At 64.1% G+C, this 113,063-nt stretch carries 110 protein-coding genes and 1 pseudogene (1 of these 111 running past the window's edge); 45 read left to right on the top strand and 66 right to left on the bottom strand.

Features of this window, described 5'->3' with window-relative positions; all coding sequences use genetic code 11:
• Positions 1–210: integrase core domain-containing protein (locus ACOXXX_RS11220; protein WP_422826436.1), on the top strand; the 210-nt coding region annotated here is incomplete at its 5' end.
• A 37-nt stretch (positions 211–247) separates the two neighbouring features.
• On the opposite strand, the pseudogene ACOXXX_RS11225 reads toward ACOXXX_RS11220, so the two are convergent.
• The 9 genes and pseudogenes from ACOXXX_RS11225 to mutM all read right to left on the bottom strand — a co-directional run.
• Positions 248–1,502: pseudogene (locus ACOXXX_RS11225) on the bottom strand (IS3 family transposase); the annotation flags it as partial.
• A gap of 211 nt (positions 1,503–1,713) precedes the next feature.
• Positions 1,714–4,131 (bottom strand): DNA topoisomerase (ATP-hydrolyzing) subunit B, encoded by a 2,418-nt coding sequence (gene gyrB / locus ACOXXX_RS11230; protein WP_422826678.1) that lies wholly within the window; start codon positions 4,129–4,131, stop codon positions 1,714–1,716.
• Between the two features lie 139 nt (positions 4,132–4,270).
• Positions 4,271–4,891 (bottom strand): LysE family translocator, encoded by a 621-nt coding sequence (locus ACOXXX_RS11235; protein ID WP_422826679.1) that lies wholly within the window; start codon positions 4,889–4,891, stop codon positions 4,271–4,273.
• On the bottom strand, positions 4,888–5,994 hold the full coding sequence (gene recF / locus ACOXXX_RS11240) for a DNA replication/repair protein RecF (protein ID WP_422826680.1): 1,107 nt from the start codon (positions 5,992–5,994) through the stop codon (positions 4,888–4,890). Before recF ends, ACOXXX_RS11235 begins: the two co-directional genes overlap by 4 nt.
• Before the next feature lie 24 nt (positions 5,995–6,018).
• Positions 6,019–7,137: a DNA polymerase III subunit beta gene (gene dnaN / locus ACOXXX_RS11245; RefSeq protein WP_422826682.1), complete on the bottom strand. Its 1,119-nt coding sequence runs from the start codon at positions 7,135–7,137 to the stop codon at positions 6,019–6,021.
• 152 nt (positions 7,138–7,289) lie between these two features.
• Entirely contained in the window at positions 7,290–8,633 is a 1,344-nt protein-coding gene (dnaA, locus tag ACOXXX_RS11250; protein WP_422826683.1) for a chromosomal replication initiator protein DnaA, read from the bottom strand.
• Positions 8,634–9,148: 515 nt separating this feature from the next.
• A complete protein-coding gene (gene rpsT / locus ACOXXX_RS11255) occupies positions 9,149–9,412 on the bottom strand; it encodes a 30S ribosomal protein S20 (RefSeq protein ID WP_422826684.1) in 264 nt (87 codons plus the stop codon).
• A 163-nt stretch (positions 9,413–9,575) separates the two neighbouring features.
• A complete protein-coding gene (locus tag ACOXXX_RS11260; RefSeq protein WP_422826685.1) occupies positions 9,576–10,352 on the bottom strand; it encodes an enoyl-CoA hydratase in 777 nt (258 codons plus the stop codon).
• A gap of 65 nt (positions 10,353–10,417) precedes the next feature.
• Positions 10,418–11,269 carry a bifunctional DNA-formamidopyrimidine glycosylase/DNA-(apurinic or apyrimidinic site) lyase gene (mutM, locus tag ACOXXX_RS11265; RefSeq protein WP_422826686.1) on the bottom strand — a complete coding sequence of 284 codons (852 nt, stop codon included), beginning with the start codon at positions 11,267–11,269 and terminating at the stop codon, positions 10,418–10,420.
• Between the two features lie 86 nt (positions 11,270–11,355).
• Between mutM and ubiE the strand changes: the two genes are divergently transcribed.
• Both ubiE and ubiB read left to right on the top strand, forming a co-directional pair.
• Positions 11,356–12,108 carry a bifunctional demethylmenaquinone methyltransferase/2-methoxy-6-polyprenyl-1,4-benzoquinol methylase UbiE gene (gene ubiE, locus ACOXXX_RS11270; RefSeq protein WP_422826687.1) on the top strand — a complete coding sequence of 251 codons (753 nt, stop codon included), beginning with the start codon at positions 11,356–11,358 and terminating at the stop codon, positions 12,106–12,108.
• 1 nt (position 12,109) lies between these two features.
• The gene (gene ubiB, locus ACOXXX_RS11275) at positions 12,110–13,642 is read left to right on the top strand and encodes a 2-polyprenylphenol 6-hydroxylase (protein WP_422826688.1); all 1,533 of its coding nucleotides are present in this window, start codon (positions 12,110–12,112) and stop codon (positions 13,640–13,642) included.
• Here the strand turns inward: ubiB and ACOXXX_RS11280 are convergent.
• Both ACOXXX_RS11280 and ACOXXX_RS11285 read right to left on the bottom strand, forming a co-directional pair.
• Entirely contained in the window at positions 13,624–14,295 is a 672-nt protein-coding gene (locus ACOXXX_RS11280; protein ID WP_422826689.1) for a flagellar hook capping FlgD N-terminal domain-containing protein, read from the bottom strand. The two genes, ubiB and ACOXXX_RS11280, sit on opposite strands and share 19 nt — an antisense overlap.
• Positions 14,296–14,304: 9 nt before the next feature.
• Entirely contained in the window at positions 14,305–16,791 is a 2,487-nt protein-coding gene (locus tag ACOXXX_RS11285; protein WP_422826690.1) for a flagellar hook-length control protein FliK, read from the bottom strand.
• 118 nt (positions 16,792–16,909) lie between these two features.
• Between ACOXXX_RS11285 and ACOXXX_RS11290 the strand changes: the two genes are divergently transcribed.
• The 6 genes from ACOXXX_RS11290 (at position 16,910) to ACOXXX_RS11315 (ending at position 20,702) form a co-directional block, all read left to right on the top strand.
• Entirely contained in the window at positions 16,910–17,188 is a 279-nt protein-coding gene (locus ACOXXX_RS11290) for a rod-binding protein (RefSeq protein ID WP_422826691.1), read from the top strand.
• Positions 17,181–17,540, top strand: a complete 360-nt coding sequence (locus ACOXXX_RS11295) for a flagellar protein FlgN (protein WP_422826692.1) — start codon at positions 17,181–17,183, stop codon at positions 17,538–17,540. The genes ACOXXX_RS11290 and ACOXXX_RS11295 overlap by 8 nt, the downstream gene beginning before the upstream one ends.
• A 209-nt stretch (positions 17,541–17,749) precedes the next feature.
• Positions 17,750–19,039, top strand: coding sequence for a flagellin (locus tag ACOXXX_RS11300; RefSeq protein WP_422826693.1), 1,290 nt, complete (start codon positions 17,750–17,752; stop codon positions 19,037–19,039).
• An 87-nt stretch (positions 19,040–19,126) separates the two neighbouring features.
• Positions 19,127–19,504 (top strand): flagellar biosynthesis regulator FlaF, encoded by a 378-nt coding sequence (gene flaF, locus ACOXXX_RS11305; protein ID WP_422826695.1) that lies wholly within the window; start codon positions 19,127–19,129, stop codon positions 19,502–19,504.
• Positions 19,501–19,905: a flagellar biosynthesis repressor FlbT gene (flbT, locus tag ACOXXX_RS11310; RefSeq protein WP_422826696.1), complete on the top strand. Its 405-nt coding sequence runs from the start codon at positions 19,501–19,503 to the stop codon at positions 19,903–19,905. Before flaF ends, flbT begins: the two co-directional genes overlap by 4 nt.
• A complete protein-coding gene (locus ACOXXX_RS11315) occupies positions 19,902–20,702 on the top strand; it encodes a DUF1217 domain-containing protein (protein ID WP_422826697.1) in 801 nt (266 codons plus the stop codon). The genes flbT and ACOXXX_RS11315 overlap by 4 nt, the downstream gene beginning before the upstream one ends.
• Before the next feature lie 18 nt (positions 20,703–20,720).
• On the opposite strand, the gene ACOXXX_RS11320 is transcribed toward ACOXXX_RS11315, so the two are convergent.
• Positions 20,721–22,103, bottom strand: coding sequence for a FliI/YscN family ATPase (locus ACOXXX_RS11320; protein WP_422826698.1), 1,383 nt, complete (start codon positions 22,101–22,103; stop codon positions 20,721–20,723).
• 84 nt (positions 22,104–22,187) lie between these two features.
• Here ACOXXX_RS11320 and ACOXXX_RS11325 point away from each other — a divergent pair, with 84 nt between their 5' ends.
• The 9 genes from ACOXXX_RS11325 to ACOXXX_RS11365 are packed head-to-tail and all read left to right on the top strand — an operon-like array spanning position 22,188 to position 26,765.
• Entirely contained in the window at positions 22,188–22,574 is a 387-nt protein-coding gene (locus ACOXXX_RS11325) for a FlgB family protein (protein WP_422826699.1), read from the top strand.
• Between the two features lie 15 nt (positions 22,575–22,589).
• A complete protein-coding gene (gene flgC / locus ACOXXX_RS11330) occupies positions 22,590–22,979 on the top strand; it encodes a flagellar basal body rod protein FlgC (protein ID WP_422826700.1) in 390 nt (129 codons plus the stop codon).
• A 26-nt stretch (positions 22,980–23,005) separates the two neighbouring features.
• On the top strand, positions 23,006–23,296 hold the full coding sequence (gene fliE, locus ACOXXX_RS11335; RefSeq protein ID WP_422826701.1) for a flagellar hook-basal body complex protein FliE: 291 nt from the start codon (positions 23,006–23,008) through the stop codon (positions 23,294–23,296).
• Positions 23,296–23,565, top strand: coding sequence for a flagellar biosynthetic protein FliQ (locus ACOXXX_RS11340; protein ID WP_422826702.1), 270 nt, complete (start codon positions 23,296–23,298; stop codon positions 23,563–23,565). Before fliE ends, ACOXXX_RS11340 begins: the two co-directional genes overlap by 1 nt.
• 1 nt (position 23,566) lies before the next feature.
• A complete protein-coding gene (locus ACOXXX_RS11345; RefSeq protein ID WP_422826703.1) occupies positions 23,567–24,280 on the top strand; it encodes a flagellar hook-basal body complex protein in 714 nt (237 codons plus the stop codon).
• Between the two features lie 15 nt (positions 24,281–24,295).
• Positions 24,296–25,081 carry a flagellar basal-body rod protein FlgG gene (gene flgG, locus ACOXXX_RS11350; protein WP_422826704.1) on the top strand — a complete coding sequence of 262 codons (786 nt, stop codon included), beginning with the start codon at positions 24,296–24,298 and terminating at the stop codon, positions 25,079–25,081.
• The gene (gene flgA / locus ACOXXX_RS11355; RefSeq protein WP_422826705.1) at positions 25,081–25,500 is read left to right on the top strand and encodes a flagellar basal body P-ring formation chaperone FlgA; all 420 of its coding nucleotides are present in this window, start codon (positions 25,081–25,083) and stop codon (positions 25,498–25,500) included. Before flgG ends, flgA begins: the two co-directional genes overlap by 1 nt.
• 8 nt (positions 25,501–25,508) lie before the next feature.
• The gene (gene flgH, locus ACOXXX_RS11360; RefSeq protein ID WP_422826706.1) at positions 25,509–26,243 is read left to right on the top strand and encodes a flagellar basal body L-ring protein FlgH; all 735 of its coding nucleotides are present in this window, start codon (positions 25,509–25,511) and stop codon (positions 26,241–26,243) included.
• 12 nt (positions 26,244–26,255) lie between these two features.
• The gene (locus tag ACOXXX_RS11365) at positions 26,256–26,765 is read left to right on the top strand and encodes a flagellar basal body-associated FliL family protein (protein ID WP_422826707.1); all 510 of its coding nucleotides are present in this window, start codon (positions 26,256–26,258) and stop codon (positions 26,763–26,765) included.
• 6 nt (positions 26,766–26,771) lie between these two features.
• Here the strand turns inward: ACOXXX_RS11365 and ACOXXX_RS11370 are convergent, their stop codons facing one another.
• The 11 genes from ACOXXX_RS11370 to ACOXXX_RS11420 form a co-directional block, all read right to left on the bottom strand.
• The gene (locus ACOXXX_RS11370) at positions 26,772–27,185 is read right to left on the bottom strand and encodes a hypothetical protein (protein ID WP_422826708.1); all 414 of its coding nucleotides are present in this window, start codon (positions 27,183–27,185) and stop codon (positions 26,772–26,774) included.
• The gene (locus ACOXXX_RS11375; RefSeq protein WP_422826709.1) at positions 27,182–28,273 is read right to left on the bottom strand and encodes an EscU/YscU/HrcU family type III secretion system export apparatus switch protein; all 1,092 of its coding nucleotides are present in this window, start codon (positions 28,271–28,273) and stop codon (positions 27,182–27,184) included. Before ACOXXX_RS11375 ends, ACOXXX_RS11370 begins: the two co-directional genes overlap by 4 nt.
• Positions 28,273–29,046 (bottom strand): flagellar biosynthetic protein FliR, encoded by a 774-nt coding sequence (locus tag ACOXXX_RS11380; RefSeq protein WP_422826710.1) that lies wholly within the window; start codon positions 29,044–29,046, stop codon positions 28,273–28,275. Before ACOXXX_RS11380 ends, ACOXXX_RS11375 begins: the two co-directional genes overlap by 1 nt.
• On the bottom strand, positions 29,043–31,127 hold the full coding sequence (flhA, locus tag ACOXXX_RS11385) for a flagellar biosynthesis protein FlhA (RefSeq protein WP_422826711.1): 2,085 nt from the start codon (positions 31,125–31,127) through the stop codon (positions 29,043–29,045). Before flhA ends, ACOXXX_RS11380 begins: the two co-directional genes overlap by 4 nt.
• A 76-nt stretch (positions 31,128–31,203) precedes the next feature.
• A complete protein-coding gene (locus ACOXXX_RS11390) occupies positions 31,204–33,399 on the bottom strand; it encodes a hypothetical protein (RefSeq protein WP_422826712.1) in 2,196 nt (731 codons plus the stop codon).
• Positions 33,399–34,268 carry a flagellar motor stator protein MotA gene (gene motA / locus ACOXXX_RS11395; protein WP_422826713.1) on the bottom strand — a complete coding sequence of 290 codons (870 nt, stop codon included), beginning with the start codon at positions 34,266–34,268 and terminating at the stop codon, positions 33,399–33,401. The genes ACOXXX_RS11390 and motA overlap by 1 nt, the downstream gene beginning before the upstream one ends.
• A gap of 78 nt (positions 34,269–34,346) precedes the next feature.
• Positions 34,347–35,462 (bottom strand): flagellar basal body P-ring protein FlgI, encoded by a 1,116-nt coding sequence (locus tag ACOXXX_RS11400; protein WP_422826714.1) that lies wholly within the window; start codon positions 35,460–35,462, stop codon positions 34,347–34,349.
• Positions 35,459–36,463: a flagellin gene (locus ACOXXX_RS11405; RefSeq protein ID WP_422826715.1), complete on the bottom strand. Its 1,005-nt coding sequence runs from the start codon at positions 36,461–36,463 to the stop codon at positions 35,459–35,461. Before ACOXXX_RS11405 ends, ACOXXX_RS11400 begins: the two co-directional genes overlap by 4 nt.
• A 10-nt stretch (positions 36,464–36,473) precedes the next feature.
• Positions 36,474–37,919, bottom strand: a complete 1,446-nt coding sequence (flgK, locus tag ACOXXX_RS11410) for a flagellar hook-associated protein FlgK (protein ID WP_422826716.1) — start codon at positions 37,917–37,919, stop codon at positions 36,474–36,476.
• A gap of 36 nt (positions 37,920–37,955) precedes the next feature.
• Positions 37,956–39,257, bottom strand: a complete 1,302-nt coding sequence (locus ACOXXX_RS11415; RefSeq protein ID WP_422826717.1) for a flagellar hook protein FlgE — start codon at positions 39,255–39,257, stop codon at positions 37,956–37,958.
• 109 nt (positions 39,258–39,366) lie between these two features.
• Positions 39,367–40,212: a flagellar motor protein MotB gene (locus ACOXXX_RS11420; protein ID WP_422826718.1), complete on the bottom strand. Its 846-nt coding sequence runs from the start codon at positions 40,210–40,212 to the stop codon at positions 39,367–39,369.
• A gap of 221 nt (positions 40,213–40,433) precedes the next feature.
• Between ACOXXX_RS11420 and ACOXXX_RS11425 the strand changes: the two genes are divergently transcribed.
• Both ACOXXX_RS11425 and ACOXXX_RS11430 read left to right on the top strand, forming a co-directional pair.
• A complete protein-coding gene (locus tag ACOXXX_RS11425) occupies positions 40,434–42,572 on the top strand; it encodes a YjbH domain-containing protein (RefSeq protein WP_422826719.1) in 2,139 nt (712 codons plus the stop codon).
• Between the two features lie 2 nt (positions 42,573–42,574).
• Positions 42,575–43,249, top strand: coding sequence for a YjbF family lipoprotein (locus tag ACOXXX_RS11430; RefSeq protein WP_422826720.1), 675 nt, complete (start codon positions 42,575–42,577; stop codon positions 43,247–43,249).
• Positions 43,250–43,253: 4 nt separating this feature from the next.
• On the opposite strand, the gene ACOXXX_RS11435 is transcribed toward ACOXXX_RS11430, so the two are convergent.
• Complete coding sequence (locus tag ACOXXX_RS11435) at positions 43,254–43,865, bottom strand: sugar transferase (protein WP_422826721.1); 612 nt, start codon at positions 43,863–43,865, stop codon at positions 43,254–43,256.
• Positions 43,862–44,719, bottom strand: coding sequence for an NAD-dependent epimerase/dehydratase family protein (locus ACOXXX_RS11440; protein ID WP_422826722.1), 858 nt, complete (start codon positions 44,717–44,719; stop codon positions 43,862–43,864). Before ACOXXX_RS11440 ends, ACOXXX_RS11435 begins: the two co-directional genes overlap by 4 nt.
• A 96-nt stretch (positions 44,720–44,815) precedes the next feature.
• On the opposite strand from ACOXXX_RS11440, the gene ACOXXX_RS11445 reads away from it, so the two are divergent.
• Positions 44,816–45,934, top strand: a complete 1,119-nt coding sequence (locus tag ACOXXX_RS11445) for a polysaccharide biosynthesis/export family protein (RefSeq protein ID WP_422826723.1) — start codon at positions 44,816–44,818, stop codon at positions 45,932–45,934.
• Between the two features lie 76 nt (positions 45,935–46,010).
• Here ACOXXX_RS11445 and hemA read toward each other — a convergent pair whose 3' ends face one another.
• The 14 genes from hemA to bchF all read right to left on the bottom strand — a co-directional run bounded on the left by hemA (position 46,011) and on the right by bchF (position 61,564).
• Positions 46,011–47,225 carry a 5-aminolevulinate synthase gene (hemA, locus tag ACOXXX_RS11450; protein WP_422826724.1) on the bottom strand — a complete coding sequence of 405 codons (1,215 nt, stop codon included), beginning with the start codon at positions 47,223–47,225 and terminating at the stop codon, positions 46,011–46,013.
• On the bottom strand, positions 47,215–48,030 hold the full coding sequence (gene puhE, locus ACOXXX_RS11455) for a putative photosynthetic complex assembly protein PuhE (protein ID WP_422826725.1): 816 nt from the start codon (positions 48,028–48,030) through the stop codon (positions 47,215–47,217). The genes hemA and puhE overlap by 11 nt, the downstream gene beginning before the upstream one ends.
• A 107-nt stretch (positions 48,031–48,137) precedes the next feature.
• The gene (gene acsF, locus ACOXXX_RS11460; protein WP_422826726.1) at positions 48,138–49,265 is read right to left on the bottom strand and encodes a magnesium-protoporphyrin IX monomethyl ester (oxidative) cyclase; all 1,128 of its coding nucleotides are present in this window, start codon (positions 49,263–49,265) and stop codon (positions 48,138–48,140) included.
• On the bottom strand, positions 49,262–49,558 hold the full coding sequence (locus ACOXXX_RS11465; RefSeq protein WP_422826727.1) for a hypothetical protein: 297 nt from the start codon (positions 49,556–49,558) through the stop codon (positions 49,262–49,264). The genes acsF and ACOXXX_RS11465 overlap by 4 nt, the downstream gene beginning before the upstream one ends.
• 19 nt (positions 49,559–49,577) lie before the next feature.
• On the bottom strand, positions 49,578–50,039 hold the full coding sequence (gene puhC, locus ACOXXX_RS11470; RefSeq protein WP_422826728.1) for a photosynthetic complex assembly protein PuhC: 462 nt from the start codon (positions 50,037–50,039) through the stop codon (positions 49,578–49,580).
• Positions 50,040–50,043: 4 nt separating this feature from the next.
• Entirely contained in the window at positions 50,044–50,682 is a 639-nt protein-coding gene (gene puhB, locus ACOXXX_RS11475; protein WP_422826729.1) for a photosynthetic complex putative assembly protein PuhB, read from the bottom strand.
• A 30-nt stretch (positions 50,683–50,712) separates the two neighbouring features.
• Positions 50,713–51,483, bottom strand: coding sequence for a photosynthetic reaction center subunit H (gene puhA / locus ACOXXX_RS11480; protein WP_422826730.1), 771 nt, complete (start codon positions 51,481–51,483; stop codon positions 50,713–50,715).
• Positions 51,484–51,509: 26 nt separating this feature from the next.
• A complete protein-coding gene (locus tag ACOXXX_RS11485; RefSeq protein WP_422826731.1) occupies positions 51,510–52,946 on the bottom strand; it encodes a PucC family protein in 1,437 nt (478 codons plus the stop codon).
• Complete coding sequence (gene bchM, locus ACOXXX_RS11490) at positions 52,943–53,611, bottom strand: magnesium protoporphyrin IX methyltransferase (RefSeq protein ID WP_422826732.1); 669 nt, start codon at positions 53,609–53,611, stop codon at positions 52,943–52,945. Before bchM ends, ACOXXX_RS11485 begins: the two co-directional genes overlap by 4 nt.
• Positions 53,612–54,430 carry a ferredoxin:protochlorophyllide reductase (ATP-dependent) iron-sulfur ATP-binding protein gene (gene bchL, locus ACOXXX_RS11495; RefSeq protein ID WP_422826890.1) on the bottom strand — a complete coding sequence of 273 codons (819 nt, stop codon included), beginning with the start codon at positions 54,428–54,430 and terminating at the stop codon, positions 53,612–53,614.
• A 256-nt stretch (positions 54,431–54,686) separates the two neighbouring features.
• Entirely contained in the window at positions 54,687–58,256 is a 3,570-nt protein-coding gene (locus tag ACOXXX_RS11500) for a magnesium chelatase subunit H (protein ID WP_422826733.1), read from the bottom strand.
• Positions 58,246–59,796 carry a ferredoxin:protochlorophyllide reductase (ATP-dependent) subunit B gene (bchB, locus tag ACOXXX_RS11505; protein WP_422826734.1) on the bottom strand — a complete coding sequence of 517 codons (1,551 nt, stop codon included), beginning with the start codon at positions 59,794–59,796 and terminating at the stop codon, positions 58,246–58,248. Before bchB ends, ACOXXX_RS11500 begins: the two co-directional genes overlap by 11 nt.
• Positions 59,793–61,079, bottom strand: a complete 1,287-nt coding sequence (locus ACOXXX_RS11510; protein WP_422826735.1) for a ferredoxin:protochlorophyllide reductase (ATP-dependent) subunit N — start codon at positions 61,077–61,079, stop codon at positions 59,793–59,795. Before ACOXXX_RS11510 ends, bchB begins: the two co-directional genes overlap by 4 nt.
• Positions 61,076–61,564 carry a 2-vinyl bacteriochlorophyllide hydratase gene (bchF, locus tag ACOXXX_RS11515; RefSeq protein ID WP_422826736.1) on the bottom strand — a complete coding sequence of 163 codons (489 nt, stop codon included), beginning with the start codon at positions 61,562–61,564 and terminating at the stop codon, positions 61,076–61,078. Before bchF ends, ACOXXX_RS11510 begins: the two co-directional genes overlap by 4 nt.
• A 306-nt stretch (positions 61,565–61,870) precedes the next feature.
• Between bchF and ACOXXX_RS11520 the strand changes: the two genes are divergently transcribed.
• Genes ACOXXX_RS11520 through idi form a run of 6 tightly spaced genes read left to right on the top strand, consistent with a single transcriptional unit; the run spans position 61,871 to position 68,035 of the window.
• On the top strand, positions 61,871–62,656 hold the full coding sequence (locus ACOXXX_RS11520; protein WP_422826737.1) for a cobalamin B12-binding domain-containing protein: 786 nt from the start codon (positions 61,871–61,873) through the stop codon (positions 62,654–62,656).
• A complete protein-coding gene (gene ppsR / locus ACOXXX_RS11525; RefSeq protein ID WP_422826738.1) occupies positions 62,657–64,081 on the top strand; it encodes a transcriptional regulator PpsR in 1,425 nt (474 codons plus the stop codon).
• A gap of 57 nt (positions 64,082–64,138) precedes the next feature.
• A complete protein-coding gene (chlG, locus tag ACOXXX_RS11530; RefSeq protein WP_422826739.1) occupies positions 64,139–65,047 on the top strand; it encodes a chlorophyll synthase ChlG in 909 nt (302 codons plus the stop codon).
• Positions 65,044–66,324, top strand: a complete 1,281-nt coding sequence (locus ACOXXX_RS11535; RefSeq protein WP_422826740.1) for a BCD family MFS transporter — start codon at positions 65,044–65,046, stop codon at positions 66,322–66,324. The genes chlG and ACOXXX_RS11535 overlap by 4 nt, the downstream gene beginning before the upstream one ends.
• 2 nt (positions 66,325–66,326) lie before the next feature.
• On the top strand, positions 66,327–67,502 hold the full coding sequence (locus ACOXXX_RS11540; protein ID WP_422826741.1) for a geranylgeranyl diphosphate reductase: 1,176 nt from the start codon (positions 66,327–66,329) through the stop codon (positions 67,500–67,502).
• Positions 67,499–68,035, top strand: coding sequence for an isopentenyl-diphosphate Delta-isomerase (gene idi / locus ACOXXX_RS11545; protein WP_422826742.1), 537 nt, complete (start codon positions 67,499–67,501; stop codon positions 68,033–68,035). Before ACOXXX_RS11540 ends, idi begins: the two co-directional genes overlap by 4 nt.
• A gap of 99 nt (positions 68,036–68,134) precedes the next feature.
• Here idi and dxs read toward each other — a convergent pair whose 3' ends face one another.
• The 13 genes from dxs to ACOXXX_RS11610 all read right to left on the bottom strand — a co-directional run bounded on the left by dxs (position 68,135) and on the right by ACOXXX_RS11610 (position 81,212).
• On the bottom strand, positions 68,135–70,057 hold the full coding sequence (dxs, locus tag ACOXXX_RS11550) for a 1-deoxy-D-xylulose-5-phosphate synthase (RefSeq protein WP_422826743.1): 1,923 nt from the start codon (positions 70,055–70,057) through the stop codon (positions 68,135–68,137).
• Positions 70,058–70,242: 185 nt separating this feature from the next.
• A complete protein-coding gene (gene pufC, locus ACOXXX_RS11555) occupies positions 70,243–71,361 on the bottom strand; it encodes a photosynthetic reaction center cytochrome PufC (RefSeq protein WP_422826744.1) in 1,119 nt (372 codons plus the stop codon).
• Position 71,362: 1 nt separating this feature from the next.
• Entirely contained in the window at positions 71,363–72,349 is a 987-nt protein-coding gene (gene pufM, locus ACOXXX_RS11560; RefSeq protein ID WP_422826745.1) for a photosynthetic reaction center subunit M, read from the bottom strand.
• 3 nt (positions 72,350–72,352) lie between these two features.
• Positions 72,353–73,192 carry a photosynthetic reaction center subunit L gene (pufL, locus tag ACOXXX_RS11565; RefSeq protein ID WP_422826746.1) on the bottom strand — a complete coding sequence of 280 codons (840 nt, stop codon included), beginning with the start codon at positions 73,190–73,192 and terminating at the stop codon, positions 72,353–72,355.
• 151 nt (positions 73,193–73,343) lie between these two features.
• Positions 73,344–73,499 carry a light-harvesting antenna LH1, alpha subunit gene (gene pufA / locus ACOXXX_RS11570; protein ID WP_114509226.1) on the bottom strand — a complete coding sequence of 52 codons (156 nt, stop codon included), beginning with the start codon at positions 73,497–73,499 and terminating at the stop codon, positions 73,344–73,346.
• Positions 73,500–73,513: 14 nt separating this feature from the next.
• A complete protein-coding gene (gene pufB / locus ACOXXX_RS11575; RefSeq protein ID WP_114509227.1) occupies positions 73,514–73,663 on the bottom strand; it encodes a light-harvesting antenna LH1, beta subunit in 150 nt (49 codons plus the stop codon).
• A gap of 126 nt (positions 73,664–73,789) precedes the next feature.
• The gene (gene pufQ / locus ACOXXX_RS11580; RefSeq protein WP_422826747.1) at positions 73,790–74,014 is read right to left on the bottom strand and encodes a cytochrome PufQ; all 225 of its coding nucleotides are present in this window, start codon (positions 74,012–74,014) and stop codon (positions 73,790–73,792) included.
• Complete coding sequence (gene bchZ / locus ACOXXX_RS11585; protein WP_422826748.1) at positions 74,011–75,474, bottom strand: chlorophyllide a reductase subunit Z; 1,464 nt, start codon at positions 75,472–75,474, stop codon at positions 74,011–74,013. Before bchZ ends, pufQ begins: the two co-directional genes overlap by 4 nt.
• Positions 75,468–77,045 (bottom strand): chlorophyllide a reductase subunit Y, encoded by a 1,578-nt coding sequence (bchY, locus tag ACOXXX_RS11590; RefSeq protein ID WP_422826749.1) that lies wholly within the window; start codon positions 77,043–77,045, stop codon positions 75,468–75,470. Before bchY ends, bchZ begins: the two co-directional genes overlap by 7 nt.
• Before the next feature lie 75 nt (positions 77,046–77,120).
• Positions 77,121–78,122: a chlorophyllide a reductase iron protein subunit X gene (locus ACOXXX_RS11595; protein ID WP_422826750.1), complete on the bottom strand. Its 1,002-nt coding sequence runs from the start codon at positions 78,120–78,122 to the stop codon at positions 77,121–77,123.
• The gene (gene bchC / locus ACOXXX_RS11600; RefSeq protein ID WP_422826751.1) at positions 78,119–79,060 is read right to left on the bottom strand and encodes a chlorophyll synthesis pathway protein BchC; all 942 of its coding nucleotides are present in this window, start codon (positions 79,058–79,060) and stop codon (positions 78,119–78,121) included. The genes ACOXXX_RS11595 and bchC overlap by 4 nt, the downstream gene beginning before the upstream one ends.
• Positions 79,061–79,179: 119 nt before the next feature.
• On the bottom strand, positions 79,180–80,334 hold the full coding sequence (locus ACOXXX_RS11605; protein ID WP_422826752.1) for a methyltransferase: 1,155 nt from the start codon (positions 80,332–80,334) through the stop codon (positions 79,180–79,182).
• A gap of 5 nt (positions 80,335–80,339) precedes the next feature.
• A complete protein-coding gene (locus ACOXXX_RS11610) occupies positions 80,340–81,212 on the bottom strand; it encodes a polyprenyl synthetase family protein (RefSeq protein WP_422826753.1) in 873 nt (290 codons plus the stop codon).
• Between the two features lie 95 nt (positions 81,213–81,307).
• On the opposite strand from ACOXXX_RS11610, the gene crtD reads away from it, so the two are divergent.
• Together crtD and crtC are read left to right on the top strand one after the other, a co-directional pair.
• Positions 81,308–82,852 carry a 1-hydroxycarotenoid 3,4-desaturase CrtD gene (gene crtD / locus ACOXXX_RS11615; protein ID WP_422826754.1) on the top strand — a complete coding sequence of 515 codons (1,545 nt, stop codon included), beginning with the start codon at positions 81,308–81,310 and terminating at the stop codon, positions 82,850–82,852.
• A 29-nt stretch (positions 82,853–82,881) separates the two neighbouring features.
• Positions 82,882–83,718: a carotenoid 1,2-hydratase gene (gene crtC, locus ACOXXX_RS11620; RefSeq protein ID WP_422826891.1), complete on the top strand. Its 837-nt coding sequence runs from the start codon at positions 82,882–82,884 to the stop codon at positions 83,716–83,718.
• Here crtC and tspO read toward each other — a convergent pair.
• The 3 genes from tspO to ACOXXX_RS11635 are packed head-to-tail and all read right to left on the bottom strand — an operon-like array spanning position 83,715 to position 86,742.
• Entirely contained in the window at positions 83,715–84,173 is a 459-nt protein-coding gene (gene tspO, locus ACOXXX_RS11625; RefSeq protein WP_422826755.1) for a tryptophan-rich sensory protein TspO, read from the bottom strand. The genes crtC and tspO overlap by 4 nt on opposite strands.
• Positions 84,174–84,178: 5 nt before the next feature.
• Positions 84,179–85,222 (bottom strand): 15-cis-phytoene synthase, encoded by a 1,044-nt coding sequence (gene crtB, locus ACOXXX_RS11630; protein WP_422826756.1) that lies wholly within the window; start codon positions 85,220–85,222, stop codon positions 84,179–84,181.
• Complete coding sequence (locus ACOXXX_RS11635) at positions 85,219–86,742, bottom strand: phytoene desaturase (RefSeq protein WP_422826892.1); 1,524 nt, start codon at positions 86,740–86,742, stop codon at positions 85,219–85,221. The genes crtB and ACOXXX_RS11635 overlap by 4 nt, the downstream gene beginning before the upstream one ends.
• 147 nt (positions 86,743–86,889) lie before the next feature.
• Here ACOXXX_RS11635 and crtA point away from each other — a divergent pair, with 147 nt between their 5' ends.
• From crtA to ACOXXX_RS11660, 5 genes are read left to right on the top strand one after another with little or no spacing between them, the layout of a single operon-like run.
• A complete protein-coding gene (gene crtA / locus ACOXXX_RS11640; protein ID WP_422826757.1) occupies positions 86,890–87,597 on the top strand; it encodes a spheroidene monooxygenase in 708 nt (235 codons plus the stop codon).
• On the top strand, positions 87,594–88,598 hold the full coding sequence (gene bchI, locus ACOXXX_RS11645; RefSeq protein ID WP_422826758.1) for a magnesium chelatase ATPase subunit I: 1,005 nt from the start codon (positions 87,594–87,596) through the stop codon (positions 88,596–88,598). The genes crtA and bchI overlap by 4 nt, the downstream gene beginning before the upstream one ends.
• A complete protein-coding gene (locus ACOXXX_RS11650; protein WP_422826893.1) occupies positions 88,598–90,277 on the top strand; it encodes a magnesium chelatase subunit D in 1,680 nt (559 codons plus the stop codon). Before bchI ends, ACOXXX_RS11650 begins: the two co-directional genes overlap by 1 nt.
• Positions 90,278–90,280: 3 nt before the next feature.
• The gene (gene bchO, locus ACOXXX_RS11655) at positions 90,281–91,132 is read left to right on the top strand and encodes an alpha/beta fold hydrolase BchO (RefSeq protein WP_422826759.1); all 852 of its coding nucleotides are present in this window, start codon (positions 90,281–90,283) and stop codon (positions 91,130–91,132) included.
• A 45-nt stretch (positions 91,133–91,177) separates the two neighbouring features.
• The gene (locus ACOXXX_RS11660) at positions 91,178–92,389 is read left to right on the top strand and encodes an MFS transporter (protein WP_422826760.1); all 1,212 of its coding nucleotides are present in this window, start codon (positions 91,178–91,180) and stop codon (positions 92,387–92,389) included.
• Here the strand turns inward: ACOXXX_RS11660 and ACOXXX_RS11665 are convergent.
• Genes ACOXXX_RS11665 through ACOXXX_RS11675 form a run of 3 tightly spaced genes read right to left on the bottom strand, consistent with a single transcriptional unit; the run spans position 92,386 to position 94,678 of the window.
• Positions 92,386–92,982 (bottom strand): Smr/MutS family protein, encoded by a 597-nt coding sequence (locus ACOXXX_RS11665; RefSeq protein WP_422826761.1) that lies wholly within the window; start codon positions 92,980–92,982, stop codon positions 92,386–92,388. The two genes, ACOXXX_RS11660 and ACOXXX_RS11665, sit on opposite strands and share 4 nt — an antisense overlap.
• Entirely contained in the window at positions 92,979–94,022 is a 1,044-nt protein-coding gene (locus tag ACOXXX_RS11670) for a murein transglycosylase A (RefSeq protein ID WP_422826762.1), read from the bottom strand. The genes ACOXXX_RS11665 and ACOXXX_RS11670 overlap by 4 nt, the downstream gene beginning before the upstream one ends.
• Positions 94,019–94,678 carry a Tim44/TimA family putative adaptor protein gene (locus tag ACOXXX_RS11675; RefSeq protein WP_422826763.1) on the bottom strand — a complete coding sequence of 220 codons (660 nt, stop codon included), beginning with the start codon at positions 94,676–94,678 and terminating at the stop codon, positions 94,019–94,021. The genes ACOXXX_RS11670 and ACOXXX_RS11675 overlap by 4 nt, the downstream gene beginning before the upstream one ends.
• Before the next feature lie 119 nt (positions 94,679–94,797).
• On the opposite strand from ACOXXX_RS11675, the gene ACOXXX_RS11680 reads away from it, so the two are divergent.
• Together ACOXXX_RS11680 and secB are read left to right on the top strand one after the other, a co-directional pair.
• A complete protein-coding gene (locus ACOXXX_RS11680) occupies positions 94,798–95,316 on the top strand; it encodes an FxsA family protein (RefSeq protein WP_422826764.1) in 519 nt (172 codons plus the stop codon).
• 57 nt (positions 95,317–95,373) lie between these two features.
• Positions 95,374–95,889, top strand: coding sequence for a protein-export chaperone SecB (gene secB, locus ACOXXX_RS11685; protein ID WP_422826765.1), 516 nt, complete (start codon positions 95,374–95,376; stop codon positions 95,887–95,889).
• A gap of 3 nt (positions 95,890–95,892) precedes the next feature.
• On the opposite strand, the gene dnaQ is transcribed toward secB, so the two are convergent.
• Genes dnaQ through ACOXXX_RS11705 form a run of 4 tightly spaced genes read right to left on the bottom strand, consistent with a single transcriptional unit; the run spans position 95,893 to position 98,591 of the window.
• Positions 95,893–96,579 carry a DNA polymerase III subunit epsilon gene (gene dnaQ / locus ACOXXX_RS11690; protein WP_422826766.1) on the bottom strand — a complete coding sequence of 229 codons (687 nt, stop codon included), beginning with the start codon at positions 96,577–96,579 and terminating at the stop codon, positions 95,893–95,895.
• Positions 96,572–97,165: a dephospho-CoA kinase gene (gene coaE / locus ACOXXX_RS11695; protein WP_422826767.1), complete on the bottom strand. Its 594-nt coding sequence runs from the start codon at positions 97,163–97,165 to the stop codon at positions 96,572–96,574. Before coaE ends, dnaQ begins: the two co-directional genes overlap by 8 nt.
• Positions 97,162–97,995 carry a shikimate dehydrogenase gene (locus ACOXXX_RS11700; protein WP_422826768.1) on the bottom strand — a complete coding sequence of 278 codons (834 nt, stop codon included), beginning with the start codon at positions 97,993–97,995 and terminating at the stop codon, positions 97,162–97,164. The genes coaE and ACOXXX_RS11700 overlap by 4 nt, the downstream gene beginning before the upstream one ends.
• Positions 97,992–98,591 carry a Maf family protein gene (locus tag ACOXXX_RS11705; RefSeq protein ID WP_422826769.1) on the bottom strand — a complete coding sequence of 200 codons (600 nt, stop codon included), beginning with the start codon at positions 98,589–98,591 and terminating at the stop codon, positions 97,992–97,994. Before ACOXXX_RS11705 ends, ACOXXX_RS11700 begins: the two co-directional genes overlap by 4 nt.
• Positions 98,592–99,128: 537 nt before the next feature.
• Here ACOXXX_RS11705 and rho point away from each other — a divergent pair.
• From rho to ACOXXX_RS11735, 6 genes are read left to right on the top strand one after another with little or no spacing between them, the layout of a single operon-like run.
• Positions 99,129–100,400, top strand: coding sequence for a transcription termination factor Rho (gene rho / locus ACOXXX_RS11710; protein ID WP_422826770.1), 1,272 nt, complete (start codon positions 99,129–99,131; stop codon positions 100,398–100,400).
• Between the two features lie 16 nt (positions 100,401–100,416).
• Positions 100,417–101,700, top strand: coding sequence for a tRNA uridine-5-carboxymethylaminomethyl(34) synthesis GTPase MnmE (mnmE, locus tag ACOXXX_RS11715; protein ID WP_422826771.1), 1,284 nt, complete (start codon positions 100,417–100,419; stop codon positions 101,698–101,700).
• A gap of 11 nt (positions 101,701–101,711) precedes the next feature.
• On the top strand, positions 101,712–103,580 hold the full coding sequence (gene mnmG / locus ACOXXX_RS11720; RefSeq protein ID WP_422826894.1) for a tRNA uridine-5-carboxymethylaminomethyl(34) synthesis enzyme MnmG: 1,869 nt from the start codon (positions 101,712–101,714) through the stop codon (positions 103,578–103,580).
• Positions 103,580–104,200 carry a 16S rRNA (guanine(527)-N(7))-methyltransferase RsmG gene (gene rsmG, locus ACOXXX_RS11725; protein ID WP_422826772.1) on the top strand — a complete coding sequence of 207 codons (621 nt, stop codon included), beginning with the start codon at positions 103,580–103,582 and terminating at the stop codon, positions 104,198–104,200. The genes mnmG and rsmG overlap by 1 nt, the downstream gene beginning before the upstream one ends.
• Entirely contained in the window at positions 104,193–105,002 is an 810-nt protein-coding gene (locus ACOXXX_RS11730) for a ParA family protein (protein WP_422826773.1), read from the top strand. Before rsmG ends, ACOXXX_RS11730 begins: the two co-directional genes overlap by 8 nt.
• A gap of 23 nt (positions 105,003–105,025) precedes the next feature.
• Positions 105,026–105,940: a ParB/RepB/Spo0J family partition protein gene (locus tag ACOXXX_RS11735; protein WP_422826774.1), complete on the top strand. Its 915-nt coding sequence runs from the start codon at positions 105,026–105,028 to the stop codon at positions 105,938–105,940.
• An 83-nt stretch (positions 105,941–106,023) separates the two neighbouring features.
• Here ACOXXX_RS11735 and hemW read toward each other — a convergent pair whose 3' ends face one another.
• Genes hemW through rph form a run of 3 tightly spaced genes read right to left on the bottom strand, consistent with a single transcriptional unit; the run spans position 106,024 to position 108,504 of the window.
• Complete coding sequence (gene hemW / locus ACOXXX_RS11740) at positions 106,024–107,190, bottom strand: radical SAM family heme chaperone HemW (protein WP_422826775.1); 1,167 nt, start codon at positions 107,188–107,190, stop codon at positions 106,024–106,026.
• Positions 107,183–107,794 (bottom strand): RdgB/HAM1 family non-canonical purine NTP pyrophosphatase, encoded by a 612-nt coding sequence (gene rdgB, locus ACOXXX_RS11745; RefSeq protein WP_422826776.1) that lies wholly within the window; start codon positions 107,792–107,794, stop codon positions 107,183–107,185. Before rdgB ends, hemW begins: the two co-directional genes overlap by 8 nt.
• Complete coding sequence (rph, locus tag ACOXXX_RS11750; protein WP_422826777.1) at positions 107,791–108,504, bottom strand: ribonuclease PH; 714 nt, start codon at positions 108,502–108,504, stop codon at positions 107,791–107,793. Before rph ends, rdgB begins: the two co-directional genes overlap by 4 nt.
• A 116-nt stretch (positions 108,505–108,620) precedes the next feature.
• Between rph and hrcA the strand changes: the two genes are divergently transcribed.
• Genes hrcA through ACOXXX_RS11765 form a run of 3 tightly spaced genes read left to right on the top strand, consistent with a single transcriptional unit; the run spans position 108,621 to position 111,362 of the window.
• Positions 108,621–109,685, top strand: a complete 1,065-nt coding sequence (gene hrcA / locus ACOXXX_RS11755) for a heat-inducible transcriptional repressor HrcA (protein WP_422826778.1) — start codon at positions 108,621–108,623, stop codon at positions 109,683–109,685.
• 10 nt (positions 109,686–109,695) lie between these two features.
• On the top strand, positions 109,696–110,259 hold the full coding sequence (locus ACOXXX_RS11760) for a nucleotide exchange factor GrpE (protein ID WP_422826779.1): 564 nt from the start codon (positions 109,696–109,698) through the stop codon (positions 110,257–110,259).
• Positions 110,260–110,318: 59 nt separating this feature from the next.
• On the top strand, positions 110,319–111,362 hold the full coding sequence (locus ACOXXX_RS11765) for a TPM domain-containing protein (protein WP_422826780.1): 1,044 nt from the start codon (positions 110,319–110,321) through the stop codon (positions 111,360–111,362).
• Positions 111,363–111,372: 10 nt separating this feature from the next.
• Here ACOXXX_RS11765 and mutS read toward each other — a convergent pair whose 3' ends face one another.
• A protein-coding gene (gene mutS / locus ACOXXX_RS11770) for a DNA mismatch repair protein MutS (protein WP_422826781.1) crosses the window boundary here: on the bottom strand, positions 111,373–113,063 show its 3' portion. It continues 952 nt past the right edge of the window; the window shows 1,691 of its 2,643 coding nt (coding positions 953–2,643); its start codon lies off the right edge, out of view; it ends in the stop codon at positions 111,373–111,375.

Genomic DNA, 113,063 nt, shown 5'->3' on the forward strand with positions numbered 1-113,063 from the left:
AGTGGCACTGGAAATTGCTACGACAACGCAGCGGTGGAAACCTTCTTCAAAACGATCAAGGCTGAGTTGCTGTGGCAACGCTCCTGGCGCACACGTCGCGACGCCGAGATCTCCATCTTTGAATACATCAATGGCTTCTACAATCCGCGACGGAGGCATTCAGCACTCGGCTGGAAAAGCCCTTTGGCCTTCAAAGCAAAGGCTGCATAAGTGAGCAATCGGAGCGGCACGAAAGCGTGACAGGTCCATAGACGTCGGCGGGTGTCAGGTTGTCTAAGCTCTCGTGCTAGCGTGGGTGTTGTAGTGATCAACGAAGGCGCCGATTTGGCGTTCCAAGTCGCCGGGCAGGAAGTAGTTTTCCAACAGAACACGGTTCTTCATGGTCTGATGCCAGCGCTCGATCTTGCCCTGGGTTTGCGGATGGTGCGGAGCGCCGCGAACGTGATCCATTCCTTTGTCGTCGAGATAGTCGGCCAGGTCGGCGGCAACGTAGGACGAGCCATTGTCACTGAGCAGCCGTGGTTTGTGCGCGACGGCCGCGCTGTTGCAGCCCGAAGCGTCCAGTGCCAGCTCCAGCGTGTCGGTGACATCGACAGCCTTCATCGTGGTGCAGAGCTTCCAGGCAATGATGTATCGGCTGTAATCGTCGAGGATCGTGCTGAGATAGAACCATCCCCAGCCGATGACCTTCAGGTACGTGAAGTCGGTCTGCCAGAGCTCGTTCGGACGACTGGTTTTGTCCCGGAACTCATCGGCTGCGCGGATCACGACATGGGCCGGTGCAGTGATCCAATCCTCGGCGCTGAGAATGCGCTACACGGATGATTCCGAGACGAAGTGCCGCTTCTCGTCGGTGTATTTGACCGCCAATTCGCGCGGCGTCAGGTCTTCATACTCAAGGGCAAAATCGACAACATCCTCGCGTACCTTGTCCGGGATGCGGTTCCACACTGACTTGGGCCGTGGGGACCGATCAGCCAGGGCATCGGCGCCACCGTCGCTCCAGCGGGCGTACCAGTCGTAATAGGTGCTGCTGGGGATGCCGAGCATCTTCAGGGTTTGCCGGGTTGGCAGGTGCGATGCCTCGACCGTGCGGATGATCTCAAGCTTCTCTGCGGCGGGGTATCTCATTCTTCGTCGCCCCCATCCCCGATCATGCTTTTTTTGAGCAACCGGTTCTCAAGCGTCAGCTCGGCAACCACCTCTTTCAGGGCGGCAGATTCTGACCGCAGTTCTTTGACTTCAGGGCATGTCGCTTGTCGCGCCGTATCACCCGCCAAGCGGTTCTTCCCAGATTCGAGGAATTCCTTCGACCAGGAATAATACAAGCTCTCTGCAATACCCTCGCGGCGACATAGCGCGGCGATGCTCTCCTCGCCACGCAGGCCCGCCAGGACGATCCTGATCTTCTCCTCGGCAGAGTAGTGTTTGCGCGTTCTGCGTTTGATGCCCCTGACCAGCTTGTCAGCGGCGTCCTTCGATGTCCCGGATTTCTTGTTCATCTTCGCTCCATAATGGCTTCGATGAACCAGAAATCCTCCGTTGCTCAAACCCCTAAATCTGTCCGGTAGGCGCTGACGTCTGACAAGAAACCGCGAAGGCTTGGATTTCGCGCTAACTTTCTGAAAGCCACGGAAAACGCTGCCGCATCCCGACCTCAGCACGCGAAAAACTATGCGCGCGGCGAAAAACTACGGGCGCGCCTACACCGGCCTAGAAGTCGAGGTTCTCGACGCTCAGTGCGTTCTGCTGGATGAATTCGCGGCGCGGTTCCACCACGTCGCCCATCAGCTTGGTGAAAAGGTCATCCGCCTCGGCCATGTCGTCGACCTTGACCTGCAAGAGCGTGCGCGCGTCGGGGTCCAGCGTGGTTTCCCACAGCTGATCGGGGTTCATCTCACCCAAGCCCTTGTAGCGTTGCAACGTGTTGCCCTTTTCGCCCTCTTCCAGGATTGCCGCCAGCAGGTCGAGCGGACCATGGATCATCTGGCGGCGGTCCTTGCGTTCCAGCACGGCGGGCTGGTCGTAAACCGCCTGCAGGCTTTCGGTGAAACTGCCGGTCTTGCGCGCCTCGCCCGAGCGCAGCATCGGGCCGTCGAGCGTGCGCACCTCTTCGACGCCGCGCAGGATGCGCGCGAGCCGGATGCCGTGATCCTGGGTGATCCGCCCGCGCCAGCCGCGTTCGTATTCAAGCGCGATGAGGTCGAGCCGGGTCGCCACCTTGTCGGCCACGCCTTGCAGGTCACGGTCCACCGCGCCGGGCACAAACGCCCCGGCAATGGCCGCCTGTTCCAGGATGTGGCGCGGATAATGCGTCGGGAAGGCATCCAGCACGCGCTTGAGCTGGCGCGCCTCGTCCACCACGCGCTTGAGGTCCTGACCGCTGATTTCCTCGCCGTTGCCCTGCCGCAGCAGCGCGTTTTCCGAACCCTGCGAAATCAGGTAGTCGTCCATCGCGGCCTGATCCTTGAGATAGACCTCGGACTTGCCGCGCGACACTTTGTAAAGCGGCGGCTGCGCGATATAAAGATGCCCGTTTTCAATAAGCTCGGGCATCTGACGGTAGAAGAACGTCAGCAGCAGTGTGCGGATATGCGCGCCGTCCACGTCGGCGTCGGTCATGATGACGATCTTGTGGTAGCGCAGTTTCGCGAGGTTGAATTCGTCCCGACCGATGCCGGTGCCCAGCGCCATCACCAGGTTGCCGATCTCCTGGCTGCCCAGCATCCGGTCGAACCGCGCGCGTTCCACGTTGAGAATTTTTCCCTTGAGAGGCAGAATGGCCTGCGTGCCCCGGTCGCGACCGGTCTGCGCCGACCCGCCGGCGCTGTCCCCCTCGACCAGGAAAAGCTCGGTCTTGGATGGGTCTTTCTCGGAACAATCCTTGAGCTTTCCGGCCAGGAAATTCACGTCCATCGGGTTCTTGCGGCGTGTCAGTTCGCGCGCCTTGCGCGCGGCCTCGCGGGCCAGCGCCGCCTCGACGATCTTGCCGACGATGACACGCGCCTCGTTCGGGTTTTCCTCGAACCACTCGGCCAGCTTTTCGTTCATCAGCGATTCAACGGCAGGGCGCACTTCGGAGCTGACCAGCTTGTCCTTGGTCTGGCTCGAAAACTTCGGGTCGGGAACCTTGACCGACAGCACGCAGGTCAGACCCTCGCGGGCGTCGTCGCCGGTAAAGGACACTTTTTCCTTTTTCGCGATACCGCTGGTCTGGGCATAGTTGTTGATCGTCCGCGTGAGCGCGCCGCGAAAGCCCGCCATATGCGTACCGCCATCGCGCTGCGGGATGTTGTTGGTAAAGGGCAGAACGGTCTCGTGGTAGCTGTCGTTCCACCACATCGCGACCTCGACGCCGATATCGTCCTTTTCGCCGGTCATATAGATCGGTTCGGGCATGACCGAGGTCTTGGACCGGTCGAGGTATTTCACGAATTCCCGCACGCCGCCTTCGTAGAAAAGTTCCGTGCGCAGCGGTTCCGCCGGGCGTTCGTCTTCGAGGATGATGCGCACGCCGGAATTGAGGAACGCCAGTTCGCGCAGGCGCTTTTCAAGCGTGTGGAAATCATAGTCGAGGTTCGAGAATGTGTCGGTGGAGGCGAGGAACCGCACCTCGGTCCCCTTGCGGCCGTCGGCATCTCCGACGACCTCAAGCGATTTGGTGGTGAACCCGCCCTCGAACCGGGCGATATGTTCCTTGCCGTTGCGCCAGATACGCAGTTCGAGCCAGTCGCTGAGGGCGTTCACCACAGACACGCCGACCCCGTGCAGACCGCCCGAAACCTTGTAACTGTTCTGGTCGAATTTCCCGCCGGCGTGCAGCTGGGTCATGATGACCTCTGCGGCGGACACGCCTTCGCCCTCGTGCATGTCTACCGGAATGCCGCGTCCGTTATCGCTGACTGAAACGCTGGAATCGGCGTGGATTTTCACCGTCACCGCATCGGCGTGGCCGGCCAGCGCCTCGTCGATGCCGTTGTCCACCACCTCGTAGACCATGTGGTGCAGGCCCGACCCGTCGTCGGTATCGCCGATGTACATGCCGGGCCGCTTGCGCACAGCCTCCAACCCTTTGAGAACCTTGATGGAATTGGCGCCATACTCTTCTGGCGTCTGCTCGGTCTCGGACATGCGGATTTCCCTTGTTCTTTGCGCCTGATTTATAGGCTGATCGCGGGGGATTGTCACGCAAATGACACTAGATTTTGTGGCATTCGGGGCGTTGGCACGCTAGCAACAATGGGCCCGCGCGGCAGCAGCGATTTGAGTGTCACGCAAAGGGGATCACCAGCCCCACGAGGATCAGCAGCGCCCCCGCGGTGAGGTTCGTCCGGCGCAGCGCCCTGGGCGAGGACAAGAGCCGTTTGGCCCGGTCGATCGACAGCGCCAGAACCAGGTTGCCGATGAGCGGCACCAGGGCCGAGATCAGGGCAATCGCCAGCATGTCGGGCCATTGCAGCGCCGTCAGATCAAAGAAGCCCGGCAGAACACCCATGTAGAACAGGATGGCCTTGGGATTGCCCAGAATGACGGCGAGCCCCGCCAGAAACCCCGCCCACATGCCGGGCCGGGTCAGGCGCGAATCCTTGGCGATGCTGCTGTCGGCGTTGCGGATGATCAGCGCCCCCATGATCAGGAAGGTCGCGCAGGCGACCCAGCGCAGCACCGCCATGAATCCGGCAAAGACCCCGACGATCCAGGTCACCCCGAGGATGGCGAGGAAGGGCCAGAGGATATCGCCCACGACCACCCCCAGGGCCAGCGGCCAGGCGGCGCGAAATCCGCCTGACAGCGCCCGTGCGGTCAGCGCCACCCAGACCGGGCCGGGCGTCAGGAACAGGATGAAAAGCGCACCCGCATAGGCGGCGATTTCCCAGATGCCGATGGTCATGGTGTCGCCTCCATTACGTCCGACAGTCCCTCAGAGTCCGTCACCAACAGATATTGCGCCCGCTGTCCCAGATCCGAGAAAAGCTCCGCCCCGGTGCCGGTCATCCAGGCCTGCGCGCCCAAGGCGCAGATTTCGTCGTATAGGGCGGCGCGGCGGCCCGCGTCCAGATGCGCGGCAACCTCGTCCAGCAGCAAAAGCGGCGGAGCACCGAAATCAGGCGCAAGCGCGCGGGCGTTCGACAGGATGAGCGAGATCAGCAGCGCCTTCTGCTCTCCGGTGGAACAGTCGCTGGCAGGCACGCCCTTGGCGGCAAAGACGCCGTGCAGATCGGCGCGGTGCGGACCGACCAGCGTGCGGCCCGCCATCATGTCGCGTGGGCGGCTGTCGACAAGCGCGTCGCGCAGGGCGTCCGCGCCGTCGGGCATCTCGCCTTCGCTTTGAACCAGCGTCAGGTCGGCGGCGGGAAAGGCGGTTTCGGCCCCGGCCTGCGCCGCCTGCAGGCGCCGCAGCGCCTCGTGCCGGTTGGCGTGCAACTGCGCGCCGCTGCGCGCCATCTGCGCCTCGAGCGCGGCGTACCAATGCGCGTCGCGGATCTGGTCCTTGAGCAGCCGGTTGCGGTCGCGCATAGCCTTTTCGTAGTCCAGCGACAGCTCGCCGTGATCGGGAAAGAACGATAGTGTCATGCGATCCAGAAACCGACGCCGCCCCTCGGCCCCCTCGATCCACAGCCGGTCCATGCTGGGCACGAGCCACAGCACACGGGCGATGCGGCCAAGCGCGGTCTGTGTCGCGGTCTTGTCGTCGATGCGCACCTGCCGGGGCGCGCCGCTTTCCGACTGGAACGCCACCTCGTGCGTGCCTTCGGGGCCGGTGAGCACGCCGCTGACCTTCCAGCCCAGCGCCTCGGGCCTGCGGGTCATGTCCTGCGCCGAGGCGCGGCGCATCCCCCGACCAGGCGAAAACAGCGACACAGCCTCAAGCAGGTTGGTCTTGCCCGCACCATTGGGTCCGTAAATCGCGACCGGGCGCGCATCAACGGCGATATCCGCCCGCTTGTGCGACCGGAAATGCGACAGTTTCAGTTCGGAAAGATAAAGAGCCACGCGGCAGGGCGGTCAGGGCCGCGCCTAGACCCGCATCGGCATGACGACATAGATCGCCGACATATCGTCGCCTTCGCGCATCAGGGTCGGGTCACCGGACGAATTGAACATGAAAACGGCGTTCTCGCGGTCCACCTGGCTTGCGATTTCAAGCAGGTACTTGGCATTGAAGCCGATATCCAGCCGTTCGTCGCCATAGGCGACGGCCAGCTCTTCTTCGGCCGCGCCGGAATCCGGGGCGTTGACGCTCAGCACCAGCCGATCCTCGTCCAGTGACAGCTTGACCGCGCGGGACCGTTCCGAGCTGACCGTGGCGACGCGGTCGACCGCCTTTGCGAATTCCGAGGCATCGACCTCGAGCTTGCGGGTGTTTCCCTGCGGGATCACGCGGGTGTAGTCGGGGAAGGTGCCGTCAATCACCTTGGAAATCAGGGTGATATCGGGCGTCGCGAAACGCACCTTCGTGTCCGAGACCGACACCGCGATGGCCATGTCGTCGTCGTCCAGCAGCTTGCGCAGCTCGCCCACGGTCTTGCGCGGCACGATCACGCCCGGCATGTCGGCGGCGCCGTCGGGCAAATCGGCGTCAATCCGGGCCAGGCGGTGGCCGTCGGTCGCCACGCAGCGCAGGGATTTGCCGCCGTCGCCATCGGCCACATGCATGTAGACGCCGTTGAGATAGTAGCGGGTTTCCTCGGTCGAGATGGCGAATTTCGACTTGTCGAAAAGCCGCCGCAAAACTTGCGCCTTGGCCGAAAAATTGGCCGAGTATTCCGAACTGGCCATCACCGGGAAATCTTCCTTGGGCAGGGTGGCCAGCGAAAAGTTCGACCGGCCCGCCGTCACCGTGAGCCGCCCCGCGGCGCTGCCTTCGGACAGCGCCACCAGCGCGCCGTCGGGCAGCTTGCGCACGATTTCATGCAAGGTCACGGCGGACACGGTTGTGGCTCCGGCGCGTTCGACCTGCGCGGGGGCCTTGTCGACCACCTCGATATCCAGGTCGGTCGCGCGGAACGTCACGCTGTCGCCCTCGGCCTCGATCAGGACATTGGCGAGGATCGGAATGGTATTGCGCCGCTCGACCACCGACTGGGCTTGCGCCACAGCCTTGAGCAATGCGCCGCGTTCGATACTGATCTTCATCGCCTATCCCTCCGACCGCCGGAGATGCACGTTAGCCTGCGCCACGCGCCTCTCCAACCCATTTAATCCGTTTTGTCGGTCGGTTTTACGGGGCCGTCAAGGGCGGCGCTGCGCCCTTTTGCGGCCTTGTCCCGTCTGTTGCCGGATTTCCCTCAGGCTTCGAGCGTGCGGCGCAGCATTTCCAGATCCTCGGCAATCTGACCATCCTGAACCTTCAGGTCCTCGATCCGCTTGACCCCGTGCATCACGGTGGTGTGGTCGCGGCCGCCGAACTTGCGCCCGATCTCGGGGAGGGAGCGGCTTGTCAGCTGCTTGCACAGATACATCGCGACCTGCCGCGGGCGGGCGAAGTTGCGCACCCGCTTGGGCCCGACAAGATCCGAGATGCGGATGTTGTAGTGATCCGCCACCTTGCGCTGGATTTCCTCGATGCTGACCTTGCGTTCCGACGCGCGCAGAACGTCCGCCAGGCAATCCTGCGTCAGATCCATGGTGATCGGCCGCCCGATGAGCGACGCAAAGGCGAAGAGCCGGGTCAGCGCCCCTTCGAGCACGCGCACATTGGTCGAGATGCGATGCGCCAGGAATTCGATGATCCCCCGGTCGATGCTGAGGTCGGGATACTGTGCCATATGCTGCGCAAGGCGCGATTGCAGAATACCCAGCCGCAGTTCGTAATCGGTCGGGTGCAGATCCACCACGAGGCCCGATTGCAGGCGCGACCGGATCCGGTTTTCCATATCCTTGATCTCGTCCGGGGCGCGGTCGGCGGAAATGATGATCTGCTTGTTCTGGTCCACCAGCGCATTGAAGGTGTGAAAGAACTCTTCCTGCGTGCTGTCCTTGCCCGCGATGAACTGCACGTCGTCGACCATCAGCACGTCGACGGACCGGAACATTTCCTTGAAATCCATCATCCGCCGTTCCCGCAGCGCCTGCACGAAGCGGTACATGAACTGTTCGGCCGAAAGGTACAGCACCTGCATTTCGGGATTGCGGCTGCGCAGTTCCCAGGAAATGGCGTGCATGAGGTGGGTCTTGCCCAGGCCGACGCCGCCATACAGGAAGAGCGGGTTGAAGGTAACCGGGCCACCTTCGGCCACGCGGCGGGCGGCGGCATGGGCCAGTTCGTTGGGCTTGCCCACGACGAAATTGTCGAAGGTAAAGCGGGTTTCAAGCGGCGCGCTGGTCAGCATGTCCGCAGCGCTTGCCGGTGCCTGAGCCTTGGCGGGCTTTGCAGCTTTCGCGGGCGGGGTTTCCGAAACCTGGAATTCGATCCTGCGCACGCCCGAGCCCATGCCCGACACCTTGGACAGCAGCAGTTCACCGAAATTCTGTGTCACATAAGTTCGGGCGAACTTTGTGGGGACATCGAACACTGCTACGCCATCGTCCAGGCCCTTGTACTTCAGCGGCTTGATCCAGTTGGTGTAATTGCTCTTACCCACCGTCTTGCACAAACCATCTTGCAACGCGCCCCATTGTTCTTGTGTCATTAGGTCCCCAGGTCCCATCAGTCATTGCCATTGCCACACGCATCTGCCAATGCGCGGCGGCCACACAAGAGATGGTCGGGCACAGCCGTTTTGCTTTCACGCCGCAGATGCGTGAAACCGAACGACCTGATCGGTCTGTGCCAAGCCTGAAACGTACACCACCACGCCGGTGTCCCCTACCGGTCGCAGCATCAAACGCGGGCTTCGCACCTATGATTTGGACATGGCCCAAGGAATCGCACCTTGAGATCTGACAATCGTTTCCGACCGGTCAGAGCTGCGGATTTTGCCACCCAAGTGTGGCGCGACCCGCGATCCTGTCCCCCCTAGCAGCAAGCTATGTGTGACTCGCAGGATCAATTTATCAGGGCAGTTCGAAGCGCTTCAACAGTTCTTATCCGTTGACTCAGCTTTCTGTGGAAAAGAATCGTAGGCCCGTTGCAGAACTGCCCAAAATACAAATGAGGCACCACTTTTTGTGGCGCCTCATTCTCTGACATCAAAATCTGATACGGTTATCCGATGGCCTTCACCCGCGCCGACAGGCGCGAGATCTTGCGGGAGGCGGTGTTCTTGTGGAACACGCCCTTGGTCACGCCACGCATAAGTTCGGGCTGGGCGGCACGCAGGGCAGCTGCGGCGGCGTCCTTGTCACCCGAGGCGATCGCCTCTTCGACCTTGCGAAGGTAGGTACGGATGCGCGACCGGCGCGCCTTGTTGATGGCGAAACGCTTTTCGTTCTGACGAGCGCGTTTCTTGGACTGCGGCGAATTTGCCATGATCTCTATTCCAGTCTGTCGGTTCCAAAACGGCAGCGCAAAACCCACAGGCCCGGAACCATCTTGTCCGGATCGATTCTTGCCAGAGCGGGCATCACGCGCATGTAAGCGGTGTCCTTACGGAGTCTGCGTCGCGGATGCAAACCCAAATTTCACCGATCCGTCACTTGTCGCGAAACTGTGCCGTACGCTTTTCCAGGAAGGCCGACATACCTTCGGACTGATCCTCGGTTGCGAACATCGCATGGAACATCCGCCGTTCGAAAAGAATGCCCTCGGACAGGGTCGTCTCGTAGGCGCGATTGACTGATTCCTTGACCGCCATCGAGGTCAGGAGCGATTTCTCGGCGATCTTCTGTGCCGCGGCCTCTGCCTCTGCCATCAGTTGCTTGGCCGGGACCACGCGGCTGACAAGGCCCGAACGCTCCGCCTCGTCCGCGTCCATGAACCGGCCCGTCAGGTGCATGTCCATGGATTTGGACTTGCCGACAAAACGGGTCAGCCGCTGCGTGCCGCCGATTCCGGCAACGACGCCCAGGTTGATCTCGGGTTGGCCGAACTTCGCGGTATCCGCGGCGATGATGAAATCGCACATCATGGCCAGTTCGCACCCGCCGCCCAGCGCGTATCCTGCCACGGCGGCGATGATCGGCTTGCGCACTTTCGTGACGGCCTCATGCTCGCGGGCGAAGAAATCCGCCAGGAAGACCTCCACAAAGGTCTTTTCGGACATTTCCTTGATATCGGCCCCGGCGGCGAACGCCTTGGACGACCCGGTCAGGATGATGCAGCGCACCTTTTCATTGCCGTCCGCATCGCGCAGGGCATCCGCAAGTTCGCCCAGCAGCTGAGAATTCAGCGCATTCATGGCATCGGGGCGGTTCAGTTTGATGGTGGCGACGTGGTCTTCTACTTCGACGATGATCGTCTCATAGGCCATGAAACATGCTTTCGATTGTTTCGGTCAGAACCCGAAGCCTTACCATCTTGGGCTTGCGGTTCAAGCTATCTTTGGCAGGCCGCACAATAGAACGAAGACCGTCCCGACTGGACGATGCGGCGCACCGTTCCGCTGCATCCATCGCGGCGGCAGGCACCACCCTCGCGCCCGTAGACGTCGAAGGTATGCTGGAAATATCCAAGCTCTCCATCGGCTTGCCGGAAGTCGCGCAGGGATGATCCGCCCGCCTCGATCGCCTCGGTCAGGACCTGCCGGATGATCGGAACAAGGCCCGCGATCCGGCCCGCCGCGATCCGCCCGGCCTTGCGCGCCGGGTGTACACGCCCCCGGTAAAGCGTTTCGCAAACATAGATGTTGCCCAGACCGGCGACGATTTTCTGGTCCAGAAGTGCTGATTTTATGGGCATGTTACGCCCCCTCAGCGCCGCCACGAGGTGGGATTCGCTGAACGCGTTGCCCAGTGGTTCGGGCCCGATGGCCGCCAGAAGCGGATGCGCATCGGCCGTGTTGGTGCGCATCAGGTCCATCGCGCCGAAGCGCCGCGCGTCGTTAAAGGTGATGCGCGCCCCGTTCCGCATGTGAAAGACGACATGGTCGTGTTTTTCCGGGGCCGGGTGATCATGCACGAACCGCCCCAGCGGATCGCCAGAGATCAGCATCCGCCCCGACATACCCAGGTGGATCAAGAGCGTCTCGCCCCGGTCGAGGTCGGCCAGGATGTATTTCGACCGCCGCCGCAGCCGCACGACCCGCGCGCCGGTCAGCCGCGCGGCCATGTTGTCGGGGAAGGGCCAGCGCAGATCGGGCCGGTTCACCTCGGCCCGCGCGATCACCTGCCCTTCCATCACAGGGGCCAACCCGCGACGGACTGTCTCGACTTCGGGTAATTCTGGCATCTCTGACGGTCCTTGCGGTTGGGTCGCATTGTAACAGCGCGTGGGCACCCTATAAGAAGGATCAACCAGTTAGAACGGCAAGGCCCATGACCGACGACAGCGGAAAAACCACACATTTCGGATTCCAGGACGTACCCGAAAGCGAAAAGGCCGGGCGGGTGCGCGGCGTCTTCGGCTCGGTGGCGTCGAAATACGACGTGATGAACGACGCGATGTCGATGGGCATCCACCGCATCTGGAAGGACGCGATGATGGACTGGCTCGCGCCGCGCCGTGGCCAGCGGCTTCTGGATGTGGCAGGCGGCACCGGTGACATCTCTTTCCGGTTCCTCAAGCGCGCGGGCCATGGCCATGCCACGGTGCTCGACCTCACTGAACCGATGCTGATCGAGGGTCGTAAACGGGCCGAGGCCGAGGCGATGGCCGACAGCCTGGACTGGGTGGTGGGCGACGCCATGGCCCTGCCCTTCGACGACAACAGCTTTGACGTCTACACAATCAGCTTCGGCATCCGGAACGTGACCCGCCCGCAGGAGGCGCTGAACGAGGCCTACCGCGTGCTGCGCCCCGGCGGGCGTCTGATGGTGTTGGAGTTTTCGCAGATCCCGAACCCGGCGATGCAATGGGCCTATGACCGCTATTCCTTCAACGTGATTCCCGCCATGGGGCAGGTCATCGCGAACGACCGCGACAGCTATCAATACCTGGTGGAGTCGATCCGCAGATTCCCGGATCAGGAAACATTTCTCGGGATGGTGCGCCAGGCCGGGTTCGAGCAGGCCAAGTACCGCAATCTGACCATGGGCGTCGCCTGCCTGCACTCCGGCTGGAAGCTTTAGCATGCGCGGTCCGCACAACATCTGGCGGCTGATCCGCACCGGCGCCACGCTGGAGCGTACCGGCGCAATGGGTGTCGTGCTGGACGCCTTTGATGCGCCGCCCGCGCTGCGTGCCGCCGCCCGCGTGCTTGGCTGGCCTTTCAAATGGCTCGGATACGAGGGCGACCCCAGCATGCCGCCCGCGACCCGCGCGCTGACCGCCCTGGGCCCGGCCTACATCAAGTTCGGCCAGGTCCTGTCGACCCGCCCCGACGTGGTGGGCGAAGAACTGGCCGTGCAGCTGCGCGTGCTGCAAGACAAGCTGCCGCCGTTTCCGGTGTCTGTCGCGAAAGAGACCGTGGCGCGCGAACTGGACGCGCCTGCCGACGATCTGTTTATCGAGTTCAGCGAACCTGTGGCCGCCGCCTCCATCGCCCAGGTCCACAAGGCACGGCTGCGTGACACCGGCGAGGTTGTGGCGGTCAAGGTCCTGCGCCCTGATGTCGAGAGGGCATTCCGCAAAGACATCGACGCCTTTTACCTCTGCGCCCGAATGGTCGAACTTTTGTCGCCATCGTCCCGGCGTCTGCGCCCGATGGACGTGATCACGCACTTCGAAGGCGTGGTGATGGGTGAACTGGACCTGCGGCTCGAATCCTCCGCAGCGTCCGAATTTGCCGCCAACACCAAGGACGATCCCGGCTTTCAGCTGCCGGATATCAAATGGATGCATTCCAGCCGCCGGGTGATGACCATGGGATGGGCCGAAGGCGCGGCGCTGGGCGACAATGCGGCACTGGATGCCGCGGGGCATAACCGCGTCGAACTCAGCGAACGGGTGCTGCAGCTTTTCCTGAACCACGCGCTGCGCGACGGATTCTTTCACGCCGACATGCATCAGGGCAACCTCAAGGTCGCGCCGAACGGAGACATCATCGCCTATGATTTCGGGATCATGGGCCACATCGACGAATACACCCGCCGGGTCTATGCCGAGATCCTGTTCGGCTTTATCCGCCGCGATTACAAGCGTGTGGCCGAGGTGCACTTCGAAGCCGGATACGTGCCCGCCGACCGCGATGTCGATGAATTCGCCCGCGCCCTGCGCGCCGTCGGCGAGCCGATCTTCGGCATGGACGCGACGCGCATCTCGATGGGGCGGCTTCTGGCCTATCTCTTTGAAGTGACAGAGCGTTTCGGGATGGAAACCCGGACAGAGCTGATCCTTCTGCAGCGCACCATGGTGGTGGTCGAAGGCGTGGCAAGATCGCTGAACCCGCGGATGAACATCTGGAAGGTCGCGCAGCCTGTCGTCGAGGATTACATCAAGAAAAGCATCGGCCCCCGCGCCGCCCTACGCGATTTCAGCAAGACGGCGCTGGTGCTGGCACGGTTCGGGCCGCGCCTGCCGCAGCTGGTCGAGGCGGCGCTGATCCGGCAGGCCGATAGCCCACCGCCCGATCCCACCCGCCAGTGGCCCGGCCGGCTGCTGTGGTCCGGGCTGGGCCTAGTCATCGGTGCGGGTGCCGTCACGCTTTACGTGCTGTTGGCCTGATCCGGCGCCCGCAAGCCGGTCACGAGTGTCGAGATGACCTCACTTCCGTCCGCCAGGCGCAGCAGGGTGATGCCACCGTCAACCCGTGCCTCTTCGATGCGGCTGTAGGTCTGGGCCACGCGCGCGTCGATCAGTGTGCCGTTCTGGTAGCTCTCGATCTCGAACCGGTAGGTGCCGTCGGGCAGGGTCACGCCATTTTCGTCGACGCCCGCCCATTCCACCGCATCCGCCGACAGGCCCAGCGGTTCGCGCAACAGGACCGTGCCCGCGCTGTCGCGCACCACCAATGCGCCGTGATCCGCGCCCTCGGCAAAATCGGGCCGGATGTTGACAGGCGTTCCGTCGAACTGCACCGGGGCGCGGGCTAGCGCCTCCATCCCGATCCATCCGGCGAGCTGCTGCATGGAACTGCCGCCGATCTGGTCGGTCAACCCGCGCAACAGATCATTGGTCATGACCTGCTGTTCCACCGATGAAAACGTCGCCAGTTGCACGGCATAATCGGCGGAATCCACCGGGTTGAGCGGGTCCTGGTTCTGCATCTGAACCGTCAGCATGCGCAGAAACGTCTCGAAATCCGAACTGAGCTCCTGCGCCTCGGGAGCGGTGTTCCCGGCGCCAAAGGCCGTGGGGGGGATCTGGGAAATGTCCATGGCGATGTCCTATAATCGGATGTCCAGCCCGTCGGTCTGCGGGCGGATCGTGGGGCTGGCGGTGTGCTTGGCGGGGGTGGGCGAGGCGTCATCCGACAGCTCCGGGCCATCGGTCGTGGTCTGTTCGGCGTGTCCGCCCCGCCGGTCAAAGGAAAACTGCGGATCGTCATATCCAAGCGCGTTCAGGTCGCGCTGAAGCAAGTCGATATGACGGCGCAGCAGGTCCAGCGTTTCGGGCCGTTCGGCGGTGACATGCATCATCACCCCGGTTTCCGACGCACTGATGCGCACGTGAACGCGGCCCAGCTCTTCGGGGTTGAGCCGCAGTTCCACAGCCCCGTCACGCGCCAGTGCCACCCCCTCGGCCACCTGTCGCACCACCGCTGCGGGCGGCGCGGCATGGGCCGGGACGCTGTGGCTGATCATCGTGGGGGCGGAACCGCTGCGCACCTCGCCGAGCGCCACTGGACTTGTCTCAACACCCCCGTCCGGTTCTGAGCCCTCCGGCAGCTGCGCGGATAGAGCGGCAGGCGTCAGGGACTGTGCCGTGGAAAACGGGCGTGCGGCTGCCTGAACCGGGGCAGGATTGCGCGGTTCGGGCGCGGTCATCTGATCCTCCCGAATCGGGCGCTGTCCGGCCGAGATCTCCATCCGAGGGTAAAGATCCAGGCGCGGCGCGGCGGTCGGAAGCTGTCCGACCGCTCGCGCGGTGGTGGCAGGCCCGTCGTTTCGGACACCTTTGGCAATGGCGCTGGCGGGATCGGTGTCGTCCGGTCTCTGCATGAACTCAGAGCTCACACGCGCAGCCCGACCGGTGGGATCCGCTGGTTGCAAGGCTGGCGGAACCGGCGCGATTTGCGCCGGGTGGATCATTGGTTGATCCGTTCGGCGCGCTGTCGCCGCAGGCTCCGGCCGTGCGCTCATACCGGCAGGTTCGATTCTGCGGGTCGGGTCGGTGATCGCCGGACGCAGATCGAGAAGCGCGGACTGTTGAGGTTTGGGGCCGGTCGCCGAATGATTGCCGTGCGGCTGACCTTCAGGCTGTCCGGTCATAGGAAGGTCGACCTTTGCCGAAACCAGCGTCGCCATGCGTGTTTCCGGCGCCGACAGGGCCTTCGAGGCATCGAGTCCGGACGCCGCTGCCGCCACGTCTACGGCCGGTCCGGGGCTGGCGTTTATCTTGACCGGTGCAGAGACCGTGCCGCCGAAAGAGCTCGTCGGTGCCGATTGGCCAACCGGCACGACTGCGGCCTCCGTCGGGTGACGCAAAGCGCTTGTGGGCGGGAGGGCCCGCGACATGCGAGGGGTGTCGATCTTTGGCTTGGTTGTTGAGGTGTCGACCGACAAGGGCATGGCCGACGCCCGGAGCGAGTCCGGTGTGAAAGCGACCGGACCTATGGCACCAGCCTGAACGGAACGCTTGTTGTTTACGGTATCTGTTGTACCAAATCGAGGTGCCGACGGCATGTTGTTCGGGTGGGACATCGCCGGAATTTTCAGAGCTCCGGCAGGAGCAAAAGGCTCTGCTGAGCGGGTTTCCGGAGGCCGCAGATCGGCCTGCGTCGCCTGTGTCGGAACGGACTCAGATGAGTTTCGGATGCTGGATGAGGCAACCAACCCCTTTGCGGCTGGAGCGGGCACAGATGCCTGCGTGTTCTGACCCAACCGAGAAGCAGAAAATCCTTGTGCTGCGTCGGGGAACGGGCCTCTCCCTACTGGACCTTCAAGATCTGAAACTGATCGAGCGGCCAGCGAATTGTCCAGTCGTGCGCCTTTTTGCAGCGCCGGCGAGAGACGACTGATCAAGGCACTTTCCGGCACTTTCAACTCGGTCGGCTGTCTTAGGCCCGGCGAACCGTTTGCCACGGCTGCGCGCCCCGCGTTCTCCGCAGGTGACGTCGGGAACCTCGTTGCTGTCGGCACTGCAATTCCATCTGATCGACCGTTGGGTTTGCCTGGCAGCGGATGCGTGATTCGCTCCGGTCGGACCGACGCCGATAACAAGGCGCCATCGACTTGCGTCAGACCTCTTTCGGCATCGGCCCTTGGCGGCCGTGCCAGGTTTGGTTCATCATGAACACGGTCAGAGTCCACAGCAATCCCGTCCGCGTCATCTGACCCGTCGCCCTTGATCGGCGCCAGATCGTCAAACGTTCCAGGCTCCTCATCAGAAATGTCGGCATCCGTCGCAGGAACACCTGCCCCCGCATCCTCGCCGGTCACCGACACGGGCTGATCTTCATCGATGAAGAGATCAAGATCGCCATCTTCGTCCGACACCGAGACCTCTGCGCCTGCCGCCGCCTCGGGGTTCGTGGGCGTCTGCCCCTCCGTCACGATAGACGCTTCTGCGGCACCCTCCCCTCTGCCACCGCAGACGCGACCGCCCGGTCCGCAACTGCGCAGAACCTCGGCAAAAGCGCCGTCGTTGGGTGCGGCGTCGGGCGGTACGCGGCGGGCCGATCCAGTGGTCGCGGGATCGGTATGCGCGTTCAAGAGAGGACCAAACATGACTGCTCCGGGAGTTCTTCCGTCACCGGACAGCTAACCCACAGGTCCTTACCGGTTCTTTACCGTCCTTGGGCGACATTCGGAAAAGTGAGTCGAATTGGAGATGCCCAGAATGGAAATATCCCCCGCCACCACCGCCCCGCCCGCTTTGCGCGACCGACAATTGCGGGAGGCGGCCAAAGAGCTCGAGGCCGGTTTCCTGGCCGAGATGCTGAAATCCTCTGGCCTGGGCAAGGTCAGCGACGGCTTTGGCGGCGGCATCGGAGAGGACCAGTTCGCGTCCTTCCTCGTCACCGAACAGGCGCGCGCCATGGTGGACAGCGGCGGCATCGGGCTGGCCGAAACCCTTTATCACTCACTCAAGGCGCGCGATCATGGATGAAATGGACACGGCAACCCTGCTGGATGCGCTGAGCGATCTGGTGACCGAAGAACGCAGCGCGCTGCTGGACGGCCGACTAGATGCGCTGTCCGACCTGCTCGACCGCAAGGAGGCGCTGATCACCGCGCTTGCGGCGCAGGATCCGCCCGATCGGGCCGAGCTTGAGGCGCTGCAAACCTCGATGCAGCGCAACGGCGTTCTTTTCGACCAGGCGCTCGAGGGGATTCGCAACGTCTCCAAACGGCTGGGCGCGCTGCGCCAGCTGCGCAAATCGGTGGACACCTACGATGCCAGTGGCCGCCGGACCGCGATCAGCGACCCCGGCGCGCAGCGGCTGGAGCGTCGCGCGTGATCGCCATTTATCTCAAATGCGGTGAACAGCGCGGGCGCAGCTTAGCACTCTGTTAGGACTGAAAACGGCATGGTCGGGCGGCATCCCGATGGGTGGCGCGGTCGCACCGAAGACGCGACTGCAGGTGTCAGAACGACCATGAGCCGCCATGACAGGCGACATCGAAAACAGGCGCAAAAGCGCCGTCCGACCGTAAGGATTAACCACCCATGTCAAGCATTCTGACCAACAACGGCGCCATGGTCGCGCTGCAGACCCTGAAATCCATCAACAAGAATCTGGGATCGGTGCAGAACCAGATTTCTACCGGCAAGAACGTCGCAAATGCCAAGGACAACTCTGCCGTCTGGGCGATTTCTAAGGTGATGGAGGCGGATGTCAAAGGCTTCAAAGGCATCTCCGACAGCCTCAACCTGGGCCAGTCGACCGTTGCCGTGGCACGCCAGGCCGCCGAAACCGTCACCGACCTGCTGACCGACATCAAAGGCAAGATCGTCGCGGCGCAAGAAGAAAACGTCGACCGCGCCAAGATCCAGACGGATATCGACGCGCTGACCAACCAGATCGACGCCGTTGTCGGCGCGGCGCAGTTCAACGGTCTGAACCTTCTGTCAAACACCGACACCACGGAAGATTCGGGATCGATCGACATTCTTTCTTCACTCGATCGTTCGGGGACGGGTGTTGCCGCATCCGACATCAGTGTCGGCAAGCAGGATCTCGGAAAAGGGGCGGCAACCGCCGGCACCATGGGCCTCGATGTGTCGGTGAACACGACCGGCGTCGCCTCGGGTGCAACGGCCGAGTTCGTGACCTTCGACGGCGTCGGCGCGAACGACGATCTGGTCGCCGGTGCCTCCTTCCAGGTCACCGGCAGCGGCAACTTCGCGGGCGACGTGTCTGGCGATGCGCTCGATTTCTCGGCCGACGTTGTCTACGTCGCTCGGGATGGCGACACGCTTGCTGACGTGACGCAGGCGATGGTTGATCGTCTGAACGTTCAGGCCAAGGAAGACGGTCTGGACATCAGCTTCTCGGTCAATGCGACCAACGCCGGTCAGATCGACTTCACCAATGGCTATGATGAAGCGATTTCCGACGACAACAGCGTTGTGGAACAGTCTGACATCGCCGACATCGCAACCCTGGAAGGCGAGGCTGACGGCACCGTCGGCGGCGGCCTGGAGCTGCTTGCCGGGTTCGACGTCACCACCGACAATGGCACCGAGGCCGCTCTGCAAGGTATCGAGGGTCTGATCCAGACCGCCATCGATTCCGCCGCCGCCTTCGGTTCGGCCCAAGGGCGTATCGAAACGCAGGCCGACTTCGTCTCGGGTCTGACCGATGCGCTGAAGTCCGGGATCGGCACTCTGGTCGATGCCAACATGGAAGAAGCATCGGCACGTCTGCAGGCGCTGCAGGTTCAGCAGCAGCTCGGTGTTCAGGCGCTGTCGATCGCCAACCAGGCGCCGCAGTCGCTGCTGTCGCTCTTCCGTTAAGCTGACGTCCGTCGGGGGCCGGTTACCGGCCCCCGATCCCCCCACCGATCCCACATATCTTTGTAGTCATACCCGGAAGGATGCGAAGTGAACGCGCAGTCCCTGGCGCAACGCGCCTATTCTCAGTCCGCCACCACCACCCGTACCGACCGCCGCATCGAATACGAACTGATCGCACAGATCACGCATCGAATCCGCGCCGCCGCCCTGAAGGGCAAGCGCGGTTTCCCGCAACTGGTCGAAGCGCTGTCGGACAATCGCAAGCTCTGGACGGCCTTCGCCGTCGATGTCAGCGACGATGGCAATGCCTTGGCGCCCGAGCTGCGGGCGCAAATTTTCTATCTGGCCGAGTTCGTGCAGGTTCATACCGGCAAGGTGCTAACCGGCAAGGCGCGTGTGGCGCCGATCCTCGAAGTCAACGCAGCGATCCTCAAGGGCCTTTCGGGTCGGGGGGCACCCAGATGAGCGGGCTGGTCCTGAAACTCGGCCCCAAGGAACGGGTGCTGATCAACGGCGCGGTGATCGAAAACGGTGACAAGCGCAGCCGCATGTCGATCCTGTCGCCCAATGCCAACATCCTGCGCCTGCGCGATGCCATCCATCCAGAAGAGGCCGTGACGCCGGTGCGCCGGGTCTGCTATGCCGCGCAGCTGGCCCTGACCGGGGATGCAGACCCCGCCGACACCCGGCACCAGCTGCTTCGCCGGATCGAGGAGCTGAGCCATATCCTGACCGATCCCGACAGCCGAACGCTGCTTGCCACCGCGACCGACGCGCTGCTGCAGGACCGGTTCTATCAATGCCTCAAGGCACTGCGCGGCCTTATCCCGCGCGAAGACCGGCTTTTGGCCGCGGGGCGGTCATGAGCTTTCAGCCGGTTCTGGTGGGCGGGGGGCTGAGCGGCTGGCAGTTCCTGCAAAGCACCCTGCCCACCCAAAAGGCCGCCTTTGAAAGGGGCGCACAGCTGAGCCGCGACACCGCCTATTTCGCGGAAAAGATCGGCGAAATCACCTCGGCCGAGGATCTGGTGGCGGACCGGCGACTGCTGCGCGTCGCATTGGGTGCCTTTGGCCTGCAGGACGACATCGACAACAAGTTCTTCATTCGCAAGATCCTCGAGGACGGGACGACCAGCCCCGAGGCGTTGTCGAACCGCCTGGCCGACGACCGCTACAAGGCGTTTTCCAAGGCCTTCGGCTTTGGCGAGATCACGCCGCCGCGCACCGGCTTGTCTTATTTCGGGACCGAGGTCCTGGACAAGTACCGGGCGCAGCAGTTCGAGGTGGCCGTGGGTGCGCAGGACGAAAACCTGCGCCTGGCGATGAACCTGGAACGCGCACTGCCCGAACTGGCACAAGAGGCTGGCAGCAACGACATGAAGTGGTTTCGGATCATGGGCACGCCGCCACTGCGCGAGGTGTTCGAGACGGCGCTGGGGCTGCCGGACGGGTTCGGCCAGATCGACATCGACCAGCAGCTGGAAACCTTGAAGGATCGCGCCCAAAGCCGCTTTGGATCTGACGTCGTGACCGATCTGGCCACGCCGGACGTTCTGGAAAAGATCGTACAGAATTACCTGTTGCAAACCCAGATCAGCGCAAGCCAGAGCACCGGGTCGGGCCAGGTGGCGCTGATGCTGCTGCAAAGCATTCCGCGGACCTGAGGCGCAGGCCCGCTGCTTTCAGCCTGCCGATCCGATGGCGCGCGGCTGCGCACGCGACGGCATCGGCTTCGAACCGCCCGCCGTGGCACGCCGCAGGATCAGGTTCAGCCGGGCAAAGCACATCTCGGTCGTGACGGGATTGGGATCGCCCAGGAAGGCATCGATCTCGGGCCAGGCGCGAATGGCCTGATCCAGCAGCGGATCGCTGCCATCGCGGTAAAGCCCGGCACGGATCATCGTTTCGGCCCCCGCATAGGCACCCAGCAGCCTGCGGGTTTCGGCAATCGTCGTATTCTCTGCCTCGGTCGCCGCTTCGGGCAGGCTGCGCGACACCGATCGCAGCAGGTCGATGGCCGGGAACCGCCCGCGTTCGGCGATCTGCCGGTCAAGCACCACATGCCCGTCCAGAACCCCGCGCAGAATGTCGGCGACAGGTTCGTCCATATCCGACCCCGCCACCAGCACGCTGAAGACCGCGGTGATATCGCCTGCTCCGTCCGCACCGGGTCCGGCGCGCTCGGCAAGCGACATGATCTGATGCGCGGTCGACGCGGGGTAGCCGCGCAACGCAGGCAGTTCGCCCGATGCTATAGAGACTTCGCGATGGGCCTCGGCAAAACGGGTGACCGAATCGGCCAGGTAGAGCACATGCGCCCCCTGGTCGCGAAAATGCTCGGCAATCGTCATCGCGGCCTGAGGGCAGCGTCGACGCTCGACTGCCGATCGATCCGATGTCGCGGCGACCACGACGGTGCGGCGCATGCCCTCGGTCCCCAGCACGGTCTGCAAGAAATCGCGCACCTCGCGGCCGCGTTCGCCGACCAGCGCCAGCACGACGACATCCGCCTGCATGCTGCGCACCAGCCGCGCCAGAAGCCGGGATTTGCCGACACCGGACCCGGCAAAAAGACCGATCCGCTGGCCCTGCACGATGGGCAGAAGCGTGTTGAATGCGGGCACCCCGGTTTCCAGACGACCGCCCAATGCGCGCCGGGTTGCCGCGGGCGGCGGAGCGGACCGGAATGGCCTGCGCACGGCGCCCTGCGACAGCGGCTGACCATCCAACGGCTGACCATAAGGGTCGATCACCCGCCCGATCCAACCGTCCCACGGGGCCAGACTGGGCGGCCCCAGAACCGCCACACGGTCGTCGCGCGCCACGCCGTCAACCTCGGCATCCGGCAGCATCGCGACGCGTGTGTCGTCGATGCGCAGCACCTCGCCATCCAGGGGCGCACGATCCCGGCGCAAGAGGCGCAGCCGGTCACCGATGCTGGCCGTGGCGGCCAGGCCATCAATCCAGATCACCGATCCATCCACCGACACCACCCGCCCGACGGCGCGCAGGGCCTGCAACCCGGCAATCCGGCCGCGCAGGCCCGCAATTTCATCCCTCTGCATCTTTGGCTCCTTCGGGTTTCTGAGAACCGTTTCTAAAGGAATCACCGTTAAGCCTTGCTGAAGTTGATCGAGGGAGAAGCCCCGATGTTCCAGAACCTGGACATTCTCAAAACCGCCATGGCGATGGCCCGGCACGCAGGCTTTCAACAGGCCCAGAGCGCGCAGAACATCGCCAATGCCGACACGCCCGGATACCGGGCCGCGACCGTCATCGCCTTTGCAGATCTGGTACGGGATCGGGACGGCGTCACAGGGCAGCGCGCCACCCGTACGGGCCATCTGCATGGCCGCGCCGACGCCACCGCTGTGCCCGTCAGCCTGAGCCGTTCGGCACAAGATCCCAATGGCAACACCGTATCGGTCGAGACTGAAATGGTCATCGCAGTCGATGCCAAGCGTCAGCACGACCGGGCGCTGGCGATCTACCGCTCCGGCCTAAACATTCTGCGCGCGAGCATCGGCCGCGCTTGATCAAGGACATCCCTCGTGACCGATTTTTCCGATTCTCTCTCCGTTTCGGCCAGCGGGCTCAAGGCGCAGGCGATGCGCTTGCGCATCCTGTCCGAAAACATCGCCAATTCCGATACACCCGGCTACCGGCGCAAGACCATCCCGTTCGAGATGCAGACCGACATGCGCGACCGGACGCTGGTGCAGACCGGGGATGTCAATCTCGACCGCTCCGAATTGCCCGAGGTGTTCGACCCGGCGCATCCGCTGGCCAATGCCGAGGGCATCTACGAGGGATCGAATGTCGATCTCATCATCGAAATCGCCGACGCGCGCGAAGCACAGCGCAGCTACGAGGCGAACCTGAAAATGTTCGAACAGGCGCGCAACATGTCCTCGAGCCTGATGGACCTGCTGCGCCGCTAACCCCCTGACAGAAATTGGAGACCAGAATGGACGTCCGATCGCTTTTTGCCGCTCAGAAATATGCCGCCGCTCTGCCCAACATGGCGCCCGATCCCGCAGCCGCGGGCCCGCAAGCGGCTGCCGCCAACGCCGCCAAGGATTTCATCCAGACCCTGCAGGAGACCGAAGCCACGGCGCAGTCGGCAATGATTGGCGGTGCCGATCCGCATGCGCTTGTCCAGGCGCTGGCACAGTCCGAAATCGCCGTCGAAGCGGCGGTCGCGGTACGAAACAAGGTGGTCGAGGCCTACCAGGAAATCCTGCGGATGCCGGTCTGATGCTGACCGAATCGATCTTCTTCGACACGTTGCGACAGGGCCTGTGGATCGCCACGATCACCAGCGTGCCGATCCTTGCGGCCGCGCTGGTGGCCGGGGTGACCGTGGGCCTTTTCCAGGCGCTCACCTCGATCCAGGAAATGACCCTGACCTTCGTTCCGAAACTTGGCTGCATCATCGTCGCCTTCTGGATGTCGATGAGCTTCATGACCGAAACGCTGGTGTCCTTCTTTCAAGACCACCTGATCCCCATCATCGTCGGAGGCTGATTTGGAAAGCACCACCTACACGACGCTCACCCGCCAGTCCGGCCTGATGCGCGAAATGCAGATCATCGCCAACAATATCGCCAACACCGCCACGACCGGGTTCCGGCAAGAGGGACTGGTGTTTTCCGAATTCGTCGTCCCGGTCGAAGACAACCAAAGCATTTCCATGGCCAGCGCGCGGCTGCGCAGCACTTCGATGCAGCAGGGCACCCTGACCCAGACCGGCGGATTGCTGGATGTGGCGATCGAGGGCGACGGCTTTTTTCTGATCCAGACGCCCGAGGGCGAAAAACTGACCCGCGCGGGCGCCTTCAGCACCAATGCGGCGGGCGATCTGGTCACGCCCGACGGCTATCCGGTGCTGGACCTGGGCGGCGCGCCGCTGTTCGTACCGCCGGATGCCACCGATCTGGCCATCGCGCAGGATGGCACTCTCAGCACCCAAGGGCACCCGATCGGGCAGCTGGGAGTGATGATGCCCAACGATCCAACCGATCTGGAACGCCAGGCCGGCGTGATGTTCCGCGCCGATGGAGGCTTTGCCCCGGTGGAAAATCCCCGCGTCGTGCAGGGCTTTATCGAGGGGTCGAATGTCGATCCCATCGGCCAGATCGCCCGGATGATTCAGGTGCAGCGGGCCTATGAAATGGGTCAGAGCTTTCTGGATGCCGAAAACGAACGCGTGCGCAGCGCGCTCAAGACCTTTGTTCGCTAGGGAAGGACCCACAGCATGCGTGCCCTGAAAATCGCCGCCACCGGGATGAGCGCCCAGCAGATGCGGGTCGAGGTGATCTCGAACAACCTCGCAAACATGACCACGACGGGCTACAACGCCCGCCGCGCCGAATTCGCCGATCTGCACTATCAGCAGCTGGCGCGGGCCGGGGCCGTGAACGCCACCGACGGCACGGTGCTGCCCACCGGCGTGCAGCTGGGGCTGGGCGTCCGGCCCGCGGCGGTGTCGATGCAGATGCAGCAGGGTGCCCTTTCGGCCACAAACGGCGACCTGGATGTCGCCATCGAAGGGCTGGGCTACCTCGAGGTGACGCTGCCCTCGGGCCAGGCCGCCTATACCCGCGATGGCGGTCTGAAACGCAGCGCCGAAGGGTTGATCGTCACGTCGGACGGCTTTCCCGTCTCGCCCGAGATCGTGATCCCCGACGATGCGCGCAGCATATCGATCAACGGCGCGGGCGAGGTCTATGCCTATTTCGCCGAAGCGGCCGAGGCGCAGCTACTGGGGCAGTTCTCGCTTGCAGGCTTTACCAATGCAAAGGGGCTCGAGGCGATCGGCGGCAACCTTTTCACCGAAACCGAAGCCTCCGGCCCGGCGCTGGTCACCACCCCGGGGCAAGAGGGGTTGGGCACCCTGCGGCAAGGCTACCTTGAGGACAGTTCGGTCGATGCGGTACGCGAAGTCACCGAACTGATCGAGGCGCAGCGCGGGTACGAGCTCAATTCCAAGGTCATTTCCGCCGCCGACCAGATGCTCGGCGCCACGACGCAGATCCGCTGATGCGCTGTTTCGCTCTTTTTCTCGCCCTGCTTCTGCCGCTGTCCGTCAGCGCCGAAACCGTGGTCGCCCTGCGCACCATCCGCGCGCAGGAGATCGTGACGCAGGATGCCGTCACCCTGAACCACGAAAGCATCGACGGCAGCTATGCCAGCCTGGACGAGGTGATCGGACAGGAGGCCCGCGTGTCGATCTACCCGGGCAGGCCCATCCTTTTCGGCCATCTCGGCCCCCCCGCCATTGTCGACCGCAACCAGATCGTCGAGCTTGTCTTTGAACGCGGCGGGCTGCGCATCACATCCGAAGGCCGCGCGCTGGCCCGGGGCGCCGTGGGCGACCGGGTGCGCGTCATGAACCTGTCATCCAAGACCAGCCTTTTCGGCACCGTGCTGGAAGGCGGCTCCATCCGCGTCGCCCCATGAGGACTCCCATGACCGTCAAAACCCTTGTCGTCGCAAGCTGCGCCTGTCTTGCACTGTCGGCCTGCAGCCGCCTCGATCACCTGGGCAAGGAACCCAGCTTTACCCCCGTCACCAAGGGCGCGGAGCACGAGGCGATGGTCTACGCCAGCCTGCCCAGCACCCTGCCCTCCAACCGCGAGATCGACAACGCGTCGCTTTGGGATGGCGGTCGGCAGTCGCTTCTGGGCGACCGCCGCGCCATGACACGGGGCGACATCATGACCGTAGTGATCGAGATCGACGACAAGGCGGAAATCTCGAATTCCACCGCACGATCGCGATCCGGCTCCGAGGATCTGGGCATTCCGCAGCTGTTCGGCCTGCCGCAAAGGATCAACCAGCAGATCACCGACGGCGCCAGCCTGGACGAGGCGGTGTCGATCAACAGCTCCAGCGGGTCCAAGGGCGACGGATCGGTGCGACGGAAGGAAAAGCTGACGCTGCGCGTCGCCGCCACCATCACAGAGGTGCTGCCCAACGGCGTTTTGGCGATCCAGGGCCGTCAGGAGGTGCGGGTGAATTTCGAACTGCGCGAATTGCTGATCACCGGTTTTGTCCGGCCGGCCGATATCTCGCGTAAGAACGAGATCACGTATGACAAGATCGCTTCGGCCCGGATTTCCTATGGCGGGCGCGGCCAGATCACCGATGTCCAGCAACCCAGGTACGGACAGCAGGTGCTTGATGTTGTCCTGCCGTTCTGAAGGATCCCAGACATGCGCAAACTGCTTCCCGTTCTTCTGGCCCTGATCGGCATCGGCGGCGGCGTCGGGGCCGGTGTGTTCCTCAAGCCCGCCCCTGCGGAGAAGAAGGAGGAGGCCCACGCCACCGACTGCGTGCCGCCGTCCGAGGGCACGCATGCAGAGGCGGAACTTCCCACCCGTGATGAGCATGAGGCGGCGAGCCACGACTACATCAAGATGAGCAACCAGTTCGTCGTACCGCTGATCGCCAAAGAGCATGTGTCGGCGCTGGTCGTGCTGTCCATCAGCCTCGAGATCGGCGCGGGCGAGACCGAGGCGGTCTACCGGCTTGAGCCGAAGCTGCGCGACGGTTTTCTTCAGGTGCTGTTCGATCACGCCAATATCGGCGGCTTCGAGGGGGCGTTCACCCAGACCCGGAACATGACGATTCTGCGGCGTGCGCTTCTGGAAACCGCGCGCCGTACCGCAGGCAACACGGTCAGCGATGTTCTGATCACCGAGATTGTCCGGCAGGACGCCTGATCGGACTCAGCCTGACGCCCGCAGCAGGACCAGCTGCGCGAGTGCCGCCTCTTCTGCCGTGCGGCGGCGGCCAAGGATCTCCTGCGCCTGCGCCTCGGCCAGCGACCGGCTGACATTTGCGCGGGCGTGCATTTCGCGCGCCCTGTCCTGACGCTCTGCCTTCTTGATCTGCAGCAGGATCAATTCCTGGTTCAGGGCCATGCGGCGTTGAACCAGCCATCCCTGCCACTGTGCCTCAGCCCCCGAAATGCGCCTGGCGTGCGCGCGCTCGGCATCCTGGACCGACGCGCAGCGCAGCGCCTCGATCTCGTCCAGTTCGGCGCGCAGGCGCTGTTCCTCCTCCTGGACTTCGCGCAGGCGGGCCAGCGCGCGGTCTTCGGTGAGGGCGGCGATGCGGGCGAGGGCGGCAAGATCGGTCATGCCCGGCCCCCGCGCGCACGGGCCTTCCGGCGCATGTCATCGGCAAACCGGATGGCGGCGGCCACGGCGCGGTAGTGATCCGCGCTGACCTGATGGCCGATCTCGACCATCGCATAAAGCGCTCGGGCGGTCGGCGGGTCGGAATGGATCGGAATCTTCGACGCCTCTGCCACCTCACGGATGCGCGCGGCCGTGGCATCCACGCCCTTGGCCACGCAGACCGGCGCGCCGCCGCTGGCGCGGTCCCACCGCAGCGCGACGGCGTAGTGGGTCGGGTTGACGATCACGACGCTGGCCTTCGGTACGTCGGCCATCATCTGGTTCATCGCGATTTCCTGCGCCTGGGCGCGGCGGTGCTGTTTCATCGCCGGATCACCTTCGGTGTCCTTGAACTCGTCGCGCATTTCCTTGTGCGACATGCGGTTGCGGCGCAGATGCTCCTGCCGCTGCCACATGAAATCGATGCCGCCGATGACTGCCGCGATCACCACGACGATCCCCATGAACCGCAGCACGAGACCGCCCATAAGCTGCATCACCCCGTGCGCGCCACCCTGCAGGCTTCCCGCGATCCGCGGCAGCTCTGCGCTCAGGAAAAGCGCCAGCGCGAGGGAATAGATCATGAGCTTGGTAAAGCTTTTCGCGAATTCGAACAGGCCGCTGCGACCGTATTTGTTCTTGGCGTTCTGGATCACCGACAGCCGCGACCCCTTGGGTTTCAGCTTGCTTGGCGTGAAAAGCAGCCCGCGCGACGCGATCAGCACCGCCACGACCAGTAGCGCCGGCACAGTGACCCAGGGCAGCACCGGCCAGATCACCGAGCCGATCAGCTGGCCCACGGGCAGGCTGCTGCCGTCAGCGAAAAATTCGCGGGCCAACACATCGGGCCTGTCGATCAGGCCGATCAGCGCATCGCCAAAGCCGAAGAGCGTCACAGGCCCAATCGCGACGGCCACGAGAAACAGCCCGCCGTACCCCGTCGCCACCAGAATGTCGGCCGAGCGCGCAATCTCGCCTTTCTTGCGCGATTCCTCGAGCTTGCGGGCCGAGGGTTCGAGCGACTTTTCCGCCTCGTCCTGTTGCGACATCAGGGGCCTCCGAACGGATCGGACAGGAACCCGTCCATCGCCTGCAGCCAGACGCTCAGGATCAGGGGGGCCGTCACGAACAAAAGGCCGATGGCGCCGAAGGTGATTACCGGCGCCCCGACAAACGCCACCATCAGCTGCGGCATGGCCCGATTGATCACGCCCAGCGTCAGGTTATAGAGGATCGACAGGATAACAAAGGGCGCCGCCAAGGTGAACGCCAGCGCGAAGATCCGCGTCACATGGCCATGCGCCCAGTCGGCCAGGATGCCGGGGTCGGGAAACAGACCGAACGGCAGGATATCATAGGAAAAGATGAAGAGCGCCGCGATCTTCACGTGCAGCCCGGCGACCATCATCAGCGCCAGCGCGGCGATCATCAGCAGATTGCCCATGGCGGGCATCGGATCGGCGCCCGAATTGCCCGCCAGTTGCGACAGCGACGTGGATTGCGCGGCGATGGATCCGGCGGTTTGCAGGGCCAGCACAATCAGCCGCAGCCCCAGCCCCAGCGCCAGCCCGACGATCGTTTCCGTTGCCACGAGCCGCGCCAGAGATCCGATGCCGGGCGCGGGCATGGGCGGCCCCGGCCAGATCGCCGCCGCGACGATGGCGGTCATGGCAAGGCTGATCAGAAGCCGCACGCGGACCGGGATCATGCGTTCGCCAAGGCCTGGCAGCACCGCCATCGCCGCGCCGACGCGCAGGAAGATACCAAAGAGCATCCAGGCGACCGGCGGCAAGATTTCAGCAAGCTGCGCCAGCGGCGTCATGCCGCCACCATGCCAACCAGCGACGGCCGTGCCTCGAGCCCGATTTCCTCGAACGACATCACGGGGTTGGTAATGCCCTTGGCCGACAGGACCGTGCGCAGGAACCGCCGCCTGCGGGCCGAGGTCACGACGACCGGAAACACCCCGCGGTTGCCCGCTTCGGCGACTTCGGACGCGACGCCAGCGGTCAAAGACTCGAAGGCTTCGGGCGGTAGGGCCACGTCGATGCCGCCACGGTCAGCCTCGATCTGGTAGGTGTTGAACAGCGTCTCCCACTCCGGGTCGAGCTGGATCAGGGGAATGGTGCCATCCGCCCGCCGCAGATTGGCGACCATCTGAAAGCCCAACCGCTGACGCACATGTTCGCAGATCGCGTCAGGCCGTGCATTCTGACCCCGCGTTTCCGCCACCGCCTCGAGGATCAGCGGCAGGTTGCGGATCGACACCTGTTCGTCCAGCAGCAGCCGCAGCACGGCGTGCAGCGTGTCGATCTGCACCTTGTCGGGAATGAGTTCGTCCAGCAGCCGCCGGTTCGCCTCGGCCCTGTCGGAGTTGCTGAGCGTGACCATTTCATCCAGCAGCCGCCGCAGTGCCTTGAGGGTCAGCAGACGGGCAAAGTTGCGTTTGATCACCTCGAGCAGATGTGTGGCCAGCACCTCGGCGGGGGTGACGATGGTCACGCCGGTCAGGGCTGCGCGTTCCTGATCCTCGGGTTTGATCCAGCGGGCCGGGGCACCATAGACCGGTTCGTGCACATCCTTGCCGTCGGGCATGGCCGACTGGCCATCGGGCACCAGCGCCAGCACCAGATCGGGGTTGAGCACGCCGCGCGCCAGTTCGACGCCATGGATGCGGATCACGTAGGTGCCGGTGGCCAGCGCCGCGGCATCGGTCAGCCGGATTTCCGACAGGATCAGACCGTAGGTCGCCGCCACATGGGTGCGCATGTTGGCGATCCGGATGTCCAGACCGGTACCGGGATCCAGCACCATATTGACCAGATCGGGGGCGAATTCGACGTGGATATCCTCCAGATCCAGCACGTCGCCGATGGGGCGCGGCCCGGTCTTTGGCGCCTCAGCCTCTTCCACCGGAAGGGGCGGCGCGGCCTTGGCCTTGCGGGCCATGTGCAGCGCGGCGCCGCCCAGAACGCCCGCCCCGGCGATGAAGGGCAGGAACGGCAGGCCCGGCACCAGCGCGAAAAGCGCCATCAGTACCGCGACGGTGCCAAGTGCCGCGGGATGACGGCCCAGCTGGCCCAGGATTGCAAGGTCGGTCGCGCCGGTCGCGCCGCCCCGCGCCAACAGCAGCGCCGAGGCGATCGAGATGATGACCGCCGGGATTTGCGACACCAGCCCGTCGCCGACCGTGAGGATGGCATAGGTTTCGAACGCTAGGCCCATGGGCATGCCGTGCACGAACACCCCCATGATCATCCCCATCACCAGATTCAGCAGCGTGATCAGCAGGCCCGCCACCGCATCGCCCTTGACGAATTTCGACGCCCCGTCGAGCGATCCGAAAAAAGTCGTTTCCTGAAGTTCGGTGGTGCGCCGTTCCTTGGCTTCGGCATGGTCGATGGCCCCGGCGGACATATCGCTGTCGATGGCCAGCTGCTTGCCCGGCATGCCGTCGAGCGCGAAGCGCGCGCCGACCTCGGCCATGCGGGCGGCACCCTTGGTGATTACGGTGAAATTGACGATCATCAGCACGCCAAAGACCACCAGCCCCATGAAGATGCTGCCGCCCATGACGAAGTTGGCAAAGCCCTGGATCACGTCGCCGGCGGCATGGGTGCCGGTGTGGCCCTGCCCGATGATGAGCTTGGTCGAACTCACGTTGAGCGACAACCGCAACATGAGCGAGGCGAGAAGGATCGTCGGGAAGGCCGAAAAATCCAGTGGCCGTTCGATGAAGAGCGTGACCGTGAAGATCAGGATCGCCAGCGCGAAGGACGCCGCCAGCCCGATGTCGAGCACGAAGGCGGGAACCGGCAGGATCATCATCACGATCACCGCCATCAGCGCAACGGCGAGAAGAATCGTTGGGCGAAAGAAGGACGGGCTTTTCTGCGCGATCATCGGGGCGGTATCCTGCGGCCGGGCGGTGGGATCAGACCTACGCAGCTATGGTTAGTTTTTCGTAACCACGGGGCCGCTAATTCGTCGGCTCCGGCGCCAGCCGGGTTTCCTCCAGAAGCGCGCGCAACGTGCTGCGCGCGGCACCGCTGGCCGTGGCCAGCGCGTCGGTCGCGGCGAGCGACGGGTCCTCGTCCGCCTGCGGTGCGGTGCGTGACGTTTGCAGCAGGCTTGCCGCCGCGGACAGGGCACCGGCCTCGCGCTCCGCCACCGTGGCCAGATCGCCGGCGATCCACGCGGCATCCAGCGCCGCCTCGCTGTCGCCATCGGCCTCAAGCGCGGTCTGCGCGTAGGCATAATCGCCCATCTGCAGCCGCGCGCGGGTCCGCAGCGCCTGCGCCTCCGGCCCCCGCAGACCGATCAGCGCGATCTCGGCCTCTTCGGGTTGCAAGAGTTCCAGAAGCGCGCGGGCGCGCAAAAGCCGCAGGTCCCGGCTGGATTGGTCCGGCGCCTGGCCGTCGATCAGCGTCAGCGCCGCATCGGCCAGTCCCAGGTCCAGCATACGGGCGAGGGTCTGGTCACGGGTCTGCGCCGAAATCGGCAACGTGTCCGGTTTCAGGTCCGACAGAACGTGCCGCAGAAAGGTCAGGTCACTGGCCTTTTCGGTGAGCACCTCCAGCGCCTCGGCCCTCAGGGCACCGCGCGCGTCCGAGGCGATATCCGGGGTGGTCGCGATCTGGTCCAGCGCCTCGGCAAAAGCGCCTTGGGCCAGAAGCGCCCTGACATGCGCGCGCCACAGGTTTTCCGCCTCTGCCGCGCCCCGATATTCGGTCACGTAGGCCGAAGCGAGCGCGGTGATGTCCGGATCCACCGGGGTGTCCTGTTCGGCGGACAGCGCGATCAGTGTCTCCACCGCCGCAGAAGACGCGGCCGGGTCGGCCGTGCGCGCGATGTCGGCAATGTCCGACATCACCTGCGGCGACGGTGCGTCCTGCGCCGCCTGTTGCGCGGCCGCCAGGGCAACATCAGCGCCTGGTTCGGGCACCGCGCGCCCGGTGCGCGCCAGCACGCTGGCCGCGGCATCGGATTGGTTCGCGTCGTGCAGCGCCGTGCTCAGCCGGGCTGCCAGGTGAGACTTCAGATGCGTGGGCAGCGCCTCGAACGCGCGCAGGACGGATGTCGTGTTCACCTCGACCGACGGATCGCGCCCTGGCGCCAGCATCGCCCAGAGCGCAGCCGCGCTGTCGCAATCCGCCTGTTGCGCAAACAGCTCCGCGTCGCCACTCTCGTCCAGAATCTGCGCAAGCGCGGTCAGGGTCGGGGACTCCGGCACCGGGGCGAGCGGCAGAAGCGCCTGGGCCTCAGCCCCGAATCCGTAGTGCAGGTACAGCCGGGCGAGGGCGCCAAGGGCCTCGGGATCGCTGCGGTCCAGTTCCGTGCTCAGCCGCCGCCGCAGATCACCGATCTGGGCGTAAAGCGGCCTCTCATCCGCCCAGCTTTCAAAATCGAGCTGCGCGTTCGGGATGCAGCGATTGCCGCTGAGGAGAATGCGCCCCGCCTCCGGTCCCTCGGTCAGGAACAGCTCGGCGAGGGTCGCCTCGACCTTGTCCGCGTGTTCTGCGGTGTGGTGCGTTTCGGGCGTTTCCGGTGCGTGGGGCACGACCGGCTGCGGCTCAGTGCGCAGCGCGGGTTTCAGAAGACCCTGGCTGGCAGCGGCAGCCAGTTCGTTGGCAAACTGCTTTTCCAGGTCGGCCTCTTGCGGATCGGCTTCTTCAAACTCCGGCACCTGCCAGGCCGGGGCCAGGGCCGCAGCGGCCGCCACGGGCGGCCCGATCCCCGGATTGTCACCCTGCCGGATCGTGGTGAACTGCGCGCGGATATCGCCCGCCTCCTGCGCTTCGGGCGCGGCTGTGTCAGCCGCTTGCGCCACGTCCAGAACCAGCATTCGCCCCCCCTGCAGGCCCGCATCGATGACGCAGTCGCAGGCCAGTTCGAGATCGAGCACACCGCCCCCGTCGCCCGGCGTCAGCGCGGCGACCCGGTTTCGGTCTATGCGGTCGAACACCCGGTCGAGATCAAATCCCGCATCCAGCCCCGGCAGGGTCAGCCGGTAGCCGCGGGGATCCGAACGCTTTTGCAGGGTCCAGTCGCGTGCGCCGGGCAGGTCAATGACGATCCGAGTAAAGCTGCCATGTTCCCCCGACCGCACGGTCAACGGCTGCGCCACCAGCAACTGCGGTGCGCAGAGCAATAGGCAGAAAATCAAAAGACGCATCACGCGGCATCCTGTTTTACGGCTTTCAGGGCTTCCTCCAGATCGACAAAGCTGGGGCGGCAATGCGCCGGGGTGTTCTGACGCCCCACCTCAATGCAGATGTTGGTGGCGTGGTTGTGCAGATTCGCGACCAGCACCTCGCGGATCAGCTGGTAGAAATGACTGTCTTCCTCGACAACCGCCTTGACCTTGGCCGAAAACGGCCCGACCAGGCCATAGGCCAGAAACACCCCCAGAAACGTGCCGACAAGCGCGCCGCCGATGAGCTTGCCCAGCACCTCGGGCGGCTGGTCGATGGAACCCATGGTCTTGATCACGCCCAGAACCGCGGCCACGATCCCCAGGGCGGGCAGCCCGTCGGCGACGGCCTGCAGCGCATGGCTGGAGTGCATGCGGTGGTGCAGCGTCGCCTCCATCCGCTTTTCCAGCACCTCCTCGACCTGGTGCGGATCGTCGTAGTTCATCGAGACAGAGCGCAGGGTGTCGCAGATCAACTCGATCGCTTCGCGGTCGCCCTGGATCTTGGGGTACTTGCCGAAGATCGAGGAGGCGTCCGGATCCTCCACATGTTCCTCGATCGCGACGGGGCTTTGCCGCGCCAGCCGAACCAGTTCGAACAGCAGGCACAACAGATCGCGGTAATCCTCGGCCTTCCATTTCGGACCCTTGAAGACCTTTGCGATGTCCTTTGCGGTGTGTTTCACCACCGACGTGTCGTTGCTGATCATGAAGGCCCCGACGGCGGCGCCGCCGATCATCATCATCTCGAACGGCAGGCTCTTGAGGATGATGCCAAGTTTGCCGCCGGCGGCCAGATACCCCCCGAACACCATGACAAAGATGACAACGATCCCGATCAGTCCAAGCATCTGGAAATCTCCTTCGCGGTGCTGCGGACGGTGTCACGCAAGCCTTAAGAATCTCTCATCACGCGCCTTTTGCAGGCGCTACATGACCACGAATTCCGCGTGCAGGGCGCCTGCGGCCTTGATGCTCTTGAGGATGTCGATCATATCGCGGGGCGACACGCCCAGGGCGTTCAGACCGGCAATCACCTCGGAAAGGGAAGTGCCGCCCGGAACCTCGGCCAGGCTGATGCCCGGATCGTCCGCCACGCCGATGTTCGTGCGCGGCACCACCACGGTTTCGCCCGCCGCAAAGGGGTTGGGCTGCACCGCGATCGGCGCTTCCTCGATGCGCAGGGTCAGGTTGCCCTGCGAAACAGCCACGCGAGAGATGCGCACATCCTCGCCCATGACGATGGTGCCCGATCGTTGGTCGACGACCACCCGCGCGCGGCGTTCCGGCTGCACCGGCAGGTTCTCGATATCCACCACCGCATGCGCGGGGGAGCGTGCGCCCGAGGCCACCAGATCGACGTTCACGGTGCCTGAATCCAGCATGCGTGCGGTGCCACGGCCAAAGCTGCGGTTGATCGCGGTTTCGATCCGCGCCGCCGTGGTGAAATCCGGTTCGCGCAGGGCCAGCCGCAGGCTGGACAATTCACTGAAATCAAAGTCGATTTCGCGTTCGACGCGGGCCCCTGCCGGAATCACGCCCGAGGTTGGCACGCCCTGCACGATGCGCGCGGCATCGCCTTCGGCCTCGACCCCGCCGGCGATCACGGTGCCCTGCGCCACGGCATAGATCTGCCCGTCTGCGGCATTGAGCGGTGTCATGATCAGCGTCCCGCCCAAAAGGCTTTTGGCGTCGCCGATGGCCGAAACCGTCACGTCGATCTGGCCGCCACTGCGGGCGAACGGGGGCAAACGCCCGGTGACAAAGACCGCAGCGACGTTCTTGGGGCGAAACTGCTCTCCGGTGACGTTGACGCCAAGCCGTTCGAGGATGTTGGACATGATGTCTTCGGTGAAGGGCGCATTGCGCAGCCCGTCGCCGGTGCCGTTGAGCCCGACCACAAGGCCATAGCCGACCAGGTCGTTCGACCGAACGCCGTCGAATTCCACGAGGTCCTTGATCCGCACGGTCTGCGCATCGGCTCGCGGTGCCAGTCCCAGACAGATTAGGGCGAGGGCGCAGATCGCTGCGCGCAACCCGATCATCGCAGGAACTCCGTCAGGGACAGGCGCGAGGCGCGGACCGTGACCGCATAAAGGCTTTCCAGTTGCAGCTGCGCATTTTCCAGCTGCGTCGCGGTCTCGTAAGGATCGACGCTGATCAGGTTGAGCCGCGCCATTTCGGTGCTGGCCTTTTCCGCGGCGTTGCGGGTCACGGTGTCCTCGATCCGGTGTTCGAGAAGGCCCAGACCGGCGCGCAACTCGGTCAGCTGAGGCTGGGTCTGAAGCAGCGCGTCCCCGGCGCTGGCCAGCATGTCGCCGCGCAGATCCTGCGGCAGGTTCAGCACCGGATCGCCGGAAAGCGTCGCCAACGCCAGCGCCTTGAGCGTATCGCGGAACACCGGATCATCGGCGCGGATATCGAGCGTTGCCGCCTCGGACGGGCCAAGCTGCAGCGGGGCCAGGCTGGTGGTGGAGCCGAGGTAGGTCTGGGTTTCGAATCCGCCGCCCGGGGTGTCGAACCACGCATCCAGCGCGCCCTCTATCCCCGTCAGCGTGGTTTGACCCGCCAGGGCGACGCGCAGATCTGCGATCAGCGTGTCCGATGACGCGACGGCGTTGCGGTCGGTGGCGACCCCGCCGAACAGTGTCCGCCCCCCGGCGGTGGTGTTGAGGTCGCGCAGAACGGTATCGAGCGCGGTGCCGGCCTGCTCTGCCAGCGCTGCGCGCGACGTGTCGGTCACCTGAATATCCGATTGCAGCAGCGACAGCGAAAGCGCCTCTGTCCGGTCCTGGACATGGCCCAGCGTGGTCTGCATGACGCCGGTCAGATGGCCGGCCTCGGTCGTGGCGATCCGGAAGCCCTCGAGCACCGACAGGCTGCGATCAAGCGTGGCCAACGTCGTGACATCGCCCGAAAGATGCTTGGCCGGGTCGGACGCGATGCCCGTGGACAGCTCGAGCCCCAGCCGGTCGATCTGCTGGCGGATCTGCGTGTTGCGGTGCCTGAGGACAAGCGCCTGCGCCATGTCACCGATGGATTGCATCCTGATCTCCCTAGAGTCTGAGCATCGCCTGCATCATCTCGTCGACGACGGACATGACGCGGGCATTGGCGGCGTAATTCTGTTCGATCTGCATCAGCATCTGCAGTTCCCGGTCGGTATCGACCCCCTGCCCCAGCTCAAGCTCCAGCAGGGCAAGGTTCTGGGCCTGGGCAAAGCTGACACTCGCATCGGTCTGCACCCGGAAGGACGCGACATCGGACGTCAGGGCCGCAACATGGCCCGACACGCCCCGCGCCACCGGGTCGAGCGCGGCGGAGCCGGGCACGGTGGTTGCGCCCAGCGCGGCATGGCTGGCCTGCAGCAGGGCGGCATTGCCGACCTCGCCGGGGGTGGCGGCGTCCAGGCCATCGCGCAAGCGCCAGACTTCTCCGGTATCGGGATCGACCGCGGTGTTGAGCGCAATGCGCCCGGCAATCCCGGTCTCGTCCGCCGGAACGAAGGCCAGCCCGGCATCGGTGAACAGGCCCGGCTGACCGGGTGCGATCGTGGCGTCGGGACCGCCCGCGCCGAAGCGTTCGATGAGGTCGCGCGCAACGCCGTCAAGCTGCGCCTGCAGGCCGGTGCCTTCAGTGTCGCGGATCTGGAACTGCGCCGCCAGAGCCCCCCCCGAAAGCGGCCCGTTGCCCGAGGAATCGACGGGACGACCGTTGATGGTGATGCCAGACAGTAGCCCCCCGGATTGCGTCATGTGCGGCGCAATCACCGGTGTCGGGCTGAAGTCCAACTGCGTGGCAGAGCCGTCCAGCAGCACGGTGCCGCCGGTCGAGAAAAGCGCCACGACGCCATCTTCGCGCGCAACGCTGCGCAGCGGGATCATGTCCGATATGCCGTCGATGGCCCGCTGTCGGCTGTCCATCAGGCTCGAGGCATCGCGGCCCAATCGCACCGTGCGGGCGATCTGAGTGTTGAGGTCCTCGACCTGCCTGAGCGTCGTGTTGATCGTGTCGACCTGCCGCGCGATGGTGCGGTCGGCCTCTTCCCGTTTGCCCTGGACCGCGCCCGACAGGGTGTTCAGCGTCTGCGCGATGGCATCGGCGGACCGCGCCACGGTTTCCAGCCGCGCGGTCGAGGACGGATTGCTGGCGGCGGTGATCAACGCATTCTCGAACGCGGCGATCTGGCCGGTGAGTGACCCGGGATCGTCCGCCGCGCCGATGGTGCGTTCAGCCCAGGTGGCATAGCTTTGCAGCCCGTCGGCAAAGCCGAGACCGGCATCCGATTGCCGCCGGTCCGACAGCACCACCGGATCGCCGTGCCGCAGCACGCCGTTCACCATGACGCCGCCGTGGCCCACCTGGCTGGGCGATGTCACCAGTTCGCGCCGCCCGTAGCCGTCGGTCAGGGCGTTGGCGATATTGGCCGACACCAGGCTGGCCGCGCGGCTGTTCGCGGTCATCCCGCTGAGCGCGTTGGACAAAGCTCCGGTCAGTGACATTGCGGTGGCCCCCTTTGGCTATGCGCCGGTAACGGATCAGCGTTTGATGTTGGTGGTTTCCTGCAGCATCTCGTCGACGGTCTGGATCACCTTGGCGTTCGACGAATAGGCGCGCTGGGTCTGGATCAGGTCCGTAAGCTCGCTCGCCACGTCGGTCGCCGATTCCTCGCGTGCATAGGCGATGATGTCACCGGTGGGGCCGTCCGCCGCGTTCCACAGGAAATAGCTGCCGCTCTCGGGCGAGGGCATGTAGACCTGCCGGTCAAGCGCCACCATGCCGTTCGGGTTGGGCAGGTCGACCAGCGGCACCTGGAAGATCGTGCGCGTGATGCCGGTGTCAAAGAAGGCGTGGACCATGCCGTTCTCGTCCACCTCGACCGAGGTCATGTTGCCCACCGGCGATCCGTCCTTGGAGATGTTGAGCGGCGCGAAACTGTCCGACAGCTGCGTCAGCCCGTCGCTTTCCCCCGGCACGCCGATGTTGATCTCGATCGGGCCGCCCTCGACATCCACGATCAGCGCGCCGCTGGCCGGATCGTAAGCGCCGCCGGAAATGGTCGTGACGCTGGTCAGCGTGCCGCCGCTGGCGCGAGAATCGTCGAAGGTCAGTTCGTATTCCCCGATCACCGTGCCCGGCGTTGCGGTGTCCATCAGTGTCATGGTCCAGGTGTTGGAGGTGCCGGTCGCCGGGATGGTCGGGGTAAAGGTGACCTGCACATTCTCGGATACGCCAAGGTTGTCGTAATATTCCACCGACAGGTCGAGCGGATCGCCGGAGGAATCGAAATAGGTCTCGGTTGCGGGCAGGTTCACGCCCAGCGTCATCCGGGTCGTGGGTTCGCCCGAGAATTGGTTGACGTTGATGCGCACAGGCTCCAGCCCTTCGTCGGTGTCGCGCGGCAGGGTCGGGATGGTGCCATCCGCCGTTGCGGGCCAGCCCAGCAGGACAAGGCCGGATTCGGTGCGCAGGTACCCTTCGGAATCTGTGCGGAACGATCCGGTTGTCGTCAGCAGCATCTGCGCAGACCCGTTGTCGGCCTCGACCTCGGTCGCGCGGGCGACGGGCAGGAATCCACGGCCCCGGACCGCAAGATCGGTGGCGTTGTTCGTGGAAACCAAAGATCCGTTCTGGTCGATCAGGCGTTGGGTGGTGACACGCACGCCACCCGCCGAATAGCTGCCGCCGGCCGAGGAGATGACCATGGATTCGAAATCCGCCTCGACCCGCTTGTACCCGTAGGTCGCCGAATTCGCGATGTTGTCCGAAATGGTGGCCAGACGGCTGGCATTCGATGCCAGGCCCGCGACACCGGCATTGAGAGAGGAGGAGATCGTCATGGACACGCCTTTCTGCTGTATCGACTGTTTGTCGAAAGCACAGATACGCACGGCGGTTTAACGGCAGGCTAACAGATAAAATCCAACGGACTTGTCGCCGCCCCGATGTTCAGGGACGGCGCAGATAGATCACTTCGATCCGGTTGTTGCGGATGTCCATGAGGTTGCGCCGCACCGGTTCGCGGTCGGCATGGGCAGCGACACGGGAAATACGCCGGGAATCAAGCCCCCCGCCCGTCAGCAGGTCACGGACAGTTGCGGCGCGGTCGGCAGACCGGTCCCAGCTGCGGTCGCTTGCCACCACGATCGGGGCGGTGCGCACATGCCCTTCGATGGCCAGGGAATTTGATACCACATCCGACACGCGAACGATGATGCCCGCCAACCGCTCCATCACCTCGGTCGGGGCGTCGGCGTCATCGAAAAGCGGCGCGCCGGGCGCGTCCGACAGTTCCAGCACCAGCCCCTCGTCGGTCACGCGGGTGACGATGTGCACCAGCAGATCGTCGGCCACCATGCTTTCGCCGCTGCGGCCCAGCAACATCTGCTCGATCTTCTCGAAAGCCTGTTCGTCGGCGCCGTCGCCCACCTCGGCTGCGGCGGGTCCGTCGGCTTCGGTCCCACGGGACCGGTCGCTTTCGGACGGTCGCAGGCTGGTCGCGCCGGTGCCCATCTGCGGAAGGGTATTCTCCGACAGGACGGACTCGCCGCCCATCGACCCGTCCCCCCCGCCCGAAACGCGACTGATCGCGATCGTGGGGCTGAAGTAATCGGCAATCCCCTTGCGCTGTTTTTCGGTTGTCGCATTCAGCAGCCACATCAACATGAAAAACGCCATCATGGCCGTGACAAAGTCAGCGTAAGCGACCTTCCACGCGCCGCCGTGGTGACCACCACCGCCGACAACCTTTTTCCGTTTGATGATGACCGGCGCGACATTGCTGTCGGCACTCATCCTCACCACCTTCCATTCTCACCCGGGATCAGAGCTAACAGGCGGGGCATTACCGGGGCCTTAACGATTAAAACTGTCCGGTTAAAAGGCGGGCGGAGGCCGTGTTTTATATCCCACAGCCCCTGCCGTGGCCAAACGGATGGATAGACAGCCCCGCGGAAACCGCATAGCACAGAACCATACCCAGATGACCGAGTGGAAGCGCCATGATGTCCCGCAGAATGACCAGACGCCGCTGCGCCAAGATGTCCATCGTTCATACCCGTTGGCTGGCGGGCCTGGCCACCGGTGCGCTGATCGCGGCACCGCTGTCGGCGCCGGCGGAAAGTCCGGTCAGCTACAACCTCTACGGCTCGCCCGGTCTGGTGGACATGCCCACGGCGGATGCGGCACCGGATGCGACGCTGGCCACGACCCTGTCAACCTTTGGCGACAACACCCGCACGACGATCAACTTCCAGATCACGCCGCGGATTTCGGGCAGTTTCCGCTATTCTTCGATCCAGAATTTCGTGACCGTCGCCAGCCTCGACGGCGATTACTACGACCGCAGTTTCGACATGCGGTTCCAGCTTCTGACCGAAGGGCGTCTGCGTCCCGCCGTCACGCTGGGCTTTCAGGATTTCATCGGCACCGGGCTTTACAGCGGCGAATATGTCGTCGCGTCCAAAACCGTCGCACCGGGTCTGCGGCTGACCGGCGGTGTCGGCTGGGGCCGGTTCGGCAGCTACAAACCCTTCGCGTCGCCCAGCGTACGGCCTGCGGTGGTGATCGGACGCGGCGGTGTGCCGACCTATGACCGTTGGTTCCGCGGCGACATGGCGGCCTTTGGCGGGGTCAGCTATTCGCCCAACGACAAGCTGACCTTCAAGCTGGAATATTCGTCGGACAACTATGACGAGGAACGCCGCACCGGGCAGTTCGACGGGAATTCGCCGTGGAACTTCGGCGTCGACTACCGGTTCGATTCGGGCACCCAGCTGTCGCTCTACCACGCCTACGGGACCGAGATCGGCGCTCAGGTGACCTTTGTCCTGAACCCCAAGAAAGGCTACATCCCCGGCGGCAGCGAAACGGCCCCCCTGCCGGTGCAGGTGCGCGCCCGAGACAGCGTGAATGACCTGGGCTGGACCCAGAACCCCAATGCCGTGCCCACGGCGAAGCGCAAGCTCGCCTCGGCGCTGGAAACCGACGGGATCGGGCTTGAGGGGCTGAGCATCACCGACCGCCGTGCGACGCTGCGGATCCGCAACCTGACCTATCTGGGCGTGCCGCAAGCCGTGGGCCGCAGCGCCCGCGCGATGACGCGCCACCTGCCCGCGTCGGTCGAGGAATTCGTGATCATCCCGACCGAAAGCGGCATTCCCACATCGGCCATCGTGATGCGCCGGTCGGATGTCGAGGCGCTGGAAAACGAAGCGGCGGCAGAGATGTTGGCTCGCACTCAGATCATCGACGCCTTCGGCAAGGCCCCGGCGGTCGAGCCGGGCATCTATCCCCGCCTGACATGGTCCTTCGCGCCCTATGTGGCGGTCGGCTATTTCGATCCCGACGCGCCCTTGCGGGCCGATCTGGGCCTGCGCCTGCGCGGCAGCTATGAACTGACCCCGGGCTTCGTGCTTTCGGGTGCCGTGACGAAAAAACTGCTGGGCAATCTGGGCGATTCCGACCGGACCCCCAACACCGGCCTGCCGCAGGTCCGCACCACCACCAGCCGCTATGCCCGCGAGGGCGATCCGGCGCTGGAATACCTGACACTTGCGCATTACGGGCGTCCGGGCCCCGACCTCTACAGCCGCGTAACCTTGGGTTACCTGGAAGAGATGTACGCCGGCGCCTCGGCCGAACTGCTCTGGAAACCCGTCGACAGCCGTCTCGCGCTCGGGGCAGAGCTGAACTATGTCCGTCGGCGGGATTTCGACCAGCTTTTCGGCCTGCAAAGCAACACCACACCCTCGGGTGAAATTCCCGACCTCAACGGCCATGTGTCGGCCTATTACGCCTTCGGCAACGGCTTTCACGGCCAGCTGGACGTGGGCCGCTACTTGGCCGGGGACTACGGCGCCACAGTGTCTCTGGACCGGGAATTCGCCAACGGCTGGAAGATCGGCGCCTATGCCACCTTCACCAACGCGTCGGCCGAGGATTTCGGCGAGGGATCGTTCGACAAGGGCATCCGCTTCAGCATCCCGCTCAGCTGGGCGCTGGGCAATGCGTCCAAGCAGGTCAGCAACATCGGCATTCAGTCCCTCACCCGAGACGGCGGCGCGCGGCTGAACGTCAGAGGGCGGCTTTATGACCAGGTCCGCAGCGATCACCGGCCCGATCTGGCCAAGACCTGGGGGACATTCTGGAGATGACGATGCGCCGTTTTGCGATCACTGCGACCCTCGTGACGGCCCTCGCCGCCCTGGCGGCCTGCGGCAACGACACCACGTCGCCGCAACCGTTCAACGTGGTGCGTCAGCTGGTGCAATCCACCGGGCTGCGACCCGAAGAGCCGGTGCCCGCCGTGTCGAACCAGCAGGTCGCGACGGCGATCAGCTCGACCAACGCGCCGCTGATGCTGTTCGACCTGAAATCGCGGGATTCGCAGGCGATCATGCTGCGGATCGAACAGAACGGGCCTTATGACACCTACGCCACCTCGACCCGTCAATCGACAACCCTGCGCGGCGGCATGATCACCGCAACGCGCGGACTGGGCGGCGACCTGATGTCGTCCGAGCCCGAGGCGCTGCTGGAGCTGATCCGCACCGGGCGCGAAGGCACCGTTCCTTACGCCATGCGGTTTCTGAACGGCGAGGATATCATCGAGACGCTGAACTATACCTGTTCGCTGCGCCACGAAGGCACGGCGCGCATCGCGGGCGGCGTGATCAACACCGAAGGCCGGCAGATGGCGGTGGTCTGCACCGGCAACGCCAAGTCGTTCGAATCGATCTTCGTTACCGACCGGTCGGGCTACGTGATCTATGCCCGGCAGTGGCTGGGCGCCTTCCTGGGCGACGCGACGGTTCAGACGCTGCGGAAGTAACCCTTCAATGCAGTGAAATGCGGCGAAAGACCGTCGCGAACATCAGCTTCACGTCGCTGCAAAGCGTCCGCTTGCCTGCATAGATCAGATCCAGCCGCGCCTTGCGCGGAACGCAGCGGCGGCAGTAGACCGCTTCGGTTTCATCCGCCGTGCGACAGGGCGCCAGCAGCTCTTCTTCGCGGCGATGAAAGGCCAGCGTCGCCATTCCGGTGATGCCCGGGCGGCTGTGCAGGACGCGGGCGTACAGATCCGGGAATTTTTCCACATACCGGCGCAGCGGCGGGCGCGGCCCGACAAAGCTGATGTCGCCGCGCAGGATGTTCCAAAGCTGCGGCAGCTCGTCCAGCCGGTAGCGGCGCAGGACCCGCCCGGTTTCCGTCACCCTGTCCGCCTTGTCGCCGCCCGACACCCCGCGGTCGTCCGCCGCGGGCTTCATCGTGCGGAATTTCCACAGCTGGAAGCCCTGGCTCGCGGTTTTCATCCGCTCTGACCGATACAGAACCGGCCCGCCGTCGCGGATCAGGATCGCCGCTGCCACCGCCAGGATCAGCGGCATCAGCAGGATACCCAGGCCAAAGGCGACCAGCACATCGAAAATCCGTTTAGGCAACGTCATGCGGCCGCCTGCCATCTGCGCCAGTCGGCCACCTGCCAAGTGGCGTCCGCGCTGCGTGCAGGCATGGCATAGAGCCGCTGCAACCGTGTCGTCTCCAACGCCACGACCGGCACCGCCGTGTCGGGCGCAGGCTGCCAGGCCACAACGGCCCCGGCGGCCATGGCAAGCGCGGCCATCTCGGTCACGTCGGGGGCCGCGATGTTGTAGACCGCCTCCAGATCGCCTGCCGGCGCATGGCAGAGCGCGGCGATGGACCCGGCCAGGTCACCCGGCGCGATATAACTCCGGCGGGGGCCTGTGCCATTTTCGAACCTGTCCAACGTCACCGTCCCGCCTCGCCCGATGGCGGCAAAAAGGCTGTCGGCACCGACGACGTTGCCGATGCGCAGCACCACGGGTTTCGGCCCGCTATCCTGCGCCCTTTGCCAGTCCCACAATGCCGACTCCATATCCCGTTTGGCGCGGCCATAGTCGGATCCGGGCCGCAGAACATCGGTCTCCGTCGCGACTTGCCCGTCGGTCGCATAGACCGCGGCCGTCGAGGTGTGCAGCACGCGGTCTGCCCCCACCGCCTGGCCAATCTCCATCGCGCAGATTGCCAACGCGGTGTTGTCGGCCAGATCGCCGCCATGCGACGGTGTCACACCCCAAAGCGCGACCACGGCATCCGAATCTGGCAAGTCCGCCAGCGGGTCGCCCGGCTTCCAGACAAGGTCTGCCTGCAAACTGCGCGCAACGGTCCGAATCGCAAGCGGCTCTTCGCCATGAGCGCGCAGCACGGGGCAGATCATCTTGCCAATCTTGCCGTTTGCCCCCAGAACCAAAACCCTGAGCGCTTGCGTTTTTTGCGCCACGTTTTATGGACCCTTGCCGAATATTCTTGTTCGGGCCTGTCTATCATTGCACCGTCAGGCTAGAAAGCCCGGGACACTCTTTTGGGGGAAAGAGCCTTGAACAGAACATCCAGACTTTTTGCCTTTGGCGCGTTTCTGCTCTTGCTGGCCGCCTGCAGTCTGCCGCGCGGCGCCGCCCTGCAATCCGAGGTGCTGGACGAGGCGCAGGCCGACAATCCGACATTCCAGGTCGTGGCCGTCACCCGCGCGAACATGCCTGCCGTGTCCAGGTGGCCCGCCACCGGCGAGAACGGCCATTATCACTGGCTCAACCACACCGGTGGCCCCTCGTCGACGATGATACAGGTGGGCGACCGGTTGGACGTGGTGATCTGGGACAGTCAGGAAAATTCGCTGCTGACCAACACGGCTGAAAAACAGACCACCCTCAAGGGGATCGAGGTTGGCCCCAACGGCGCGATCTTCCTGCCCTACGTGAACGAGGTGTTCGTGCGCGGCCTGACCCCCGCTGGCGCGCGCGCCCGCATCCAGTCGCAGATGGAACCGATCGTGCCCTCCGCGCAGGTTCAGATCAGCCTCGTGCAGGGCTTCAGCAACTCCATCGATCTGGTCGCGGGCGTGCAAAAGCCCGGCTCCTATCCCCTGCCCTCGCGCAACTATTCCATCCTCAGCCTGCTGGCCGAGGGTGGCGGCGTATCGCAGCAGTTGCGCAACCCGCTGGTCAAGCTGATCCGCGGCGGGGCGACCTACCAGATCCCGGCGGCCGAGCTTTACGAAACCGGCGCGCGCAACACCACGCTGCGCCCCCGCGACACCGTCATCGTCGAGGAAGACACACGCACCTTCACCGCGCTCGGGGCCTCGGGCACCGAAGACCTCATCTATTTCCCCAAGCTCGAGCTTTCCGCGCTCGAGGCGATTTCGCTGATGGGCGGCCTGTCGGACAACCGCGCCGACCCCAAAGGGGTGCTGGTGCTGCGGGAATATCCGCACAGCGCCGTGCGGCTTGACGGCAGCGGCCCGAACCTGCCGCAGGTCATCTTTACCTTCGATCTGACCTCGGCCGATGGCCTTTTTGCGGCGCGCACCTTCCGGATCAACCCGCAGGACACGGTGCTGGCGACCGAAAGCCCGGTGACGCAGGCACAGACGGTCTTTGGCCTCATCGGTACCAGCTTTGGCCTCGCACGGCAGGCGACGACCCTGTCGAACTGACCCAGGGCTAGAACCGACACGAAAAAGGGCGTCCTTTGCGGGACGCCCTTTAATCTTGGTGCAAAGGTCGCTTTGGCTACGCCACGGCGTGCGAGATCGCGCAGCGCTTCCACAGGGTGGTCAGCGCCTGCACCAGGTGTTCGATATCGACATCGCTGTGCAGCGGACCGGGGGTAAAGCGCAGCCGCTCCGTCCCCTTGGGCACTGTGGGATAGTTGATCGGCTGCACGTAGATCCCGTAATCCTGCATCAGAATATCGGCCAGCTGGCGACATTTCACCGGGTCCTTGATCATCACCGGGATGATATGGCTGTCGTTGTCCAGATGCGGGATGCCCAGCGCATCAAGACGCGACCGCAGCTTGGCCACCTGTGCGCGCTGGCGCAGCCGCTCGGTCTGGCTTTCCTTCAGATGCGCGATCGACACCCGCGCCGCGGCCGCCACCGCGGGCGGCAGCGCAGTGGTGAAGATGAAACCGCTGGCGAAGGACCGGATGAAATCGCACATCGCGGCAGAGCCCGAGACATAGCCGCCGACCACGCCATATGCCTTGCCCAGCGTACCCTCGATCAGCGTGATCCGGTCGGCCAGCCCTTCGCGTTCGCTGATCCCGCCACCGCGCGAGCCGTAAAGGCCAACGGCATGCACTTCGTCGAGGTAGGTCATGGCACCGTGCTTTTCGGCGACCTCGACGATCTCCTGCATCGGGCAGATGTCCCCGTCCATGGAGTAGACCGATTCAAAGGCGACGATCTTCGTGGCGTTCGACGGCAGGGCCGCCAGCCGCCGGTCCAGATCCTCGGGATCGTTGTGGCGCCAGATCACCTTGTCGGCGCGGGAATGGCGGATGCCTTCGATCATCGACGCGTGGTTCAACTCATCCGACAGGATCACCGCATCGGGCAACCGGCTGCCCAGGGTGCTCAGCGCCGCCCAGTTCGACACATAGCCGCTGGTGAACAGCAGCGCGTCGTCCTTGCCGTGCAGATCGGCCAGCTCATGCTCCAGCAGCTTGTGTTCGTGATTGGTGCCCGAGATGTTGCGCGTGCCGCCCGCGCCGACACCGCAGCCGTCGATGGCGTTCTTCATCGCGGCGATCACCTTGGGATGCTGGCCCATCCCCAGATAGTCGTTCGAACACCAGACCGTTACTTCGTCCGGGGCTTCCTCGTCATGGCACCGGGCTCTTGGAAAGGCCCCGCAGTCGCGCTCGAGCTCGGCAAAAATTCGGTAGTTCCCCTCTTCCTTCAGGGTATCGAGCTGGGCGTTGAACAACGTGTCAAAGTCCATGAGCATCCTCCGGTCTTGTCTTTTTTGGTGAGTTTTGTTTGGGCGCGGGCAGCATCCAGCGCCAGAGTTTTTCGTCCGGCAAAGGCAGGACCATGAACCAATGCTCAAGCAAAGCAAGGGCGGTAATGGCAGACAGCAGCGCGAACCCCGCAGCCTCAACCGGGTTCGCGGCCGAAAAAAGCCGTTCCAGCCAGCAGGCCACCGCAAAGGACAGCGCGGTGATCGACAGCGGGAAAAGCCAGTTCATCGGCGCAATGCGGAAATGGCTGGGCAGATGCGCCAGCGCGGTCGGCAGAAACTCGGTATTGATCTTCTGAACCCCCAGAAACAGGTTCAGCTTGGCCGAAACGCGGGCGATGAACAGCACCGCGAAGGTCCAGAAGGCAAAGGACATGCCGCCGTCGCGGGTGTAGAGCCACAGCCCCGCCAGCGTCCCCGCCAGCAGCATCTCGTGGTAGGCGATGGTGCCCCAGGCGCGCAGGAACCGTTCCCATTCGGGAATGCGATCGGGGCAGGCGCGCAGATTGGGCCCGGTGATCGTGCCGGTCAGAAACGCCAGTTCGATCCAGCCCCAGATCGCCAGCGCCGACAGGAACCCCAGATAGGGCTGCGGCCCCGGCGCCACCAGTTCGCCCCGCACCCCAAGCACCCCGAGCGCCAGCAGCGGCAGCCCAAGAAACGTGACCAGCCGCGCGACCTTGGGCCCATGGCGGTCGGCGTATTTCACAACGCACAGGATCGCGCCGGTGGAAAACCACCAGACGAACAGCGCAACCAGCGCGGCGATCCATGGGTCAGTGAGCAAATCCAGTCCTCATCTTCTCTGGTTCAAAATAACCCTCGGGGGGCTTGGGGGGCTGGCCCCCCAATTCAGCGTCAGTGAGTCGGGGGGAGCTGCCCCCCCCATTACGGTCAATAGGCAGGCTCCAGCCGCGTGCTGGCTGGCACCTCGTGTTTCACGGTCGGAATGGTGTAAAGCTTGACGAAAGCCAGCGCCGCCTTGGCGGACCCGCCCAGTTCCTGCAGCTTGCCCGCGATGCCGCCCTTCTTCTTGCCCGCCGCGATCTGGATGTTGGCGCGCTGCAGCGCCTCCAGCGTCGGCTGCCAGCGTGGATGTTCGATATCCAGCGTGATCGGAAAGATTTGCTCGGTCAGCTTGGAGGTCTTGGTAAAGACCTCGTGTGCGTACCAGTCGGGATCGACACCCAGCGCCTCGTGGAACTTCGGCCGCTGATGGTCGCGCACGTACATCGTCGCATAGACCGCGGTGAGGAAGAACTTGATCCAAAGCACATTCTTGCCGCTGGTCAGCTTGGGATCGGTCTTCATCAGCAGGGCAAAGGCCTCACCGTGGCTGAACTCGTCGTTGCACCACTCCTCGAACCACTTGAAGATCGGGTGGAAGCGATGTTCGGGATGCGCCTGCAGATGCCGGAAGATGGTGATATATCGGGCATAGCCGATCTTTTCCGACAGGTAGGTGGCGTAGTAGATAAATTTGGGCCGAAAGTAGGTGTATTTCTTCTTCTGCGTCAGAAAGCCCAGGTTCACCGCGACGCCCGCTTCGCGCAGCGCGTCGTTGATGAAACCGGCGTGCCGCGCCTCGTCCCGCGCCATCAGCTGGAACAGCTGCGTGATGTCCTTGTTGTTGCCGCGCCGCTTCATTTCCTTGTAAAGCACGCAGCCTGAAAATTCGGCCGTGCAAGAGCTGACGAGGAAGTCGATGAATTCCTTTTTCAGTTCCGGCTCCATCCCGTCCCAATCGACGTGGTCCCAGTCTTCGTTCTTCTTGAAATGGCCCTTGTTGGGGTCGCTGACCATCTGCGCGATCAGCTTGTCCCAGTCCTCGCGCACCGGCGATACATCGATCGCGTCAAGCTCGTCGAAATCGGTGGTGTAGAACCGCGGCGTCAGCAGGGTGTTCTGCATCGCCAGATCGGTCGCCGCCTTGCTATCGAATTTCGACTGCGCTTCCTGGATGGCCAGGCCTTCCTCGACGGTGGTGGCATCGGCGGTGTGGGGGGCGTTCTGCATGTTCATAGCGTGACCTCCTCTGAGAAGGAAAATTCGCAAAGCTCCATGACCTCGAAATCGCCGGTCAGGCGGGTCCAGAGTTGTTCGAGCTTCGAGGCGCGGAAAATCGTCGCCTCGCGGTCTTCGGACACGACCTCACCAAAGGGGGCCATGATCTCCGGTCCGTGAACCTTGACCTCGTCGCCCGGGTAGATGACCGCGCCGTTGTTGAACCGCACATGCGCGTGCAGGCTTTCGAAACAGTGGCTGACCTCGACGGTGCAAGGCGCCCTTTCAATATCTTTCGTCAGTAGTCCCATGGTTCCGGTTCCCTTTCGGTTAGTCCAGCAGCCTGGCGAAGGCCGCTGCGTTGTCGGCACCAAACCCCATGAGGTCTGCATGCCATCCGGTGCTGGGATCAAAGATCGCCAGACGCCCGTTAGCGGTGCGGACGACCCTGACGGGTCCGTCCAGTGGTTGACGTGCCTTGGTGCGTTCGCGGTCAAGAACCCGCGCGACGCCGGCGATGAACCCGCCCTCCTGGGGGGTCAGGTCAGCAATGACCGTGCCTGTGGCATCAAGCACCCGTGCCGATCCGGCCAGATCGCCCGACAGGTAAAGAAAGCGCTCTGCCACGACGTCGGAGGCTGGCGGGGTCGAGGTGACGGGCCGCCCGGTCCAGACCGCGAAGGACACGATCACGAGGCAGAGCGCCACCAGCCCGAACATCGCGCGCACCATGATGCGCGGCACAAGATCACGGGCCGGGGCGTGGATGCGGGGGGTTGCGTGACTGGCCATGGCCCTACTCCGCCGCGACGGCGGTGGCGCCGCCTTGCGTGCTGCGGGCCACCTGCGGGGTGGTCACCCGCGCCTGCGCCGCATCGGCGATCAGCGCGGCCACCTTTTCAGGGTCGGGGATGCAGCGCAGCGTAGGCTGCGTTTCACGCATCCGCCAGGGGCGCACATGCGGCCAGCACACCAGATAGCTGAGCCGCGTGTCCCCCATCAGCGACAGCGCGATGGTGCCGGTACCGCGACGGCGCAGCGCCAGATCGGCGCTGGCCACTTGGGTATAGGGCAGGTTCAGCGTCACGGTCAGCGCCGCCCCGATGCGCATGGCGATGCGCCGGTTGGTGACGGTGTAGACCGTGGCGCGGGCCTGCACGTAGCCCACGATCAGCAGCATCGCGATCACGAGACCGCCGAGGATAAGGAACGGCACCGATGCCCCGATGGCCTGGCCCAGCGGCATCAGGTCCATCACCGCCACGAACCGCCACAGCGCCAGCAGGACAAAGTACCCCGCGACCCATGGCAGGCTCAGCGCGTCCCAGCTCAGCGACAGCCAGTCGGGCCGCCCCTGCCAAAGAATGCGCTCGCCTTCCGGCGGTGTTTCCGGCAATCCCAATACCGGCTCGGATGCAAAGTCATCATGTGACATCGGTGGTCCCCCCTTTCGTGGCTGGTGGCGTCAGATCAGCGAATCCTGACGCTTCCCGGCATAGAGGTGACCGCCGCCGTAATAGCCGCTGATCTTGTCCTCTTCGAGCTTGGTCACCTGGCGCGGGGCCGCATGCTTGGGCACCCCGCCGAAGTGTTCGCCGTAGATCGACTTCACGAGCACCTTTTCGCCCCAGATGCGCGCCAGCGTCATCGGGATCAGCCGGGTGCCGGTGCCGATGTCGGCCTCAAGCTCAACCTCCAGGTAACGCACCAGCTGTTCCGGCTCGTCGATCCACATGTCGACCACCTTGCCCGCGATGGCACCGTCGCCCGCAACCACCGGAAGCCCGCGCGGATCGCGGCCCGCCGACACGGCAAAGCCTTCGATCGCCGACATCGGCACGATCTTGGGATGACCCTTGCCGTCGAGTTCCGGCAGATCCTTGCGGTTGGCCCAGGACGCCGGGCCGACACCGTCGGCCATCGGGTTGCCCGTCGGTTCGAACGGAAAGCCGCCCGATGCCGCGCTGGGGGCCATGGCGATATCCGCCCGTTCCGGGTTCTGGCCCGACGGCACGGTCACTTCGCCCTGGCCGTGCGGCAGGCGAAAGGTCTTGTCGGCGGGGTTCGGAAAGACGCTGCCCGCATCCGCCTGGCTGCCGTCCTCATCGACCAGCGGATAGCCTTCGCGCTGGTTCTCGCGCTGGATCCAAACGACAAGCGCGACGAAGAAAAAGAAGAAAAGCCAGAGCGCGATGCTCGCGATATCAAGATTACCCAGGATATAGTCTTCGGTCATTTTAATGTCCTCCTTGTGGGCCTTGGTCAGGTTGGGAAATCGGCAAGGCCCAGCCCTGTCGGTTTCTGGTGTGAATGCGGTGTGCGCCGCGCCAGGCTGACAAGCGGCCCCAGCGCGACAAGAGTGATGAAGAGCAGCCCGATCTCGGCGTGGTAGACGAGGCTGTAGCCGGTGGCGGGATTGTTCAGCGCCTCGCCCCAGGCGCCGGTCAGCGCCACGGAATTCACGGCGTCACGGGTCGCCCCGCCAATGAGCGTCGACACGCCCGCCGCCGTGGCCTGCGCAGCGCCCCAGGCGCCTAGCGCCAGGCCGCGCCCGGCCAGCCCCTGCGCGGGCATGGTCATGGCCGCGGTCAGGGTCGACACGGCGAACAGCCCGCCGCCGAACCCGATGCAGGTCGCGCCCGCAAAGAACAAACCGGTCGATCCCAGCGGCGCCGCAAAGATCACCATGCTGAAGGCCGCGATGCCTGCCAGGATCCCACGTCCGGCCATGCGGTAGGGGTTGATGCCTCCGGCCAGCCAGCGCGCCGCCAGTGCAAAACCGACCAAGGCACCCGTGGCCCAACTTGCGGTCAGCAGCGTCGTCGCCGACACCGACAGGCCCAGAATTTCGCCGCCATAGGGCTCCAACAGCACGTCCTGCATGTTGAAGGCCATGGTGCCCAGAAAGATCACCGCCAGAAGGCGCCCGGCGGTGCCGCCTGCCATCAGGTCGGCCCAGGCGTCGCGGAACGACGGCTGCGGCGCGTCACGCTCGGCCTTGGTCATGGCGCGCACGCGTTCCTGTTTCCACAAGGCCACGACGTTCAGCACCACCGTCACCACCGCGGTGCCCTGCACCACCTGGATCAGCAGCAGCCCGGTGAAATCGCGCAACAGCCAGCCGATCACGATGGCCGACAGCCCCATGCCGATCAGATACATCACATAAAGCAGCGCCACGACGCGGGGGCGGGTTTCCTCGGTCGCGCGGTCGGCCGCCAGCGCCAGCCCGGCGGTCTGGGTCATGTGCATGCCAAAGCCGGTCATGATGAAGGCGAGCGCGGCCAGCACCTCGCCCGCGAAGGGCACGTCGTGCACCACGTCGCCGCCCAGGACCAGCAGACAGGACGGCATGATCGCCAGTCCGCCCATCTGCCACAGCGTCCCGAACCACAGATACGGAATGCGCTTCCACCCGATGGCCGAACGATAGTTGTCGGACTTGAAGCCCAGAAGCGCCCGGAACGGAGCGATCAGCACCGGCAAGGCGACCATGATCGCCACCAGCGTCGCGGGCACCGACAGTTCGACGATCATCACCCGGTTCAGCGTACCCAACAGCATGACCCCCGCCATGCCGACGGAAATCTGGAACAGCGCCAGCCGCAGCAACTGGCCCAGCGGCAGCCCGTCCGACGCCGCGTCGGAAAACGGCAGCATCCGCAAGGTCATCTGCTTGAGGGCCGTCGGCCGGCTCATGGCGTGACCTCCAGCGCCTGGGAAATGTAGAAGCCCGAGGTGACGCGCCCCAGATCGCGAAGCGGCAGCGGCGCGATGGTCCGGCCCAGCGTCTGCGCGGCATGCGGGATCATGGTCGGTGACCGGTCGGCGCGCGGAAAGAGCTTTCCGGCATACCACATCGTCATCAAGAGCGGCGTACGCGGCGCCACGGTAAAGACAATGCTGCCTCTGGTCCGCGCCGCGAGCCCGCCCAGCGCGTCGCGGATGTCGCGGCCGGTGTAGTAGATCAGGCTGTCCATCGCGACCACATGGTCGAACGCGCCCAGATCGGCCGACAGCATGTCGCCGCTGGCAAAGGTCACCCGGTCGCGCAGGTCCGCGTCCAGCCGCGCCTCGGCAATGCCGATCAGCGCGGGCGAGATATCGACCGCCACAACCTCTGCACCGCGCTGCGCCAGTTCGGCGGTCATCAGCCCGGTGCCACAGCCCGCATCCAGCACCCGAAGGCCGGTCAGGTCACGCGGCAACGCGCCCAGCAGGCGAGCGCGCATCCGGTCGCGCCCTTGGCGCACCGTTTCGCGAATGCGGCTCACCGGCGCGTCCGAGGTCAGACGCTCCCAGGCGCGGGTCGCGGTGCGGTCGAAATAATGCTCGACCCGTTGGCGTGTGGCGTCGTAGGACACTTAATCGAACCCCAGCAGTTCAAAGATTTCACGGTCGGGCAGCGACTGCGGCGCCAGCCCCTCGGTGCCGGCAAAGAGCAGCTGCGCCAGCCGCACGTATTCGGCGCGCGCCATCACGATGTCCTCTTCGTCGGGCATCTCGAACAGCGTCTTCTTCTTCAGCCGCGACCGGCGGATCGCATCGATATCGGGCATATGCGCGATGCGGTTGAAGCCCACGACATCGCAGAACCGGTCCACCTCGTCGGTTTCACGCGACCGGTTGGCGATGCAGCCCGCCAGCCGCACGTTGTAGTTCTTCGATTTCGCGCCCACCGCCTGGATGATCCGGTTCATCGCATAGATGCTGTCGAAGTCGTTGGCGGTGACGATCACCGCCCGGTCGGCATGCTGCAGGGGGGCCGCGAAACCACCGCAGACCACATCGCCCAGCACGTCAAAGATCACCACATCGGTGTCTTCCAGCATGTGATGCTGCTTCAAGAGCTTCACCGTCTGCCCGACCACGTAGCCGCCGCATCCCGTACCCGCCGGCGGCCCGCCCGCCTCCACGCATTTCACGCCGTTGAACCCTTCGGTCACGAAATCCTCGGGGCGCAGTTCCTCGGCATGGAAATCCACGTCCTTGAGGATATCGATCACCGTCGGCTGCAACTGGCCGGTCAGGGTGAAGGTCGAATCATGCTTGGGGTCGCAGCCGATCTGCAGCACCCGCTTACCCAGCGTCGAAAACGCCGCCGACAGGTTGCTCGACGTGGTCGACTTGCCGATGCCGCCCTTGCCGTAGATCGCAAAGACCTGCGCGCCTTCGATCTTCATCGACTCGTCCTGATGCACCTGCACCGATCCTTCGCCGTCCTGCCCCTTCAGGATCGGCGGCGCCGACACGCCGCGCGCCTCCAGCCCCGCGGCTTCGCGCAGATAGGCGCGGTTCGCGGGCGGTTGCTTTGTATCGAGCGGGCTCATGAGAGACTCCTTTCGGCACGGGCGAAACGCCCCTGCTTCTCCGGTTCAAAAATACCTCGGGGTCCGGGGCAGCGCCCCGGTCCGACGGTCCGAATATCGCGACGCATCATCATTCCGCGGCCACCCCTTCCACCCGATCCTCGAGCGCGTCTGCCGCGTCCTGCAACGCCGCCAGCGTGTCCGCATCGGGCTGCCAGTAGGCGCGGTCATGCGCCTCGAGCAGGCGGTTCGCCATCCGGCTCGACGCGGTGGGGTTGAGATCGGCAAGACGCGCGCGCATCTCTGCATCCAGCACGAAGGTTTCCGAAATCCGCTGGTAGACCCAGGGTTCCACCTGCCCAGTCGTGGCCGACCAGCCCATCGTGTTGGTCACCTGCGCCTCGATCTGGCGTACACCTTCGCTGCCGTGCTTGAGCATGCCTTCGAACCACTTGGGGTTCAGCGACCGCGACCGCGTCTCGAGCGCGACCTGATCGCGCAGGCTGCGCACCTTGCCCGCCCCGCGCGTCGTGTCCGAGATGTAGACCGCCGCCTCCTGCCCGCCGCGGGCCCGCTTCACCGCGCGGGAAATGCCGCCCAGCGTGTCAAAGTAATGATCGACCGTGGTCACGCCCAACTCGACCGACTCAAGGTTCTGATAGGCCAGGTCCACGTCCTTGAGCGCGCGCTGCAACAGCGCCGGGTTGGCGCTTGCCTTGCCCGACACACCATACGCAAAGCTCTTGCGCGCCTCGTAAGCGTCGGCCAGTTCGTCCTCGTCGCCAAAGGCGCTGCTGTCCACGAGGCCGTTGACGTTCGACCCATAGGCCCCTTCGGCGTTGGAAAAGACCCGAAGGGCGGCCATTTCCATGTCGCAGCCCATGGTCTGCGCGTATTCCAGCGCGTGGGCGCGGATGAAATTCATCTCAAGCGGCTCATCCGCCGTGGCCGCGGCCAGCGCCGCTTCGGCCAGCATCCGGGTCTGCAGCGGCAGCAGGTCGCGGAAAATACCCGAGAGCGTCATCACCACGTCGATGCGCGGGCGCCCAAGCTCGGCCAGCGGCACGAGGTCCGCGCCCGAGATCCGGCCAAAGCTGTCGAACCGCGGTTTCGCCCCGATCAGCGCCAGCGCCTGTGCCAGCGGCGCGCCGTCGGATTTGATGTTGTCCGATCCCCAAAGCACCAGCGCCACGGTGCGCGGCAGGCTCTTGTGCGTGTCGAGCAGAAGCTGTGCCTGACGTGCGCCATCGCGGCAGGCGAATTCCGTCGGCATCCGGAACGGATCGAAGGCATGGATGTTGCGGCCCGTGGGCAGCACCTCGGCCGACCGGATGAGGTCCCCGCCCGGCACCGGTTCGATATAGCGGCCCGCCAGCGCGCGCATCAGCGCGGGCAGTTCGGTGTCCTGCCGCAGCAATGCATCGACCCGGGCGCGGGTGTCGTCATCCGCGCCGTCGATCAGCGCCAGATAATCGGCGCGCTGCGCGTCGGTGTAGCCCCGACCCATCACATGCAACCCGTCGGGGATCAGCGCATCCTCGGTCTCCAGCAGCTTCAGCCACAGCGCCCCCGGCGCCACACCGCCCAGGTCCACCGCTTCGGCCTGTTCGAAGATCAACGCCTCAAGCTCGCCCCGTGCCGCGTCATCGGCATCCGTCTCGCGCCAGCGGGTCAGGCTGTCCTTGAGCTCGGCCAGCCCCTTGTAAAGCCCCGACTGCGCCAGTGGCGGCGTCAGATGCGTGACCGTCACGGCGCCCGACCGGCGCTTGGCCAGCGTCGCCTCGGACGGATTGTTCGACGCGTAAAGATAAACGTTCGGCATCTCGCCGATCAGCCGGTCGGGCCAGTCCGTGGCCCCCGGTCCGGCCTGCTTGCCAGGCATGAATTCCAGCGCGCCATGCATACCGAAATGCAGCACCACGTCGGCGCCGAAATCCTCGCGCAGCCAGCTGTAAAAGGTGGCAAAGGCATGCGTCGGGGCAAACCCCCGCTCGAACAGCAGGCGCATCGGGTCGCCTTCATAGCCGAACGCGGGCTGTACGCCGACCATGACATTCCCGAACCGCTGTCCCAGTACGAAAACGCCGCGCCCGTCCGACTGCACCTGGCCCGGCGCCGGGCCCCAGACGGCCTCGATCTCGTCCAGATGCGGGGTGGTGCGCACGATGGTTTCGGCGTCCACGTGTGCGGCGACATTCGCCTCTTGCCCGAACCGGGCGGCATTGCCTTGCAGCACAGCTTCGCGCAACGCCGCGACACTCTCCGGCACCTCGACCGCATAGCCGTCGGCCTGCAAACGGCTAAGCGTATTGAATAGCGATTCAAACACCGACAGGTACGCCGCCGTGCCGACCGCCCCGGCGTTCGGCGGAAAGCCGAACAGCACGATGGCGACCTTGCGTTCCGCGTTGCGCATCCGCCGCAGCCGCGCGAGCCGCAGCGTCTTTTCGGCCAGTTTCCCGATCCGCTCCGGGCAGGGCGACATCGCCTTTTGCGCCTGGCCGGCCTGGCAGGCATGGCGGCAACCGCCGCAGCCTTCTGCCCCGTGACGACCGGCAAAGACGGTGGGATTGGTCGCGCCATCGAGTTCCGGCAGCGCGATCAGCATCGTCGTCTCGATGGGCCCCAGCCCCTGCGGCGACGCGGCCCACTGGCCCAGCGTCTGAAACTCCAGCGGATGCGCGGCGATGTAGGGTATATCGAGGCCCTTGAGCACATCGATGGCCGACGCATTGTCGTTATAGGCGGGTCCGCCCACCAGGCTGAAACCGGTCAGCGACACCATCGCATCGATCCTGGCGCCCTTGGCGTCGCGAAAGAAGCCGTCGATGGCGGGGCGCCCGTCCAGACCACCCGCAAAGGCCGGGATGACCCGCATGCCGCGCGCCTCGAAGGCGCGGATAACGGCGTCGTAATGTGCGGTATCGGAGCTGAGCACGTAGGACCGCATCAGAAGCAGCCCGATCGTGGCCACGGGCGATTTCGGTGCCGGCAGTGCCGCGGGATCGGTGGTGATACGCTCGGGCAGATCGGGATGGTAAAGACCGGCCTCGGGGTATTCCAGCGGTGCCGGGGCCGCCCCGCCGCGCCATTCCTTGCGGCTGGCGTATCGGCCCAGCAGGTATCGGATCATCGCCTCGATGTTGTCGTCGGACCCGCCCAGCCAGTACTGCATGACCAGGAACCACGACCGCAGGTCCTGCGCCTTGCCGGGAATGAACTTCAGGATGCGCGGCAGGCGGCGCAGCATCTGCATCTTCTTCTCGCCGCTTTCGGTCGATGGCTTGGACGATCCGCGCAGCCGCTTCATCAGCTGCATCATGCCCGACTGCGGCGCCGCCATGTCGAGGTTGCCAAGCTTGGTCAGCTTGACGATCTCGGCATCGGCGATGATGCCGATCATCCCGTCGACGCGGTCGCGTGCCGCCGCCAGATCAGGCAGGATCGGGCGAATATGTTCCTCAAGGAACAGCAGGTTCGCGACGATCATCTGCGCGGCGGCGATATCGGCCTTGGCCGCAACCAGCGCGGCAGGGTTTTCGCCCCATTCGGCGGCAGCGTGGACCTTGATTTCCAGCCCCGGAAAATCGCGTGCCAGCCGGTCGCCCGCGCGGGCCACCGGCCCTGCCGCATGGCTGTCCAGCGTCAGGATGACGACGAGATAGGGCGCAGCCCCGGTGATGCCCAGCTCATCGCGCATAGTGGGCCTTTGCCTCGTAAAGGGTGTCGACGCTGATTTCCCCGACCCCGCGCTCGGCGGCGAAGACTTCGGTGTTGCGCCGCGCCTTGCCGCGCACGAAGAACGGTATCTTCTTCAGCTCCTTCTCGGCGGCGGGCAGCCAGACCACCTCGACCGACGTCCCATGCTTTTCCGGCTCGGAGCTACCGCGGGGGGTTGGTTCACCGGACCCGCTCTCTGCCAGCGCCTTGGCCTTGCCACCGTGATGCGAGGCACCGGCCTCATCGTGGAATTCGAAATCGGCGCGGAACATGTGCAGCAGGTGTTCCTCCAGCCCCATGACCAGCGGATGCACCCAGGTGTCGAAGATCACGTTGGCCCCTTCGATCCCCATCTGCGGGGAATAGCGCGCCGGAAAATCCTGAACGTGCACGGGGGCGGAGATCACGGCGCAGGGAATGCCCAGACGCTTGCCGATGTGACGCTCCATCTGGGTGCCGAGGATCATCTCGGGCGCCAGCTCTTCGATGCGGCGCTCGACCTCGAGGTAGTCGTCGGTGATCAGCGCCTCGACGCCATATTCCTTGGCAAGGCCCCGGATCAGCCGCGCCTGTTCGCGGTTGTAGCAGCCCATGCCCACTACCTCGAAGCCCATCTCGTCACGGGCGATCCGGGCGCAGGCGGCGACATGGGTGCCATCCCCGAACAGGAAGACGCGCTTGCCGGTGAGGTAGGTGGAATCGACCGATGCTGAATACCACGGCAGGCGCAGGCGGCTTTCGTCCAGTGCGGTGTCCATCCCGGAAAGCGCCGCCACTTCGGCCACGAAATCGCGGGTCGCGCCGACGCCGATGGGCACGGTCTTGGTGAAGGGCAGACCCAGCTCACGCTCCATCCAGCGGCAGGCGGATTCGCCGGTTTCGGGATACATCAGAACGTTGAAATGCGCGGCACCAAGGCGACGGATATCCGACGGGCTGGCGGGCATGGGGGCCACGACATTCACCTCGATACCCATTTCCAGCAGCAGGCCCGTCAGTTCGGTGATGTCGTCGCGGTGGCGGAACCCAAGCGCCGTCGGCCCGATCAGGTTGCAGGTGACGCGCGCGGTCTTTTCCACCGGCCGCGCCAGATGGCGGCAAATCTGAAAGAACGTCTCGTCCGCGCCGAAGTTTTCCTTGCGCTGGTAGCTCGGCAGTTCCAGCGGGATCACCGGCACCGACAGGCCCAGCGTTTCCGACATGCCGCCGGGATCGTCCTGGATCAGCTCGGCGGTGCAGGACGCGCCGACGATGATCGCCTCGGGTTCGAAGCGGTCATAGGCGTCAAGGCAGGCGGTCTTGAAAAGGTTCGCGGTATCAGCACCCAGATCGCGCGCCTGAAAGGTCGTGTAGGTGACCGGCGGGCGATGATCGCGGCGTTCGATCATGGTAAAAAGCAGGTCGGCATAGGTGTCGCCTTGCGGCGCGTGCAGCACGTAATGCAGCCCCTTCATCCCGGTGGCGACCCGCATCGCGCCCACGTGCGGCGGTCCTTCGTATGTCCAGACCGTCAGCTTCATTCCGCCGCCTCCAGCTTGAGCAGGCCACGGCGGCGCAGCGGGCGCGAGAAGAGACCTGCGAGGTCCCCTGCCTGCTCGTAGAAATGCACCGGGGTGAAGACCAGTTCGATCGCCCACTTGGTCGCCATGCCTTCGGCCTCGAGCGGGTTGGCCAGGCCAAGACCGCAGACCGTGAGGTCGGGCCGGGCGTCGCGGCAGCGCGCCAGCTGCTTGTCGACATCCTGCCCTTCGGACAGGGCAGGCCCCTCGGCCAGCAGATCGAGATCGGGCGACATGATCGCGCGATGCAGGAAGGGCACGCCAACCTCGACCGCCTGCATGCCGCATTCGCGGGTCAGGAACCGCGCCAGCGGAATCTCAAGCTGGCTGTCGGGGAAGAAAAAGACCGACCGGTCGCGCAGCGCCTCGGACGCCTGCGCCACGGCCTTGCGGGCGCGGGCGCGGGGGGCGGCGGTGACCCGCTCGAAGGTCGCTGCATCCACGTCGAATTCGGCGGCGATGGCGGACAGCCAGGCGGTTGTGCCCTCTTCACCAAAGGGGAAGGGGGCGGCGATATGGCGGGCGCCGCGACGGATCAACGCCGCATGGGTGTCGCCCAGAAACGGCTGGGTCAGCGCGAAAACCGTGTTGGCGCCGATGCCATAGTCGTCATCGACGCTGTGCGCGGGCAGCACCCGCACCTTGTCGATGCCCATGTCGTGCAACAGGCCCAGCGCCTGTTCCTCGACCACGTCCGGCAGCGCGCCAACCATCAGCAGCTCGCGCGCGTCAGTGTCCGGCAGCACCGGCACCATCGCGGCAAGGCAGGCGTCTTCGCCTTGGGTGAACGTCGTCTCGATCCCCGAGCCCGAATAGTTCAGCACCCGCACGCGCGGGGCGAATTGCGCGCTCATCCGTTCGGCGGCGCGACCCAGGTCGAGCTTGATGACCTCGGACGGGCAGGACCCGACGAGGAACAGCTGCCGGATGTCCGGGCGGCGCTCCAGAAGCTGCGTGACCACGCGGTCCAGCTCTTCCTGCGCGTCGGCCATACCGGCAAGGTCGGTCTCTTCGAGGATCGCGGTGGCAAAGCGCGGCTCGGCAAAGATCATCACGCCGGCCGCCGATTGCAGCAGATGCGCGCAGGTGCGGCTGCCGACAACAAGGAAAAACGCATCCTGCATCTTGCGGTGCAGCCAGATGATTCCCGTCAGGCCGCAGAAAACCTCGTGCTGGCCGCGTTCCTTCAGCACCGGCGTGTCAGAGCATCCGCGCGCGGGGGGTGGGGGGAAATGTCCGGTCATGCCGTGGCCCCCGATTGCAGCCTTGCCTGCCGCAGTTTCAGCACGAACTGGCCCGCGTTGATGACGTAGGCACCGTAGGCCGCCAGCGCCAGAACCATCAGTCCGGCAGGGTCGAGCGCGCCCGAGAACAGCGCCCAGACATAAGCTGCATGCAGGGTGATCACGACGAAGGAAAAGACGTCTTCCCAAAAGAAGGCGGCGGCGAAAAGATATTGACCGAAAACCACTTTTTCCCAGATCGCACCGGTGATCATGATGGTGATCAAGAGCGCGGTCTTGATCAGGATCGACCAGGTCGCGGCCTCGTACCCAAGCCCGGTCAGAAGATAGCGCAGCACAAGCGCGAGAGAGATCAGGAAGACCAGGAACTGCAGCGGCGCGAGAATGCCCTGGATGAGGGTCCAGACAGTCGCATCGCGGCGCGCACGCTCTTCCGGAGTATAGAGCGGGCCGGGCGATTTTCCGGGCGATAACGCGAGGGACATTTGCGATTCCAAGTGTGACACAGCTTCAAAACTAACGCCTGCCCTTCAAAAGTGTCAATTGAAACTTACACATTCAAATCTGACAGTTTTTGAGCCACCGTCGCGGGCAAACTCTGTGGAACATCGCATTTTTCATAAGAAAAACGGTGTATAATGGCCGTTCGAACGAGACCCCGGCCCCTTTAAAGGGGTGATTGTGTCAATTCTCTTTGACAATGAGGGGCACGTTTCAGAGAATAGCACAGCTTTGCCCGCGCCGTTGTCGCCGGTCAGACACCGTGGTTTAAAGCGCCGAGGCAAGTATTGATGAACGAGACTTACACAGATGATCGCCAGACGGACGCCCGCGACCGGGCCGATATTTCTGTGCTCGCCTCTGCCGTCATCTCTGCCCTGAGCGACAAGAACGACGAAGGATGCCGCACTGTCCGGTCCAGCGTAGTGCAGATGCTGGTCGAGGCCACTCTGGCAACGGAAGAGTTCGACGCAGCGACGCTTTTGCAGCAACTGCGCACCAACCGGGTCGGCCCTGACCAGACGGTCGATATCTACATTCCCGAAGCGGCCCGGCGGCTGGGGCAGATGTGGGTCGACGACGTGATCAGCTTTGCCCATGTGACCATCGCCACGGCGCGTCTGCAGGGGCTGCTGACGATTCTGGCCCCGCCCTGGAGCTTCAAGGCCGGTACCGGCGATCAGGACATCCAGATGCTGTTGATCCTGCAGGCCGACGACAGCCACACCCTGGGCCCGCATGTCGCCGCGGCGCAGTTGCGCAGACTGGGCGCGTCGGTGCGAATCCTCTTCGGCCCTGATTCGGCCACTCTGATGCAAGTGTTGTCGGAAGACATCTATGACCTGGTGATGTTCTCGACCTCACGCGCCGATGCGCTTGCACCCATCGCGAAACTGGTTAAACGCATCCGCGCAACGTCGAATATCGTGCCGCCGCTGGTCCTGGGCGGGCTGGTCTGCCAGCTGACGGACGGGGTCAAGGAAAAGACCGGCGTCGATCTGGTCACCACCGATGCGCGCGCGGCGTTCAAACTTTGTGAGAGCAAGAGGCACAAGACCCGGTCTGTGGCGCAGTAGATGAAGAGTGGCGGATCCAGCTTTTGGACGAACGGTTCGGTCCCCCTGATCGAACCGGAGTTCCTGTCCAGCATCATCGCTGTCGCCTCCGATATCGCGTTGGCCATCACCGAGGACGGAAAGATCCTGTCGGTGCTGATCAATCAGAACGACACCTCTCTGGGAAAGCTCGATCATTGGGAAGGGCGGTCGATCCGCGAATTCCTGACCGTTGAAAGCGTGCCGAAGTTCGATGCGGTACTGGCCAAGTTCAACAAGGGCGAAGCGCCGACCAAGGCGGTCGAGCTGAACCACGCCGACAACGCGGTCTGGGAATTTCCCGTGCGCTACAGCTTTCACCCCTTCGGCAACGAAAAGTCGCTGTTGATGCTCGGCCGTGACCTGCGCCCGATTGCCGAAACCCAGCAACAGCTCGTGCAGGCGCAGATGTCGCTGGAGCAGGGGTACGAGGCGCGGCGCGAATTCGACGCGCGCTACCGCTTGCTCCTGCGCACCGTGCGCGACGCGGTGGTCTTTGTTTCGGTCAGCGACGGGCGCATCAAGGATCTCAACGAAGCGGCGGCATCGGCCCTGGGATCCACGCGCGAGGATCTGATCGGATCGGTCTTTGCCGACGGGTTTCGCGACCGCCGCAACGATGAGCTGACCGAAACCCTGATCAACAATTCGCTGTCGGAAACCACCGGCGGGTACGAGGTGCAGACCCGGCGCGGGCGGCAGCGCGTGCTGCTGACATCCTCGGTCTTCCGGGTCGCAGGCGAACGGGTGCTGATCTGCCGGATCGAAGCGCCCGGCGACAGCACGCGCCATCAGGACGGACTGAGCCTGAACCTTGGCGTTCTCTTCGAAAAGGGGTCGGACGCGATCGTCTTTACCGGGATCACCGGCAGCATTTCGGCCTGCAACGACAGCTTTCTTGATCTGGTCGATGCCGCGCACTTGGCCGATGTCAAAGGCCGCAACCTGTCCGAGTTTCTGGGGCGCGGGCAGATCGATATGTCGGTCCTGATCGAAAATGCCCGGCGGTCCGGACAGATGCGGATGTACTCCACCAAGCTTATGAACGATCTGGGCGCCAAGACCGCGGTGGAAATGTCGGCCACCTATCTCAATGACCGCAACGATCCTGAACTGGGCTTTGTGATCCGCGACGCCAGCCGCGTCGATGCGATCCGCAAGGCCCCCGCACATGCGTCCGAGGATTCGAACCGCAACGTGATGGAGCTTGTCGGCTCAGCCTCGTTGAAAGAGATCGTGTCGGAAACCACCGACGTGGTGGAAAAGATGTGCATCGAAACGGCCGTGAACCTGACGCGCAACAACCGCGTCGCCGCGGCCGAGATGCTGGGCCTGTCTCGGCAAAGCCTTTACGTGAAGCTGCGCAAATACGGCCTGCTGGACAAGCCGGGCAACGGCGACGACTAGCAGCGCGATCCTGCCATCAGGCTTGCACCGACTCGATTTGTCGTGTCTAGTTGACACATGACTGTCAGCACAGGTTTACACTCTCGTACCTATCCGGATCCCGCAGCAATGCTGCGGCTGATCAAGCCCGTCACGTGGTTTCCCCCGATGTGGGCTTATCTTTGCGGTATCGTGTCCTCGGGTCATGCCGTTGGTGGGCAGTGGGCCTTGGTGGTTCTGGGCGTGATCCTGGCCGGGCCCATCGTCTGCGGAATGAGCCAGGCGGCAAATGACTGGTGCGATCGGCATGTGGACGCCATCAACGAACCCGACCGCCCGATCCCGTCGGGCCGCATTCCCGGGCGCTGGGGCCTTTGGATCGCGCTGGCGATGTCGGTTCTTTCGCTGGCCGTCGGATCGCTTCTGGGCACCTGGGGGTTTGTCGCGACCTGCGTCGGCGTGCTGGCGGCCTGGGCCTATTCTGCCGAACCCGTCCGAATGAAACGGTCGGGCTGGTGGGGACCGGGCCTCGTGGGGCTGTCCTATGAATCCCTGCCCTGGTTCACCGGTGCCGCTGTTCTGGCGCAGACCCTGCCCGCGCTTCCGGTGATCCTTGTCGCCCTGCTCTACGGTATCGGCGCGCATGGGATCATGACGCTCAATGATTTCAAGGCGCTTGAGGGTGACCGCCAGATGGGCGTCAACTCCCTGCCCGTCACGCTTGGCCCCGAACGTGCGGCAAAGGTCGCCTGCGTGGTGATGGCCGTGCCGCAGATCGTGGTGATCGGGGCGCTTTTCTACTGGGGCAAGCCGTTGCACGGCGCGGGCGTCAGCGCGCTGCTGCTGGGGCAGGTCTGGGCCATGTCGGTGATGCTGCGAGATCCGCGCGCCAAGGCGCCGTGGTATAACGGCACCGGCGTGCTGATGTACATCAGCGGCATGATGGTGACCGCCTATGCTCTGCGCGGATTGGAAACTTTGCAATGACCTTGACCTGGCTTTCCATCGTCCGGTTGGGTCTCGTGCAGATGGCCCTGGGCGCGATCGTCGTTCTGACCACATCGACTCTGAACCGGCTGATGGTGGTCGAACTGGCCCTGCCCGCCGTGCTGCCCGGGCTGCTGGTCGCGCTGCACTACGGCATCCAGATCACCCGACCCAACTGGGGCTTCCGGTCCGACACCGGCGGCAACCGCACGGTCTGGATCATCGGCGGCATGGCCACGCTTGCCCTGGGCGGGATGCTGGCGGCGCTCGGTGTGGTGGTGATGCAGACGAGCTTTGCCGCCGGGCTGACCCTTTCGGTGCTGGCCTATGCGTTGATCGGGCTGGGCGTCGGCGCGTCGGGCACATCGCTCCTGGCGTTACTGGCCACCGCCACCGCCCCGCACCGCCGCGCCGCGGCAGCGACAATCACCTGGCTGATGATGATTTTCGGCATCGCGATGACCGCCGGTGTCGTCGGCGGGTTCCTTGATCCCTATTCACCCGCGCTGCTGCTGAAAATCGTGGGCATCGTCACCGCCGTGGCCCTGGGCATGACCTGCCTCGCCGTCTGGGGCATCGAACGCCGCGTGGTCGCACAGCCGCAGGCCGAGCCGATGCCGTTCCGGCAGGGATTGGTCGAGGTCTGGGCCGAACCCAAGGCGCGGAACTTCACCCTTTTCGTGTTTCTGTCCATGACCGCCTATTTCATGCAGGAACTGATCCTGGAACCCTATGCCGGCCTGGTCTTTGCCTTCACGCCCGGCCAGTCCACCACTCTCTCGGGTGCGCAGAACGGCGGGGTGTTCCTGGGCATGCTGACGGTCGGCATCGCGGCCACCGTCCTGCGGCTGGGATCGCTGCGCAACTGGGTGGTCGCGGGCTGTATCGGGTCGGCGGCCAGCCTTGTCGCCATCGCCAGCCTTGGCAGCACCGGCATCGGCGCGCCGCTGATGCCCGCGACCGTGGCGCTGGGATTCTTCAACGGCGTCTTTGCCGTCGCCGCCATCGGATCGATGATGGCGCTGGCCAGTGATGGGCGCGGATCGCGCGAAGGCACGCGGATGGGCCTTTGGGGTGCGGCGCAAGCCATCGCCGCCGGGTTCGGTGGGCTGCTGGGCGCAGCGGCGGTCGACATCATGCGCGTGCAGATGCCCGACGCGCAGGCCTTTGGCGCGGTCTTCCTGTTCGAAGCAACGCTCTTTCTTGCCGCGGCCGTGATGGCCGCGCGCGTTCTGCAGGGCCGCGCGCCCGCAGCTCAACTGGTACCGGGAGAATGACGATGTTCGATGTTGTTGTTGTGGGCGGCGGGCCGTCCGGCGCCACCGCCGCCGAGGATCTGGCCCGCTCGGGTCACCGCGTGGCGCTGCTGGACCGCGACGGACGGATCAAACCCTGCGGCGGCGCGATCCCGCCCCGGCTGATGGAGGATTTCCACATCACCGACGAACAGCTGGTGGCCAAGGTCAACACCGCCCGCATGATCTCTCCCACCGGGCGGCAGGTCGATATCCCGATCGAAAACGGCTTTGTCGGCATGGTGGATCGCAAGGATTTCGACCCGTTCCTGCGCGAGCGCGCGGTCGCGGCGGGAGCGGAGCTTTTCACCGGCACCTACCTGCGGATCGAGCGGCAGGACGGAACCCGCGTCGTCTACCGCGAAAAGGCCAGCGGCGAAGAACGCACGCTTGAAACGAAACTCATCATCGGGGCCGATGGCGCGCGCTCCCGCGTCGGGCGGACCGAAGTGCCGGGCGGCGACAGTATTCCCTATGTTCTTGCCTATCACGAGATCATCAAGGCCCCGCCCGCCAACGCGACCTATGACCCGGTACGCTGCGACGTGATCTATGACGGCGCGATCAGCCCGGATTTCTACGGCTGGGTGTTTCCGCATGGCGACAGTTGTTCGGTCGGCATGGGAACCGAGGTGGGGTCCGTGAACCTCAAACAGGCCACCGCCGATCTGCGCGCGGCCAGCGGTCTGACGGATTGCGAAACCCTGCGCCGCGAAGGCGCGCCCATCCCGCTAAAGCCGCTGGACCGCTGGGACAACGGCCTGGACGTGGTGTTGGCCGGTGACGCCGCCGGCGTCGTGGCGCCGTCCTCGGGCGAAGGCATCTATTACGCCATGGTCGGCGGGCGCGTGGCCGCCACCGCCGCCGCGGCGACGCTGGCCACCGGCAAGGTCAAGAACCTGATGCTGGCGCGCAAGCTGTTCATGCGCGAGCACAAGACGGTGTTCCGGGTGCTGGCGTCGATGCAGAACGCCTATTACCGCAGCGATTCCCGGCGCGAACGCTTCGTGTCGCTGTGCCATGACATCGACGTGCAGCGGTTGACGTTCGAGGCCTATATGAACAAGAAGCTCGTGAAGGCGCGGCCGATGGCACATATCAAGATCGGGTTGAAGAACCTGGGTCATCTGACCGGCCTCGTCCGGGAGACGCATGTATGACGATTGAGATACCGGCATGGGTCGACGGCCAACTGGTGCCCGTGGACAAGCTCGAGGCGCATGTCAAAGGCCTGCGCCACAAGGCCGTGTCGGTTTTCGTGATCCGCGACGGACAGGTGCTCATCCAGCGCCGCGCGTTGGGCAAGTATCACACGCCCGGTCTGTGGGCGAACACCTGCTGCACCCATCCCGACTGGGACGAGGCCAGCCTTGACTGCGCTCAGCGTCGTCTGTCCGAGGAACTGGGGATCACCGGGCTGGTGCCGGACTACCGCGACCGGGTGGAATACCGCGCCGATGTGGGTGGCGGGCTGATCGAACACGAGGTCGTCGACATCTTTGTCGCAGACGCCGGGGCCGACATGCCGCTGGTGCCCAACCCCGAAGAGGTGATGGACACCGCATGGGTCAGCTACGGCGCGCTTCTGGAGCAGGTCAAGGCTACCCCGGCCCGGTTCACGCCCTGGCTGCGGATCTATCTCGATACCTATGCCGACAGGATCTTTTCGCCAGAGATGCTGGCGCAGGCCTGACCGGTTTTCCCCGATTTTTCCGGACCAGCGTAGGGTGGGTTTTCAACCCACCATGACGGCGTTGGCGAAAGGTGGGTTACAAACCCACCCTACGATATCTCAGACCGAGCGGAGCGGAACGATCTTCTGATCCCGCCCCAACGCCTGGCAGGCCGCGGTGGCAATGTCCTTCCGCGTGAGGCCCGCATCGGCATACATCTCGTCGGGGCTGGCCTGATCGATGAACCGATCCGGCAGCGTCAGCGTGCGAACCGCTAGTCCGCGATCCAGCAGACCGCGCGCCGCCATTTCCTGCAGAACATGCGCGCCAAAGCCGCCGCGCGCACCTTCCTCGATGGTGATGAGCGCCTTGTGATGGCGGGCCAGCTGGGTGATCAGCTCCATGTCGAGCGGCTTGGCAAAGCGGGCATCGGCAATAGTGACGCTGATCCCGTCGTATTCAAGCAGCATCGCCGCCTCCCTGCATTCCTCAAGGTGCGCGCCAAAGGACAGGAGCGCCACGTCGGTGCCTTCGCTCAACACGCGGCCCTTGCCGATCTGCAGCACCTCGCCGCGGTCCGGCAGGGTCACACCGGTGCCGCTGCCGCGCGGATAGCGGAACGCGATGGGCCCCGCGTCATGCGCGGCGGCGGTGGCGACCATATGCACCAGTTCCGCCTCATCTGCGGCGGCCATGACGGTAAAGCCGGGCAGGTTGGAGAGATAGGCGATGTCGAAGGCCCCCGCATGGGTGGCCCCGTCGGCGCCCACCAGCCCGGCGCGGTCGATGGCAAAGCGCACCGGCAGGCCTTGCAGGGCCACATCGTGCACGATCTGGTCATAGCCGCGCTGCAGGAAGGTGGAATAGATCGCGCAGAACGGCTTCAGCCCGCTGGCGGCCATGCCGGCGGCAAAGGTCACGCCATGCTGTTCGGCGATGCCCACGTCGAAGACGCGGGCGGGAAAGCGTTTGGCCAGGATATCCACCCCGGTGCCCGAGGGCATGGCCGCCGTCACGGCGACGATGTTGGGATCACGCGCGGCCTCGGCCGTCAGCGCCTCGCCGAACACCTTGGTGTAGCTGGGGGCGTTGGGTTTGGATTTCGCCTGCGCCCCGGTCACCGGATCGAACTTGGACACGCCGTGGCCACGGTCGGCGCTGGTTTCAGCGGGGGCAAAGCCCTTGCCCTTGACGGTGCAGACGTGGATCAGCACCGGACCGGTGGCGCGGGCGCGCGCGGCGCGCAGCACCGGCAGCAGCTGGGTCATGTCGTGGCCGTTGATCGGGCCGATGTATTCGAACCCAAGTTCTTCGAACAGGGTGCCGGAGCCGGCAATCGCGCCCGTCACAAGCTGGCGCGCGCGCTTTGCGCCGTCGCGCATCGGGGCGGGCAGCGCGGATTCGAACCCTTCCGCCAGCGATTTCATCCGCGCCAGCGGCTCGTTCGCATACAGCCGCGAGAGATAGGAGGACATCGCCCCCACCGGTGGCGCGATGCTCATTTCGTTGTCGTTGAGGATGACGAACATCCGCCGCCCTTCGTGGCCCGCGTTGTTCATCGCCTCGTACGCCATCCCGGCGCTGATCGAACCGTCGCCGATCACGGCAATCGCGTCGCCGGTGGGGCGGCCCATGTCGCGCCCGACGGCAAAGCCCAGCGCGGCCGAGATCGAGGTCGAGGAATGTGCGGCGCCGAAGGGGTCGAATTCGGATTCCGCGCGCTTGGTGAAGCCGGACAACCCATCCTTCTGCCGCAGCGTGCGGATCCGATCGCGGCGGCCGGTCAGAATCTTGTGCGGATAGCACTGGTGACCGACATCCCATACAAGCTTGTCCATCGGGGTGTTGAAGACGGCGTGGATCGCCACGGCCAGTTCGACGACACCCAGAGAGGACCCCAGGTGCCCGCCGGTTTCCGACACGGCCGAGATCACCTCGGACCGCAGCTCGTCAGACAGGCGCGCCAGCGTCGTGTCGTCCATCTGCCGCAGATCGGCGGGGCCGGCGATGCGGTCGAGTGTCGGGGTTTCGGGTCTGGTCATGGCAGCCTCCTGCGAGGATGGGTGGTTGGCGTCACGTCCTCTACGGGGGGTGCCCAGGACGTGACGCCGCTCCTGTAGCCAACAGGAAGGGAACCGGGGTGTTGAGCCCCGACACCCGGTCGGTTCATGGGAGTGATCCGACCGGATCCGGCTGGGGCGGGGCGGCGCGAAACCGCCCCTGCCCGTTATTGTTCGTAGTCCGGCGGACCCGAAGCGGCGAGCTCGGGATAGTTGCCGATCACGTTGGTGCCCTGCAGCGGCTGCTGATAGCCCTTGTGGCAGGTCCGGCAGGCAGCCTTGGGCGCGTCGGCAAAGACCGGGCCAAGCCGTTCCGGCGGATAGACGTCCTGCAGCGGCACGAGATAGTCGTTGTTCAGCTCGATCACCATGTCGATGCCCAGAAGCTCGGTCGCCCATTGCGGCGTCACCTGCCCCGCGTCGTAGAAGGCGCGGCTGTTGTGACAGAAGACGCAGTTCACACCCAGCGAGTTGCTGACATAGTTCATCAGCGAGAAGGTGCGTTCGGCATCCTGCCAGGATGGGTAGTCCTCGGCGGTCGGCTTGATATCGACATGCGATTCAAGGTCGTGCACCTTGATCGACTCGCCGTTCAGCAGATAGGCCTCGAGCGCGTCGGACGGCAGCGAGGTGTAGGAGCTTTGCATCGTCACCTTGTTCTGCACGCCGCCCCAGCCAGTCATCGGCGCGCTGACTTCGCCCAGCTTGAACCAGATGTCCGACGGCACGTTCTGACCGCGGTGGCAGGTGTAGCAGGTCACGCCGACCTCTTTGTTGGCGTTCACGTGACCATCCCAGTTCTCGTTCAGGTTCTGGGTCATCTCGATCATCCGGCGCGACACGACCTTGGTGTAAAGATCGTCGTTGCCGTATTCCTCGATGCCGACATCGCCGTGGCAGTAGGCACAGCCCTGTTCGGGGGCAACCCACTGGGTGATGGCAGCCATCACCCGGTTGAAGTTGTCCTCGGTCAGATCGCCCAGCACCTGGACGTTCTCATAGGCATCCTTGGCCAGCGTTTCACCGCCCTCGGGCACGAAGGGTTCGTCGGTATACATCGCCTCGATCGTGGGATCGGGGGTGGCGAGGTCGGCCTTGAACTCGGGTCGGGACATCCCGGTGCCGCGCGGCCCGGTCTGCAGGCTGTCGGTGGCGGCAGGCTGGCCAAAGCTGACCAGCGCCGCCACGACGAGGACCGCCGCACCGCATGCCCCCACCAGGATCGCAGGACCGTAGATGTCGGTCTTGTTCTCCGAGTTCCACTTGTTGAACCATTGGGGAAGCATATCAGTTCTCCTGTCCAATGAAGGCTTCATAAGAGCCGTATGCATCGTAGCCGTAGCTGCCGTCATACATCGGAGCGAAGTGATGCTCCTGGGCCCAGATGAACCAGTTGTCCACGACCGTACCGGTGAGCAGGATGCCGATGCCGCCCGTGATCGGGGTCAGTACCGCAAACCACCAAGCCCAGCGGTGAATGCCTTCCATCGTGGCGTTGAAGCCCATGGTCCAGCGCCAGAACAGGGCCGCGCGTTCCGAGGCGGTGCCGCGGTCGACGATCTGCTCAAGCTCCCGGTCGCCGCCGTAGCGGGTCACGGCCAGGATCGTCGCCCCGTGCATGGCAAACAGCAGAACCGAGCCATAAAGGAAGACGATCGAGAGGCAGTGGAACGGGTTGTAGTAGAGGTTGCCGTACCGGATGCTGAACGCCGTGGTCCAGTCGAGGTGCGGAAAGATGCCGTAGGGCACCGCCTCTGACCACGATCCCATCAGGATCGGGCGGAAGAGACCCAGCACGAGGAACAGCCACACAGCGCTGGCAAAGGCCCAGAAGACGTGCTTGCCCATCTTGTGCTCTGCCGCCAGCAGGTAGCTGCGCAGAAGCCAGGTCATCACCGACACCAGCAGAAAGAAGCTGGCGATGATGTACCAGCCGCCGTCATAGAGCGGCGGGATGGTCAGCCCGTATTCGGGGCTTGGCGGTTCCAACGCCAGCCAGAAGCCCTGGCGCAGAAACTCCGGGATCGACCAGCCGACCTGCGCCAGCATGTTGATCCCGATGATGTTGAGCGCGAGGATCCCGGTCAGGATCGACAGCAGCCCGGTCCAGCCCAGGTAGACAGGGCCAAGCTGTGCGTTTCCGATCCAGCCCACGAGGGTGGAAAACCGGGCCCAGGTGCCGCGTTCGGCCTTGGCCTTGCCGCTGTCGTCCATACCCCATTCGGGGGCGCCCTGGACCTGGACCTGCGTGAATATGTTCTGATATTCGATCATGTCTTACATCCCCACGTTTGAGCCCCAGAGCGGAAGCTCCAGCCACCAGTTCCACCATTCCGGCCAGCCCTTGGTCCAGACCGGGCCCGAGATGATGATGCAGACCGCCGAGAAGAAGACGGCATTGATTGCGAGCAGGAAGCCCAGGCGGTGAATGCCCAGCGTTCCGATGGAATAGCCGATGAAATCGCGAAAGAACGTGTCTTCGTGATCCGGCGTCTTCATCTCCTCGCCCTTTTCGGGGTTGGCCGCCGACAGGATCAGACCGCCATGCAACGCGAGCGCCAGTGTGGTGGTGAAGAACAGTGTCACCGCCAGCATGTGGGCCGGGTTGTAATGGAAGTGCAGATAGGCGTAGCCGGTGTTGCTGACCCAGTCGAGGTGGCTGAAGATGCCATAGGGAAAGCCGTGCCCCCAGGCGCCCATCAGCAGCGGCCGGAAGATCACCAGCGTGACATAGGCCAGGATCGCGAAGGCAAAGGCAAAGGGCACGTGATAACCGATGCCCAGCTTGCGGCAGATCTCGACCTCGCGCAGCGCCCAGCTGATGAACGCGCCGGTCGCACAGATCGTGATGATCTGCCACAGCCCGCCTTCCATCAGCGGCGCCGCACCCAGACCATAGCTCAGGTCAGGCGGCGCGATGTTGATAAGCCAAGGGTTGAATGTGCCCTGATGCGCCGCGCCCCAGAAAATGAGGATGGTTCCCAACAAGGCGAAGAAGGCGGTCGTGACCCCGAAAAAGCCCACGTAGAAGGGGCCTACCCAGAAGTCGAACAGATCGCCGCCGATCAGCGTCCCTCCGCGGACGCGATATTTTTTCTCGAAGCTGAGCAAGGCCATCTTCTTGATCTCCGCGTTTGGCGGCGCGTCGTGTCAGGACGTCGACCGTCATTTCAATTCGTTTTTTGGTTTGCCGCGGGCAACCGGCGACATGCGTCGGCTGCCCGCGGCGATGCTGTCTTGACGTGCAAGCATCGCCCGTTTCGGGCGCTTACATGCCTGCCGATGCGGCGGTTTCGAACCAGTTCACACCGTTTGCCAGCACGACCATGTGGATCATTGCTGCCAGCAGGAAGAGAAAGACACCCTGCGCCACGAACACGCGACGGGGGTCGAAGACGAGCCAGATCTTGTAGAACTTTGCCATTTTCTATGTCTCCCTCAGAACCACGGACGCCAGATGAAGGTCGCAAGGTGTGCGACCACTGCAACCGCCGAGAACAGCCAAAGGCCGCTCATGTAGACGGAATGCAGCTCCTGGGCCTGCTCGTCAGTAAGACCTGTGAAGGACAGGTCGGAATTATCAGCCATGAACTTTCCTCCGGAATGTTATTGCTGACGCCGCAACCCCTGCGGCTGGGTCCTTTGGGGGCGAACCCCCGCGGGCCTGTCTGCACGGGGTTGCCCCCGGACAGTCAGTTTCGGATTCCAGGGCTTTCAGGCCTGGAAAATGAGCGGTGTGATCCGGTCGGCTTCGGCCCAGGCCCGGGCCAGCGGCCCGTGCAGGTTGAGCGTCTGCTTCTGGAACACCTCCACGACCCAGAACACCGTGGCGAAAGGCACCGCCACGAGGAAAATGAGCGTGAAGTAGAAAAGGAATTCGGTGCCACGCTTCTGCGTGCTCCGATGGGCGCGCGGCCCGTTCGAGGTAAAGTCCGTCACGATGTCGGTCCTCCTGTTGAAGTCGAAAGCTGGCGAACGGTTTCGATCACGACCCGTTCGGCCCCTTGTTTCAGCGCTGCGGCCTCTGCCGCGTCGCGCAAATTCTTGGCGGCTGAAATCCGCGTCAGCACCGGATGCGTGGCCACGATCCGGTCAAGTTCGGCCTGGGCATCCGCGTCCCACGGGAAATCCCGGCGCAGCGGGGTGAGCGTGGCATCGGTCTTGTCCATCTCGGTGCCCAGCGGCAGGATGTGGAAAAGCGCATCGAAAAGCCCGTTGCACACCTCTTGCAGCAGGTACGTCGCACCCGCGTAGCCCATCATTGGCGTGCCGGTGTGCCGCCGGATCGCCGCACCCGGAAAGCTGGCCGGAATGAACGTCGGCTGCGGCCCGTGGCCCGCCTTCATCTCGGCCAGGTACATCTTTTCGTTGATCGATCCCATGACGACGAGCGGGCGTTTGCTGTGCAGCATGGCCCGGACCTCTTCGTTGTTGGTCTTCTTGCCCGCGGTCCGCGCGACGGCAAAGGCACACGGCAGGCCAAGGTCGTTTTCAAGGTAGTTGCGGATGCCGCGCGCATAGGTTTCGTTCGCCACGATTGCGAAGTTCGCGGTGGCAAAGAAATCCTGCGTGACCGACCGCCAGAGATCCCAGACCGGCTTCAGCGTCGAATGCTTTTCGCGCTGGATGAACGGTTCGGGATCCAGTTCCAGCATCTCGCCCAGGGTGCGCAAGAACTTTGTCGTGCTTTCCACCCCGATGGGTGCCTGCAGGTAGGGTTTGCCCAGGCATTCGCACAGGCCCCGGCCGAATTCGCGGTACATGCAGATGTTCACATCGGCATTCACCAGGTTGCGCATTTCGGCCAGGTGCGCGCCCAGCGGCATCACCATGTTGACCTCGGCGCCGATGCCTTCGACCAGCCTGCGGATCTCTGCGAGGTCCGAGGGCATGTTGAACGTGCCGTACATCGGCCCGAGGATGTTGACGCGGGGGGCGGCCCCCTCTTCGCGCTTCTTCTCGGGCGGCATCCGGCCCTTGGTCATGCCGAATTCGGTAAAGATCCAGGTCATCGCGCGGTCCGCACTTTGCCACTGATCCTCGTCGATGGTCCGCGGCAGGAAGCGCTGGATGTTGGTGCCCTGCGGCGTGACCCCGCCGCCTATCATCTCGGCGATGGAGCCTGTGACGACCACCGCGGGCAGCGCCGGGTCGAGCACTTTCCAAGCCCGCTCCATCGCCTCTTCGGTGCCCTTGCCCATCTCATCCTCGGCAAGACCGGTGACGACAATCGGCAGTTCATGCGGCGGCAGCGCATCGGTATAGTGCAACACCGAGGTGACCGGCAGGTTCTCGCAACCCACAGGGCCGTCGATCACCACCTGCAATCCCTTGACGGCGCAGAAGGCATAGACCGCCCCCCAGTATCCGCCCGCGCGATCGTGGTCCTGGATCAGCATTTCACGCCCCCGTTGGCCGCGACACGGGCCTTCTCGGCGCGTTCGAGCTTCTTGAGGTTCTGCGCGCGGAATTCGGGGCGGCGGTTGGGGCTGCCTTCCCAGATGCCCGCGGTATCGCCCGCGCCGACATCCTCGAAGAATGCCTTCATCTTGCCCATCCGCTCTTTCCCGGCGATGGCGGCATTGATCACTTCGGCCAGCGATCCCGCGCCCGCCGGTCCCATCAGGGGCCGCGCGGAGATGAGGTTGGTGTAATACAGCGCCGGAATCCCAAACTGCTTGGCCTTCTGCACCACAGGCGTCGTGCCGATGGCCAGATCCGGCTGCACCGCTTCCATCGCGGCGCAATCATCCTCGAGCGACGCGCGATACTTGACCTTGATGCCCTTGGATTCGAGCCAGGCCGCATCATCGGCCGACCACGGCGATTTCGCGCAGGCCGTGCCCACATAGCGCAGGTCCGCGCCGCTTTCGACCAGCAATCGCGCCACCAGAAGCTCCGATCCCTCGTAGCCCGAAAGCGTGATCGTTCCGTTGATCGGTGCCGCCTGCAGCGCGCCCTTGATCGCGGGCAGGAATGCATTCTGTGCCGCCGCAAGCTGGTCTTTCGAAATCCCGAAGGCGTCGCCGATATTGGCAAGCCAGGTCGCGGTGCCATCGTGGCCCACTGGGGCGGACCCGACGATGGGGCGCCCGGCGGCTTCGAATTCGCGCACGGCAGCGGTGTAGAAGGGATGGATCGCCGCCACGGCGCCACAGTCCAGCGCCGCATAAAGCTCGCGCCATTCGCGGCAGGGCACCACCGGTCCGGCAGCCAGGCCCATGGGCGCCAGCATCGCGCCGATCATCATCGGATCGGCCGGGAACATCTCGCCCAGCAGACTGACTGTCGGACGGTCGGACTTGCCGCTTTCGGGGCGCGCGACCGGGCCGGCCTCGATCTCCTTGCGGGCGTAATTCAGCATCGCCCCGGCCAGAACGTCCTTGGCCTCGGCATGGGTCGGCACGCCAAAGCCCGGCACGTCGATGCCGACGATGCGCACGCCGTTGATCTCGTCCGGCAGCAGCCGGAGCGGTACGCCGCTGGCGGTCGGCACACACAGATTGGTGACGACGATGGCATCAAACCGATCCGGATCGGCCATCTCGTGCACGCTCTCGCGGATATCCTCGAACAGCTTGCCGGTCACCAGGGTTTCGGAATTGAAGGGCACATAGCCGACCGACCGGCGGGCGCCGTAGAAATGCGACACGAAGGTCAGGCCATAAACACAGCAGGCCGATCCCGACAGCACCGTCGCCACCCGCTTCATCCGCAGGCCCACGCGCAGCGACCCGAAAGCCGGGCACATCGACTGCGGCTTATCATGCGGCCCTTGCGGATAGTCTGCCGCGAATTTGTCCAGCATCTCGGCATTGCCCGCCATGCGCGCGGCCTTCTGCATTTCCGCACCGGAATGACAGCCCAGCCCATCGGCCGACATCGGCTCCTGAGGCACTTCGGCATCGCGCGGATGGCCTTGGGTCACTTCGGCCTCGGCGGCGGCGTCGTATGTCACTTCATCGGTCAAGTCGGTCCTGTCTTCTTCTCTGGTTCAAAATAACCCTCGGGGGTGTGGGGGCTGGCCCCCACTCCGGCACCGAAATCAGGCGTCGTCGTACACAACCTCGAGCGAGGTCTTGGGCTTGGCATGTTTGCCGCGCATGTCGGCATCGGTGGCGGGCACCAGCTGGTAATCGCCACCCGTATCCTTGGCATCGAACAGCCCCAGCAATCCGTCCTGATCCAGCGGCGTCGGGCGCACGGGCGGGGCAACGCCCACGGCCTCGGCCAGCTCAGCGAACAGTCCGCCCCAGGGGGATTTCGCGGTGCCGACAATCTGGTAGTTCGCGGATTTCTTGCGCAGGTCGTCGTCCTGCGGGATCGCGGCCAGCACCGGAATGTCCACCGCCTTGGCAAAGGCCTGCGCCTCGCCCGACAGGTCGTCCTTGTTGATGACCAGCCCCGCGACACCAACGTTGCCGCCCAGCTTGCGGAAATACTCCACCGCCGAGCAGACGTTGTTGGCAACGTAAAGCGACTGCAGGTCGTTCGACGCGACCAGAATCACCTTTTGCGCCATGTCCCGCGCGATCGGCAGGCCGAACCCGCCACAGACCACGTCACCCAGGAAATCCAGCAGCACGTAGTCGAAATCCCAGTCGTGGAACCCCAACTTCTCCAGCAGTTCGAACCCGTGAATGATCCCGCGTCCGCCGCAGCCACGGCCAACCTCGGGCCCGCCCAGCTCCATCGCGAAGACACCGCCGCGCTTGAAGCAGACATCGCCGATCTGCACCTCTTCGCCCGCCAGTTTCTTGCGGGTCGAGGTTTCGATGATCGTCGGGCAGGCCTTGCCACCGAAAAGCAGTGAGGTGGTATCGGATTTCGGATCGCATCCGATCAGCAGCACGCGCTTGCCCTGCTCGGCCATCATGTGGCTGAGGTTCGCCAGCGTGAAGGATTTCCCGATGCCACCCTTGCCGTAGATCGCGATGATCTGCGTTTTCTTGGTGGCCTCGGTGGGGATCACGTCGGCAAGATCCTCGTTTGCCTCGTCGCGCAGACGCTGGTCGAAATCCTTGAGATTCGGCACTTCGTCTTTCATGCGGCGTCCTTCCAGTTCAGAATCATTTTCAGGCAGTTCGGATCTTCGAACGCCGTTTGGTAGGCCGCAGGCGCGTCGGGCGCTGCCGCCTCATGAGTGATGAGCCCGCCAAGGCTCAGCGCGCCGTTTTCCACCAGCGCGCGGGTGACCGTCAGGTCCTCCGGCGTCCATTCCGCCGCCACGCGAAACCGCGCCTCTTTCATGAAGGCGGGCGGAAAGGCGAATTGCAGCGGCTGGGTGTAAAACCCGGCCAAGACGATTTCACCGCCCTTGGCCAGCCGACCGACCAGATCGTTCAGCAGCGCGCCATTGCCCGACGCGTCATAGATGCTGCGATAGTCACGGCGGTCGTCGCTGTCGGGATGGATCACGTCATAATGGGTCGCCCCGTCGCGCCGGTCGGGATCGATTTCCCAGACTGTCGGGGCGGGCGCCCCCGCGGCCACGGTCAGGCGCGCCAGCAGACGGCCCAGGACACCATGGCCAACGATAAGATCGGGCAGGGTTTTGTTCAGCCCGGCCAATGCGTGCCGCGCGGTCGCGGCCAGGGCCAGCAAGGCGCCTTGCGCGCCCAATCCCCGGTCGATTCGTGTCACGCGGTCCGCAGCGGTCACGACCCGCGACGCGGCACCCCCGAAAAGCCCGAAAGCACCGTCATAGCAGTTGGCACCGGGCACAAAGACATGATCGCCGGGCTTGTAGGCCGTGTTCGCCCCGGCCTCGACCACCTCGCCCGCGGCCTCGTAGCCCGGTACCAGCGGATAGCCCATGCCGGGAAACGGCGGCATCTGACCGGACCAGAACAGTTTTTCCGTGCCGGTGGAGATGCCGGAATGAAAGATGTCGACGACAAGATCATCAGGCCCGGGATCGGTCAGCGTCAGCTGATCGACGATCATATCTTGCGGGCCCCTGAGAAGGACGGCGTTCGATTGCATTGGCTTTCCTCCCCTCTGTTGGTTGCGGCGCGGGGCGGAATCGAATCCGCTTTCTGCGCTCTTTTGTCGTACTGTCAGTTTAAGCTTACAGTTCTATGTGTCAATATATATGGACACTTTCATTCGACGGATATGACAGGCTTCATCGCCGTGACGACGCTTGTCACATAGGGCCGCGCCGCGCGTGGCATGCTGACATCGGTAAAGCCCGCGTGGCTGCAAAGTGCTGCGATCCGCTCTGCCGATCGCACCGTGCCGGTGCGCATTGCCATGGTATAAAAGGCGAAATAGACGTCCCCCGCCGGATCGGGGCGGGCGCCGCCCGACATCGGCTCTGACACGATCAACTGACCGCCAGCCGGCAATGTGTCATAAATTTTGGACAGCAGCGCCGCGACAGTGTCATCCGCATGGTCATAAAGCACCCGGATCAGCGAAATCGCATCGACATCGCGGGGCAGTGGATCGTCACGGAAAGATCCAGCCTGCGCAGAAATCTGGTCCGACAGGCCGCTGGCGGCGATGCGTTTTTCGGCCTCGACCGCGACATGCGGCAGATCGAATAGCGTGACCTTGAGATCGGGCGTCGCCTTGGCGGCAGCTGTGGCAAAGGCCCCGAATCCGCCGCCCACGTCCAGAAGATGCGCGACACCACGCAGCGACACGCTGCGCAGGGTATCCTGCGCCACCAATCCCTGTGATTGCGCCATGAGTTCTGAATAGGTGTGCGTGACCTCGGGATCGACGGCACCATGCGCGCCAAAAACATAGGGCCAGAATTCGGCCAGTTCGGTCTGCACCTCACCGCGCAAGAGCGCGACCGGATCGGCCATGTCACGGTAAAAGACATCGTGGTGGCGGATCATCTGTTCGAGCCCCGGCACCCCCAGCAATGCCGCACCCTTGCGCGCAATCGCGAAATCCCCGTTGCGCCGCCGGGTGATCAGGCGCAATGCCGCCCCGGCCTGCAACAATCGGGCCATGCGGTCTGGCGTGATCCCCGTGCCCTGGGCCAGCGCGCCGCTGCTGCATGGCCCGTCGCTCAACCGATGCAGAATCCGCAATTCGACCAGCGCATAAAGCACCTGCGACTGCACGAATCCCTGCACGATATCGAAAAGCTCCGCGCCTTCGCGGCGGGCGATGGCACGGGTCAGGAAACTTCCCGCCGCCCATTTCTGAAAGCCCGGCCGCGCGGCGATATTGGCGATACGCGTCCGCCAGTCGCGCGGTGCACGGGTCGGATCGGGGGGATCTTCGCTGATCAGGGTCATGGCCGTCAGGCCTTGGCTTGCACCGGTTCGACCACCGGCGTCAGGCGTTCGGCCTGCAGGCGCACCATTTCGGCCAGCTTCGCCTCGCCGGGGCAGGAGGGGATCGACGCGATGGCCCCCGACAGGATGTCCTTGAGCCGTCCGATGGCCCCTTCGACACCCAGCTGCGCAACGGCGTTGGGGCGGCCATGCAGATCGTCCTGCCCGACCGGCTTGCCCAGCGTTTCCACATCGTAAAGCGCGTCGCGCAGATCGTCGGCGACCTGGAACGCCTCACCGATGCGGGCGCCCAGCTCGTACCACTGATCGGCGTCCTGGCCGGCGGCGATGGCGCCCATTTGCGTCGCGGCGATGAACAGCGCCCCGGTCTTGGACCGGTGATATGCGGAAAGGTCGATCTTGGATTCGCTTTCCCAGCCCTGCCCGGCACAGATGCCGCCCGGCATGCCGGTCTGCCGCGCCAGCGTCAGTACCAGCTGCATCGCCCGGTCGGGGGCGTGCGGTGCGGCGCGGGCCAGCACCTCGAACGCCAGAACGATCAGCGAATCGCCGGTCAGCACAGCCAGCGGTTCGGAGTAGGCGCGGTGCACCGAGGGTTTGCCCCGGCGCATGTCGGCGTCATCGAAACACGGCAGATCATCGTGGACGAGGCTGGCGCAATGGATAAGTTCGAGCGCCGCCGCAGCAGCATCGGACAGGGCGGGGCGGTCATCGCCACAGGCAAGCGCCACCGACATCAGGATCGTCGGGCGAATGCGGGCACCGCCCGGCGTGGTGGCATAGCCGAGCGCGGTCGACAGCTTTTGCGGTGCCGCGCCGTTTTGTCCGGTTGCGACCGCGTGTTTCACGGCAGCGTCGATCCGCGATTGCAAACCCATCTGGTCACTCTCCCTGTCGCGCAATGTCAGACAAAACTGACAGCTAAGTGTAAATGATACTGGACACCTTGAGTTCCCGAGTCAAGAATTGCCATATGAAACACGCAGGTTTTCCCCCGTCTGACGGTAAAGGCGGCACCGTAATCGTCGTCGGCGCGGGTATCGGTGGGCTGTGCGCCGCGCTCCGGCTGGCGCATGCGGGCCTGAACGTCTCAGTACTGGAACGCCACGGCGCCCCAGGCGGCAAGATGCGCCAGGTGGGCGGCGTCGATGCCGGGCCCACCGTGCTGACCATGCGCGATGTGTTCGATACACTTTTTGCCGATGTCGGCACCCGGACCGAGGATCATGTCTCACTGATCCCGCAGTCTGTGCTGGCCCGGCACTGGTGGCCCGATGGCAGCACGCTTGACCTGCACGCCGACCGCGCCCGCAACACCGAAGCCATCGCAAAACTGGCAGGCCCGCGCGAGGCGCGCGCGTTCGAGGCCTTTTCGAAACGGGCGCGAACGTTGTTCGACGGGTTCGACGCGCCGGTAATGCGCAACCCCGCGCCGCAATTCAACCAGCTTGCAAGCCTTGCGTTTCGCCAACCTGCCCTCTTTCGCGCGATGGCCCCGACCAAGACGCTTGCGGCGCTGTTGCAGGGCACCTTTTCCGATCCGCGCCTGCGGCAGCTTTTCGGGCGCTATGCCACGTATGTGGGCGGATCGCCCTATAAATCCCCCGCGCTTCTGTCCCTGATATGGGAGGCTGAGGCGGCGGGCGTCTGGTGTGTGCGCGGCGGGATGCATGCGCTGGCAAAAGCCATCGCGCAGCTTGCCAAAGACAAGGGGGCGGAGTTTCGGTACAGCTGCCACGCCAGCCGGATCCTGACCGACAGCAGCGGCGTGACCGGCGTGGCGCTGGAGGATGGCACCGTTCTGCCCACAGACCACGTGGTTTTCAACGGCGATCCGCGCGCCCTTGCCAGCGGCTTGCTTGGTCGCGAAACGCAAGGAGTCGCCGCCGCTTCGGCCAAGACGCCGCGCAGCCTTTCGGCCAATGTCTGGAGCTTTGCGGCCAACGCGACGGGCCTTGATCTGGCCCATCACAACGTCTTTTTCTGCGCTGACCCGCAGCGCGAATTCAGTGACATCGAAAACGGGCGCCTACCGTCGGACCCGACGCTTTACCTTTGCGCCGAGGATCGCGGGCAAGGCACGCCGCCGCCCGCGACCGAACGGTTCGAGATCATCGCCAACGCCCCGCCGCTGACCAGGCGCACCCCCCAGCCGGAGGACCCAGAGACATGTCGCCAGCAGACCTTTCAAACCCTGGAACGCTTTGGCCTGAGCATGGACCCCTGGCCGGGACCCGGCTGTCTGACGACCCCGGCGGACTTCGACCGCCTGTTCCCGGGCAGCAGCGGATCGCTTTACGGGCAAAGCCCGCACGGCATGACGGCGGCGCTGGATCGGCCGGTGGCGACGACGGCGATCCCGGGTCTGGTGCTGGCGGGGGGCGGGGTGCATCCGGGCGCGGGTGTGCCAATGGCGGCTATTTCCGGCGGGCATGCGGCCGCGGCGATTCTGCGGGGCCCAACTTCAACCTCGCGGTCCCGCCAAACGGCTATGCCTGGTGGTACGTCGACGGCGTAAGCGCCTGCGGCACCCGGGCGGTATCGGTCATCGCGTTTATCGGATCGGTGTTTTCGCCTTGGTACCGCTGGTCCGGTCGTCGCGATCCGGAAGACCACGTCTGCATCAACGTCGCGACCTATGGGCCGGGCGGGCGGTTCACCATGACCGACCGGGGCCGCCCCGCGCTGCGCCAGACGCCCGACCGCTTTACCGTCGGCCCGTCTTCCCTGCACTGGGACGGACAAACCCTGGTCATCGACATCAACGAGGTGAGCGCGCCACCGGTGATCAGCCGGGTGCGCGGGCAGATCCGCCTGACCCCTTCGGCTGTCACGGATCGGGAACTTTTGCTGACTCCCGACGGCGCACATGTCTGGCGGCCCTTCGCGCCGGTCTCTGACATTTCGGTCGCGCTCGAGGCGCCCGGCTGGCAATGGGACGGCCACGGCTATTTCGACGCGAATTTCGGCACGCGCGCGCTGGAAGAGGATTTCAGCTACTGGACCTGGGGCCGGTTTCCATCGCTGGGCGGCAGCACCTGTTTCTATGACGCGCAGCGGCTGGACGGCAGCAGCTTGGCACATGGCTTCCACTTTGCCCCGGATGGCGCGGCGCATGCGATCCCCCTGCCCGACCGGCACCAGTTTCGACGCTCGCTTTGGGCCATTCGGCGCGACACCCGCGGCGATCCCGGTGCCCAGCCCCGTCAGGTGATGAACATGCTCGATGCGCCGTTCTATTCCCGGTCACTGGTCGAAACGACGTTGGGCGGGGAAAAGACCGTGGGCGTGCACGAAGCGCTGGATCTGCGCCGCTTCCGCTCCGCTCTGCTCAAGCCGATGTTGGCGGTGCGGGTGCCCCGGCGCAGGAACTGGCGGTTCTAGACCTCGTCCGGGTTCCGGCGCAGAACCGACAGGTTGAGCGCCCCGGCAATGCTGACCCAGATGAGATAGGGCACAAACAGCGCGCCGGCGATCCAGTCGACCTGCCAAAGCGCCAGCATCGTCAGCGCGACGGACAGCCACAACACCGACAGCACGACCATCCCCAGCTTGATCTTCTTCAACCCGAAGAACACCGGCGTCCAAAGGCCGTTGAGCGCGATCTGCAATGACCACATCGCCATGGCGATGGCATTGCCGTCGGCCAGCGCGACCCGTGCGCCGGCGGTCGCCATGCACAGGTAAAGCGTCGTCCATGTCACGGGAAACACCCAGTCGGGCGGGGTCCAGGGCGGTTTGTTCAGCTTGCGATACCACTCACCCGGCGGAAACAACCCGCCGGTAGATCCCGCCGCAAAGCAGGCCGCAAGGAAGATGGCAAAGACCAACCAGAACATCGTTTTCAGCTAAGCCGATGCGGGCGTCTTATCAAGGCTTCTTTCCGGGCACGGTCTTGCGCGGCCAACTGGCTGAGCGCATCGAACAGCCCGTCCTTGGGCGTCCAGACCGACGGTTCGGTGCGCGCCGCGGCGCTGACAAGGAACGCCACCTCGTTCAAGGGGCGCGCAAAAAGCACCGGCGATTTCGGCGTCACCAGGGTGCCCGCCGCCCGCACCCCGGACAGCACCAGCCACCCCAGCTTTTGCGTCCGGGTGGTGTGCGCGCGGGTGCTGATCGAATCATATCCGGCCTGCTGCACCTCGCGCCCGATCCCGGCATAGATGTGACGCGCGGCATAGATGCCGGGGCGGGCCGTCAGAGGCAGCGCGGCAATCCCCGGCTCGGCCCGGATATAAAGGCGGTTCGCCTCCATCACCAGTTGCTTGGTCAGCTTGCGGATGGCGCGGGTGGGTTTGGGATTGTCGAGAAATGCCTCCGGGTTGATGCCCGCCGCCTCCAGCCAATCGGTCGGCAGATAAAGCCTGCGTTCCAGCGCGTCCTCGCCCACGTCGCGCGCGATGTTGGTCAGCTGCATCGCCACGCCCAGATCACAGGCGCGGGCCAGCGCATCGGCATCGCGTACGCGCATCAGCACGCACATCATCGCCCCCACGGCAGAGGCAACGCGCGCGGAATAGCTGAAGAGGTCCGACAGCGTGGCATAGCGACGGCCCATCGCGTCCCAGGCCAGCCCTTCCAGCAAAGCTTCGGGCAAGGCGCGGGGCATCTCGAAATCCTCGACCACGGCGGCAAAGGCGCGGTCGGCGGCGGAATCGCGGGGGCGGCCCTGATAAACCAGTTCCAGCCGGTCCTGAAGCGACAGCACCGCGGCGGCCTTTTCGGCCTGCAGATCGACCGCGTCATCGGCCAGTCGGCAAAAGGCGTAAAGCGCCAGCGCCGGGTCGCGCACTGACGCGGGCAGGAGTTTCGAAGCCGCGTGAAACGACAGGGAGCCGTGGCGGATCGCCTCGGCGCAGGCGGCGATATCGTCCTCGCGCAGGGTCATTTGACGGTCTCCGGATCGGGGACAAGCTGGCTCAGCACCTCGGCCGAGGAAATGACACCCGGCAGGCCCGCGCCAGGGTGCGTTCCGGCCCCGGTGAGATACAGGCCCTTCACCTCTTCGGACACGTTATGCGGACGGAACCACGCGCTTTGCAGAATGCGCGGTTCAATGGAAAACCCGGTGCCATAGGGCGACAGGTAGCGGTCGCGGAATTCGTTCGGGGTGAACACCTCTTGCGCCGTGATGCGATCGCGGAAGCCGGGCAAAAGCTGATCTTCGAGAACCGCGCTCATCTTATCCAGATATGCGAGCTTCTCAGTTTCCCAATTTACCGGGTCCGAATGCCCCAGATGCGGCACCGGACTGAGGACATAGAACGTGTCATCGCCATCCGGCGCGACGCTGGGATCGGTCACACCGGGCCGGTGAACGTAAAGCGACATGTCGTCAGACAGGGTGCCATTGATAAAGATATCCTTGACCAGCCCACGATAGCGCGGACCGTTGAGGATGGTATGATGCCCAACCCCCTGCCACATGTCCGCCGTACCCTTGGTGCCGAAATACCAAACGAAAAGACCCATGGACCAGCGGGACCGTTCAAGTCGCTTTGGCGTCCAGCGCTTGCGGGGCGTGTTGCGCAGCAAATGGTCATAGGTAAACCCGGCATCGGCGTTCGATATGACCACGTCAGCGGTCACAATCTCACCACTGGCCAGCTTCACGCCCTTGGCGGTGCCGTTCTTGACCAGGATTTCATCCACCTCAGCCTCAAACCGCAGCACACCGCCCTGATCGGCGATCACATCCGCCATTGCCCTGGCAATCGCGGCGACCCCGCCCATGGCGTAATGCACCCCGAATTCCTTTTCGAGGTGGCTGACAAGGATATACATGGACGTGACGTTGAACGGATCACCGCCGATGAACAGCGGGTGAAACGACAGCGCCATGCGCAAGCGTTCGTCTTTGACACGGCTGGCGGCATGGGCATAGACCGATTTGTCGGCGCGCAGCCATGCAAAGGTTGGCAGCACCGCAATCAAGTCGCGCAAACGGTGCAGCGACCGGCGGCCCAGATCCTCGAACCCGAACCAATAGCGGCGTTCGCTGTCCTTGAGAAATCTGTCATATCCTTTCAGGTCACCAGGCGACAGGCGCTCCACCTCGGCCCGCATGGCCTCCGTGCTTTGCCGGGCGGTAAAGGTCGACCCGTCCGGCCAGCGGATCTCGTAAAAGGGATCAAGGGATTTCAGCGTGACATCGGTGTCGAAGTCGCGCCCGCAGGCCTGCCAAAGTTCGCGAAAGACCTGAGGCACTGTGACGATCGTGGGGCCCAGATCAAAACGGTGCCCATCTTTCCAGATGCACGATCCGCGCCCGCCTGGCACATCCAGCCGGTCGATCACCGTGACGCGGTAACCGCGTGCGCCCAGCCGCATGGCGGACGCCAGCCCGCCCAATCCGGCGCCGATCACCAGCGCGTGCGGTGCATCGCTTTGGCCTGCCAGCGTTGTCAGCCGGGTGTCAACTTTTGTCATCATGGTCACAGGCTACAACTGTCAACTAAATCTGACAATGGATTCCGCAAGGATCTCTGCCAAGGTTGACACTTTTCATTACGCCAGAGCCATGTCAGACTAAGTTTACACTTTTTCGGATCGTGCATGCAGATCGTCAGCCTCTCTTTCTTTCGCTTTTCCAGCCCGCTGTCACGGCTCTGGGCCTTTGGCATGATGGGCTTTGCGCGATTCGCCATGCCGAAAATCCCGGGAATCGGTTTCTGGAAGCTTTGCGGTTCGGGCGTCGGTGAAGGCTTCACTCCGCTGCCCAACACCGCCATATACGCGATCCTGGCGACCTGGCCGGATATCGAGACAGCGCAGGAACAGGTTCAGCGCGCGCCGCTTTTCGGCCGCTATCGCCGCCAGGCCACCGAAAGCTGGACGCTGTTCCTGACACCGATCTCGGCTTGGGGGTCGTGGACGCATCAGGCTCCGTTCGCGCCGCAAAAGGACACCCGCACCGGACCCATCGCCGCGCTCACGCGCGCGACGATCCGGCCCCGGACCGCGCTGCGGTTCTGGGGCCGCGTCCCGGACATCAGCAAGGTCATCGGCGCGGACCCCAATGTGCTGTTCAAGATCGGCATCGGCGAGGTGCCGCTGTTGCACCAGATCACCTTTTCGATCTGGCCGGACACTGCCAGCATGGCGAATTTCGCCCGGCGCGACGGGCCGCATTCCCGCGCCATCCGCGCGGTACGCGACGGCGCGTGGTTCCGGGAAGAGCTTTATGCCAGGTTCCGGGTGCACAGCGAAATCGGACAATGGGACGGCGCAAGCCCCCGCATTCTCAAGGACCAGGCCGCATGAAACAGCCCTTTCCCTTCTCGGCCATCGTGGGGCAATCCGCGATGAAAGAGGCGATGATCCTGACCGCGGTCGATCCCGGGATCGGCGGCGTTCTGGTCTTTGGCGATCGCGGCACCGGCAAATCCACCGCCGTGCGCGCGCTCGCTGCCCTATTGCCGCCGATCAAGGCGCTGGTCGGCAGCCCGACCAACGCCGAAACCATGGCCGACCATCCCGACTGGGCCGAGGCGGTGTCGGGAAAGACGAAATCAGTCCCCACCCCCGTCATCGACCTGCCGCTTGGCGCGACCGAGGATCGGGTCGTCGGCGCGCTCGACATCGAACGTGCGCTTACCCGCGGGGAAAAAGCGTTCGAACCGGGGCTGCTCGCCCGCGCCAATCGCGGGTATCTTTACATAGACGAGGTCAACCTGCTCGAGGATCACATCGTCGATCTGCTGTTGGACGTGGCGCAGTCGGGCGAAAACGTGATCGAACGCGAAGGCCTGTCGATCCGCCATGACGCGCGGTTCGTCCTGGTCGGGTCCGGCAACCCGGAAGAGGGCGAATTGCGCCCGCAGCTTCTGGACCGCTTCGGCCTGTCGGTGGAGGTCCGGTCCCCCAGCGATATCGAAGAGCGGATCGAGGTCATCCGCCGCCGCGCCGCATTCGAGGCGCAGCCGGAGGCGTTTCTGAAGAAGTGGAACGCGCAGGACGGCCGAATCCGCACGAAGATCCTGAAAGCGCGCAAGGCCTTGGCGGACATCGCCACACCCGATGCCACCCTGCGCGATTGCGCCGAACTTTGCGTGGCGCTGGGGTCGGACGGTCTGCGGGGCGAATTGACCTTGCTGCGCACCGCCAGGGCGCTGGCCGCCTACCAGGGCGACGACGCCGTGACCCGCGAACACCTTCGCGCCGTGGCGCCGTCAGCGCTCAGCCACCGTTTGCGCCGCGATCCGCTGGACGAAGCAGGCTCCACGACCCGTGTCATGCGCACGGTCGAGGACGTCTTTGCATGATGCAGGACCGGGCCGAGGCATGGATCACCGGCCATCTGGCCCTGACCCTGCTTGGCATCGATCCGGGCGGTCTGGGCGGTCTGCACCTTCGCGCCCGGGCCGGGCCGGTACGCAGCGCGTTCCTGTCCGGTCTACCTGAAAGCCTGACAACCCGACGCTTGTCGCCCGGCATCTCCGACACCCAGCTTTTCGGCGGCATCGACATCTCTGCCACCTTGGCGTCCGGGCGCGTTGTGACCGCCCCCGGCCTGCTCGACACGCCCGCGACGCTGATCCTGACCATGGCCGAACGCTGCCCGCCGGGCCTTGCCGCGCGGCTGGCGCAGGTGCTTGACCGGGGCGAGGGGCACAGCCTGATCCTGCTGGACGAAGGGGCCGATGCGGACGAGGTCGCGCCTGTCACCCTGCAAGACCGTCTGGCGTTTTGCGTCGATCTGGACGGCGTGCGCGCGCAGGAGATTGCGGAACTCGCCATCAGCGCGGATGATCTGCGGCTAGCCCGCAACCGACTCAGGGACGTGACCCTGCCCGACGCGGCTCTGGCGCTGCTGACCCAGACATCCGCGCGGTTCGGCATTTCATCGCTGCGCGCGCCGCTTTTGGCCGGGCGGGCCGCCTGCGCACACGCCGCCCTGTCCGGCCGTACGACGGTCGCCGACGATGATCTGCAGATCGCGGCGCAGCTGGTCTTTGCACATCGCGCGACGCAGGTCCCCGACGACAGTGCCGAAGAGGATACAGACCCGTCCCAACCGGACACCCCGCCCGAGTCCGGGCAGGATAGAGACGAAAATGAAGACTTGTCCCTGCCGCAGGACATGCTGGTTGACGCGGTGCGGGCGCTTCTGCCGCCCGACGTCATGAGCGCACTCTCCGCTGCAAAAGCCGGGGCCACCGGCAAGGGATCTGGCGGCGCCGGACAAAAGCGCAAGGGCAACCGGCGGGGACGTCCCCTGCCCTCGCGCCCCGGGCGCGCCGATGGGCAGAACCGGATCGACATCATCGCCACCTTGCGCGCCGCGGCCCCGTGGCAACAGGTGCGGCGCAAGGCGCAACCCGACGCGGCGGGCCTGCTGATCCGCCCGTCGGATATTCACATCCGGCAGTTCCAGGACCTCTCGGATCGGCTGGTGATCTTTGCCGTCGACGCGTCGGGCTCTGCCGCGATGGCGCGACTGGCCGAGGCAAAAGGCGCGATCGAACTGATGCTCGCCGAAGCGTACAGCCGCCGCGATCACGTGGCGCTCATCACCTTTCGTGGCGACGGGGCGGAACTGGTCCTGCCACCCACGCGGTCGCTGGTGCAGACCAAGCGGCTGCTGGCGGGCGTTGCGGGCGGCGGCGGCACGCCGCTGGCGGCTGGCCTGCAAGCCGCCGCAGACCTGGCGCGCAGGTCGCAGGCGCAGGGCCTTTCGCCTGCGCTGGCGCTGCTGACGGATGGGCGCGCCAACGTGCCGCTGCCGGGCCGCACGGGACGCGCCGCCGCGACGGAGGATGCGCAAAAGATGGCCGCGGTCTTTGCAACGCTGAACCTGCCCACCGCGGTAATCGACACCGCCATGCGGCCGCAGCGCGATCTGGCCGACCTTGCCGCCCGTCTGGGTGCCGCATACGTCCCCCTGCCGCGCGCTGATGCGGCGGGTCTGAGCCGGGCCGTCACCGGGGCGTTGGAGGGCTGAGCCATGGACGCCACGCGCGACCTGCCCGGCTGGCCAAACAGTGACTGTTCCAGCCTGATCACGCTGCGTCCGCACCGCTGGCACGTGCAGCAAAAGGGCGGTGGCCCGACCCTGTTGCTGCTGCACGGGGCGGGTGGATCGACACACAGCTTTCGCGATCTGCTGCCGGGGCTTGCGCAGGATCACCACGTTGTCGCGGTGGACCTGCCAGGGCATGGGTTCAGTATGCTTGGCACCCGACACCGGTCGTCGCTCAACGCCATGGCGCAGGATCTGGCGGCGCTTTGCACCGATCAGGGCTGGCAGACCACGGCGATCATCGGGCATTCCGCCGGTGCGGCGGTCGCGCTGCGGCTGTCGCAACTCTTGCCTGGCACCCCGTCGGTGATCGGCATCAATCCGGCGCTCGAACCTTTTCGCGGGCTGGCCGGGATCGCCTTTCCGATCTTCGCGCGGATCATCGCCATGACGCCCTTTGTTGTCGATTTTGCGCTTCGCAGCCTGGCGCGGCCCGGGCGTGTCGCCGCCCTGCTGGAAAACACCGGATCGAAGATCGACGCGGAAGGATGCGCGCTTTACGCCCGGCTCTTTCGCGACAAGGCGCATGTGGACGGCGTTTTGCTGATGATGGCGCAATGGAAGCTTGACGGGCTGCTCGCAGACCTGCCGCAACTGAATACCCAATGCCTGTTCCTGACCGGCAGTCGTGACAGGACCGTGCCACCGGTCATTGCTGTCGAGGCGGCGGACATGATGCCGAATTGCGAGGCCCAAAGCCTCGAGGATTACGGACACCTGATGCATGAAGAAGCGCCGGAAAGGATCGCGACGCTGGTAAGGAACTGGCTCACCTAGCGGAATCCACTTGCAGACGGATCGACACAGGAAGAAAGAGCAGCCATGACCCTGCTGCACTTTCTTCAGTCGAACGCCCGCTGGCTGGCCGCCGGGGCCTTGCTCAGCTTCCTGTCAAGCTTTGGGCAAACCTTCTTTATCGCCATCTTTGCGGGCGAGATTCGCAGCACCTTCGATCTGAGTCACGGGGCCTGGGGCGGGATCTATTCGCTGGGCACCACGGCATCGGCCGTTGCGATGATCTGGGCAGGCGGCTTGACCGACCGCTACAGGTCGCGGGCTCTTGGTACCTGTGTCCTGGCCTTCCTGGCGGCATCCTGCCTTTTCATGGCCGGCAATACCAACGCCTGGCTCTTGCCCGTGGCGATCTTTGCGCTGCGGTTCGGCGGACAGGGGATGATGAGCCATCTGGCCGTGGTGTCGATGTCACGCTGGTTCGTCGCCACGCGGGGCAAGGCGCTGTCGGTCGCCGGACTGGGCATCGCCCTGGGCGAGGCGGTGATGCCGCTGGCGTTCGTGTCCTTGCTGCTGGTTTTCGACTGGCGGATGCTTTGGGTGGTCGCGGCAGTGATCGCGCTGGCCGGTATTCCGGCGCTGCTGGCGCTTCTGCGAGAAGAGCGGACGCCGCAAAGCATGGCCGAAATGGATCAGGCGGCGGGGATGAGCAACCGCCACTGGACCCGCAACCAGGTGTTTCGGCACTGGCTGTTCTGGTTCATGGTTCCCGCGCTTCTGGGTCCGCCCGCGTTCAATACCGCGTTCTTCTTTCACCAGGTGCACTTCACCGAGGTGAAGGGCTGGGAGCTTTTGTCTTTTGTCGCAATGATCCCGCTTTTTACCGGTGTGGCGGTGATATCGATGATCCTGTCGGGCTGGGCGCTTGATCGGTTCGGCGCGGCGCGGGTGCTGCCGTGGATTCAGGTGCCGCTGATCGGCGCCTTTCTGGTCTGGGCCACTGGCCAGACGCTTTTGGCCGCCGCGCTTGGCTTTGCGCTGATGGGGATGACGCAGGGGATGCAGCAGACCCTGCCCAACGCGTTCTGGGCGGAGTTTTTCGGGACGCGCTTTCTGGGCTCGATCAAGGCGATGGCCGCGGCGGTCATGGTGTTCGGAACCGCGGTCGGCCCGGGGTTGACGGGCGTGCTGATCGACGCAGGCATCGGGATCGAGGCGCAGTACCTGGGCGTGGCTGCGTATTTCGTCTTTACCACGCTGATGATGAACATCGGCGTGCGCCGCGCCGCACCCGAGCTTTAGCGGTCGCGGCGGAGGTAGACGTAATAGGCGCCACTGCCGCCGTGGCGAATGTGCGCCTCTGTCACCTGAAGCACGACCTGAGCCACCGGCGGCATGCGCAGCCACATCGGCACCTGCTGTTTCAGCACGCCACGGCGCAGCGGCATCGGATCGTAGGGATCGGCGCGCTGGCCCTTGCCGGTGATCACCAGCACCAGCCGTAAACCCCGGGTAAACGAGGTCATGAGAAAGCGCACCAACGCGGGATGCGCCTGATCCAGGGTCATGCCGTGCAGGTCGATCCGCGCCTCGGGCACCAGCTTTCCGCGTTTGAGCCGGGTATGGGCCTTCTTGTCCATCCGCACGCCGTCCTGCAACAGCCGCTCGCCGGGGGATTTCGGTATGGGCTGCGACTCCGGGCGTTTGGGCGCGGTCTGACCAAGCTGGAACCGGGGCAAGGGGTCCGGTGCGAATTCGGACTTTTGCGGCGGAACAGAGCCTAATTTCGATGTCTCCTCGGGCATCAACCGGTCCCCCCCGGGCAGCTTGTCGGCGGTACGTGCGACCTGGCGCCAAAGCTCCAGCTCGTCCTCGCGCAGCTTGCGCCGTTTCATTGTTCGCTTTCCGGCAAGAGCGCATAGGCGCGCTGGATCGGCAGCAGAACGACCATGCGCCCGGGGTCCTTCATCCGGCCGGCCGTCTGCCCGGCCTCATCCCCGGTGCCGACAAAGACATCGGCCCGCTGGGCGCCCTTGATCGCCGATCCGGTATCCTGCGCGATCATCAGGCGGCGCAGGGGCATCCGCCCGTCCTTTTCGATCCAGACCGGCGCGCCCAACCGGGTAAAGGCGGGATCGACCGCGATCGAACGCATCGCGGTGATGGATCGGTTCATCGCCCCAAGCGGCCCACGGTCGGCAGGAACCTGACTGACCTCGCGAAAAAAGACGTAAGACGGATTGTGGTAGAGAAGTTCCTCGCCCTCGGCGGGGTTCCGGCGCACCCAGTTCTTGATGACCTGGGCCGACACCTGATGCGCCTGATAAAGGCCCCGGCGCACCATTTCCTGACCGATAGACCGGTAGGGATGGCCGTTGGCACCGCCATAGCCCACGCGGATGTAACTGCCGTCCGGCAGCCTGATCCGGCCCGATCCCTGGATCTGCAGAAAGAACAACTCGACCGGGTCATCGACCCAGGCGATTTCCAGACCGCGGCCCTGCATGGCCGCACCGGTCAGAATTTCCCGGCGACTGAGCCACGGGCCCGCGGTGCGCACCTCGGGCGGGGCCGCGTAGATCGGATAGCGGTAGCGCGCGCTGGGGCGAAGCGCGCCGTCAAGCTCGGGTTCGAAGTAGCCGGTAAACAGCGCGTCCGTCCCGTCACTGATCAGCACCGGGCGAAAGAAAAGCTCAAAGAACTGGCGGGGGTCCTGCGCATCGCGAGCCACGGCACAAAGCGTGACCCAGTCCGGGTCGGACATGTCAGAGCAGGTGTTCAGAAAGACCGACAGAGCCGCGTCGTGATCGTCGTCGACCCAGCCGTCAAGCTGGTCGAAATCAAGGATGGCGTAGGAGGGATCGGTCTCGGCCGGGGCGGGGTCCGTGCTCATCACCAGCCCCGCCACCAGCGCCGCACCCACCCGTGCGATCATTCGCCCGTGGCGACGAGCTGCCAGTTCGGATCGTCGCTGCCCATGTGGCGTGCAAAGGTCCAGATGTCCTTTTGCTTCTTGGGCGATGTCGGGCTGCCTTCGATCACTTCGCCCGCGCGGTCGCGCACGACCGAGGTCAGTTCGCCGACAAAGCGCACGGTCAGTTCCGCAAGCTTGGTGTTGTCGTCGAAAGTGGCATCGTTCAGGCCCATTTCGCGGATGCCGACAAAATCCGCCTCGATCGTCAAACCTTGCGCCTCACGCGCCTCGACCACCTCGGCGAAGGTTTCATAGACCTCGTCGGACAGCAGCGGCTTGATCTCGGCCAGATCGCCACGCTCGAACCCCATCAGGATCATCTCGTAGGCACCGCGCGCGCCCCCAAGGAAATCGCCGACGCCGAAACCGGGTTCGGCCCGTTTCATCTTGGCCAGGGCTTCAGCGGCCTCACTGCCTTCGGGTACGTGATCGGTGATGTCGAGATCCGGACCGCCTTCGATCACCTCGAAATCCCGGCGCTTGGCGGGGGCGGGGCCCGGTGCCGGGGCGCTTGGCTTTTCAAATCCGTCGCGTGTGCCCAGCACGTTCTTCAAACGCAGGATCAGAAAAACGGCGATTCCGGCCAGGACCAGAAGCTGGATAATCGGAGAGTTCATCGAGACCTCATGCAGGGCGTTCATTTAAATTCGTTACTTGAACCCTTATGTAGGTGTGGAAGGGTGGTGAGTCCACCTAGGCGGACGAAACGATCGACATAGGATAGGAGATCGCGATCATGTGGCTGTTTCTGGCGTTTCTGGCGGTGCCCCTGATTGAAATTGCGCTGTTCATCCAGGTGGGCGGCTTCATCGGGCTGTGGCCGACGCTGGGCATCGTGGTGCTGACGGCGGTGCTGGGCACCTGGCTGGTGCGCACGCAGGGGGCAATGGCGATCAACAACATCCGCCAGACCTTCAATGAACTGAACGATCCCACCGAACCGCTGGCGCATGGCGCGATGATCCTGATCGCCGGCGTGCTGCTGCTGACCCCGGGTTTTTTCACCGACGCTGTCGGGTTCGCGCTGCTGGTGCCGCCGGTGCGGCTTGCTGTCATCCAATACGCCCGCAAGCACGTGAAGGTGCAGCGGTTCACCATGGGAGACCGGCCGGGGCAGGGCCCGCAGGCTCCGCAGCGCGATCATCCGCACAGGCCTGGGCCCGCGCCGCAGGGCGAGGTGATCGACGGGGAATTCGAAGAAGTGCCGCCGTCGAAACGTCCGACCCATCCGGGCTCCGGCTGGACCAAGCATTGAGGCCCGCATCCCTTGCTGCTAACACAAGGGCAAAATTGACCTCAGTGGAGACGAAACATGGCTGACACCTCTGCAAATGGCGCGCAAGACGCTGCCGCTGCAGCACCGCAGATCAAGATGAATGTTCTGGCACAGTTCATCCGCGATATGTCGTTCGAAAACATCCTGGCCCAGAAGGGTGCGGGCGGCGAGATGCAGCCGGACGTTCAGGTGCAGGTGAACCTGGATGCGCGCAAGCGCCAGCAAGAGCACCAGTTCGAAGTGGTGATGAAGCTGAAGATCGATTCCAAGTCGAAGGGATCGGGTGACCAGATGTTCCTGATGGAGCTGGACTATGGCGGGGTGTTTCACATCGAGAACGTGCTCGAAGAGCAGATACATCCGTTCCTGCTGATCGAATGTCCGCGCATGTTGTTCCCGTTTGTCCGCCGGATCGTGGCCGACGTGACGCGGGACGGGGGTTTTCCGCCGCTCAACCTCGAAACCATCGACTTCGTGTCGCTGTATCGCAACGAGATCGCGCGCCGTCAGGCGCAGACGGTCAAGCCGGGCGCCGATACCGCGCAGAGCTGAAGTTCAGCGCGACCAAAGCGCCTTTTCTCCGAGTTTTTCGACAAAGGCGGCGTGAGCCGCCTTTTCGCTGTCGGTGATCCGGGGCGGCAGCGGCGTGGGGCGTTTGGCGGGACGCCAGACCTGTTCCCGCTCTGCCGAGGGACCGCGCGAAGTATCCGAGGACAAGGCAAGATCGGGCTGCTTGCCGCCGACAAGCTCCAGATACACCTCGGCAAGGATTTCGGAATCGAGCAGCGCGCCATGCAGGGTGCGCGACGAATTGTCGATTCCGAAGCGGCGGCAGAGCGCGTCGAGCGAAGCAGGCGAGCCCGGGAACCTTTTCCGCGCGATGGCCAGTGTGTCGATCGCCTGCTCCCAAGGCAGCTTGGGCTTGCCCAGCCAGCCCAGTTCGGCATTGAGAAATTTCATGTCGAAAGCGGCGTTGTGGATCACCAACTTGGCATCCTGGACGAAGTCGAGAAAGCCGTCGGCGATGTCGGCGAAGACCGGCTTGTCACGCAAGAAATCATCGCCCAGACCGTGCACCTCGAACGCTTCTTGCGGCATGGCGCGCTTGGGGTTGATGTACTGGTGATAGGTGTTGCCGGTGGGGACGTGGTTGAAGAGTTCGACCGCCCCGATTTCAACGATCCGGTCGCCCGATTCCGGGTCAAATCCGGTGGTTTCGGTGTCCAGAACGATCTCACGCATCTGCTATCCGCCTTTCGATGTCTTTCAGCACAGTGTGCACCTGCGCGCGGGCATGCTCAAGCGTGTCGGTTTCAATGACGTAGTCGGCGCGGCGCCGCTTTTCGGCAATCGGCATCTGCTTGGCCAGGATCTGTTCGAACTGCGCGGCGGTCATGGTGCCACGCTCCAGCACACGTTTTCGCTGCAGTTCAGGTGAAACAGTGACACATGCGACCGCGTCCATCTGCGCGTCTCCACCGGTTTCAAAAAGCAGGGGGATGTCGAACACGCCAATGGCGTCAGGATGATCGTCGGCAAAGGTTTCGCGGTCATCGCGGACCAGCGGATGCACAACCGCTTCGATCCGGGGCAGGGCGGTGGGATCCTCGGCTATGATCGCGCGCAGGCGGTCGCGGGAAATCGCGCCGTCCGAGATGGCCGAGGGGAAGAGATCGCCGATCCTTGTCACAGCGGCGCCCCCCCGCGCGTAAAGCCGGTGCACCGCGGCGTCGGCGTCCCAGACCTTGCAGCCCGCCTCCGCGAACATCCGGGCGGTGGTTGATTTGCCCATGCCGATGGAGCCGGTCAGCCCGAGCCGAAATCTCATCGCAGGACGGCGGCGCGCAGGCTTTCGTCCACCTCCGGGCGCTGTCCGAACCAACGCTCGAACCCCGGAACGCCCTGGTGCAGAAGCATGCCCAGCCCATCGACCGTGATACAACCCTGTTCGCGCGCGACGGTCAGAAAACGGGTGTCGAGCGGCGTATAGACCAGATCGCTTACCACTGTGCCGGGTTGCAGACCGTCCAGCGGCACGCGCATTTCCGGTTTGCCGACCATCCCGAGCGAGGTGGTGTTGACCACCGTGACCGCATCGTCGAGCACATTGCCCGCTTGCACCCACTCCACAACGGTTATCCGGTGGCCAAAATCCTCGCGCAGCTTGTCGGCGCGGATGCGCGTTCGGTTGGTGAGACGGATTTCAGGCACGCCAACATCCAGCAACGAGGCGACGATCGCACGCGCCGCACCGCCGGCACCCAGCACGACCGCGGGGCCGGTTTTCGGCGCCCAGTCCGGCGCGCCCTGGCGCAGGTTTTCGATAAAGCCGTAGCCGTCGGTATTGTCGGCGTGAATCTTGCCATCCTTGCGGAAAATGAGCGTGTTGGCCGCCCCGATGAGGGTGGCGCGGTCGGTGACCAGATCGGCCATCTCCATCACCTTTTCCTTGTAAGGAATGGTGACGTTGACGCCGACGAACCCGAGGTCCGGCAGCAGGCGCAGCGCCTCTTGCAGCTTGTCCGCTGGCACTTCCATCGGAATGTAATGACCGGCAAGGCCGTATTTGCGCAGCCAGTGGGCATGCAACCTGGGGGATTTGGAATGGGCGATCGGAGCGCCGATCACACCGGCGAGAGGGATGCGGGGCTGGCTCATGTGTCGAGCTCTCCCTTCAGGATGAGATGGTTGAGAAGTTCCAGAAGCGGCAGGCCGAGTATAGTGAAATGATCGCCTTCGATCCGGGTGAAGAGCCGTACGCCTTCCTCTTCGACTTTGTAGCCGCCGACGGAATGTCGGATGCTATCCCAGTTGCGATCGAGGTAGGCTTCGATGAAGCCCGGGGACAGCCCGCGCATGTGCAGCCGGGCCTGCCCGACATGGCGCCAGAGCGGTTGACCGGCTTCATAGAGGACAGCGGCCGACAGCAGCATGTGCATCCGACCGCTCAGCAGGGTCAGATGGCGTTTCGCCTCATCTATGGTTGCGGGTTTTCCCAGGATTTGGCGGTCAACCGCCAGCACCTGGTCGCAGCCAAGGACCAGCGCGCCGGGATGCCTGTCGCTGATCTTGCGCGCCTTGAGCTCGGCCAGAGTGTCGGCGATGTCGCGGGGGCTGGCCTCTTCGGCGTCAAGCGCGGCGCGGACAGCAGATTCATCGATTCGCGCCGGGTCGATTCGATGGTCGAGCCCGGCCGTGCTGAGCAGTTTCGACCGGATTTCCGAGCCGGAGGCGAGAATGAACTCCTGCGGCATGTGGAAAACCCTGTTGAGAAGCCTGCAGACGATTGCAGGGACCGTTCTGAGGAAAAAGCCGTAGCAATGCAAGCCGTGGGACAAGTGACAGGGTTCGGCCGACGTTTGCGCGGATTACCCTGCTGTGGGAAAGGATAACTGCGCAGCTGGGAAAACTGCTGGTCTCTGCGGTTATGCACCTGTCCATCCGTGCGCCTGTGGATGCGTGTTGGCCTCGTTCATCGCTTATTCTCTGGTCTTTGCGGGTACACCAGCTTGAAAAGCTGACAATCCGCGCACAGTCTTCTCCACAGGTGGGCCCCATGTGGACAAAATGTGGGGAAGCCGATTATCCACAGAAAAGAGGCCCTCCTAACTCTTCATCATCCTTTCTATATAAATATTAATTAAAGGGTGGATCCGGGGCTTTGCGATCCAATGAACCGCTGCATTGACTTGAGAAGGACGGGTGGCTAGATACGCCAAGCGCCGTCGTCCGATGGTGTCACTTCCCACAGACCTTTTGTACCAGCCGCATTCGCGGTTCGAGGATGTCTTATGAGCACTGAAAAGCTTAACCTTGCCGATCTCAAGGCGAAGAGCCCGAAGGATCTTCTGGCGATGGCCGAAGAGCTGGAGATCGAGAACGCCTCGACCATGCGGAAGGGCGAAATGATGTTCCAGATCCTGCGCGAACGCGCGGATGAGGGATGGCAGATCTTCGGCGATGGTGTGTTGGAAGTGCTGCAGGACGGGTTCGGGTTCCTGAGATCGCCCGAGGCGAACTATCTGCCGGGTCCGGACGACATCTATGTCTCGCCCGAAATGACCCGGAAGTTTTCGCTGCGCACCGGGGATACGATCGAGGGGGAAATCCGCGCGCCGGAGAATGAGGAGCGATATTTCGCCCTGACCGACGTTGCGCGGATCAACTTCGAGGATCCTGAGCGCGCGCGGCACAAGATCGCCTTTGACAACCTTACGCCGCTTTATCCCGATGAGCGGCTGCACATGGAAATCGAGGATCCGACGATCAAGGACCGGTCGGCCCGGATCATCGACTTGGTGGCCCCTATCGGCAAAGGTCAGCGGTCGCTGATCGTGGCGCCGCCGCGGACCGGCAAGACGGTTCTGCTGCAGAACATCGCGTCGAGCATCGAGAAGAACCATCCGGACGTGTACCTGATCGTGCTGCTGATCGACGAACGGCCCGAAGAGGTGACGGACATGCAGCGGTCGGTGAAGGGGGAGGTGGTGTCCTCGACCTTTGACGAACCGGCGACGCGGCACGTTGCGGTATCGGAAATGGTGATCGAGAAAGCCAAGCGTCTGGTGGAGCATAAGCGAGATGTTGTGATCTTGCTGGATTCGATCACAAGACTTGGTAGGGCCTTCAATACAGTGGTGCCGTCCTCGGGCAAGGTTCTGACCGGTGGTGTGGACGCGAACGCGTTGCAGCGGCCCAAGCGCTTCTTCGGCGCGGCGCGGAACATCGAAGAGGGCGGATCGCTTACCATCATCGCCACGGCGCTGATCGATACCGGCAGCCGGATGGACGAAGTCATTTTCGAAGAGTTCAAGGGCACCGGCAACTCCGAAATCGTGCTGGACCGCAAGGTTGCCGACAAGCGGGTGTTCCCGGCCATGGATATCCTCAAGTCCGGGACGCGGAAGGAGGATCTTCTTGTCGACAAGGGCGATTTGCAGAAGACCTTTGTGCTGCGCCGGATCCTCAATCCGATGGGCACGACCGATGCGATCGAATTCCTGATCTCGAAGCTCAAGCAGACCAAGACGAATTCGGAATTCTTTGATTCCATGAACACCTGACCAGAGGGGCGACCCGATGGAAACGATCTTTGCCCTGGCGACAGCTCAGGGGAAATCCGGCGTGGCTGTCATCAGGATTTCGGGGCCGGAAGCGGTTCAGGCGTTGGCGGCGCTGACGCAGTCGGTTCCCGAATATCGGCGTGCCAGCCTGCGGCGACTGTCTGCTAGCGACGAGACCTTTCTCGACGAAGCGTTGGTGATGGTGTTCGAGGACGGGGCGAGTTTCACCGGTGAGCCGGTTGTCGAGTTGCAGTTGCATGGCAGTGTAGCCGTGGTCCGCGCCGTTCTTGGCGAATTGGCTGGGATGCCGGGATTGCGCCAGGCGGAACCGGGGGAATTCACGCGGCGGGCGCTGGAAAATGGACGGCTGGATCTGACGCAGGTCGAAGGCCTGGCCGATCTGATCGAGGCGGAGACGGAGTCTCAGCGGCGTCAGGCGTTGCGGGTCCTGTCCGGTGATCTGGGGACTCGTGTGACGGAGTGGCGTCGCGACCTGATCGGGGCCGCGTCGTTGCTGGAGGCCACCATAGACTTTGCGGACGAGGATGTACCCGTGGACGTGACGGGCGAGGTGCTTGATCTAATCGACCGGGTGGACGTGTCCTTGCGTAAGGAATTGTCGGGTTTTGGTGGAGCTGAACGGATCAGGACGGGATTCGAGGTGGCGATTGTCGGTGCGCCGAATGTGGGTAAGTCCACGCTTTTGAACGCGATTGCGGGGCGGGATGCGGCGATCACCTCGGAAATTGCCGGGACAACGCGGGACGTGATCGAGGTCAGGTTGGATTTGCGCGGAATTCCAGTGACGCTCCTGGACACTGCCGGGTTGCGAGAGACAGAGGATGCGGTGGAAGCGCTTGGGGTGGCGCGTGCGAAATCGAGGGCGGAGCAGGCCGATCTGCGGGTTTACCTGATTGGCAAAGATGATACCGCGCCGGAGACGCGTCACGCCGAAGATCTTGTGGTTACCGGGAAATCCGATCTTCATCATGGCGTTGTCGGCGTGTCTGGGGCAACCGGACAGGGGATTGATCAACTGATCGAGGATATCGCCCAACGTTTGGCCGGTCGGGCCGGTGGGGCAGGCCTGGTCACGCGGGAGCGGCATCGCGCAGCTGTGCAGCGAAGTGTTTGCGCGTTGCAGAGGGCGCGTGATGTCGTCGCTCTGGGTTCGGCGGAGTATGATATAGCTGCCGAGGAATTACGGACAGCGATTCGGCAATTGAGCGCTCTGATCGGGCAGGTCGACGTGGAGAACCTTCTAGACGAGATTTTTGCGAGTTTCTGTCTGGGGAAGTAGGAGTGTTTCACGTGAAACATTGTGATTTTGATGTTGTTGTCATTGGTGGAGGTCATGCCGGTGCCGAGGCAGCACATGCTTCAGTGCGCATGGGCGCCCGGACCGCGTTGGTGACACTGAATGAGTCCGGCATCGGCGTCATGTCCTGTAATCCGGCGATCGGGGGCCTCGGAAAAGGTCATCTTGTGCGCGAAATTGATGCCATGGATGGCGTCATGGGGCGCGTCGCGGATGCCGCTGGAATTCAGTTCCGGTTGCTTAACCGTCGGAAAGGACCCGCAGTTCAGGGACCGCGTGCTCAGGCGGACCGGCGAATTTATCGGGACAGGATGCTGAACGAAACACGTAGCCAGCCCAACCTTGAGATTATCGAAGGCGAGGTCGTCGACCTGATCGTGGATGGCACCTGCATCGGCGGTGTTGTTCTTGACGATGGCAGCCGGATAAGTGCACGGAGCACGGTGTTGACCACCGGCACGTTTCTTCGCGGGGTCATTCATATCGGCGATGTGTCACGGCCTGGCGGTCGGATGGGGGACAAGCCATCGGTGAAACTGGCCGAACGCATCGATGATTTTGGCCTTGCTCTTGGGCGTCTGAAGACGGGTACACCCCCACGACTGGACGGCCGGACAATTGACTGGAGTATATTGGAAGAACAGCCGGGGGATGACGATCCGGTTCTGTTTTCCTTTATGAACAAGCGGCCCGAAGCGCGACAAATCTCCTGCGGTATCACCCATACCAACACGCGGACGCATGAGATCATCCAGGAAAATCTCGAACGGTCCGCGATGTATGGTGGCATGATTGACGGGATCGGCCCCCGGTATTGCCCGTCGATCGAGGATAAAATCGTCCGGTTTTCCGACAAGGCGTCGCACCAGATTTTCCTTGAGCCGGAGGGTCTGGACGATTCGACGGTCTATCCGAACGGTATTTCAACCTCACTGCCCGAAGATGTTCAAAGGGCCTATGTCCAGTCTATCCGAGGATTGGAGAATGCGAAGATCGTTCAGCTGGGTTACGCGATTGAATATGACTACGTCGATCCGCGAGCCCTGGATTTACGCCTTGCTGTCAAAGGTATGGAGGGGCTGTACCTCGCCGGTCAGATCAATGGAACGACCGGTTACGAAGAAGCCGCTGCGCAAGGTCTGGTTGCCGGGCTGAATGCCGCCTCTGCGGCGCGGGGCTCAGTGCCGGTCATTTTCAGTCGCTCCGACAGCTACATTGGCGTCATGATCGATGACCTGACGTCGCGTGGCGTGTCCGAACCTTACCGCATGTTCACCTCTCGCGCGGAATTCCGGCTGTCCCTGCGCGCGGACAACGCAGATCAACGGTTGACGGAAAGAGCGATCAGTTTGGGGTGCTGCTCGGCCGCGCGGGCCGTGGCCTTCAGGAGCAAGATGGAGAAGCTTGACGCTGGGCGTTCGCAGGCGAAGGCCAAGAGTTTGTCGAGCAGCGAAGTCTTCAATCTCGGCGTCCAGATCAGCCGTGATGGGACAAAAAGATCGATCTACGAACTGCTGGCGTTCCCTGACATGAGCATAGATCAGATAGCATCGGTCGATACTTCTTTCGCGACGCTGGACACGGATATTCAAGAGCAGTTAGCGCGTGAAGCGCTGTACGCAAATTACATTGATCGTCAACAAAGGGATGTCGATGCTTTGAAGCGTGACGAGGCAGCGGTCATTCCAACCGATTTTTCTTTTACGATGATAGACGGCCTGTCCAATGAGTTAAAGACAAAGCTGACGGCAGCAAGGCCTGCAAATCTGGCCCAAGCCAGCCGCATCGATGGAATGACCCCGGCGGCCCTGACGCTTATTCTCGCGAAATTGCGTCAAATGTCGCGCAAAGCGTCCGCATAATGGCAGATCAGCCGACTGTAGACGAAATGGATGTTTCACGTGAAACATTGGAGAGGCTGGAAACCTATGCCGAGCTGCTTAAGCAATGGAATCCCGCCATAAATCTCGTGTCAAAGTCGACGCTGACGTCCCTGTGGACCCGACACATCATCGACTCATTGCAGATTTTTCAACTGCTTCCGACACCTGCAGGCCACTGGGTGGACCTGGGAAGCGGCGGCGGTTTCCCCGGCGTGGTCGTTGCCATCTGCGCCCTTGACAGCGCGCCCGATCTGAAGGTGACGCTGGTAGAAAGCGATCAACGCAAATGCACCTTTCTCAGAACGGTTCTTCGAGAAACAGGCGCGAACGCCGCTGTCCATGCAAAGCGGATCGAGGCTCTTCCATCTCTGAACGCTGACATCCTCAGCGCCCGAGCGCTGGCCGACCTGCCCGCGCTGCTCACCCATACAGACCGCCACATGTGTAAAACCGGCATCGCGCTTTTCCCCAAAGGCGCGACCTGGAAAAAAGAACTCGATAGCGCACAATCCACGTGGCGCTTCAACGTGATTACCCATAAAAGCAAGACAGATGAGAACTCCGTTGTCTTGCAAATCAGCGAGCTGTCCCATGTCTGATCCAACACGGCCCGCAGGTCCGAAAATCATTGCTGTCGCGAACCAGAAGGGCGGCGTCGGCAAGACCACCACGACGATCAATCTTGGCGCCGCGTTGACCGAGCTTGGGCTTCATGTGTTGATCGTCGATCTTGACCCTCAAGGTAATGCGTCGACCGGCTTGGGCATTGAGCCGGACGATCGCGAATTCACCACCTATGAGTTGCTGCTTGAGGACATCGACCTCGGCGATGTGATACAAGGCACCGGTGTGGACCGCCTGAAACTCATCCCGGCCACGGTGGATCTCAGCTCAGCGGATATTGAGCTCATGTCCAACGAAAAGCGCAGCTTTCTCCTGCATGATGCGCTGCGGCAGACCGGGATCGACCAGTATGACTTCGATTACATCCTGATCGATTGCCCACCCTCGCTTAACCTGCTCACCGTCAACGCCATGGTCGCGGCGCATTCCGTCCTCGTCCCGCTGCAAAGCGAATTCTTCGCCCTCGAAGGCCTGTCACAACTCATGCTGACCATCCGGGAGGTGCGCCAGACGGCAAACCCCATGCTGCGGATCGAAGGCGTCGTGTTGACCATGTACGATGCGCGTAACAACCTGTCGCAGCAGGTCGAGGCGGATGCCCGGTCCAATCTCGGCGACCTGGTCTTTTCTGCCGTGATCCCTCGCAATGTTCGCGTCAGCGAGGCACCATCTTACGCCCAGCCGGTGCTGTCCTACGATACGACCTCAAAAGGGGCACTGGCCTACCGAGCACTTGCGCGCGAATTGGTCAGGAAAAATGCAAAGATCGCCGCATAGGTGATGAGACAGGAGTGGTAGAAATGGCAGATCGCAAGGAACCGCGGCGCGGACTCGGGCGCGGGCTGTCCGCGCTCATGGCGGATGTGGACGCCGCAGCTCCATCCGAACAGGCAGGTGACGCACCCAGCCGCCGTCCGGATCGCGTCCTGCCGATCGATCGGATCGAACCGAACCCCGATCAGCCCCGTCGCTCCTTCACCGAACCGCAACTGGCGGAACTGGCCGATTCAATCCGGGCAAAGGGAATCATTCAGCCACTGATCGTGCGCCCGCATCCCAGGACCGAAGGCCACTACGAAATCGTGGCTGGTGAACGCCGCTGGCGCGCGGCCCAGATCGCCCAACTGCACGATGTACCCGTCCTGATCCGCGAATTCGATGATGTCGAAGTGCTTGAAGTCGCGATCATCGAAAACATCCAACGAGCCGATCTCAATCCCATCGAAGAGGCCGCAGGATATCGTCAACTGATGTTCAAGTTCGGTCATACCCAGGAAAAGCTGGCAGAGGCACTGGGAAAGAGCCGCAGCCATATCGCCAACCTCATGCGGCTCCTCAATCTGCCCGAGGATGTGCAGGACATGGTCACCTCCGGCACGCTCAGCGCCGGCCACGCGCGCAGCCTCATCACCGCCCCGAACCCCAGCGATCTGGCCAAAAAGATCGTCAAGAAGGGCCTGTCCGTCCGTGCCGCCGAAAAGCTGGCCAAGACCGCAAGCGGTGGCGACCAACCCAAGAGAAAACGCCCGGACGGCGCGTTCACATTCGAAAAGGATGCCGATACCAAAGCGCTCGAAGGCGACCTTTCGGCGGCCTTGGGTATGCAGGTCACCGTCGATCACAAGCCAGGGCAGGAAAGCGGCCGGATCACCGTTTCCTACGATACGCTCGAACAGCTCGATGCGCTCTGCATGATCCTCAGTTCCAGTCGCTAGGCCGCGTCTGGACCCGCTCAACCAGGACCTACATTCAGTGATAACCGACCGCTTCGCTTTCAAGCGGCAATGCCAAGACCGGGCTACACGTCCGCGTCGGGCATCAACTCCGCCACGACCGAATTTAGCAGCAAACGTCCTTTTGCGGTTACGCCCAGTCGCCGCTCGTCCGCCCAGACCAGCCCAAGCTCTTGCAGCTGGCTGACCCGCTCCTCAGACACGGATCCAGGCCAGAGCGCCCGTAGTCGCCCCATATCTACACCCTCAAGAACCCGCATCCCCATCATCAGGTATTCTCCAACCTGATCTTGTGGATGTATCATCTCGGATGTCTGCGTGCCGTCCCCAGCTTCCGCCGCCGTGATCCAGGCCCCGGGCGCCGCCCATCCGACCGTCGCAACCTTCTGCCCGTCCACGGTCAACCGCCCATGCGCACCTGGTCCGATGCCCGCATAGTCGCCATAGCGCCAATAAATCAGGTTGTGCCGAGATTCCGATCCAGGCCGCGCGTGGTTCGACACCTCGTAGGCGGGCAAACCCGCCGCATCGCACAGATCCTGCGTCAGCTCGTACATGTCTGCGCCCAGATCACCGTCCGGCAAGCCCCGCAAACCACCCGCACGGGCGCGGTCCCAGAATGCCGTGCCCGGCTCGATGGTCAGCTGGTAAAGCGACATGTGATCGCCGGACATCGCCAAGGCTTCGGTCAGCTCCTCCCGCCAGTCCTGCAGGCTCTGCCCCTGCCGGGCATAGATCAGGTCAAAGCTGACACGGTCGAAGACTGCCCGCGCGGTCTCGAAAGCCGCTCGTGCCTCGCCGACATCATGCAGCCGTCCCAGCCGTTTCAGATCCGTCTCCCTAAGCGACTGAATGCCCAGCGACACCCGGTTCACCCCGGCATCGGCAAAACCCCTGAACCGACCGGCCTCGACCGACCGCGGATTGGCTTCGAGCGTGATCTCCACATCGTTGGCGAGGATCCAGTGATCGCGCACGGCATCAAGGATCGTGGCAACGGTCTGGGGTGCCATCAGGCTGGGCGTGCCGCCGCCAAAGAAGACCGAATTCAGAACCCGCCCTGGTGTCTGTCGGGCCACCCGCGCCACTTCCGACGCAAAAGCGCGGGCCCAACGGCCCTGGTCGACAAAGGCGGTCACATGGCTGTTGAAATCGCAATAGGGGCACTTGGCTTCGCAAAACGGCCAGTGCACGTAAAGGCCAAAGCCGCCGAACCGCCAGTCTTCAGTCAAAGCAACCCGTCACGAACTTCGCAAAGGCATCGGCCCGGTGCGAAATCCGGTTCTTCTCCCAGCGATCCATCTCGCCAAAGGTGACGTCAAAGCCGTCGGGCTGAAAGATCGGATCATAACCATGCCCCTGATCCCCCCGCATCGGCCAGACGACCTGGCCCTCCATCACGCCGGGAAACACCTCGTCATGTCCATCGGGCCAGGCCAGCACCAGCGTGCAGCAAAACCGCGCCGTGCGAGGCTGGGGTGCGCCGATCTCTTCGAGCTTTTCGTGCACTTTCTTCATGGCCATGACAAAGTCGCGTCCAGTCTCTGTTTCGGCCCAATCCGCCGTGTAGACGCCGGGCGCCTTATCCAAGGCGTCGATTTCGATGCCGCTGTCGTCCGACAGGCTGGGCAGGCCCGTGGCCTTTGCCGCCGCATGCGCCTTGATCCGCGCATTCTCCACAAAGGTCGTGCCGGTTTCCTCTGGTTCGGGAAGGCCCATCGCCGCCGCGCCGACCACCTCGACCTTGTAGGGCGACAGCAGATCGGCAATCTCTTCCAGCTTGCCGGCGTTATGGGTTGCCACCAACAGCTTCGGGCCTTCGAACTTCCGCGTCATCCGACCGCCTTCAACTGCGCTTCGACCAATTGCGCGACACCGGCCTCGGCCAGGTCCATAAGCTGGCCCATCTGGTCGCGCGAAAACGTGGCACCCTCGGCCGACATCTGTACCTCGATCAGCTGCCCGTCGCCGCGCAGGATGAAATTGCCGTCAACACCGGCTTCGGAATCCTCGGGGTAATCGAGGTCAAGCACCGGCTGCCCGGCGTAGATCCCGCAGCTCACGGCGGCCACCGGTGAAATCAGCGGATCGCTCACAATCTCCCGCGCTTTCATCAGCTTCATCACCGCCAGCTTCAGCGCCACCCAGCCGCCTGTGATGGACGCGCAGCGCGTCCCGCCATCAGCCTGGATCACGTCGCAGTCGACGGTGATCTGCCGCTCGCCTAGCGCGACACGGTCAACGCCCGCGCGCAGCGACCGGCCGATCAGCCGCTGGATTTCCACCGTACGCCCGCCTTGCTTGCCCGCCGTCGCCTCGCGCCGCATGCGGCTGGTGGTCGATCGCGGCAGCATCCCGTACTCCGCCGTGACCCAACCCAGGCCCGACCCCTTGATAAAGGGCGGCACCCGGTCCTCGAGCGTGGCGGTGCACAGCACGTGGGTGTCGCCCATGCGGATCATGCAGGACCCTTCGGCATGCTTTGTCACCCCTGTTTCGATTGAAACGACGCGCATTTCGCTTAGGTCTCGTCCCGACGGTCTCATGCTCAATCCTTTTCCGGCATTTGCCGTGCCGGGATACAGGGCGCCGCCCCCCCGGCGCAACCCCGATTGACCTTTGCCCACCGGGGGCTTTTAGTGACCACATTCAGGGATACCAGATGACCGAAGGCCGGAAACTCTTCGAAGATTTGAACGACCGCTCGCGCGAGGTGTTTCGCCGCGTCGTCGAGGGGTATCTTGAGAACGGTGAACCCGTCGGATCGCGCAGCCTGACCCGCACGCTCAGTGAAAAGGTGTCTGCCGCGACGATCCGCAACGTCATGCAGGATCTGGAATACCTTGGTCTGCTCGACAGTCCGCATGTCAGCGCGGGCCGTATTCCCACCCAGATGGGCCTGCGCATGTTCGTCGATGGCCTGCTCGAGGTGCGCGATCTCGATGTCGGCGACCGCGAACGCCTCGACGCCACGCTGGACAGCAATTCCGAAGATGTGGGCGGCCTGCTAGACCGTGTCGGCTCGGCGCTCTCGGGCGTCACCAAAGGCGCGTCGCTGGTCCTGACCCCGAAACACGAGGCGCCGATCCGGCATATCGAATTCGTCAGCCTGGGCCATGACCGCGCGCTTGTGGTCCTGGTTTTTGCCGATGGGCACGTGGAGAACCGGCTCTTCACGCCGCCGCCGGGCCAGACCCCCAGTTCGATGCGCGAAGCGGCGAATTTCCTCAATGCGCTGATCGAGGGTAAGACCCTGTCAGAACTGCGCACCGTGATTTCGCGCGAAATCGCGCAGCGGCGTCAGCAAATCGATACCCTGGCCCGCGATCTGGTCGATTCGGGCCTCGCTGTCTGGGCCGCCGATGCCAACCAGCCCGAACGCCTGATCGTGCGGGGCCGGGCGAATCTTCTGGCCAGCGACGGCCAGGCGGAAGAGCTCGAGCGTATCAAGACGCTTTTTGACGACCTCGAACGCAAGCGTGACATCGCCGATTTTCTGGAACTCACCGAAGAAGGCGAAGGCGTCCGCATTTTTATCGGGTCCGAGAACAAACTTTTCTCACTTTCGGGTTCCTCTCTGGTGGTCTCTCCTTATATGAACGCGGACCGTAAGATCATTGGCGCGGTCGGTGTCATCGGACCCACGCGCCTGAACTACGGACGGATTGTCCCCATCGTGGACTACACGGCACAGCTGGTCGGCAAACTGATTTCCGACCGGAGTTAGAGGTTAAAACATGGCAGACCCGAAGAAAGACGACTTTCTCGACGATATCGACGAAGCGACCTCCGAAGAATTTGCGGGTGATATGGAAGAGATCGACGACGAAGCCGCAGAGCTCGACGCCCTGCGCGCGGAACGAGACGAACTGAGGGATCGGTTCATGCGGGCGCTGGCGGATGCCGAGAACGCCCGCAAGCGCGCCGACAAGGATCGCCGCGAGGCCGAGAACTACGGTGGCACCCGCCTGGCACGTGATCTCTTGCCGGTCTACGACAACATGCAGCGCGCCCTGGCCACCGCCAACGAAGAGCAAAAGCAGATCTCCGGCGCGCTCCTCGAAGGCGTCGAACTGACGCTGCGCGAACTCACCTCGGTGTTCAAGAAACACGGGATCGAACCCATCGCGCCCGAGGTGGGCGACCGGTTCAACCCGCAGCAGCACGAAGCGATGTTCGAGGCGCCCGTGCCCGGCACGAAGGCGGGTGAAATCATCCAGGTCTCGGCTTTGGGCTTCATGCTGCACGACCGGCTTCTGCGGCCCGCGCAGGTCGGCGTCAGCTCGATGCCCGCCAGCTAAAACGACACATCCCCCGGCGTCCCGCGCCGGGGTTTTTCTTTTTCAATCCCGGCATTTCCATGGCCCGCTTTGTTTTCTTCCTCGCAATCGCTTTTTTCCCAATTGCTACCAGCGCGCAGACATATCCCGCCTACGACGAGCTTTTCGTCAATGATTTCGCTGATCTGCTGGACAGCGATCAGGAAGACGCCATTCGCACCGAACTACAGGAACTGCGCGAGGCGACCGGCATCGAATTCACCGTCGTGACCATCGCCAACATGTCGGACTATGGCCATGAAGGGCCGATCGAACCCTTCGCCACCGGGCTTTTCAACGACTGGGGTGTCGGCAGTGCCGAAACGAATGACGGGCTTATGATGCTGGTTGCGCGCTATGACCGCGTGATGCGGATCGAGGTCGGCGCCGGCTATGGCCGGTCGCAGGATGCGGCGATGAAAAGCATCATCGAGGAGGATATCCTGCCCCACTTCCGCAACGACGATTATGCCCGCGGAATCGACACCGGTGTGGACGAGGTGATCTATCAGATCACCGGCACTTGGCCGGGCGAATTCGACACCAGTACGGCCCAGAAATGGGTTTCCAGGATCTGGCGTTTCATCGAAGGCCTGGGAAATTGGCTGTGGGCCGGGGCGGCCGGTATCGCCGGTCTTGCGGTGCAGGCCTGGCGGCGCTGGCAGCGCAACAAACCGCGGAACTGCCCCATCGACCAGCGCCAGATGACCCGGCTGGACGAGGATTGGGACGATAATCACCTGCAACAGGGCCAGATCCTGGAAGAGACGCTGAAGTCGGTTGATTACGACGTCTGGCACTGTGACAAATGCGGCCATGTCACGGTTGAGGCCTACAAGGCGTGGTTTTCCCGCTACGGCGCGTGCCGCCAATGCGGCTTTCGCACCGTTGAAGGCGATGAGACGATCCTGCGCAGCGCGACCACGTCCTCTTCGGGGCTGAAGCGGATCGATTACTCCTGCCATCACTGTGGCGATGCCTATTCCGTCGAACGGGTGATCCCGCGCAAGAGCAAGAGTTCGTCGGGCTCTTCGTCCTTCGGTGGCGGCCGGTCGAGCGGCGGCGGGGCGTCGGGCAGCTGGTAATGCGGGGGCGTCACTCTTTGGCCAGGGCCTTGAGATCGTAAAGCGCCTGCAACGCCTCGCGCGGGGTCATCTCATCGGGCAAAAGTGTCTCTAATTGGGCCTCAACCGCTGAATGAGCGGGGCTTGCCGCGAGTCGCGGCGCCTCTGCCGCGACCGAGAACAGCGGCAGATCGTCGATCAGCGCCTTGGGCGATGTCTTTTCCCGCTCCCCCCGTTCCAGCTGGTCCAGAACGTGGCGGGCACGATTGATCACGGCGGGCGGCAATCCGGCCAGTTGCGCCACCTGCACGCCATAGGACCGATCCGCCGCACCGTCCCGCACCTCATGCAGGAAAATCACGTCACCTTCCCATTCCTTGACGGCCACCGTGGCGTTGCGCACGCCGGGCAGCTTACCGGCCAGTACCGTCAACTCGTGGTAATGGGTGGCAAAGAGGCCGCGCACCCGGTTGACCTCGTGCAGATGCTCAAGCGTCGCCCAGGCGATGCTCAACCCATCATAGGTCGCCGTGCCGCGCCCGATCTCGTCCAGGATCACCAGGGCATGATCGTCGGCCTGGTTCAGGATGGCGGCGGTTTCGACCATTTCGACCATAAAGGTCGACCGCCCCCGCGCCAGATCGTCCGATGCGCCGACGCGGCTGAAAATCTGGCTCACTAGCCCGATATGCGCCGACCGCGCGGGCACGTAGGCGCCGATCTGTGCCAGCAGGGCAATCAAAGCATTCTGCCGCAGATAGGTCGATTTACCGGCCATGTTTGGCCCGGTGAGCAGCTGCACAGCCGCGTCGGGTCCGTCCGGTGTCAGAACGCAGTCGTTGGCAATGAAGGGCGCGCCGCCTTGCGCTTTCAGCGCCCGCTCCACCACAGGATGCCGCCCACCCTGAACGTCAAAGGCGCGGCTTTCGTCGATCCGGGGCCGACACCAGTCCAGATCACCTGCAAGGTCCGCAAGCGCGCAGGCCAAGTCGATTTCCGCCAGTGCCAGGCCGGTCAGCGAAATTTCCGCCGCGCGCTCCAGAATGGCCCCTTTCAGGCTGTCATAGAGCCGCTTTTCGATCTCGATCGCCCGACCGCCCGCGTTTAGGATCTTGGTCTCAAGCTCGGACAGCTCCACGGTCGTGAACCGCACCTGGTTGGCGGTCGTCTGGCGGTGAATAAACGTTTTGGCCAGGGGCGCAGACTGCATCTTCTCTGCATGGGTCGCGGTGGTTTCGATGAAATATCCCAGCACGTTGTTGTGCTTGATCTTGAGCGACGACACGCCCGCCAGCGCGGCATAGTCCGCCTGCATCCGCGCGATCACACCGCGCCCTTCGTCCCGCAGGGTGCGCATCTCATCCAGTTCGGCGTCGTGGCCGCTGGCGATGAACCCGCCGTCGCGGGCCAGAAGCGGCGGTTCGGCCACCAGCGCCTGATCCAGCAGGTCGACCAGTGCACCATGTCCGCCGAGAGCCTGCCGCGCCTCATCCAGATGCGACGGCAGGTCGAGGCCCGCCAGCCGTTCCTCCAGCGCTTCGGCCTGTTCCAGCGCGTTTCGCACCGCCGCCAGATCGCGCGGACCGCCGCGATCCATGCCCAGACGCGACAGCGCCCGGTCCAGGTCGGGCACCCGTTTCAACGCATCGCGCAGGAACAGAGCCTGTTCCGGTGCCTCAAGGCACCAGGTCACTGTATTCTGTCGCGCCTGCACCACATCCA

It is taken from the genome of Thalassococcus sp. BH17M4-6, from assembly GCF_049323015.1.
Taxonomy (GTDB): Bacteria; Pseudomonadota; Alphaproteobacteria; order Rhodobacterales; family Rhodobacteraceae; genus Puniceibacterium.

Coding starts and splice junctions, on each gene's coding strand:
- secB (WP_422826765.1), top strand. CDS start 95,374: ATGGCTGACACCTCTGCAAATGGCGCGCAAGACGCTGCCGCTGCAGCA.
- bchF (WP_422826736.1), bottom strand. CDS start 61,564: ATGTCCCTCGCGTTATCGCCCGGAAAATCGCCCGGCCCGCTCTATACT.
- bchO (WP_422826759.1), top strand. CDS start 90,281: ATGGACGCCACGCGCGACCTGCCCGGCTGGCCAAACAGTGACTGTTCC.
- ACOXXX_RS11760 (WP_422826779.1), top strand. CDS start 109,696: ATGGCAGACCCGAAGAAAGACGACTTTCTCGACGATATCGACGAAGCG.
- ACOXXX_RS11340 (WP_422826702.1), top strand. CDS start 23,296: ATGCTGACCGAATCGATCTTCTTCGACACGTTGCGACAGGGCCTGTGG.
- ACOXXX_RS11280 (WP_422826689.1), bottom strand. CDS start 14,295: ATGGACATTTCCCAGATCCCCCCCACGGCCTTTGGCGCCGGGAACACC.
- hemA (WP_422826724.1), bottom strand. CDS start 47,225: ATGGACTTTGACACGTTGTTCAACGCCCAGCTCGATACCCTGAAGGAA.
- ACOXXX_RS11500 (WP_422826733.1), bottom strand. CDS start 58,256: ATGCGCGATGAGCTGGGCATCACCGGGGCTGCGCCCTATCTCGTCGTC.
- ACOXXX_RS11730 (WP_422826773.1), top strand. CDS start 104,193: ATGTCTGATCCAACACGGCCCGCAGGTCCGAAAATCATTGCTGTCGCG.
- ACOXXX_RS11260 (WP_422826685.1), bottom strand. CDS start 10,352: ATGGCCTATGAGACGATCATCGTCGAAGTAGAAGACCACGTCGCCACC.
- flgK (WP_422826716.1), bottom strand. CDS start 37,919: ATGTCACTGACCGGAGCTTTGTCCAACGCGCTCAGCGGGATGACCGCG.
- fliE (WP_422826701.1), top strand. CDS start 23,006: ATGGACGTCCGATCGCTTTTTGCCGCTCAGAAATATGCCGCCGCTCTG.
- ACOXXX_RS11390 (WP_422826712.1), bottom strand. CDS start 33,399: ATGCGTCTTTTGATTTTCTGCCTATTGCTCTGCGCACCGCAGTTGCTG.
- pufB (WP_114509227.1), bottom strand. CDS start 73,663: ATGGCTGATAATTCCGACCTGTCCTTCACAGGTCTTACTGACGAGCAG.
- crtD (WP_422826754.1), top strand. CDS start 81,308: ATGAAACACGCAGGTTTTCCCCCGTCTGACGGTAAAGGCGGCACCGTA.
- rph (WP_422826777.1), bottom strand. CDS start 108,504: ATGAGACCGTCGGGACGAGACCTAAGCGAAATGCGCGTCGTTTCAATC.
- bchL (WP_422826890.1), bottom strand. CDS start 54,430: ATGAAGATCGAAGGCGCGCAGGTCTTTGCGATCTACGGCAAGGGCGGC.
- ACOXXX_RS11375 (WP_422826709.1), bottom strand. CDS start 28,273: ATGTCGCAACAGGACGAGGCGGAAAAGTCGCTCGAACCCTCGGCCCGC.
- idi (WP_422826742.1), top strand. CDS start 67,499: ATGACGATTGAGATACCGGCATGGGTCGACGGCCAACTGGTGCCCGTG.
- ACOXXX_RS11300 (WP_422826693.1), top strand. CDS start 17,750: ATGTCAAGCATTCTGACCAACAACGGCGCCATGGTCGCGCTGCAGACC.
- ACOXXX_RS11235 (WP_422826679.1), bottom strand. CDS start 4,891: ATGACCATCGGCATCTGGGAAATCGCCGCCTATGCGGGTGCGCTTTTC.
- ACOXXX_RS11595 (WP_422826750.1), bottom strand. CDS start 78,122: ATGAAAGACGAAGTGCCGAATCTCAAGGATTTCGACCAGCGTCTGCGC.
- ACOXXX_RS11485 (WP_422826731.1), bottom strand. CDS start 52,946: ATGAGCCGGCCGACGGCCCTCAAGCAGATGACCTTGCGGATGCTGCCG.
- ACOXXX_RS11765 (WP_422826780.1), top strand. CDS start 110,319: ATGGCCCGCTTTGTTTTCTTCCTCGCAATCGCTTTTTTCCCAATTGCT.
- dnaA (WP_422826683.1), bottom strand. CDS start 8,633: ATGACACAAGAACAATGGGGCGCGTTGCAAGATGGTTTGTGCAAGACG.
- flbT (WP_422826696.1), top strand. CDS start 19,501: ATGAGCGGGCTGGTCCTGAAACTCGGCCCCAAGGAACGGGTGCTGATC.
- dnaN (WP_422826682.1), bottom strand. CDS start 7,137: ATGAAGATCAGTATCGAACGCGGCGCATTGCTCAAGGCTGTGGCGCAA.
- ACOXXX_RS11405 (WP_422826715.1), bottom strand. CDS start 36,463: ATGCAATCCATCGGTGACATGGCGCAGGCGCTTGTCCTCAGGCACCGC.
- dnaQ (WP_422826766.1), bottom strand. CDS start 96,579: ATGCGTGAGATCGTTCTGGACACCGAAACCACCGGATTTGACCCGGAA.
- ACOXXX_RS11425 (WP_422826719.1), top strand. CDS start 40,434: ATGACCAGACGCCGCTGCGCCAAGATGTCCATCGTTCATACCCGTTGG.
- rpsT (WP_422826684.1), bottom strand. CDS start 9,412: ATGGCAAATTCGCCGCAGTCCAAGAAACGCGCTCGTCAGAACGAAAAG.
- ACOXXX_RS11510 (WP_422826735.1), bottom strand. CDS start 61,079: ATGACCGGACATTTCCCCCCACCCCCCGCGCGCGGATGCTCTGACACG.
- bchI (WP_422826758.1), top strand. CDS start 87,594: ATGAAACAGCCCTTTCCCTTCTCGGCCATCGTGGGGCAATCCGCGATG.
- pufC (WP_422826744.1), bottom strand. CDS start 71,361: ATGCTTCCCCAATGGTTCAACAAGTGGAACTCGGAGAACAAGACCGAC.
- rsmG (WP_422826772.1), top strand. CDS start 103,580: ATGGCAGATCAGCCGACTGTAGACGAAATGGATGTTTCACGTGAAACA.
- puhB (WP_422826729.1), bottom strand. CDS start 50,682: ATGTCACATGATGACTTTGCATCCGAGCCGGTATTGGGATTGCCGGAA.
- hrcA (WP_422826778.1), top strand. CDS start 108,621: ATGACCGAAGGCCGGAAACTCTTCGAAGATTTGAACGACCGCTCGCGC.
- flgH (WP_422826706.1), top strand. CDS start 25,509: ATGACCGTCAAAACCCTTGTCGTCGCAAGCTGCGCCTGTCTTGCACTG.
- rho (WP_422826770.1), top strand. CDS start 99,129: ATGAGCACTGAAAAGCTTAACCTTGCCGATCTCAAGGCGAAGAGCCCG.
- ACOXXX_RS11290 (WP_422826691.1), top strand. CDS start 16,910: ATGCCCAGAATGGAAATATCCCCCGCCACCACCGCCCCGCCCGCTTTG.
- pufL (WP_422826746.1), bottom strand. CDS start 73,192: ATGGCCTTGCTCAGCTTCGAGAAAAAATATCGCGTCCGCGGAGGGACG.
- ACOXXX_RS11400 (WP_422826714.1), bottom strand. CDS start 35,462: ATGATCGGGTTGCGCGCAGCGATCTGCGCCCTCGCCCTAATCTGTCTG.
- ACOXXX_RS11520 (WP_422826737.1), top strand. CDS start 61,871: ATGAACGAGACTTACACAGATGATCGCCAGACGGACGCCCGCGACCGG.
- ACOXXX_RS11665 (WP_422826761.1), bottom strand. CDS start 92,982: ATGAAACGGCGCAAGCTGCGCGAGGACGAGCTGGAGCTTTGGCGCCAG.
- ACOXXX_RS11700 (WP_422826768.1), bottom strand. CDS start 97,995: ATGAGCCAGCCCCGCATCCCTCTCGCCGGTGTGATCGGCGCTCCGATC.
- ACOXXX_RS11365 (WP_422826707.1), top strand. CDS start 26,256: ATGCGCAAACTGCTTCCCGTTCTTCTGGCCCTGATCGGCATCGGCGGC.
- bchZ (WP_422826748.1), bottom strand. CDS start 75,474: ATGCTGATCCAGGACCACGATCGCGCGGGCGGATACTGGGGGGCGGTC.
- ACOXXX_RS11670 (WP_422826762.1), bottom strand. CDS start 94,022: ATGATCGCACGGGTGGGTGCGGCGCTGGTGGCGGGGCTGGTGATGAGC.
- ACOXXX_RS11430 (WP_422826720.1), top strand. CDS start 42,575: ATGCGCCGTTTTGCGATCACTGCGACCCTCGTGACGGCCCTCGCCGCC.
- ppsR (WP_422826738.1), top strand. CDS start 62,657: ATGAAGAGTGGCGGATCCAGCTTTTGGACGAACGGTTCGGTCCCCCTG.
- ACOXXX_RS11315 (WP_422826697.1), top strand. CDS start 19,902: ATGAGCTTTCAGCCGGTTCTGGTGGGCGGGGGGCTGAGCGGCTGGCAG.
- ACOXXX_RS11680 (WP_422826764.1), top strand. CDS start 94,798: ATGTGGCTGTTTCTGGCGTTTCTGGCGGTGCCCCTGATTGAAATTGCG.
- puhC (WP_422826728.1), bottom strand. CDS start 50,039: ATGGCCAGTCACGCAACCCCCCGCATCCACGCCCCGGCCCGTGATCTT.
- chlG (WP_422826739.1), top strand. CDS start 64,139: ATGACTGTCAGCACAGGTTTACACTCTCGTACCTATCCGGATCCCGCA.
- rdgB (WP_422826776.1), bottom strand. CDS start 107,794: ATGACGCGGAAGTTCGAAGGCCCGAAGCTGTTGGTGGCAACCCATAAC.
- acsF (WP_422826726.1), bottom strand. CDS start 49,265: ATGAACATGCAGAACGCCCCCCACACCGCCGATGCCACCACCGTCGAG.
- crtA (WP_422826757.1), top strand. CDS start 86,890: ATGCAGATCGTCAGCCTCTCTTTCTTTCGCTTTTCCAGCCCGCTGTCA.
- mnmE (WP_422826771.1), top strand. CDS start 100,417: ATGGAAACGATCTTTGCCCTGGCGACAGCTCAGGGGAAATCCGGCGTG.
- ACOXXX_RS11735 (WP_422826774.1), top strand. CDS start 105,026: ATGGCAGATCGCAAGGAACCGCGGCGCGGACTCGGGCGCGGGCTGTCC.
- ACOXXX_RS11380 (WP_422826710.1), bottom strand. CDS start 29,046: ATGACGCCGCTGGCGCAGCTTGCTGAAATCTTGCCGCCGGTCGCCTGG.
- ACOXXX_RS11705 (WP_422826769.1), bottom strand. CDS start 98,591: ATGCCGCAGGAGTTCATTCTCGCCTCCGGCTCGGAAATCCGGTCGAAA.
- ubiB (WP_422826688.1), top strand. CDS start 12,110: ATGCGCGGTCCGCACAACATCTGGCGGCTGATCCGCACCGGCGCCACG.
- flhA (WP_422826711.1), bottom strand. CDS start 31,127: ATGATCGCGCAGAAAAGCCCGTCCTTCTTTCGCCCAACGATTCTTCTC.
- ACOXXX_RS11605 (WP_422826752.1), bottom strand. CDS start 80,334: ATGACCCTGATCAGCGAAGATCCCCCCGATCCGACCCGTGCACCGCGC.
- bchC (WP_422826751.1), bottom strand. CDS start 79,060: ATGCAATCGAACGCCGTCCTTCTCAGGGGCCCGCAAGATATGATCGTC.
- ACOXXX_RS11420 (WP_422826718.1), bottom strand. CDS start 40,212: ATGAGTGCCGACAGCAATGTCGCGCCGGTCATCATCAAACGGAAAAAG.
- ACOXXX_RS11435 (WP_422826721.1), bottom strand. CDS start 43,865: ATGACGTTGCCTAAACGGATTTTCGATGTGCTGGTCGCCTTTGGCCTG.
- tspO (WP_422826755.1), bottom strand. CDS start 84,173: ATGTTCTGGTTGGTCTTTGCCATCTTCCTTGCGGCCTGCTTTGCGGCG.
- bchB (WP_422826734.1), bottom strand. CDS start 59,796: ATGAAGCTGACGGTCTGGACATACGAAGGACCGCCGCACGTGGGCGCG.
- puhA (WP_422826730.1), bottom strand. CDS start 51,483: ATGACCGAAGACTATATCCTGGGTAATCTTGATATCGCGAGCATCGCG.
- ACOXXX_RS11370 (WP_422826708.1), bottom strand. CDS start 27,185: ATGACCGATCTTGCCGCCCTCGCCCGCATCGCCGCCCTCACCGAAGAC.
- ubiE (WP_422826687.1), top strand. CDS start 11,356: ATGACCGACGACAGCGGAAAAACCACACATTTCGGATTCCAGGACGTA.
- ACOXXX_RS11675 (WP_422826763.1), bottom strand. CDS start 94,678: ATGAACTCTCCGATTATCCAGCTTCTGGTCCTGGCCGGAATCGCCGTT.
- pufM (WP_422826745.1), bottom strand. CDS start 72,349: ATGATCGAATATCAGAACATATTCACGCAGGTCCAGGTCCAGGGCGCC.
- flgG (WP_422826704.1), top strand. CDS start 24,296: ATGCGTGCCCTGAAAATCGCCGCCACCGGGATGAGCGCCCAGCAGATG.
- pufA (WP_114509226.1), bottom strand. CDS start 73,499: ATGGCAAAGTTCTACAAGATCTGGCTCGTCTTCGACCCCCGTCGCGTG.
- ACOXXX_RS11320 (WP_422826698.1), bottom strand. CDS start 22,103: ATGCAGAGGGATGAAATTGCGGGCCTGCGCGGCCGGATTGCCGGGTTG.
- flgA (WP_422826705.1), top strand. CDS start 25,081: ATGCGCTGTTTCGCTCTTTTTCTCGCCCTGCTTCTGCCGCTGTCCGTC.
- gyrB (WP_422826678.1), bottom strand. CDS start 4,131: ATGTCCGAGACCGAGCAGACGCCAGAAGAGTATGGCGCCAATTCCATC.
- ACOXXX_RS11610 (WP_422826753.1), bottom strand. CDS start 81,212: ATGGGTTTGCAATCGCGGATCGACGCTGCCGTGAAACACGCGGTCGCA.
- ACOXXX_RS11295 (WP_422826692.1), top strand. CDS start 17,181: ATGGATGAAATGGACACGGCAACCCTGCTGGATGCGCTGAGCGATCTG.
- ACOXXX_RS11415 (WP_422826717.1), bottom strand. CDS start 39,257: ATGACGATCTCCTCCTCTCTCAATGCCGGTGTCGCGGGCCTGGCATCG.
- ACOXXX_RS11540 (WP_422826741.1), top strand. CDS start 66,327: ATGTTCGATGTTGTTGTTGTGGGCGGCGGGCCGTCCGGCGCCACCGCC.
- ACOXXX_RS11325 (WP_422826699.1), top strand. CDS start 22,188: ATGTTCCAGAACCTGGACATTCTCAAAACCGCCATGGCGATGGCCCGG.
- dxs (WP_422826743.1), bottom strand. CDS start 70,057: ATGACCAGACCCGAAACCCCGACACTCGACCGCATCGCCGGCCCCGCC.
- ACOXXX_RS11535 (WP_422826740.1), top strand. CDS start 65,044: ATGACCTTGACCTGGCTTTCCATCGTCCGGTTGGGTCTCGTGCAGATG.
- mutM (WP_422826686.1), bottom strand. CDS start 11,269: ATGCCAGAATTACCCGAAGTCGAGACAGTCCGTCGCGGGTTGGCCCCT.
- ACOXXX_RS11660 (WP_422826760.1), top strand. CDS start 91,178: ATGACCCTGCTGCACTTTCTTCAGTCGAACGCCCGCTGGCTGGCCGCC.
- ACOXXX_RS11465 (WP_422826727.1), bottom strand. CDS start 49,558: ATGGGACTACTGACGAAAGATATTGAAAGGGCGCCTTGCACCGTCGAG.
- coaE (WP_422826767.1), bottom strand. CDS start 97,165: ATGAGATTTCGGCTCGGGCTGACCGGCTCCATCGGCATGGGCAAATCA.
- ACOXXX_RS11650 (WP_422826893.1), top strand. CDS start 88,598: ATGCAGGACCGGGCCGAGGCATGGATCACCGGCCATCTGGCCCTGACC.
- motA (WP_422826713.1), bottom strand. CDS start 34,268: ATGCTTGGACTGATCGGGATCGTTGTCATCTTTGTCATGGTGTTCGGG.
- crtB (WP_422826756.1), bottom strand. CDS start 85,222: ATGACCCTGCGCGAGGACGATATCGCCGCCTGCGCCGAGGCGATCCGC.